Origin of the sequence: Acinetobacter sp. SFB (assembly GCF_001647545.1) — a bacterium.
Lineage (GTDB): Bacteria > Pseudomonadota > Gammaproteobacteria > Pseudomonadales > Moraxellaceae > Acinetobacter.
Map to the genome: position 1 here is coordinate 1 of NZ_LSZH01000015.1, position 115343 is coordinate 115343.

108 protein-coding genes, 1 rRNA gene, 2 pseudogenes and 1 riboswitch (1 of these 112 running past the window's edge) are annotated in these 115343 nt (G+C 41.9%); of the genes and pseudogenes, 64 read left to right on the forward strand and 47 right to left on the reverse strand.

Annotated elements, in window-relative coordinates; translation table 11 throughout:
• A 5S ribosomal RNA gene (gene rrf, locus AY606_RS16900) occupies positions 1-75 on the forward strand; the annotation flags it as partial.
• A 235-nt stretch (positions 76-310) separates the two neighbouring features.
• Positions 311-1468 (forward strand): PQQ-dependent sugar dehydrogenase, encoded by a 1158-nt coding sequence (locus AY606_RS12310; protein ID WP_067869035.1) that lies wholly within the window; start codon positions 311-313, stop codon positions 1466-1468.
• 75 nt (positions 1469-1543) lie between these two features.
• On the opposite strand, the gene AY606_RS12315 is transcribed toward AY606_RS12310, so the two are convergent.
• The 6 genes from AY606_RS12315 to ribF all read right to left on the reverse strand — a co-directional run bounded on the left by AY606_RS12315 (position 1544) and on the right by ribF (position 8643).
• On the reverse strand, positions 1544-2584 hold the full coding sequence (locus AY606_RS12315; protein WP_067869038.1) for a TauD/TfdA dioxygenase family protein: 1041 nt from the start codon (positions 2582-2584) through the stop codon (positions 1544-1546).
• Positions 2585-3041: 457 nt separating this feature from the next.
• Positions 3042-3584: an NADPH-dependent FMN reductase gene (locus tag AY606_RS12320; protein WP_067869041.1), complete on the reverse strand. Its 543-nt coding sequence runs from the start codon at positions 3582-3584 to the stop codon at positions 3042-3044.
• A gap of 136 nt (positions 3585-3720) precedes the next feature.
• Positions 3721-4203: an FKBP-type peptidyl-prolyl cis-trans isomerase gene (locus AY606_RS12325; RefSeq protein WP_067869044.1), complete on the reverse strand. Its 483-nt coding sequence runs from the start codon at positions 4201-4203 to the stop codon at positions 3721-3723.
• Entirely contained in the window at positions 4196-4738 is a 543-nt protein-coding gene (gene lspA, locus AY606_RS12330) for a signal peptidase II (RefSeq protein ID WP_067869047.1), read from the reverse strand. Before lspA ends, AY606_RS12325 begins: the two co-directional genes overlap by 8 nt.
• On the reverse strand, positions 4731-7577 hold the full coding sequence (gene ileS, locus AY606_RS12335) for an isoleucine--tRNA ligase (protein ID WP_067869050.1): 2847 nt from the start codon (positions 7575-7577) through the stop codon (positions 4731-4733). The genes lspA and ileS overlap by 8 nt, the downstream gene beginning before the upstream one ends.
• 64 nt (positions 7578-7641) lie before the next feature.
• Entirely contained in the window at positions 7642-8643 is a 1002-nt protein-coding gene (gene ribF / locus AY606_RS12340; RefSeq protein WP_067869053.1) for a riboflavin biosynthesis protein RibF, read from the reverse strand.
• Positions 8644-8851: 208 nt separating this feature from the next.
• Here ribF and AY606_RS12345 point away from each other — a divergent pair, with 208 nt between their 5' ends.
• Positions 8852-9979, forward strand: coding sequence for a TDT family transporter (locus AY606_RS12345; protein WP_067869056.1), 1128 nt, complete (start codon positions 8852-8854; stop codon positions 9977-9979).
• 136 nt (positions 9980-10115) lie between these two features.
• On the forward strand, positions 10116-10679 hold the full coding sequence (locus tag AY606_RS12350) for a phosphorylase family protein (RefSeq protein ID WP_067869059.1): 564 nt from the start codon (positions 10116-10118) through the stop codon (positions 10677-10679).
• A gap of 79 nt (positions 10680-10758) precedes the next feature.
• Here AY606_RS12350 and AY606_RS12355 read toward each other — a convergent pair whose 3' ends face one another.
• The 13 genes from AY606_RS12355 to ubiG form a co-directional block, all read right to left on the reverse strand.
• A complete protein-coding gene (locus AY606_RS12355; protein ID WP_067869062.1) occupies positions 10759-11373 on the reverse strand; it encodes a TetR/AcrR family transcriptional regulator in 615 nt (204 codons plus the stop codon).
• Between the two features lie 353 nt (positions 11374-11726).
• Positions 11727-12536 carry an ABC transporter ATP-binding protein gene (locus tag AY606_RS12360; protein WP_067869065.1) on the reverse strand — a complete coding sequence of 270 codons (810 nt, stop codon included), beginning with the start codon at positions 12534-12536 and terminating at the stop codon, positions 11727-11729.
• A 10-nt stretch (positions 12537-12546) separates the two neighbouring features.
• Positions 12547-13362 (reverse strand): aliphatic sulfonate ABC transporter permease SsuC, encoded by an 816-nt coding sequence (ssuC, locus tag AY606_RS12365; protein WP_067869068.1) that lies wholly within the window; start codon positions 13360-13362, stop codon positions 12547-12549.
• Positions 13362-14537: an FMNH2-dependent alkanesulfonate monooxygenase gene (ssuD, locus tag AY606_RS12370; protein WP_067869071.1), complete on the reverse strand. Its 1176-nt coding sequence runs from the start codon at positions 14535-14537 to the stop codon at positions 13362-13364. The genes ssuC and ssuD overlap by 1 nt, the downstream gene beginning before the upstream one ends.
• A gap of 16 nt (positions 14538-14553) precedes the next feature.
• The gene (locus AY606_RS12375) at positions 14554-15486 is read right to left on the reverse strand and encodes a sulfonate ABC transporter substrate-binding protein (RefSeq protein WP_249409256.1); all 933 of its coding nucleotides are present in this window, start codon (positions 15484-15486) and stop codon (positions 14554-14556) included.
• Positions 15487-15571: 85 nt separating this feature from the next.
• Positions 15572-16534, reverse strand: a complete 963-nt coding sequence (locus AY606_RS12380; RefSeq protein WP_067869077.1) for a sulfonate ABC transporter substrate-binding protein — start codon at positions 16532-16534, stop codon at positions 15572-15574.
• 328 nt (positions 16535-16862) lie between these two features.
• Entirely contained in the window at positions 16863-18215 is a 1353-nt protein-coding gene (gene argA / locus AY606_RS12385; protein WP_067869080.1) for an amino-acid N-acetyltransferase, read from the reverse strand.
• Positions 18216-18349: 134 nt separating this feature from the next.
• On the reverse strand, positions 18350-18706 hold the full coding sequence (locus tag AY606_RS12390; protein ID WP_067869084.1) for an RcnB family protein: 357 nt from the start codon (positions 18704-18706) through the stop codon (positions 18350-18352).
• 234 nt (positions 18707-18940) lie between these two features.
• Positions 18941-19348, reverse strand: a complete 408-nt coding sequence (locus AY606_RS12395) for an RcnB family protein (protein ID WP_067869087.1) — start codon at positions 19346-19348, stop codon at positions 18941-18943.
• Positions 19349-19644: 296 nt separating this feature from the next.
• Positions 19645-19800, reverse strand: a complete 156-nt coding sequence (locus tag AY606_RS16325; protein WP_171255416.1) for a hypothetical protein — start codon at positions 19798-19800, stop codon at positions 19645-19647.
• A gap of 197 nt (positions 19801-19997) precedes the next feature.
• Positions 19998-20744 (reverse strand): YciK family oxidoreductase, encoded by a 747-nt coding sequence (locus tag AY606_RS12400; RefSeq protein ID WP_067869090.1) that lies wholly within the window; start codon positions 20742-20744, stop codon positions 19998-20000.
• A gap of 33 nt (positions 20745-20777) precedes the next feature.
• The gene (locus tag AY606_RS12405; RefSeq protein ID WP_171255418.1) at positions 20778-21479 is read right to left on the reverse strand and encodes an HAD family hydrolase; all 702 of its coding nucleotides are present in this window, start codon (positions 21477-21479) and stop codon (positions 20778-20780) included.
• Positions 21476-22189 (reverse strand): bifunctional 2-polyprenyl-6-hydroxyphenol methylase/3-demethylubiquinol 3-O-methyltransferase UbiG, encoded by a 714-nt coding sequence (gene ubiG / locus AY606_RS12410; protein WP_067869097.1) that lies wholly within the window; start codon positions 22187-22189, stop codon positions 21476-21478. The genes AY606_RS12405 and ubiG overlap by 4 nt, the downstream gene beginning before the upstream one ends.
• A 181-nt stretch (positions 22190-22370) precedes the next feature.
• On the opposite strand from ubiG, the gene AY606_RS12415 reads away from it, so the two are divergent.
• Positions 22371-22988: a thiol:disulfide interchange protein DsbA/DsbL gene (locus AY606_RS12415; RefSeq protein WP_067869100.1), complete on the forward strand. Its 618-nt coding sequence runs from the start codon at positions 22371-22373 to the stop codon at positions 22986-22988.
• A gap of 60 nt (positions 22989-23048) precedes the next feature.
• Here AY606_RS12415 and AY606_RS12420 read toward each other — a convergent pair whose 3' ends face one another.
• On the reverse strand, positions 23049-23705 hold the full coding sequence (locus tag AY606_RS12420; protein ID WP_067869102.1) for a TetR family transcriptional regulator: 657 nt from the start codon (positions 23703-23705) through the stop codon (positions 23049-23051).
• 175 nt (positions 23706-23880) lie between these two features.
• Between AY606_RS12420 and AY606_RS12425 the strand changes: the two genes are divergently transcribed.
• From AY606_RS12425 to AY606_RS12440, 4 genes are all read left to right on the forward strand, one after another.
• The gene (locus tag AY606_RS12425) at positions 23881-24903 is read left to right on the forward strand and encodes a ferredoxin reductase (RefSeq protein WP_067869105.1); all 1023 of its coding nucleotides are present in this window, start codon (positions 23881-23883) and stop codon (positions 24901-24903) included.
• 63 nt (positions 24904-24966) lie between these two features.
• Positions 24967-26112: a fatty acid desaturase family protein gene (locus tag AY606_RS12430; protein WP_067869108.1), complete on the forward strand. Its 1146-nt coding sequence runs from the start codon at positions 24967-24969 to the stop codon at positions 26110-26112.
• 173 nt (positions 26113-26285) lie between these two features.
• Complete coding sequence (rph, locus tag AY606_RS12435) at positions 26286-27002, forward strand: ribonuclease PH (protein WP_067869111.1); 717 nt, start codon at positions 26286-26288, stop codon at positions 27000-27002.
• Between the two features lie 180 nt (positions 27003-27182).
• A complete protein-coding gene (locus tag AY606_RS12440; protein WP_067869113.1) occupies positions 27183-27365 on the forward strand; it encodes an ABZJ_00068 family colistin stress protein in 183 nt (60 codons plus the stop codon).
• Here AY606_RS12440 and nadC read toward each other — a convergent pair.
• Positions 27362-28207: a carboxylating nicotinate-nucleotide diphosphorylase gene (gene nadC, locus AY606_RS12445; RefSeq protein ID WP_067869116.1), complete on the reverse strand. Its 846-nt coding sequence runs from the start codon at positions 28205-28207 to the stop codon at positions 27362-27364. The two genes, AY606_RS12440 and nadC, sit on opposite strands and share 4 nt — an antisense overlap.
• A 174-nt stretch (positions 28208-28381) precedes the next feature.
• Here nadC and ampD point away from each other — a divergent pair, with 174 nt between their 5' ends.
• On the forward strand, positions 28382-28954 hold the full coding sequence (ampD, locus tag AY606_RS12450; protein ID WP_067869118.1) for a 1,6-anhydro-N-acetylmuramyl-L-alanine amidase AmpD: 573 nt from the start codon (positions 28382-28384) through the stop codon (positions 28952-28954).
• Between the two features lie 76 nt (positions 28955-29030).
• Positions 29031-30581: a murein biosynthesis integral membrane protein MurJ gene (gene murJ, locus AY606_RS12455; RefSeq protein ID WP_171255417.1), complete on the forward strand. Its 1551-nt coding sequence runs from the start codon at positions 29031-29033 to the stop codon at positions 30579-30581.
• 186 nt (positions 30582-30767) lie between these two features.
• On the opposite strand, the gene AY606_RS12460 is transcribed toward murJ, so the two are convergent.
• The gene (locus AY606_RS12460) at positions 30768-30926 is read right to left on the reverse strand and encodes a DUF1328 domain-containing protein (RefSeq protein ID WP_067869124.1); all 159 of its coding nucleotides are present in this window, start codon (positions 30924-30926) and stop codon (positions 30768-30770) included.
• A gap of 192 nt (positions 30927-31118) precedes the next feature.
• Between AY606_RS12460 and AY606_RS12465 the strand changes: the two genes are divergently transcribed.
• Both AY606_RS12465 and AY606_RS12470 read left to right on the forward strand, forming a co-directional pair.
• Complete coding sequence (locus AY606_RS12465) at positions 31119-31571, forward strand: YcgN family cysteine cluster protein (RefSeq protein ID WP_067869127.1); 453 nt, start codon at positions 31119-31121, stop codon at positions 31569-31571.
• A 210-nt stretch (positions 31572-31781) separates the two neighbouring features.
• Complete coding sequence (locus AY606_RS12470; RefSeq protein WP_067869130.1) at positions 31782-33056, forward strand: replication-associated recombination protein A; 1275 nt, start codon at positions 31782-31784, stop codon at positions 33054-33056.
• Between the two features lie 270 nt (positions 33057-33326).
• On the opposite strand, the gene purC is transcribed toward AY606_RS12470, so the two are convergent.
• Genes purC through dapA form a run of 3 tightly spaced genes read right to left on the reverse strand, consistent with a single transcriptional unit; the run spans position 33327 to position 35602 of the window.
• Complete coding sequence (purC, locus tag AY606_RS12475) at positions 33327-34046, reverse strand: phosphoribosylaminoimidazolesuccinocarboxamide synthase (RefSeq protein WP_067869133.1); 720 nt, start codon at positions 34044-34046, stop codon at positions 33327-33329.
• Between the two features lie 36 nt (positions 34047-34082).
• Positions 34083-34688 carry a lipoprotein-34 precursor (NlpB) gene (locus AY606_RS12480; RefSeq protein ID WP_067869136.1) on the reverse strand — a complete coding sequence of 202 codons (606 nt, stop codon included), beginning with the start codon at positions 34686-34688 and terminating at the stop codon, positions 34083-34085.
• Between the two features lie 14 nt (positions 34689-34702).
• Positions 34703-35602, reverse strand: coding sequence for a 4-hydroxy-tetrahydrodipicolinate synthase (gene dapA / locus AY606_RS12485; RefSeq protein WP_067869139.1), 900 nt, complete (start codon positions 35600-35602; stop codon positions 34703-34705).
• Positions 35603-36328: 726 nt separating this feature from the next.
• Between dapA and mhpT the strand changes: the two genes are divergently transcribed.
• The 4 genes and pseudogenes from mhpT to ppk1 all read left to right on the forward strand — a co-directional run bounded on the left by mhpT (position 36329) and on the right by ppk1 (position 41788).
• A complete protein-coding gene (gene mhpT, locus AY606_RS12490) occupies positions 36329-37537 on the forward strand; it encodes a 3-(3-hydroxy-phenyl)propionate transporter MhpT (RefSeq protein WP_067869142.1) in 1209 nt (402 codons plus the stop codon).
• A 283-nt stretch (positions 37538-37820) separates the two neighbouring features.
• Entirely contained in the window at positions 37821-38456 is a 636-nt protein-coding gene (pncA, locus tag AY606_RS12495) for a bifunctional nicotinamidase/pyrazinamidase (protein ID WP_067869145.1), read from the forward strand.
• A 99-nt stretch (positions 38457-38555) separates the two neighbouring features.
• Positions 38556-39509, forward strand: coding sequence for a bile acid:sodium symporter family protein (locus tag AY606_RS12500; RefSeq protein ID WP_067869149.1), 954 nt, complete (start codon positions 38556-38558; stop codon positions 39507-39509).
• Between the two features lie 217 nt (positions 39510-39726).
• Positions 39727-41788, forward strand: a pseudogene (ppk1, locus tag AY606_RS12505) (polyphosphate kinase 1).
• A gap of 64 nt (positions 41789-41852) precedes the next feature.
• Here ppk1 and AY606_RS12510 read toward each other — a convergent pair.
• Positions 41853-43106, reverse strand: coding sequence for a hypothetical protein (locus tag AY606_RS12510; protein WP_067869593.1), 1254 nt, complete (start codon positions 43104-43106; stop codon positions 41853-41855).
• Positions 43107-43183: 77 nt separating this feature from the next.
• On the opposite strand from AY606_RS12510, the gene serB reads away from it, so the two are divergent.
• The 3 genes from serB (at position 43184) to AY606_RS12525 (ending at position 45795) form a co-directional block, all read left to right on the forward strand.
• Positions 43184-44404: a phosphoserine phosphatase SerB gene (gene serB / locus AY606_RS12515; protein WP_067869152.1), complete on the forward strand. Its 1221-nt coding sequence runs from the start codon at positions 43184-43186 to the stop codon at positions 44402-44404.
• Between the two features lie 421 nt (positions 44405-44825).
• On the forward strand, positions 44826-45161 hold the full coding sequence (aciT, locus tag AY606_RS12520) for a ciprofloxacin tolerance protein AciT (RefSeq protein WP_067869155.1): 336 nt from the start codon (positions 44826-44828) through the stop codon (positions 45159-45161).
• Between the two features lie 154 nt (positions 45162-45315).
• Positions 45316-45795, forward strand: coding sequence for an SCP2 sterol-binding domain-containing protein (locus AY606_RS12525; protein ID WP_067869157.1), 480 nt, complete (start codon positions 45316-45318; stop codon positions 45793-45795).
• 71 nt (positions 45796-45866) lie between these two features.
• On the opposite strand, the gene dtd is transcribed toward AY606_RS12525, so the two are convergent.
• Positions 45867-46307: a D-aminoacyl-tRNA deacylase gene (gene dtd, locus AY606_RS12530; RefSeq protein ID WP_067869160.1), complete on the reverse strand. Its 441-nt coding sequence runs from the start codon at positions 46305-46307 to the stop codon at positions 45867-45869.
• A 231-nt stretch (positions 46308-46538) separates the two neighbouring features.
• Here dtd and AY606_RS12535 point away from each other — a divergent pair, with 231 nt between their 5' ends.
• The 5 genes from AY606_RS12535 to asd all read left to right on the forward strand — a co-directional run bounded on the left by AY606_RS12535 (position 46539) and on the right by asd (position 51866).
• Positions 46539-48056 carry a catalase gene (locus tag AY606_RS12535; RefSeq protein WP_067869163.1) on the forward strand — a complete coding sequence of 506 codons (1518 nt, stop codon included), beginning with the start codon at positions 46539-46541 and terminating at the stop codon, positions 48054-48056.
• A gap of 224 nt (positions 48057-48280) precedes the next feature.
• The gene (locus AY606_RS12540; RefSeq protein WP_249409257.1) at positions 48281-48733 is read left to right on the forward strand and encodes an ankyrin repeat domain-containing protein; all 453 of its coding nucleotides are present in this window, start codon (positions 48281-48283) and stop codon (positions 48731-48733) included.
• A 114-nt stretch (positions 48734-48847) separates the two neighbouring features.
• Positions 48848-50059, forward strand: coding sequence for a nicotinate phosphoribosyltransferase (gene pncB / locus AY606_RS12545; protein ID WP_067869166.1), 1212 nt, complete (start codon positions 48848-48850; stop codon positions 50057-50059).
• 107 nt (positions 50060-50166) lie between these two features.
• Positions 50167-51015 (forward strand): sulfurtransferase, encoded by an 849-nt coding sequence (locus AY606_RS12550; protein WP_067869169.1) that lies wholly within the window; start codon positions 50167-50169, stop codon positions 51013-51015.
• On the forward strand, positions 51012-51866 hold the full coding sequence (gene asd / locus AY606_RS12555) for an archaetidylserine decarboxylase (RefSeq protein ID WP_067869172.1): 855 nt from the start codon (positions 51012-51014) through the stop codon (positions 51864-51866). Before AY606_RS12550 ends, asd begins: the two co-directional genes overlap by 4 nt.
• Before the next feature lie 80 nt (positions 51867-51946).
• Here the strand turns inward: asd and AY606_RS12560 are convergent, their stop codons facing one another.
• Together AY606_RS12560 and argS are read right to left on the reverse strand one after the other, a co-directional pair.
• Positions 51947-52558, reverse strand: coding sequence for an SPOR domain-containing protein (locus AY606_RS12560; RefSeq protein WP_067869174.1), 612 nt, complete (start codon positions 52556-52558; stop codon positions 51947-51949).
• Positions 52559-52579: 21 nt separating this feature from the next.
• Complete coding sequence (gene argS, locus AY606_RS12565; protein WP_067869598.1) at positions 52580-54370, reverse strand: arginine--tRNA ligase; 1791 nt, start codon at positions 54368-54370, stop codon at positions 52580-52582.
• Between the two features lie 197 nt (positions 54371-54567).
• Between argS and AY606_RS12570 the strand changes: the two genes are divergently transcribed.
• The gene (locus AY606_RS12570; RefSeq protein WP_067869601.1) at positions 54568-54852 is read left to right on the forward strand and encodes a DUF2798 domain-containing protein; all 285 of its coding nucleotides are present in this window, start codon (positions 54568-54570) and stop codon (positions 54850-54852) included.
• A gap of 281 nt (positions 54853-55133) precedes the next feature.
• Here AY606_RS12570 and AY606_RS12575 read toward each other — a convergent pair whose 3' ends face one another.
• The 3 genes from AY606_RS12575 to AY606_RS12585 are packed head-to-tail and all read right to left on the reverse strand — an operon-like array spanning position 55134 to position 57615.
• Entirely contained in the window at positions 55134-56441 is a 1308-nt protein-coding gene (locus AY606_RS12575; RefSeq protein WP_067869177.1) for a DUF445 domain-containing protein, read from the reverse strand.
• 28 nt (positions 56442-56469) lie between these two features.
• On the reverse strand, positions 56470-57024 hold the full coding sequence (locus AY606_RS12580; protein WP_067869180.1) for a CC0125/CC1285 family lipoprotein: 555 nt from the start codon (positions 57022-57024) through the stop codon (positions 56470-56472).
• Between the two features lie 51 nt (positions 57025-57075).
• Entirely contained in the window at positions 57076-57615 is a 540-nt protein-coding gene (locus tag AY606_RS12585) for a DUF924 family protein (RefSeq protein WP_067869183.1), read from the reverse strand.
• Positions 57616-57840: 225 nt separating this feature from the next.
• Here AY606_RS12585 and gshA point away from each other — a divergent pair, with 225 nt between their 5' ends.
• Together gshA and AY606_RS12595 are read left to right on the forward strand one after the other, a co-directional pair.
• On the forward strand, positions 57841-59418 hold the full coding sequence (gene gshA, locus AY606_RS12590) for a glutamate--cysteine ligase (RefSeq protein WP_067869186.1): 1578 nt from the start codon (positions 57841-57843) through the stop codon (positions 59416-59418).
• A gap of 18 nt (positions 59419-59436) precedes the next feature.
• Positions 59437-59961, forward strand: coding sequence for a disulfide bond formation protein B (locus AY606_RS12595; protein ID WP_067869188.1), 525 nt, complete (start codon positions 59437-59439; stop codon positions 59959-59961).
• A 48-nt stretch (positions 59962-60009) separates the two neighbouring features.
• Here the strand turns inward: AY606_RS12595 and AY606_RS12600 are convergent, their stop codons facing one another.
• Positions 60010-61341 carry a PGAP1-like alpha/beta domain-containing protein gene (locus AY606_RS12600; protein WP_067869191.1) on the reverse strand — a complete coding sequence of 444 codons (1332 nt, stop codon included), beginning with the start codon at positions 61339-61341 and terminating at the stop codon, positions 60010-60012.
• A gap of 246 nt (positions 61342-61587) precedes the next feature.
• Here AY606_RS12600 and AY606_RS12605 point away from each other — a divergent pair, with 246 nt between their 5' ends.
• A complete protein-coding gene (locus AY606_RS12605; RefSeq protein WP_067869194.1) occupies positions 61588-62172 on the forward strand; it encodes a YqiA/YcfP family alpha/beta fold hydrolase in 585 nt (194 codons plus the stop codon).
• Between the two features lie 14 nt (positions 62173-62186).
• On the forward strand, positions 62187-64067 hold the full coding sequence (gene parE, locus AY606_RS12610; protein ID WP_067869197.1) for a DNA topoisomerase IV subunit B: 1881 nt from the start codon (positions 62187-62189) through the stop codon (positions 64065-64067).
• 51 nt (positions 64068-64118) lie between these two features.
• Here the strand turns inward: parE and AY606_RS12615 are convergent.
• The 3 genes and pseudogenes from AY606_RS12615 to AY606_RS12625 form a co-directional block, all read right to left on the reverse strand.
• Positions 64119-64824, reverse strand: a pseudogene (locus AY606_RS12615) (phospholipase D family protein).
• 120 nt (positions 64825-64944) lie between these two features.
• Positions 64945-65448 (reverse strand): GNAT family N-acetyltransferase, encoded by a 504-nt coding sequence (locus AY606_RS12620; protein ID WP_067869200.1) that lies wholly within the window; start codon positions 65446-65448, stop codon positions 64945-64947.
• 121 nt (positions 65449-65569) lie between these two features.
• Entirely contained in the window at positions 65570-66313 is a 744-nt protein-coding gene (locus AY606_RS12625; RefSeq protein WP_067869203.1) for an outer membrane protein OmpK, read from the reverse strand.
• 487 nt (positions 66314-66800) lie between these two features.
• On the opposite strand from AY606_RS12625, the gene AY606_RS12630 reads away from it, so the two are divergent.
• From AY606_RS12630 to AY606_RS12650, 5 genes are all read left to right on the forward strand, one after another.
• A complete protein-coding gene (locus tag AY606_RS12630; protein WP_067869206.1) occupies positions 66801-67184 on the forward strand; it encodes an HPF/RaiA family ribosome-associated protein in 384 nt (127 codons plus the stop codon).
• Positions 67185-67352: 168 nt separating this feature from the next.
• Entirely contained in the window at positions 67353-67898 is a 546-nt protein-coding gene (locus tag AY606_RS12635) for an ankyrin repeat domain-containing protein (protein WP_067869209.1), read from the forward strand.
• Positions 67899-67908: 10 nt separating this feature from the next.
• The gene (locus AY606_RS12640; RefSeq protein WP_067869212.1) at positions 67909-68676 is read left to right on the forward strand and encodes a transporter; all 768 of its coding nucleotides are present in this window, start codon (positions 67909-67911) and stop codon (positions 68674-68676) included.
• A gap of 18 nt (positions 68677-68694) precedes the next feature.
• Positions 68695-70536, forward strand: a complete 1842-nt coding sequence (gene dsbD / locus AY606_RS12645) for a protein-disulfide reductase DsbD (RefSeq protein ID WP_067869215.1) — start codon at positions 68695-68697, stop codon at positions 70534-70536.
• A gap of 4 nt (positions 70537-70540) precedes the next feature.
• Positions 70541-71221 (forward strand): glutathione S-transferase family protein, encoded by a 681-nt coding sequence (locus tag AY606_RS12650; RefSeq protein WP_067869219.1) that lies wholly within the window; start codon positions 70541-70543, stop codon positions 71219-71221.
• Here AY606_RS12650 and AY606_RS12655 read toward each other — a convergent pair.
• Positions 71218-72417 carry a GGDEF domain-containing protein gene (locus AY606_RS12655; protein ID WP_067869222.1) on the reverse strand — a complete coding sequence of 400 codons (1200 nt, stop codon included), beginning with the start codon at positions 72415-72417 and terminating at the stop codon, positions 71218-71220. The genes AY606_RS12650 and AY606_RS12655 overlap by 4 nt on opposite strands.
• Positions 72418-72677: 260 nt before the next feature.
• On the opposite strand from AY606_RS12655, the gene AY606_RS12660 reads away from it, so the two are divergent.
• Entirely contained in the window at positions 72678-73244 is a 567-nt protein-coding gene (locus AY606_RS12660) for an FMN-dependent NADH-azoreductase (protein WP_067869224.1), read from the forward strand.
• A gap of 78 nt (positions 73245-73322) precedes the next feature.
• On the opposite strand, the gene AY606_RS12665 is transcribed toward AY606_RS12660, so the two are convergent.
• Entirely contained in the window at positions 73323-74234 is a 912-nt protein-coding gene (locus AY606_RS12665) for an alpha/beta hydrolase (RefSeq protein WP_067869227.1), read from the reverse strand.
• 155 nt (positions 74235-74389) lie between these two features.
• On the opposite strand from AY606_RS12665, the gene AY606_RS12670 reads away from it, so the two are divergent.
• Positions 74390-74827: a DUF2147 domain-containing protein gene (locus tag AY606_RS12670; protein ID WP_067869230.1), complete on the forward strand. Its 438-nt coding sequence runs from the start codon at positions 74390-74392 to the stop codon at positions 74825-74827.
• A gap of 73 nt (positions 74828-74900) precedes the next feature.
• Here the strand turns inward: AY606_RS12670 and AY606_RS12675 are convergent, their stop codons facing one another.
• Both AY606_RS12675 and AY606_RS12680 read right to left on the reverse strand, forming a co-directional pair.
• Positions 74901-75248, reverse strand: a complete 348-nt coding sequence (locus tag AY606_RS12675) for a Spx/MgsR family RNA polymerase-binding regulatory protein (protein WP_067869233.1) — start codon at positions 75246-75248, stop codon at positions 74901-74903.
• A 454-nt stretch (positions 75249-75702) separates the two neighbouring features.
• Complete coding sequence (locus AY606_RS12680) at positions 75703-76521, reverse strand: exodeoxyribonuclease III (RefSeq protein ID WP_067869237.1); 819 nt, start codon at positions 76519-76521, stop codon at positions 75703-75705.
• 40 nt (positions 76522-76561) lie between these two features.
• Between AY606_RS12680 and pyrE the strand changes: the two genes are divergently transcribed.
• Together pyrE and AY606_RS12690 are read left to right on the forward strand one after the other, a co-directional pair.
• A complete protein-coding gene (gene pyrE / locus AY606_RS12685; RefSeq protein ID WP_067869240.1) occupies positions 76562-77212 on the forward strand; it encodes an orotate phosphoribosyltransferase in 651 nt (216 codons plus the stop codon).
• An 887-nt stretch (positions 77213-78099) separates the two neighbouring features.
• Positions 78100-78564, forward strand: coding sequence for a MarR family winged helix-turn-helix transcriptional regulator (locus AY606_RS12690; protein ID WP_067869243.1), 465 nt, complete (start codon positions 78100-78102; stop codon positions 78562-78564).
• A gap of 426 nt (positions 78565-78990) precedes the next feature.
• Here the strand turns inward: AY606_RS12690 and AY606_RS12695 are convergent, their stop codons facing one another.
• A complete protein-coding gene (locus AY606_RS12695) occupies positions 78991-79185 on the reverse strand; it encodes a DUF3565 domain-containing protein (protein WP_067869245.1) in 195 nt (64 codons plus the stop codon).
• 117 nt (positions 79186-79302) lie between these two features.
• Between AY606_RS12695 and gshB the strand changes: the two genes are divergently transcribed.
• From gshB to lpxC, 8 genes are all read left to right on the forward strand, one after another.
• The gene (gene gshB / locus AY606_RS12700) at positions 79303-80247 is read left to right on the forward strand and encodes a glutathione synthase (protein WP_067869248.1); all 945 of its coding nucleotides are present in this window, start codon (positions 79303-79305) and stop codon (positions 80245-80247) included.
• A 304-nt stretch (positions 80248-80551) separates the two neighbouring features.
• Entirely contained in the window at positions 80552-81649 is a 1098-nt protein-coding gene (gene murG / locus AY606_RS12705; protein ID WP_067869251.1) for an undecaprenyldiphospho-muramoylpentapeptide beta-N-acetylglucosaminyltransferase, read from the forward strand.
• Between the two features lie 13 nt (positions 81650-81662).
• Positions 81663-83111 (forward strand): UDP-N-acetylmuramate--L-alanine ligase, encoded by a 1449-nt coding sequence (murC, locus tag AY606_RS12710; protein WP_067869254.1) that lies wholly within the window; start codon positions 81663-81665, stop codon positions 83109-83111.
• Between the two features lie 56 nt (positions 83112-83167).
• A complete protein-coding gene (locus AY606_RS12715; protein WP_067869257.1) occupies positions 83168-84097 on the forward strand; it encodes a D-alanine--D-alanine ligase in 930 nt (309 codons plus the stop codon).
• A 3-nt stretch (positions 84098-84100) separates the two neighbouring features.
• Positions 84101-84955 (forward strand): cell division protein FtsQ/DivIB, encoded by an 855-nt coding sequence (locus AY606_RS12720; protein ID WP_067869259.1) that lies wholly within the window; start codon positions 84101-84103, stop codon positions 84953-84955.
• Between the two features lie 71 nt (positions 84956-85026).
• Positions 85027-86289 (forward strand): cell division protein FtsA, encoded by a 1263-nt coding sequence (ftsA, locus tag AY606_RS12725; protein ID WP_067869262.1) that lies wholly within the window; start codon positions 85027-85029, stop codon positions 86287-86289.
• Positions 86290-86450: 161 nt separating this feature from the next.
• The gene (gene ftsZ, locus AY606_RS12730; RefSeq protein WP_067869265.1) at positions 86451-87641 is read left to right on the forward strand and encodes a cell division protein FtsZ; all 1191 of its coding nucleotides are present in this window, start codon (positions 86451-86453) and stop codon (positions 87639-87641) included.
• A 121-nt stretch (positions 87642-87762) separates the two neighbouring features.
• A complete protein-coding gene (gene lpxC, locus AY606_RS12735; protein WP_067869268.1) occupies positions 87763-88665 on the forward strand; it encodes a UDP-3-O-acyl-N-acetylglucosamine deacetylase in 903 nt (300 codons plus the stop codon).
• Between the two features lie 97 nt (positions 88666-88762).
• On the opposite strand, the gene AY606_RS12740 is transcribed toward lpxC, so the two are convergent.
• Complete coding sequence (locus AY606_RS12740; protein WP_067869271.1) at positions 88763-89203, reverse strand: DUF721 domain-containing protein; 441 nt, start codon at positions 89201-89203, stop codon at positions 88763-88765.
• Between the two features lie 108 nt (positions 89204-89311).
• Between AY606_RS12740 and AY606_RS12745 the strand changes: the two genes are divergently transcribed.
• From AY606_RS12745 to recJ, 10 genes are all read left to right on the forward strand, one after another.
• Positions 89312-89992, forward strand: coding sequence for a M23 family metallopeptidase (locus AY606_RS12745; protein WP_067869274.1), 681 nt, complete (start codon positions 89312-89314; stop codon positions 89990-89992).
• Between the two features lie 329 nt (positions 89993-90321).
• Positions 90322-93036: a pyruvate dehydrogenase (acetyl-transferring), homodimeric type gene (gene aceE / locus AY606_RS12750; RefSeq protein ID WP_067869277.1), complete on the forward strand. Its 2715-nt coding sequence runs from the start codon at positions 90322-90324 to the stop codon at positions 93034-93036.
• Between the two features lie 2 nt (positions 93037-93038).
• Entirely contained in the window at positions 93039-95042 is a 2004-nt protein-coding gene (locus tag AY606_RS12755) for a 2-oxo acid dehydrogenase subunit E2 (RefSeq protein WP_067869280.1), read from the forward strand.
• A 191-nt stretch (positions 95043-95233) separates the two neighbouring features.
• Positions 95234-95375, forward strand: a riboswitch (yybP-ykoY riboswitch).
• Between the two features lie 72 nt (positions 95376-95447).
• Complete coding sequence (locus tag AY606_RS12760; protein ID WP_067869283.1) at positions 95448-96023, forward strand: TMEM165/GDT1 family protein; 576 nt, start codon at positions 95448-95450, stop codon at positions 96021-96023.
• 181 nt (positions 96024-96204) lie between these two features.
• Positions 96205-97002: an oxygen-binding di-iron domain-containing protein gene (locus AY606_RS12765; RefSeq protein WP_067869286.1), complete on the forward strand. Its 798-nt coding sequence runs from the start codon at positions 96205-96207 to the stop codon at positions 97000-97002.
• 97 nt (positions 97003-97099) lie between these two features.
• Positions 97100-97462, forward strand: a complete 363-nt coding sequence (locus tag AY606_RS12770; protein ID WP_067869289.1) for a YkgJ family cysteine cluster protein — start codon at positions 97100-97102, stop codon at positions 97460-97462.
• 181 nt (positions 97463-97643) lie between these two features.
• Entirely contained in the window at positions 97644-99110 is a 1467-nt protein-coding gene (gene guaB, locus AY606_RS12775) for an IMP dehydrogenase (protein WP_067869292.1), read from the forward strand.
• A 124-nt stretch (positions 99111-99234) separates the two neighbouring features.
• On the forward strand, positions 99235-100566 hold the full coding sequence (gene glmM, locus AY606_RS12780) for a phosphoglucosamine mutase (protein WP_067869295.1): 1332 nt from the start codon (positions 99235-99237) through the stop codon (positions 100564-100566).
• A 9-nt stretch (positions 100567-100575) separates the two neighbouring features.
• Positions 100576-101232, forward strand: coding sequence for a pyridoxamine 5'-phosphate oxidase (gene pdxH, locus AY606_RS12785; RefSeq protein WP_067869298.1), 657 nt, complete (start codon positions 100576-100578; stop codon positions 101230-101232).
• Complete coding sequence (gene recJ, locus AY606_RS12790) at positions 101233-102936, forward strand: single-stranded-DNA-specific exonuclease RecJ (protein ID WP_067869303.1); 1704 nt, start codon at positions 101233-101235, stop codon at positions 102934-102936. It begins immediately after the preceding gene.
• Positions 102937-102988: 52 nt separating this feature from the next.
• On the opposite strand, the gene AY606_RS12795 is transcribed toward recJ, so the two are convergent.
• From AY606_RS12795 to AY606_RS12805, 3 genes are all read right to left on the reverse strand, one after another.
• Positions 102989-103822: a putative porin gene (locus AY606_RS12795; protein WP_067869307.1), complete on the reverse strand. Its 834-nt coding sequence runs from the start codon at positions 103820-103822 to the stop codon at positions 102989-102991.
• A gap of 174 nt (positions 103823-103996) precedes the next feature.
• Positions 103997-104785: a putative porin gene (locus AY606_RS12800; protein ID WP_067869310.1), complete on the reverse strand. Its 789-nt coding sequence runs from the start codon at positions 104783-104785 to the stop codon at positions 103997-103999.
• Between the two features lie 438 nt (positions 104786-105223).
• Positions 105224-105985, reverse strand: a complete 762-nt coding sequence (locus AY606_RS12805) for an IS5 family transposase (RefSeq protein WP_067869313.1) — start codon at positions 105983-105985, stop codon at positions 105224-105226.
• 262 nt (positions 105986-106247) lie between these two features.
• On the opposite strand from AY606_RS12805, the gene prfB reads away from it, so the two are divergent.
• From prfB to AY606_RS12830, 5 genes are all read left to right on the forward strand, one after another.
• Positions 106248-107343, forward strand: a protein-coding gene (prfB, locus tag AY606_RS12810; protein ID WP_155858206.1) for a peptide chain release factor 2 whose coding sequence is annotated in 2 segments (ribosomal slippage) — positions 106248-106319 and positions 106321-107343 — 1095 coding nt in all. Because the reading frame shifts where the segments join, the coding sequence is not laid out codon by codon here.
• 232 nt (positions 107344-107575) lie between these two features.
• On the forward strand, positions 107576-107878 hold the full coding sequence (locus AY606_RS12815) for an ArsR/SmtB family transcription factor (protein WP_067869321.1): 303 nt from the start codon (positions 107576-107578) through the stop codon (positions 107876-107878).
• A gap of 39 nt (positions 107879-107917) precedes the next feature.
• A complete protein-coding gene (locus AY606_RS12820) occupies positions 107918-108994 on the forward strand; it encodes an alkene reductase (RefSeq protein ID WP_067869323.1) in 1077 nt (358 codons plus the stop codon).
• Positions 108995-109104: 110 nt separating this feature from the next.
• Positions 109105-110385 carry a 3-deoxy-D-manno-octulosonic acid transferase gene (locus tag AY606_RS12825; RefSeq protein WP_067869326.1) on the forward strand — a complete coding sequence of 427 codons (1281 nt, stop codon included), beginning with the start codon at positions 109105-109107 and terminating at the stop codon, positions 110383-110385.
• A 208-nt stretch (positions 110386-110593) separates the two neighbouring features.
• A complete protein-coding gene (locus tag AY606_RS12830; protein ID WP_067869329.1) occupies positions 110594-111307 on the forward strand; it encodes a 16S rRNA (uracil(1498)-N(3))-methyltransferase in 714 nt (237 codons plus the stop codon).
• Here the strand turns inward: AY606_RS12830 and AY606_RS12835 are convergent.
• Complete coding sequence (locus tag AY606_RS12835; protein ID WP_067869333.1) at positions 111290-112264, reverse strand: mechanosensitive ion channel family protein; 975 nt, start codon at positions 112262-112264, stop codon at positions 111290-111292. The genes AY606_RS12830 and AY606_RS12835 overlap by 18 nt on opposite strands.
• A 111-nt stretch (positions 112265-112375) precedes the next feature.
• Complete coding sequence (locus tag AY606_RS12840) at positions 112376-112957, reverse strand: DUF805 domain-containing protein (protein WP_067869336.1); 582 nt, start codon at positions 112955-112957, stop codon at positions 112376-112378.
• 287 nt (positions 112958-113244) lie between these two features.
• On the opposite strand from AY606_RS12840, the gene acs reads away from it, so the two are divergent.
• Both acs and AY606_RS12850 read left to right on the forward strand, forming a co-directional pair.
• Positions 113245-115188, forward strand: a complete 1944-nt coding sequence (gene acs / locus AY606_RS12845) for an acetate--CoA ligase (protein WP_067869339.1) — start codon at positions 113245-113247, stop codon at positions 115186-115188.
• A 131-nt stretch (positions 115189-115319) separates the two neighbouring features.
• Positions 115320-115343, forward strand: the beginning of a protein-coding gene (locus AY606_RS12850; RefSeq protein WP_067869342.1) for an acyl-CoA dehydrogenase family protein. The gene runs 1158 nt beyond the window's last position; 24 of the gene's 1182 nt are visible here — the first part of the coding sequence; it begins with the start codon at positions 115320-115322; its stop codon lies beyond the right edge, outside the window.

The following is a 115343-nucleotide window of genomic DNA, read 5'->3' on the forward strand; positions in this document are numbered from 1 at the left end:
CGAACTCAGAAGTGAAACCTCTTTGCGCTGATGGTAGTGTGGGGTTACCCATGTGAGAGTAAGTCATCGCCAGCTCATTATTCCTGAAAACCCCCTCAAATGATTGAGGGGGTTTTTTTTAGGTCGCCATTTTTAGCAGCCATTTTTATATGCTAAAAAAAGGCTACAAAAACTCAATGCGAAGAGCCGAGATTAAGCCCCGGAATCAGCCGCTCAAAACCCCTCATTTTAGGTGAAGTTGTTTTTTTATATACAGTGATTTGTCTTGTAATGCTAAATTGGTGGGATGTTCATTTAAGAAGAATAAAGTATGAATCAAATTCACACCGCTGCGATTTTATGTTTAAGTTTGACTTTTAATGGTTTAACTGCGTGTCATGCACAAAATGACGTTCCGCAGGAGCAACCAAAACAGCAATCTTCCTCAAAAATACAGCAAAGCTATGCTCTCAGTATAGTTGCGCAATTTAATGAGCCTTGGGCCATGACCTCTTTAAAGGATGGGCGCTTACTGATTAGTGAGCGAAAAGGAAAATTACAATTATTTGATCCCCAAAACCAGCAAAAAGTAGAAGTTGAAGGCATGCCTAAAGTGGCTTATGGTGGACAAGGCGGCTTGGGCGATATTGCATTACATCCTCAATTTGTACAGAACCATCAAGTCTATATCAGCTATGCAGCAGCAGGACAGGGTGGTTATGGTGCTGTGGTTGCACGGGGGGAGCTAGATTTATCCAATGCTCAACAGCCACAAATTAAAAATTTAAAAATCATTTGGCAGCAAGTACCTAAAGTTCAAGGTCAGGGGCATTATGCACATCGGCTATTATTTGGCCCCGATGGCAAGCTCTGGATCAGTTCAGGAGAACGTCAGAAGTTTGATCCTGCTCAAGATCTGCAATCGAATTTAGGTAAAATTCTACGTTTAAATGATGATGGTACACCTGCGTCAGGTAATCCCTTTATGAACCAAGGTGAGATTGCCAAACAGGTCTGGACTTTAGGCCATCGTAATCCTCTAGGGATTGCATTTGACCACAAAGGTCAGTTGTGGGTGGCTGAAATGGGGCCTAAAGGTGGCGATGAGCTCAATCTCATCATAAAAGGTGAAAATTACGGCTATCCGATTGTTTCCAATGGTAATCATTATGATGGCAAAGATATCCCTGACCACAATACCCGACCTGAATTTAAGGCCCCGGAAATCAGCTGGACTCCGGTCATTTCTCCATCTAGCCTGATATTTTATCAAGGCAATCAATTTCCTGTATGGAAAAATAAGGCGCTAATCGGTGGCTTGTCATCCAAAGCGATTATGGTGGTTGATACCGCAATGAAGCCTGTGAAGGAAGTGCAGCGCTTAAATATGAAACACCGTATCCGTGGCTTGCGAGAAGCCGAGGATGGTTCAATTTGGATACTTGAAGATGGTAAAAATGCCAGATTAATCAAAATGACTGCAAAATAATTTCATCCTTTAATTTAAAAGCCCTTATTAAAATGTCGGGCTTTTAAAGGTATCTGCATAAATTATCTGATTGAATTAAGCGGCATAGTGATCATCAGCATTAAATACATTGGCCTGAATTTGAATAAGTTTACGATTGCCCTGTTCGCCATTCATGCGCCAATGGGCAATTTTAATATTATCGACAATGGCAACATCCCCTTTCTGCCATTGGAGTAACAGGGCATCACGATACATCGCATCAAAAAAAGCCTGTTTCTCTTGATCCGTCCATTCAATTTTATCACCCTGCTGATTGAAAATTTCCCAAGTCAGCTGCATCCCGTCAGCAGTGGAATCAATTTCAATATCACCACGATTTTCAAAACAATTTTGTGCAGCTTGGTAAGCGAATGGATTGGTATTATTAGCAAAAGCCCAAGGTTGTAGCGCAAGTTTTTGGGTAACTGGATGCTTAATCACCAGAGGTGCAGGTTGCAAGGTCAGTTTGGCTTTTTGGTCAGGCAGTATACTTACGCTAAAAGGACTCTTTTTCAGTAAAATCCGATCCATGAAATTAATTTTACGTGATGAGACATACGAAAAATGATTCCAAGTTCCCTGGTATTTTTGCTTAACTGATTCAGGGAAATTTTCCCAAATTTTCTCCAGATTATTAAAGCCGGTTTCAGCCAGATAAGTTGAGGGTTCCTGACAAAATAAAGCGATATAGCGTGAGCGTTCAGAACGTACCCCACCTTCTATATGCGGACCTTGTACCGAGTTCTCCACGGGCCCCAATTGCACGGTATTACGGTCAATATAGCGCCGATAATCGCCTGCGCCTAAAATACTTTCACTGTATTTACGCATCCACGATGCAACCCAACCGGGCATATTGGGATTAAAGGAATTCCACGGCTGTAACTTGAACTTTTGTTCAATCAGTTGATGAAATTCATCGGTTTGCTGGATATTAAATCCCCGAAAAATCAAGATGCCATGCTGATGAATTTGTTGCATCAGCTGTTCAAGATTGTTCTCAATATATTGCGCTAAATCATGACAGGCATTGTGGTCGGGGTGAGCCATGAATACTTTGGCGTAATCATTCAGGAAATGATGTTCTAATTGCATAGTGTCTCTCTCAAGTATTTTTATTGTTTTGCTTATGATGTGTAGAATAATCTTTAACTTTATTCTAATCACTCATAAAAATATTATGGATGATTATTTTTGCTGAATGGGATTATAAAGTTTGATATTTCAGCATGATGTAAATTTTGGTCGTTTAATTAAGCTTTTCGACCAGTGGATAGCTCACTTTAAAGCACCAGACCAATAGCTATAAGAATAAAATAAGTTTTAAAAAAAGCCCCGACATCCTGTCGAGGCTTTTTTAGATTCATTTTAAAGGTATAACTCCTGTCCTACCCATCAGCATCATGCTAGTTATTGCCTATCATTATTGTTTTATGCTTTAGAGACTTCCTGTCTCTGTATGAGTTAAATATAGAGCTTAAATTAATATGTGAAAAGTAGAGATATTTGACAACTGTTGTAAGCTAAAACCTACATCGGTGATGAAGAAATATCAGGCACTTACATATTGAATCAGTTTATCCAAAACAGATCTGAGATTTTTGTTATCAAATTCATTCGGTTCAAACTGTTCAGTTTTATTGCGCGAGAAAATATCCCGAATTTCAATCACTGCATTGCTGTCGACTAAGCCAAGCTGGGTGCCAACTTGACGAATTTGATCAATCGAGCGTGAGCCATTGGTTGCGCCATAGCCAATATAGGCTGCCGGTTTACCTTGCCATTCTTTACCTAGGTAATCCAAAGCATTTTTAAGTGCCGGACTATAACCATGGTTATATTCAGGGCTAATCAAAATAACCGCATCACCCGAAGCAATTTTGTCTGCCCACTGTTGTTGTTTAGGCTGATCATAAATACCGGATAGAGGAGGGTGGCTACCTGCAAAAATAGGCAGGTTCCATTCTTTTAAATCGATGAGTTCAACCTGAACGGTACTGTAATTAGCTCTCTCGATGCTTCGTTGTACCCAGCGCGCGACTTTAATTGCAATACGACCTTCACGAACACTACCGACAATAATTTGAATGTTCATCTTGAACCTGTGTTTTTTTATAAAGGTAGGATCTAAATTAATATGAATGTGAGCGGCGGAATATGAGGAATTTGTATCTCCAGAACTTAAAAAAGCCCCCGAAGGAGCTTTTAAAAATCATCAGTTAGATGATCTTTTACATCAGCTTAATACCTTGCTGACCGGCAGGCGTTACTTTAAAGATTTCCACTTCAAAGGTAATGTCCTTGCCTGCAAGCGGGTGATTGAAATCAATTTCAGTAATATCTTCACCGACTGATTTCACCACACCAAATAGACTCTGTTTGGCTTTATCTTCAAATTCAATCATATGACCGACAATCGGGGTCTGCTCGAATTTAACCGTATCAAATTTTTGTACGTTTTCAGCGTTCCAGGGACCGAAAGCATCTTCAGGAGGAAGACTCACGGTACGACGGTCACCGGCACGTAAACCAAACAGGGCTTTTTCAAAACCCGGCAACAAGCTGCCATCGCCCATCACCAGACTGACCGGTTCTTCACGGCTACGGGTATTATCAATTTCTACACCATTTTCAATGGCGACCGAAAAATGCAGCTCTACTTTCGAGCCTTCATTAATACGGGTTTCTTCATTTGGATTAATAATTTCAGTCATTGTGTTGCGCTTCCGCACGTTGAATACGTTGCTTTTCTAGGAAAAAAGTATCGATCAGCAGCAAAATAGTGCCTAGGGTAATGGCACTGTCTGCAATATTAAAAGCAGGAAAATGGCTGTTGTTGTAGTAAACGTGAATGAAATCGACCACATATCCTAAAGAAACGCGGTCAATCAAGTTACCAATTGCACCACCCAAAATCAGGGCAATCGCTATAGGTAAAATCACCATTTTTTTCGGCATACGCATCAGCCAAAATACAAAAATTACAGACACTAAACCTGCTAGTGAAGTAAAGAAATAACGTTGCCATCCACCGGCATCGGACAGGAAACTAAAGGCTGCACCATAGTTATGCAGCAATGTCCAATTTAAAAAGGGCAGTACCGGCACAGGATCTGCATAATTCAGATGTGTCGTTGCAATCCATTTGGTCCACTGGTCGAGAATAATCGCGACAATGGATAAACCTAGCCACACCAGATTATGTGGGTAGAACTGGAACAAACCCTTTTTAGCTTGCGGATTAGGCATATTTTCTCTCTTCGCCTTGACCTGTAGGAAGGTTAATAATACAACGAGAACAAAGACCTGGATGTTCGTGATGTGTATTCACATCCGGCAGTACATGCCAGCAACGGGCACATTTTTCGCCCTCTGCAGCTGATACTTTCACACGTAAGCCTTCAAGATCTGTGGCTTCACCCTGTGCTTCATCAAATGCATTTACAATGACAGTCGAGGTGATTAACACAAAACGAAGTTCATCATCTAACTGATCCAGCACTGCTTTCAATTCAGCATTGGCCCAAAGTTCAACTTTGGCAGACAAGTTTGAACCAATCAGTTTGGCATTACGTGCAGCTTCGATTTGCTTGTTCACCGCAGATTTAACCGCAATCATGGTTTGCCAGTCTGCTTCTGAAACCAGGTTCGCTTTCGAGGCAACCGGAATGTCATACCATTCCGTGGTGAACACGTATTTCTCGGTTTGACCTGGAATTAAAGGCCAAGCTTCTTGCGCGGTAAAGGTCAAGATCGGTGCCATCCAGCGCACAAAAGCTTGTACCAAATGATACAGCGCAGTTTGTGCAGAATGACGTGCTTGCGAGTCCGCTTTGGTGGTGTACTGACGGTCTTTGATAATGTCGAGGTAGAAACTACCCAGGTCATTAATACAGAAGTTGGTCAATGAACTTGCCACAATATGGAAGTTCATATCTTCATAAGCTTGCTGAATGGTTTTTTGTACGTCTGCTGCACGTTGCAGAATGTATTGATCCAGCGCGATCAACTGATCGACTGGCAATGCATCTGTAGCCGGCTGGAAACCATTCAGGTTTGCCAACAAGAAACGCAATGTATTACGGATACGACGGTAACCATCAGAGGCACGACTAAAGATCTCTTTACCTGCAGTCATTTCATAACGGTAATCTGCAGATGCGATCCAGAAACGTAAACCGTCTGCACCCATATCTTTAATGATGTCTTGTGGTGTGATCACGTTACCGATTGATTTCGACATCTTACGGCCTTTTTCATCGACCACGAAACCGTGAGTCAACAAGCCTTTGTAAGGTGCGCGGTTATTAATTGCGATAGATGTGAGCAATGATGACTGGAACCAACCACGATGCTGATCTGAACCTTCAAGATATAAATCAGCAGGATCAGTCAATTCTTCACGTTCACGCAGTACCGCATAATGGGTTGTACCCGAGTCAAACCAGACATCTAGGGTATCGCGTACTGCATTGTACTGTTCAGCATCAGCCCCAATGAAGTCTTTCGCTTCACGGTTATACCAGCCATCGATCCCTTCCTGCTCAATCAGTTTTGCCACTTCTTCGATCAGTTCAGGGGTACGTGGATGCAATTCGTTGGTGTCTTTATGCACGAAAAACGGGATGGGTACACCCCAAGTCCGTTGACGCGAGATACACCAGTCCGGACGGCCTTCAATCATCGACTGAATACGGTTTTTACCCCAATCCGGGACAAAACTGATGTCGTTTTCAATCGCGTTTAAAGCGCCTTGGCGTAAACCTTTTTCGTCCATGCTGATGAACCACTGCGGGGTCGCACGGAAGATAATCGGGGTTTTATGACGCCAGCAATGTGGATAACTATGTTTAATCACCACATGTGCCCAAAGCTTGTTGGCTTCACTTAATGCTGCAATAATTTTTGGATTGGCTTTGTAGATGTGCTCGCCTGCAAAAACAGGTGCAGTCGGTAAATACACACCGTTACCACCAACGGGATTATCGACTTTCAAGTTATACAGTAAGCCAACTTTATAATCGTCTACACCATGGCCGGGTGCAGTATGTACCGCACCTGTACCGCTGGTTGCGATTACGTGTTCGCCTAAAATCACAGGAACCTGACGTTCAGTAATTAAAGGATGTTGTAATTGTAAATTCTCAAGTTTGCTACCGGCAAAATCAGCAATCACTTCAACGGTGGTAAAGCCATAGCGTTCAGTGGCAGATTCGACTAAGTCTTTGGCCAAGATAAAGTTTTGCGCTGCTTTTTCATCACCACGCGCTTTAATAAGTTGATATTCAATATCCGCATGCAGGGCAACTGCCTGATTTGCTGGAATGGTCCAAGGCGTCGTGGTCCAGATCACAATGTCAGTTGAGTCTTTAACTTCTACACCCAAACGAGCCGATAAATCTGCCAAATCAACAACCGTGAAGCCAACATCGATGGCATCCGATTTTTTATCTTCGTATTCAACTTCAGCTTCAGCCAAAGATGAACCACAGTCTAAACACCAGTTCACAGGTTTAAGACCCGGTTCGATATGACCTTGTTTCTGGATTTCACCCAGCGAACGCACAATATTTGCTTCTTGCGCAAAATTCATGGTCAGGTAAGGATTGTCCCAATCACCAAATACACCCATACGTATAAAGTCTTTTTTCTGTAATTCGACTTGAGTGTAGGCATATTCGCGGCAATGTTTACGGAAGGTTGCAGCATCGACTTTAACGCCGACTTTACCGACTTTTTCTTCAACTTTAAGTTCAATCGGCAAACCGTGACAGTCCCAACCCGGAACATACGGTGCATCAAAGCCATCCATAATGCGGCTTTTGATGATGATATCTTTCAGTACTTTGTTTACCGCATGACCCAAGTGGATTTGACCATTTGCGTATGGAGGGCCATCGTGAAGCACATATTTTTTCTTGCCAATACGCGATGCCCGAATCTGCTGATAAATGTTGTCGGCATACCACTCTTCTAACCATTTTGCTTCACGTACTGCGAGATTTGCTTTCATTGCAAATTCAGTACCTGGGAGGTTTAGCGTGGCTTTGTAATCCACTGCATTTTCAGGAGTTTGCTTATCGCTCATGCAAGTTGTCTTCCAATTTAATCAGTCTTAGTCTGACGCGTTTTACAGTAAAAAAATATGGGATTTAAAAAGGGAAATTGGGAGTGTTTTGTCGAAACTCAAGCAGTTTATCAACATCATCATCAATTCCCGCTTTCAATGCTTCAAGCGAAGGGTAGTCCTTTTCACCATGTAAATAGTTCAAGAATGTCACCCGCATTAACAGGCCATACAGATTAGCAGAAACATCAGGAAAATGTACTTCTAATCGCCATTCTGGATGTTCCTGTTTGATGGCTGGTCGAGTCCCCACATGGCCTGCACCAAACAAGGCTGTTGGTTTATAGCCCACAATCCCCAATTTTTCAGGATTGCCGGCTTTCACTTTATCTTTTAAAGATCCGCTTTCACACACGACTTCAACGCCGTAAATCCCGTTTAAACACGGTTTATGCCGGTTGAGACGGACGTTAATGGTGGGGAAATTAAGGGTTCGCCCAATTTGATCACCATATTGTACCCGGCCGGTAATGCTATACGGACGTCCTAATAGTTTTGCAGCCAGCGCTAAATCGCCTGCTTGTAAGGTATGCCTAATCCGGGTCGAACTGACGCGGTGTCCATCCAATGCAATGGTGTGTAAGTTGGTGACCTGAAAACCGTAGCCGCGCAAAAATTCACTATTGCCTTGACGGTTTTTACCAAAATGGAAATCGTCGCCCAGAACCAGATGTTCTGCATTAAGTTTATGTTTCAGAATATCGGCAAAGCTTTCCGCATTTAAACTGCGGAAATAGTTATCAAATTTTGCAATCGCGATATAGTCGACACCTAGTTCGGTTAAGTATTCGACTTTTTCACGCAAAGATGAAATACGTGGGGGAGCCTCATAACCTTTAAAAAATTCAAGTGGTTGTGGCTCAAAGATCATCACCAATGTTTTTAAGTTTTGTGCTGCGGCAAGTTGTTTTAATTGTGCAATCATGGCCTGATGACCCAAATGTACACCGTCAAAATTACCAATCGTAACGGCAGTTTTTGGTAATTGAAAATTTGGTGCTAAAGCATTCAGGCGGAGCAGCTTCATGGACGAATCAATAAATGAAAAATTATCAGAGCTATATATTGCCATAATCTTGAGCGTTCGTCTTGTTGTTGTGTTTTTACTCAAGTTATTTTCAGGTCAGAATAAATATTAATCAATATAATTGATATTAAAAATAAAAATTAATCAATTTTTCTTATTAATAAATACTTTTACAATGATTTTATCGCAACTCGAAGAGTATCCAGTCATGTATAAACCGTTCCAACAACTGACACAAATGCAGGATATGATCCGTCATTTTACCCCAAACTGGTTTACCGTGACCATGGGGACAGGTGTGGTCGCACTTATTCTGGCTGAGTTACCTGTTGCTGAATCGTTGATGTGGTCATTGGGCGCAATGCTTTGGCAAATCAATATTCTGTTGTTTCTGTTATTTAGCACATTATATGGCCTACGCTGGATGCTCTTTCCCATTGAAGCCAAGCAAATTTTCAAACATTCTATGATGGGTTTATTTTTAGGCACCATCCCGATGGGCTTGGCGACTATTTTAAATGGTTTTCTAAAATTTGGCATTACACTTTATGGTGATGTGGCGCTGAACATTGCGCAAAGCCTTTGGTATGTTGATGTTGCTCTGGCTGTGATCATTGCATGGGTTGTACCGTTTGCGATGTACAGCCAACAACAGCATGAACTTAAAACCATGTCTGCGGTCTGGTTGCTTCCCATTGTGGCTTGTGAAGTTGCTGCAAGTTCAGGTGGTTTGCTGCTTGCACATATTGATGCCGGTCAAAATGCCGTGGCTATTCTTTTGGGAAGTTACCTGCTCTGGGGTTTATCCGTATTACCAGCTTTTGCAATTTTAACCATTCTCATGTTGAGATTAGCCTTGCACCAATTACCTGCAAAAGAGTTGGCGATTAGCAGTTGGTTGGCTTTAGGCCCAATTGGGACAGGCGCATTGGCTTTGTTGCTGCTCGGTGCTCAAGCGCCGCAGGTATTGAGAAGTATTGGCATGCAAGCATTGGGAGATTTATTCCATTATGCAGGTATTTTCGGCAGTTTGATTCTGATTGGTTTCGGGGTGTGGTGGCTTGGTATTGCCTTACTGACCACCTTAAAACACTGCAAAGATTTACCGTTTAATTTAGGTTGGTGGGGGCTGACTTTCCCGCTGGGTGTATTTACCTTGGCCATTTTAAACTTGGGTCAGCAATTAGCCTTGCCGTTTATTTGTCATGTTGCTTATGGCTTGGCAAGCATTTTGATTCTGCTTTGGATAGTGGTTGCAAGTAAAACCACGCAAGGTTTTTACCAAGGGAATTTGTTTTTCTCTCCGTGTTTAAAAGCCTATTTGGAGAAGAATTAGAATAACTTCCTCTCCTTTTAGCAACGGGTTGAAGAAAGATCAGAAGATAGATTTCCACTCTGGTCATTTTTCCATTTGCCCCTCAATCTATTTTCATCTCTAATAGTGTCTATTTAGTTTTAATGAGCAAAAGTAAATGTCTGACTTGGCTTTAATCATGGCACTTCCCAATGAATCAAAAGGTTTGTTTGAACAAGCCGGGATTCAAGTGCATTACAGTGGCATTGGTAAGGTAAATGCCGCATTTAAAGCCTTTGAAGTGATTCAGAAAACTGGTTGTAAAACCTTACTTAACTTGGGCTCAGCAGGAAGTTCTCAATTTGATGCACATGCATTAGTTGAAGTGACGACTTTTGTGCAACGCGATATGGATGTATCGCCCCTAGGTTTTGCAGTCGGCGTTACACCTATGGATGATGATCACCCAGCAGAAATTCATTTAGAGTGTTATTTTCAGCACCTGGAAAAAGGCATCTGTGGAACAGGGGATAGCTTTGAAACAGGTATGCCCAAAGTGCCATGCAATCTGGTAGATATGGAAGGCTATGCACTGGCGAAAGTCTGCAAGAAGCTGGGTGTACGATTAATTTCAGTGAAATATATTAGCGATGGTGCCAATGACACCGCACATTTAGATTGGGAAGGAAATTTATTATTGGGCGCGCAAAAGTTATTAGGATTATACCAAACGGTCAAATAAGTAGAGTAGGGTTGGAAATTTGGCGACCATAGTGGTCTATGGTCGTATGCCAAAATTATCGTAGACGATAATTTAAGAATTATGGACGAGGAATCACGCCGTATAAAATCATATGGACAGTATGTTGGATGATCCGCTGCTGCATACTACGGTTACGCAAGGTCTTGCCTGTGACCATTTCCATTTGTGTCGCAAAATCTGCATAGTTTTGGGTCACCGCCCAAATATTCAGAATTAAAAGCTCAGGATCAATGTCCTTGGAAATTTTACCTTGCTCTTGCCACATGGTAATGACTTTGGCTTTGCGCTTCACCAGTTTCTTTAACGGACCTTTTAAAATTGGCAAGATGTGCGGCGCACCTTGAATCACTTCCAAAGCAAACAGTCGTGATGCTTTTGGCTGGGTACGAGAAACCTCAATTTTTTGCAATAAATAATTGGTGATCGCTTCTTCAGGCTCAAGGTCTGTTTCTACCATTTGTAGGGGAGCGAGCCACTTTTGCAATACCGTGGTGAGTACTTCAACGTACAAGGCTTCCTTATTTTCATAATAATAGAAAATATTGGATTTGTGCATTTCAGCAATCTGAGCAATCTCGTCTAAGCTTGCCCCATTAAAACCGTAAAGGGAAAATACATCCAGTGCTGCATTCAGCAGTTGATGACGTTTCTGTGTACTCTTTTTTTGTTCCATTGGCCATTTAAAAAACAATTAAAAGTGGAACCTTAAATTGTACGACAAATCATCAGATTTGTGCACAGGCAAAAGTTTTAATTTTATGGATATTTAAGATTTATTTTTTAGATCAGCTATCAAATTGCCCAGTTTTCGACCAAGGTAAAAAGATGTGGTAAAAGAGTGCAGAAAATAGCTCAATAGAGATTGTTAAATAATTCAATAAGATTGAATTTTTCAAGGATTCAGTTAAAGACTTAACTCATAAATGAATGATTAAAATAATTAAAGAATAAAATAAGGTTTACACCACAATTTTGAAATGAGCCCACAGCTAATCATCATGAGGTGCTCATTTCAAAGGTAAAATATCAGGTTGCTAATACAGCATTGAGAACTTGTTGCTCTAACTCGCTAAACAGGTAATCTTTTTTACGTGGTCGTGGTAAATCTACTTTGAACTGTTTAGCAATATGTCCTTTATCGAGCAAAATAATTCGATCGGCCAGTTGTACTGCTTCGCTGACATCATGGGTCACTAAAATGGCAGTAAAGCCTTGCTCGCGCCAGAGTTTTTCAATCAGGCTTTGCATGTCTAAACGGGTTAAAGCATCCAGTGCCCCCAGTGGTTCATCTAAGAGCAAAATGCGAGGCTTATGTGATAATGCACGTGCAAGCGCGGTACGCTGACGCTGTCCTCCCGAAAGTTGTGAAGGCCACAATCCCGCTTTTTCTTTCAGTCCGACTTTTTCTAACAGGGCAGAGGCATTGCCTTGATGGGCTTTGGCTAAACCCAACTGTACATTTTGTTCAATGCTCCGCCATGGCAAAAGTCGCGGGTCCTGGAACATGACACGGATGTCATCACTGCCAATGCCTTCGCGAATATGTCGTGCCGATTTAAACTTGATTTCACCATAGCTGGGTTGTTCTAAATCCGCTATTAAACGAAGCAGGGTACTTTTACCACATCCGCTACGTCCGACAATGGCAAGAAATTCACCCGGTTGAATATGCAGGTCTAAATCTTCCAGCACCGTGACATCACCATAGAATTTATGCAGTTGCTCAATCAGAATTTCTGCACCGACCACAGCGGTTGGATGGATATCTGTAGTTGCAGGCTGTGCTGGTACGGTCTTATCTTCAGCTACATGTCGCCCTATACTTAAATCAGTCATGAGGTATTCCTTATTTTTGATATCCAGCATGCCAGCGCAGTAAGTATTTTTCTAAGCCTACTGCCAGTACATCGGCCAATTTTCCAAGCAGGGCATAGAGCAAAATTCCAACTAGCACTACATCGGTTTGTAAGAATTCACGTGCATTCATGGTCATGTAGCCAATGCCTGCTTGTGCAGAAATGGTTTCTGCCACAATCAGCAGTACCCAAACCAGCCCCAATGCAAAGCGCAAACCGACAAGAATGGAAGGCATTGCACCCGGTAAAATAATTTCTCTGTACAACTGCCAGCGGGTTAGGCCATAGCTTTTACCCATCTCGATCAGTTGCGGATCAACCGAGCGAATGCCATGATAAGTGTTGATATAAATCGGGAAGAACACACCGACAGCGACTAAAAAAAGTTTGGCGGATTCATCAATTCCGAACCATAGAATCACCAAAGGAATTAAAGCCAAAGCTGGAATATTACGGATCATTTGCAAGGTGGTGTCGAGCAGGGTCGATGCCAGTTTAGAAGATCCATTCAGTAGACCAAGCAGTAATCCTAAACCACCGCCCACCAATAAACCGAGCAGGGCACGTCCGGCACTGACTTTGACATGTTGCCAAAGTTCACCCGAGATGGACAGATGCCAAAATGCAGCGACGACCGCCGTCGGTGCAGGCAAAATACGGCTTTCCAAAAGTCCGGTACCAGATGCAATTTGCCAAATCAGGATCAGGGCAATGGGAACCAACCAAGGCAGCAAGTGCTGCCCAAATTGTGTTCCACGTGAAACCTTGGTTTTAGCCAGGGTTTCGGCAGAAATGCTTTTACTCATTAAGCCAGCTCCTGAGTTTTCACTTCTTGTTTCGCCTCATCTGGTACATAGTTATTTGCCACGATTTCACCAAAAGGGCCGGTCAGATTTGGCTGAGCCAATTTTTTACGGGTTTCCAAAGGCAGTAACGGGAACACCAGTTCAGCAAAACGGATGGATTCTTCCAGATGCGGATAGCCCGAGAAAATAAAGGTATCAATACCCAAATCTGCATATTCCTGAATACGTGCAGCTACAGTTTCAGCATCGCCTACCAGTGCTGTACCTGCACCGCCACGAACCAGACCTACACCTGCCCAAAGGTTCGGAGACACTTCAAGTTTGCTGCGGTCACCGTTATGCAGTTCAGCCATGCGACGTTGACCGACTGAATCCATTTGTTTGAATTTCTTTTGCGCTGCTTGAATGGTTGCATCATCAACATATTGAATCAGTTCTTCCGCTGCCGCCCATGCCTGTTCATTGGTTTCACGGACAATCACGTGTAAACGGATACCGTAATTTAGGCTACGACCTTTAGCAGCAGATTTGGCTTTCACATTTTCAATTTTTTCTTTTACTGCTGCAGGTGGCTCACCCCAAGTTAGATAAGTATCGACTTGATCAGTGGCCAAATCGACTGCGGCATCTGAAGAACCGCCGAACCAAAGGGGTGGATATGGTTTTTGCACCGGTGGATAAAGCAATTTGGCATCTTCCACTTGTAAACGTTCACCATTGAAACTGAAGCTTTCACCGCTATGTGAACGTTTTAAAATTTCACGCCAGATGGTGGTGTATTCAGCGGCAGTTTTATAGCGCGTCGCATGATCTTCATAAACGCCATCACCTTTCAGCTCTTGTTCATCACCACCGGTGACCAAGTTAAGCAGAACACGACCATTGGATAAACGGTCAAAAGTTGCAGCCATACGTGCAGCCAGTGCCGGAGTTGTTACTCCCGGACGTAGTGCAACCAGGAATTTTAAATTTTTGGTGGCATCAATCAGGCTGGCTGCAGTAATCCATGGATCTTCACATGAGCGACCGGTTGGAATCAGTACGCCTTCATAACCCAGGTTATCTACCGCTACGGCAATCTGTTTCATATAAGCATGATCGACCTGACGCGCACCTTTGCTTGTACCTAAATAACGACTGTCACCGTGTGTTGGGATAAACCAGAAAATTTTCATCGCTTTGATCCTTATATTATTTGCCTGCCCAAACGGCTTGCTGAATATTGATTTGATTGGGAATGATTTTGAGTTCACTAAAGCGGTTTGCCAGTTGCTGCTGTTCCAAAATCACTTTTTTAGTCAAAGGTGCTGCAATAGAGGGACGCGGACGGCGCTGAACAAAAGTGAGGCTCACGTTAGGCTTTAAGCCGGTGTTTTTTGCAATTAAATTTGCAGTCGCCTGCTGATTCTTTTGCACCCAGGCATCGGCTAAATTAATCTGTTGAATTACCCCTTTAATTGCTTGGGGATGCTGTTTTACAAATTCAGGTGCCGCCAGATAAAAGGTGTAATTTGGACTGAGGCCTTTACCTGCGGCAAGGACTTTGGCTTGATCTTCAAGTTGAGTCGATGCGTAATATGGATCCCAGATGGCCCAGGCATCCACAGCACCTTTTTGGAAAGCTGCGCGTGCATCGGCAGGGCTGAGCCATATCGGCTGAATATCTGTCCATTTCAAGCCTGCTTTGCGTACGGCCTGAACCAATAAATAATGAGCACTTGAGCCTTTTTGCAATGCAATACGTTTGCCCTTTAAATCACTCAGTTTTTTTAAGCTCGAGTTTTTAGGCACTAAAATTGCGGATGCCAAAGGTTTAGCTGCCTCATAAGCAATGTAATACAAAGGCTTATTGGCGGCTTGTGCATATACCGGTGGTGTATCGCCAGTGACGCCAATATCTACCGAACCTACAGCAAGCGCTTCTAAAATTTGCGGACCGGCTGGAAATTCATTCCATGTTATTTTTGCGTTTGGAAACTCTTTCTCATAGAGCTTTTGCTCTTTGGCTACAGCAAAGTTAATGGAACTTTTTTGGTAACCAATCCGCAGTTCTTTAACCGAAGGATCGATTGCCCAAGCCGTACTTGAACCCAACATCGCACAAGCAATCAACATCGCATTCATGCCATGGCTGGACGTTTTAAACCAGGTAATTGCTTTATGATCTTGCTGTTGTTGAGTCATTATCTAATCCTTTATGGTGATTTCTTTACTTGGCTAAAATTGCAGATTGAATATTGATTTTGTTTGGAATCAGTTTCTGGTTATAAAAAGCATCGGCAACATATTGCTGCTCTTGCACCACTTCATTAGAAATTGGTTGTACACCAAAGCCCATGCGCGAAATGGAGGATTTAATAATGCCGCTAGACAGTCCTGTCGGTTTTTCCAGAAGTTTAGCCGCTTCATCTTGATGCTGTGATACCCATTGGGTCGTGGTGTTTAATTCATTGATGACAGCTTTCAGCACATTCGGATGTTGCTCGGCAAATTTACGGTCAGCCAAATAGAACTGATGGTTACTGACCAAGTTTTCACCGGTTGCAATGACACGTGCACCAATTTGCTGTTCAGCAGCTGCAAAGAACGGATCCCAAATGACCCAGGCATCGACTGCACCTTTTTCAAAAGCGGCACGTGCATCCGAAGGCGGTAAATACACCACTTGAATGTCATCCAGTTTCAGGTTGTTGGCTTCAAGTAATTTGAGTAATAGGTAATGCACGTTTGAGCCTTTATTCAGGACAACACGTTTACCTTTTAAATCCTGAATGTTTTGAATGGCTGAATCTTTTTGCACAATTAAGGCTTCAGCTTTAGGTGCTTGCGGTTGGTTAGCCACATACACCAAATTAGAATTGGCTGCCTGAGCAAAAATAGGAGGCGCTTCACCGGCTTCACCTAAGGAGACACTGCCGACATTTAAACCTTCAAGCAGTTGTGGACCGGCAGGGAATTCCACCCATTTCACATTGACACCTTGTTGTTTTAATGCTGTTTCTAAAATGCCGCGTTCTTTAATAATCGGCAACAGGCCATATTTTTGAAAACCGATATTTAAAGTCACCGTTTCAGCTTCTTTTTTCGCACAACCTGACATCATCATTGCGCCAGCAACTACTGAAGAAAGGACCAGCGATTTCGCCCAGAATTTTGCTTGAATGGCGCTCATGAATGTGTGCTCCGCAATAATGAAGTGTTGAATATTGAACAGATACGCTAAAGCCTTTTCTTTTTCGAAAATAATAAAAAAATAGGAATTCTTAATGAGGAAAAAAGATAAATAAAAAAAAGAAAAACTTATGTGAGAAAGTGATTTATATAAAAAATAAAATATGCTGTTTTAATATTATAAATTATTGATATTTATTAAATTTAATTCTAAATATTACACTGTTATAAGATTATGCAAAAATTGTATAAATCAAATTTTTCAGATTCACTAAAAAGATGAATAAAGATATAAAAAATAAAGCTATAGCTAGAATAAAAAAGCCACTTTAAAGTGACTTTTTGAATACCATGGAATTACGTTGGTAGTTATATAGCGCCTGCCGTGCATTGGGCAGATCATCGACACTGGCTGGCTCAAAACCGTGCTCGACAAACCAGTGTGCAGTACGTGTGGTCAATACAAACAGTTGCTGAATGCCCATTTTTTTGGCTTTATCTTCCAGATAATACAAAATCTGGCTGCCACGATTGGACTTGCGATAAGTGGGGTCAACCGCGACACAGGCAATCTCGGCCGACTTGATTTCATGGGCTGAAGCCGGAATCGGATATAGCGCAGCACAGGCTAAAATCATGCCATCACGTTCAATCACAGAAAACTGCTCAATTTCACTTTCTAAGCGTTCCCGTGAGCGATATACCAAAATGCCTTCGGCCTCCAGTGGACGAAGTAGATTCATCAAGCCACCAACATCCTGAATATTTGCAGTACGCACTTCTTCATAATGTGAATTGGTCATCATGGTGCCTGTACCATCGCGAGTGAACAGTTCTTCCAGCAATGCACCATCGTAGGTATAAGAAATTAGATGTACACGACGTACACCTTGCATTGAGGCGTTTTTTGCACCGCGTAACTGCAACGCAATATCCGGATTGGAGTCTTGATACTGCAAAATATGCTGATCAAGTTGATGCGGCGGAATTTCCCGCTGCAATTGGCCCAATTCATTGACCAGACCTTGTTGTTTACCCAGAAAAATCAGCTTGTCGGCTTTAAGCAGAATAGCAGTATTGGTGGCAACTTCTTCCGCCATCAGATTAAACACTTCACCTGTGTTGGAGTAACCGGTGGGGCCAAGCAGTACAATATTATGATTTTTAAGATGGCGTTGAATGGCTTCGGTATCGACGGTACGCAGTTCACCGGTGAGCTGGAAGTCAATGCCATCACGAATGCCATAGGGTTTTGCGGTGACAAAATTACCTGAAATGACATCAATACGTGCGCCGTACATCGGTGAGTTGGCCAGGCCCATGGAAAGCAGCGCTTCAATTTGCAGGCGAATCGAACCCACCGCATTCATCACGCAGCTTAAAGATTCGCGCGTGGTAATCCGGCGATGATTATGAAACGGGGTTTGAATGCCGCTGGCTTTTAAGTTCTGATTGATTTGCGAACGCGCGCCATGCACCAGAATCAGACGAATGCCTAAAGAATGCAGCAGGGCAAGGTCATGAATAATATGCTGGAAATTTTCATGTTGTACCGCTTCACCATCAAACATTATGACAAAGGTTTTATTACGGTGGGCATTGATATAAGGTGCAGAATGTCGAAACCAATGCACATATTGTAAAGTTGTGCTTTGTGATGTTTCCGATGAATTCTCGTGCATACCTGTCTCAAATGAAGAATAAAATCCTATGTTTGATTCTAATCAAAAAAAAGCGCAGCGGAAGGGAAAAATTAAAAAAACACCTTAACTGACGTTAAAGTGTTTTTGAGGGGGTATTTCTAGAAGTAAATAGCTTAGTTTCGAATGTTAATAATGCGATTGTTACGTTCATTGACTAGCACATAGTCACCATTCACTTTATACCATTGCTGATTACGGTTTGATTTAGGTAATTGACGTGCTTCACGGTCACTGATTTGGAAACGTGAGCTGCTGTATTGACGCGGTAAAGTTTGTCCTTTACGCCAATCACGACTTGGGTTTACCCGTTTGTTATCATAACGGTTATTGTTGTCCCAGCGGTTATCTTGATGCGATTGTGCATGGTTATAGCGTTGACGATCATCATAACGATGATCTGGTGCTGCCATTGCTGAAGTTGCCATCAATGCAGTTAAAGACAGCGCAATTGTTGTTAGAATTTTTTTCATATCTTTCACCTAAATTTCAGAGAGTACAGTTATTTCGTTAACGCTAAATTAACCAAAAATTAGAGATAAAAAATGAGAGCTTTATAGTTGAATTGTGAAATTGATGGAGAAAAAAAGAAGATTTTAAAAATGCTGAAAAACTTGCAGTCAAAGACCTGCTGTTAAAACAGACGATTTTTAGAAATAAAAAAAAGCCCAAACCGAAGTTTGGGCATGGAGAATTTAAAAAGGAGTTTAAAAACCTTGAATACGAATAATATTATTACTGTCAGTGTCGACTAAAATATAGTCATTATTAATTTTGTACCACTGCTGGTTACGAGAGGGTTTCGGCAAGTCATGGCTTTTGTAATCGACTTTATAACCGTTGCCCCGATAATGCTGCGGCATCACATAACCGGTTTGCCATTTATGCTGTTGTAGACGTTTTACTCCACGTTCTTCCCGAACACGGCGTTTATCTTGCATACGATCATCGTCATCATCCTGGTTACGAAAATCTCGCCCATTATTCGATTGCTGATGACGTGATTGGTCCCAACCACGATTGTTATCGTGTTTCTCGTGAGGTGCAGCAGTGGTTACACTGTTTGCCATCAATGCACTGAAAGAGATTGCCAAAATTGTCAAAATCTTTTTCATGTTGAACCCTCGTAGAAAAATTATTAATTTCAATCATGCTAATGTACGAAAAAATTGCAGAGAAACTGTGAAGATAAATCACTCATTTATTATAAAATGCAGAGATAATAAGGATATTATGCCGAAATATCTCACGATTTAAAAATCTAAAGAAATTTTATGTCGATATTAAATACTACAAAAACAATATATTGATGAAAAATTTGTATCAAATTTTTGATAACGCTTTTATTTATTCAAAATTGTTCTGACTACAGGCTGCAACAGCCCTATGCCAACTGTTCAATAAAACTGTTCTAGTTCCATTGCTCAGCAAGGTCTTGAAGTGAGTTCACCGCCTGTGCAATTGCTTCTGCTTGTCCTGCATCATCCAGAGCTGTAATCAATGTATTTGAAAGCTGTAAATTTTTAATGCGATGGATCGTTTCAATTTTACGTTGTTGATCAGCCATAATCTATTCCTTATAGGGGGTGTTTTTCAATATGAATCAGCATAAGCTGATCTTTTTAATTTGAAAAACCGAATATTATTATTAAAATGATTTAAAAATACGATTTATAGTTTTGTATGATCTAAAAGTGATTTCACCTCAAACAAGAGGCATAAACTAAAAAGGGAGCCTATGCTCCCTTTGGATCTTTTTAAGAATTAATCCTGCGCATCAATACTTTGACCATTCATATGCAAGCTGTCGTCACCCATTAAATACAGGTAGGCCGGCATAATCATTTCAGGCGTCGCTAAAGTTTTTGGATCTTCTTCCGGATAAGCTTTGGCACGCATGGCGGTACGAGTTGCGCCCGGATTAATGCAGTTAAATCGTACATTCGGATAGACATTTTCTTTGGCAAAAATCTGATTGACCGCTTCAACGGCAATTTTAGAAACCGAGTATGCACCCCAACGTTCACGTGCTTCACGGCCTACACCAGAACTGGCAAAAACCACAGAGGCATGTTCTGATTTATGCAGCAGTGGTAACAGCTCTTGCGTCAGTAAAAATGGCGCACGCAAATTCACTGCCATCACATCATCCCAGACGTCGATCGGATAATTGGCCAGTTCGGTACGTTCACCCAGAATACCGGCATTATGCAAAATGCCGTCTAAGCGACCAAACTGTTTATCTAAGGTATCGACCAGTAACTCATAGTCTCGAGGAGATGCACTGGATAACTGCAATGGGAGAATTGCCGGTTGTGGCGCACCCAAGCTTTCAATTTCATCATAAATGACTTCCAGCTTGTTTAGCGTGCGTCCATGCAGTACCACAGTTGCCCCATGCAGGGCATAGCTAATTGCAGCTGCACGACCAATACCATCGCCCGCCCCTGTAATCAGGATAATGCGATCTTTTAACAGATCAGGGCGAGGTTGATATTCTGAATATTTCATTGCATACCTCCTCGGTTATATATTGTTATATCGTTATGAAATGAGAGAATGATTATCTTGCTTTGAGCTGACCAGTCGATTAATCACCTGATGCAATTCGGCAACTGTCTTGACTATACAATCAGCTTGCCATGCTGTTAAGTCATCTTTGTGTTGCAATGGTAAATAACCATAGCCGGCCAAGATGGTGTACATATTGGCGTTACGACCGGCATCGATATCACGGGGATGGTCGCCCACATAAATGCAATCTTCCGGCTGAAGCTGAATATGCTTGGCTGCCAGATACATCGGTTCAGGATCCGGTTTGGTTTTGCTGACATCTTCCGGGCAGACCAGAACGGCACAGCGATCAGTCAAATTGAGTGCTTTTAGCAGCGATTCACTGAGCCAGCGTGGCTTATTGGTCACAATACCCCAAGGAATATTCTGGCTTTCCAGTTCTTCAAGCAGGGGATACATGCCGTCGAACAGGTCGGTATCCACCGCAATATCTTCACCATACAGGTCTAAAAAACGTTGCCGATGGGCAAGAAATACCGGATCTTCAACATCCAGTTCCGGATAGACCAGTTTCACCATGGCACGTGCGCCTTCCGACACCTGGGTGCGAATCAGATCGGCAGCCACGATCTCGCATTGTTTATTGCGGCACATGTCTTGAATAATGCGAATAAAGTCGGCAGCAGTGTCAATCAGAGTGCCATCTAGATCAAACAGTACAGCTTTCATCAGGCACCTTCTTTTACGGTGTACACCATGTAGTTCACATCGACATTCGGTGCCAGCCAGTAACGTTTGGTAATGGGATTAAAATGCAGACCGGTCATGTCTTTGAGTTTTAAGCCTGCACTGCGAATGTCATGTGCAAGTTCAGAGGGCTTGATGAATTTATGATAATCATGCGTACCTTTGGCCAGCATCCGAAGGACGTATTCCGCCCCAATGATGGCAAATAAATAAGATTTTGGATTACGGTTAATGGTCGAGAAGAATACATGACCACCCGGTTTGACCAAGGTTTGACAGGCTTGGATAATTGATGCCGGATCTGGAACGTGCTCAAGCATTTCCATGCAAGTGACCACATCATATTGTCCGGCTTGTTCTTGCGCCAACTGTTCAACCGGAACCTGGCGATATTCAATATTGCTCACATTTTCTTGTTCTGCATGAATACGCGCCACGTTTAAAGGGGCTAAACCCATATCGATGCCTAAAACATTTGCACCACGCCGTGCCATGCTTTCAGACAAAATACCGCCGCCACAGCCGACATCGAGGACTTTTTTACCGCTAATGCCACCTGAATGTTCATCAATCCAATTTAAGCGTAAAGGGTTAATCTGATGCAGGGGACGGAACTCAGAATGCTGATCCCACCATATGGCTGCGAATGCTTCAAATTTGGCAATTTCTTGTGGATCAACATTCAATTGCGACATCGGTATCACCTCAATCAAGTCGTTATATTTTAAAAAAAGTTATAGGCGCTTAGTGTAGCGTTTATTCTCAAAAAAGCGATAAAAGCTGTAAAAAAGTTCACAGAATGAAAACGAATTCGGCATAATTGATTTATAGTCATCGTATAACTTAATCATAACGATTCAGAGGACAATAAGGTCAATGAAAAAATTCCTTTTAGGTAGCGTTGCTACTGCTATTTTTGCCTTTTCAGGCACTGCAATGGCTGCCGATTTTGTCGCGGGTAAAGATTACACCGTGATTGCCAACCCAGGTAAAGTTGAAGTGCCTGGAAAAATTGAAGTACGTGAGTTCTTTTGGTATGGCTGTCCACACTGCTTTAAATTAGAACCCCATATGCAGGCTTGGCTCAGAAAAATTCCTAAAGATGTCAACTTTATACGTACACCTGCTGCAATGAATCCAGTCTGGGAACAAGGTGCGCGTGGTTATTATGTCTCTGAAGCATTAGGCGTTCGTAAAAAAACTCACTTGCCTTTATTCCATGCCATTCATGCCGGGGGCCAACAGATTTTTGACCAAAAATCACAAGCCAAGTTCTTTGTGAAATATGGCATACCTGAAGCCAAATTTAACAGCATGTTTAATTCATTCGCGATTACCTCTAAAGTGGCTCAATCCAAGCAATTGGCGCAACAATACCAATTGAGCGGTGTTCCGGCTGTTGTGGTGAATGGTAAATATGTGGTTCAAGGTGAAGATGGCAAGGTGACTCAAGTCGTGAGCTATCTGGTAGAAAAAGAGCGTAAAGCGAAATAAGTGTGATGAACTAAAAACCCGCAATGATTGCGGGTTTTTTTATGTCTAAGCTGTAGTGAATTATTCAGTGATTGTCTTTGAAGTATCCCAGTTGGAAATACCTCGGAAAATGACATGCACTTGAGTAATGGTTTGCGTCTTAAATTGTATTTGTTGTTCTATGCGTTCTTCAGCCTGATAGTGACGATTGATGTCCATCCAGGTCATCGCCCAGGTAAAGGATAAATTAATTAGAATATTAGAAATGACTTGCAGGTCTTGCAGATTGCGGATGTGCTGTACCGTTTCCATTTTGCATAAATCATTGGCCAGATCTTCAATTAAAAAATTAATTTCCCGGGCAATGGCCTGACGAATCACTTCTGATCCCCCCCAACGCTCGGCAATCATAAACACCCACGGTTCAGGATGATGCTCAACCGCCTGGAAAAACAGGTCTAGGCTGATTTTCGCTTGAGTATTCGGTTGGTAGATATAGGCTTGTCCAAGTTGATGCAAAATACCCTTCAGATGCAGAGCCACCTCATCAACCAGTTCCAGCCCAAGCTCATTCATGTCTTGAAAATGGCGATAGAATGCAGTCGGTACCAGTCCCACATGACGAGCGATTTCGCGCAAGCTGATGCTACTGAAAGAACGTCCAGACGTGCTTAAAGCAAGCGCGGCATCCAAAAGTGCTTGGCGGCTTTGTTGTTTACGCTCATCCCGGATCGACATTCGCTTACCTTAAAAAAAATATAAATGAAGTCTATCAAAAAAAAACAAACTAAACGACGAATGTCAGTGAACATGTGTTGACTGAATCAAAAAATAATTATAGTGTACAAGTGTTCACTGTAAGAACACCTGTTCACTCAAATAAATAACCAGCAATAAGAAAGAGGAACCTCCTATGAGTCATGTGATGCAGTACCAACCGCAATGGATCCGAGAAGATTTCGTCGATTTTATTGCTGAAAAAGTGAATCCAGTGTGGGCATGGAAAAAAGTTAAAGCCAGTATTGTCGACATGCATATGTTGAGTGAAGACTTTTATCAAATTCAGCTTCAGCCAAATCATAATTTTAAGGCAAAAGCATTCCGTGCCGGGCAAAGTATTTTAGTGACTTTGGTGATTGCAGGGGTTCGTCAGCAACGTAGCTATTCGATTGTGAAAATCACCGAGACGGGCAACATCGTGATTGCGGTGAAACGTCAGGGTAAAGTTTCCAATGCCTTAACCCAGTTGACGCTAGGCAGCGTGGTGGAAATCTCTCAAGTTCAGGGCGATTTCAGCTTAAGTTCATCTCAGGCGCCTGTGCTATTGCTGGCATCAGGCAGCGGTATTACCGCGATTTATTCGCTATTGCAACAGGCACTTACTCAAAATATCAGCCAAATTGATCTGTTGTATTTTACCCGTGATGACGCGTTTCATAGCGAATTACAGCAATTAGCCGAACAACATCCACAGTTTCAATACCATCATTTTAATACCGTAGCCCAGAAACAGCATTTAAATATAGAACTGCTCGAAAGTACGATCGCCGATTTCAAGCAACGTCAAAGTTATGCCTGTGGTGCTCAGGGGATGATGCAAAGCCTGAACCAGATTTATCAACAGCTGGGGATTGTCGATCAACTTAAACAGGAATATTTCCAGGTGGTTGTTGATGAAACTGCAGCTGTACAACCGGTGATATTTCTACGTGCCCAACAAGAATTTGAAGCAAAAACCAATTTACTTGAAAGTGCTGAACAGGCTGGGTTGAAACCGGCGCATGGTTGCCGTATGGGTATTTGCAACACTTGTACCTGTACTAAAGTCAGCGGCTCAACCAAAAATTTACTGACCGGCGAAATTGACCACGATAGCAATACCCAAATTAAGTTGTGTATTAGCCAAGCCGTCAGTCCTGTCGTGATCAACCTTTAAAAAATTTAGTTTTGCTCGTACTTGCCGTGAATAGGTGCTAGAGCATGACTCAGGAGAAAAATAATGAATATGTCAGTTAAGTTTCCAGAAAATAGTAAATCAAAATATTTAAGTGCAGAGCAAATTGCAGAATTTGGTGAAAAGGTCGATGCAATTCGCCGTGAAATTATGGACAGTATTGGCGAGCAAGATGCCAAATACATTTATAAAATTCGTGATTTTGTTCGTTATAGCGAAATCGCCTCTCGCGGCATGTTGATGTTCGGCGGCTGGATTCCACCAGTATGGTTATTGGGAACCGGTTTGTTGGGTATTTCCAAAATCGTGGAAAACATGGAGTTAGGGCATAACGTGATGCATGGTCAGTTTGACTGGCTTAATGATCCAAACCTGAACGGTGCCAATTATGACTGGGATACCATGGCGACGGGTGATGACTGGAAATATACCCACAACTATATTCACCATACGTATACCAATATTGTCGGCAAAGACCATGATGTCGGTTATGGCCTGATTCGTGTCAGCGAATCGCAAAAATGGGAACCGCGCTTTTTATTCAATATTCCTTTGGCCATTCAATTAATGGTGTTTTTCGAATGGTATGTGGGCTTACAAAACCTACATTTAGAAGATGCGATTGCCTATAAAACCAAAACATGGAAAGAGGTTTGGGTCGACTCAGCGAAATTCCGTAAAAAAGCTGTGCGTCAGGTGGCCAAAGATTATGTGTTTTTCCCGCTAATTGCCGGTCCAAATGCCCTTCCGGTATTTGCAGGCAACGCCGTAGCCAATGTGATTCGTAGCCTCTGGTCTTCAGCAGTGATTTTTAATGGTCATTTCACTGAAGATGCAGAAACTTTTGAACTGGACAATACTGAAAATGAAACCCGTGCAGAATGGTATTTACGTCAAATTCGCGGATCGAGTAACTTTAGTGGCACAGAATGGTTGCATATTTTAAGTGGTAATTTGAGTCATCAAATTGAACACCATTTATTCCCGGATATGCCTGCCAATCGTTATGCTGAAGCGGCACCCAAAATTCGTGCCTTGTGCGCAGAGTATGGAATTCACTATAACGAAGCCAGTTTCGTTAAACAGTTTGGCAGTGTTTGGGTGCGTTTAGCCAAATGCTCATTACCGAATTCCTGGACGGCATCGGTTGTGCAATCCAAACAGAAGTTGAAAACATTATTTGGCTTTTAAAGTGAAATAGCGAGTGCTTTGAAATAAGCATAATGGGTGTCTCATTCAACTCGCGGTTTAATAGAAGCAGCATGATTTTATGGTTTTTGCCAATTGACAATGTCCTGACAAAACCTTCAAGCTTGCTTCTGTTATACTAAGCCGCAATGAATTTTAGCCAAAGAGAACCCATTATGCGTATCGACCAACGTACTTTAGATCAATTACGTGACGTAAAAATTACCCGTAACTATACGCGTTATGCGGAAGGTTCAGTATTGATTGAATTTGGTCATACGAAAGTTCTTTGTACTGCCAGTATTGACAATTCAGTGCCACGCTTCCTTAAAGGTAAGGGACAAGGCTGGGTCACTGCTGAATACGGTATGTTGCCACGTTCAACCCATACCCGTAGTGACCGTGAAGCCGCTCGTGGTAAACAGAGCGGCCGTACTCAAGAGATTCAGCGTCTGATTGGTCGTAGCTTGCGTGCCATGGTCGATTTGAAAAAACTGGGTGAAAATACCATTACCATCGACTGTGATGTGATTCAGGCAGATGGGGGTACACGTACCGCATCTATTACCGGTGCAGCTGTTGCCTTGATTGATGCGATGAATGTATTGCTTGAGAAAAAGAAAATTAAGCAAGATCCACTTAAAGGCTTGGTGGCTGCGATTTCTGTCGGTATGTATAAAGACGAAGCGTTATTGGATTTGTGTTATGAAGAAGATTCAAGCTGTCAAACTGACCTCAATGTGGTGATGACTCAAGCCGGTGAGTTTATTGAACTGCAAGGTACTGCGGAAGAAAAACCGTTTACGCGTGCACAGTGTAACGAAATGCTTGAATTGGCTGAAAAAGGCATTCAAGAACTGATTAAAAAACAACAGGAAGCTTTAGGCTGGTAAGTTTTTTAATTAAGAAATAAAAAACGCACCTCAAGGTGCGTTTTTTATGGAGTAGTCAAAATTAAATTTAAAAAGGGCGGATACAAAATGGCTGCAACTTTTACACCTTTTGAAACGCAGGCTTAAGATTCAGCTCATATTGAGTGCTTAAACTCATGCCTTATTTTACAGGAGCATTAGATGCTAAATATTATTATCCTGGTTATATCCGTGGTAACTCTGGCGCTGATGATCAGTGATCCACGTGCTTCAGAACAACAATCAACCCACTCAGCTTGGCAACAGCAAAAACAATACAGTGAAATTCAGGATTCAACCTCTAAACCAAAATCTCAACCGAAAAATGATACTGAGCAGAGTTAAGCATTAAAGCGCATGGATAAATCAACCGCTTTGACATCCTTGGTTAAAACGCCCATCGAAATATAGTCGACACCGGATGTTGCTACTTCACGTAAGTTGTCAATGGTGATGTTACCCGAAGCTTCCAATTTGCAACGACCTGCTACATGCTTCACCGCATCAATCATCTGCTGTTGACTGAAATTATCCAGCATCACGATATCGGCATGGGCTTCCAAGGCTTGATTCAGCTCATCCCAGGTTTCGACTTCAACTTCGACAGGTTTACCCGGGGCAATGTTATGCGCTTTGGCAATCGCCTGAGTAATGCCGCCTGCTGCCATAATGTGGTTTTCTTTAATTAAAAAAGCATCAAACAAACCAATGCGATGGTTTTGACCCCCACCAATTGCCACGGCATATTTTTGCGCAATACGTAAGCCGGGAAGGGTTTTACGGGTATCGAGCAATTTGGTGTTTAAACCTTCTAATTGTTTTACATATTCAGCGGTTTTGGTCGCAACCGCAGAAAGTGTTTGTACAAAATTTAGTGCAGGACGTTCAACCGTAAGTAAGCTGCGTGCAGAGCCGGCCAGTTTTAAAAAGGCTTCATTGGCTTGAACACGCTCACCATCATTTTTAAGCCAAGTCACTTGGACGGATGAATCATAGGCTTGGATTAAAGCATTCACCCAAGGTTGACCCGCAAGTACCATATCTTCACGGCTAATGATGGTTGCAGTGGCTTGTTCATCTTCAGGAGTCAATAAAGCGGTGATATCACCCTCGCCAATATCTTCTTGTAAAGCCTGTTGAATATTGATCTGGATTGCGTGTTCCAACAAAGATTGAGATATGCTCATCAGAATTCCGTATCTTTTTTAAGCCATGAAAATTGCGCGTTATATTAGCACTGTTCATTTAAAAGAAATGCTTTTTCAATGGATTTTTATTCTGGGAGTTTGAGATTTTAAGCTTAAAGTCTTAGGATTGCGCTAAAATCATCTACTTAGACGAATAAAACTGAGGATAGGAATATGCAACAGGCACCGTCTTTTCAGGTCATCGAGGGTCAGTTGATCGGTGCAAGGCAAGTACCATCCCCGAACTATAATCAACGTCCCGAACACACCGAAATTCAGTTGGTGGTGGTGCATAACATCAGTTTGCCACCCTCGCAATTTGGCGGCGGCTATATTGAACAGTTTTTTCAAAACCAGCTGGATTGGTCAAAGCATCCTTATTTTCAGACCATTGAAGGCATGCAGGTGTCTACTCATCTGTTAATTTTGCGCACGGGCGAAGTACTGCAATGTGTGAATTTTAATGATCGTGCTTGGCATGCAGGGCGTTCCAGCTATTTGGCCAAAAAAGAATGTAATGATTATTCCATTGGTATTGAGCTGGAAGGCAGCGATGACCAGCCTTTTGAAGATGTGCAGTACAGCGTATTGGCAGAAGTCATTGCGACCTTACAGGCAACCTATCCGAAAATATTACAACATTTGGCAGGGCATTCGGATATTGCGCCAGGACGTAAAACCGATCCGGGGCCTTTTTTTGATTGGCCAAAAACCAGAGCATTAATCCAACAATATAAAGCAGATTAATAGCTGCCCGATTTTATGATTTAACAACGAAATTCCTGTGAAGTTTCTTTACAATAGCGACTTATTTTAATACTAGGTGGAAACGATGGCACTGTGGCGGTCGACCTTTATTGTCAGTGCAATGACCATGTTGTCTCGGGTTTTGGGTCTGGTCCGAGATGTGGTTTTGCTGAATGTGTTTGGTGCAGGTAAAGATTTCGATACCTTTGTGGTTGCCTTTCGTATCCCGAACTTCTTTCGGCGGCTGTTTGCCGAAGGGGCATTTTCTCAAGCCTTTATTCCAGTTTTAACCGAATACAAAACTACAAAAACCCATGCTGAAGTGCAAATTCTGATTAGTCGGGTATTTGGTTGCCTGGCGACCTTTATGACCGCACTGACCTTTATTGCCATGATTGCCGCCCCTGCGATTTTGTATATCTATGCACCGGGCTTCCATAGTGATCCAGAAAAATTTGCCTTAGCCACAGACATGTTCCGTCTGACCATTCCCTATTTACTGTTTATGTCGCTGACTGCTTTTGCCAGCAGTATCTTAAACAGTTACGGTTCATTTTCCACCCCAGCTTTTGCGCCAGTCTTACTGAATATCACCATGATTGCAGGCGCATGGTGGTTGACACCGTATATGGCTGAACCGATTATGGCCTTGGGCTGGGCAGTCGTGGTTGCAGGGGTATTGCAACTGGCCATTCAAATCCCGGAGCTGTGGCATAAAAATCTGCTGATTCCACCGAAAGTAGATTTTAAGCACGAAGGTGTGGATCGCATCATGAAACTGATGCTGCCTGCACTGTTTGGTGTTTCGGTAACGCAAATCAACTTGCTGCTGAACACTATCTGGGCATCATTTATGCAAGACGGGTCAGTGTCCTGGCTATATAGTGCCGAGCGTATGACCGAATTGCCTTTAGGCTTAATTGGGGTAGCCATTGGTACGGTGATTCTGCCATCGCTTTCTATGCGTCATGCCGAGCAAGATCAATTAAAGTTCCGTGGCATGATTGACTGGGCGGCAAGAGTGGTTATGTTAGTCGGTATTCCCGCCAGTATTGCCTTATTCATGTTGTCGACGCCCATCATTCAGGCACTGTTCCAACGCGGGCAATTTACCCTTGAAGATACTCAAATGACGGCATTGGCTTTGCAATGCATGAGCGCCGGGGTAATTTCCTTCATGCTGATTAAAGTCTTTGCGCCAGGCTTTTACGCACAACAAGATACCCGAACACCGGTACGAGTCGGCTTGATGGCTGTTGCAGCCAATGCCATTCTAAACGTGATCTTTATTGGCTTCTTTAAACTGATCCATTGGGAAGCAGAACATATGGCCTTGGCCTTGGCCTCTTCAGGTTCAGCACTGGTAAATGCCGGAATGTTGTATTTTTATCTGCACCAACGCAATATTTTCCGTTTTGGAGCGCACTGGAAAAAACTTTTCCTTCAGTTTGCCATTGCCAATGCCCTCATGATTGCGGCACTTTGGTATGGCTTAACTTGGTATCACGGTGAGGTATCCCAATGGATCCGTATATTTGAAGTGATCGGGCTCTGTGTGGTGGGCGTTTTAGCGTATGCGATTGGTTTACTGGTCACTGGGTTTAGACCACGTCACTTAAAACCCTAACAAATTAGAGAAAGAATTTATTCTTGATGGTAAAACGATGACCTGAATTGAATAGATGAAAAATACTTTAATTTTCTTAATTTAACTCAGGTCTTTGATGATGTAAAAGATGAAATTTTGATATGAAAAAAGAGCCTATTTAGGCTCTTTTTTCATTGTTTAATCGTTTTTAACTAACGGTGGTATTTATATCTTGCCACGTGACAGGAAACCGACAATTGCTAGAATAACTGCAATGACAAGTAGAATAACCGCGAAGTCTTTAGATAGACCAGCGACACCACCAAAACCAAGTAGACTCGCAATCAGCGCAATTACTGCAAAAATAATAGCCCAACGAAACATAATCTTTCTCCATGAGTTGTTGTTTTCAAAGTAGATTCAGTATAGGGCCTAGATATTCCTAAAATTGTTATGCTTGTGTTTGCAAAATGTTCACTTTGACAATAAATATATGATTCAAAGTAAAAATAACATTCATACATTGTGAACTTGAACACGTTATAATAATGCCCTACCTTTCTTCTTTTTGGTTTTATGACTGAACAATTACGTCCGGAATTCTGGAAAAAATATCCTTTAGCTGAATTGAATCCTACTGAGTGGGAGGCACTTTGTGATGGATGTGGTTTATGTTGTCTGATCAAACTAGAAGATGAAGAATCCGGCGAAGTGGCTTATACCCAAGTGTCGTGCAAACTGCTTGATTGCAAAACAGCACATTGCAGTAATTATGCCGAACGTTTTGAATATGTTCCTGATTGCATTCAACTCACGCCTGAAAAATTAGCTACGATTCACTGGTTGCCACCCAGTTGCGCTTATCGTCGCTTAAAAGAAGGTAAAAAATTACCGTCTTGGCATTATTTAAATACCGGTACACGGGATAGTGTGATTAAGGCGAAAAAGTCGGCCGCAGGGCGCTGTATTTCAGAAGTTGATGTGAATGAAGATGATATTGAAGACTATATTGTTCGCTGGGTACGTTAATTTTAACTGTCCATTTCTTGGAAAAGACTTTCTAAAAGATATTTACTTGAAATCATTTTAATCATGGCAAGATTGCGCCGCCTGGTGCAAGACCGCATGAATTGGTAAAGTTCAAAATCAGATGATTTTTTTGTAAAACATTTCAATTGAAATACGCGATATTAAAATTACATAGTAGACTTGTTTTAAGCACACTCAAGAAATAACAAGATGTCAGATAGTCATATTCCACTGCCTGAACGGCTTCGTCCGCGTGATTTATCAGAAATTATTGGTCAAGATCATTTATTAGGTGATCAGGCTCCTTTACGCCAAATGATTGATCAGGGGCATTTACCCTCGATTATTTTTTGGGGACCACCGGGTGTGGGGAAAACCACCATTGCTGTGCTTCTGGCACAGGCGGTTGATCGACCTTTTGTCAGTCTGTCGGCTTTGAATACGGGCGTGAAAGAACTTCGTGAGATTATTGCTGAAAGTGGGGACTTACTAAAACCTGTGGTGTTTATTGATGAAATCCACCGTTTCAATAAGTCACAGCAAGATGCCTTATTGAATGCAGTGGAAAAGGGTAAAATCACGCTGATTGGTGCCACCACAGAAAATCCTTCCTTTGAAGTGAATAGCGCATTGTTATCGCGTTGTCAGGTGTATAGCCTGAATGCTTTAGATGCCGATTCGATCCAGACGTTATTGAATCAAGCATTGCAAAATGATGCTTTTTTAAAAGAACGATTGATTCAAATTGAAGAATATGAAGCACTCATTCAATTTGCTGCCGGAGACGCGCGTAAGGCCCTTAACCTGCTAGACCTGATCGCCAGCACCTTTGAACCTGAACTTGAAAACATCATTACCAATGCCATTGTGGTGAAAGTCGCGCAGCAGAATATTGCCCGCTATGACAAATCGGGCGAGCAGCATTATGACCTGGTCTCGGCTTTTATTAAGTCAATTCGCGGTAGTGATCCGGATGCGACTTTGTATTGGATGGCGCGCATGCTCAAAGGCGGTGAAGATCCGATCTTTATTGCACGTCGCATGCTGATCGCAGCTTCTGAGGATATTGGCAACTCCAATCCGAATGCACTGCTTCTTGCAGGAGAGTGTTTCCGTTCGGTTCAAGCTGTGGGCATGCCAGAATGTCGTATTATTCTGGGGCAATGTGCGGTCTATCTGGCCACCAGTGCAAAAAGTAACAGTACCTATTTAGCCATCAATAAGGCGTTGGATTTAGCTGAAAAAACCGCAAATTTACCGGTACCCTTACATCTAAGAAATGCGCCGACTAAATTGATGAAAGAGCAGGGCTATGGTGTGAATTATCTCTATCCACACAATTATCCAGAGCATTTTGTCTTGCAAGAGTATTTGCCGCCTGAATTAAAAGGCACCAAGTTGTATGAGTCCGCGCGAAATAAACGTGAAGTGGAAGGTGAAAAACTTCAACAACGTCGCTGGCAGCAGGAACAACAGCAGCAGTAAAAAAAAAGCCCAACTCAGGGTGAGTTGGGCGGAAAATAGGATGTCTTGGGGGAGATACATCCTAGAGGGTAACAGTCATCTGGTCGGTAAGACCTCAGATGAAGATTCAATTACAATGTTGCTAGCTATGAAATTATATTAGCGGCTTAAGTATCGAATGTAAAAACGATGATTTTTATTAAATAAATTTGTTTATCCGATTGCATGCTTTATTCATGATCATAAAAAACCGAGCTTAAAAGCTCGGTTTTTTGAATCCGTAAGTACGAATTAGATATCAGAAAGATCGAGACCTAAACGTGCTGCAACTTCTTCATAAGCTTCAACCACACCGCCTAAACCTTGACGGAAACGGTCTTTGTCGAGTTTTTTCTTGGTGTCTTTATCCCATAGACGGCAACCGTCTGGAGAGAATTCATCACCCAGAACAATACGGTCGTGGAACACACCAAATTCAAGTTTGAAGTCAACAAGCAGCATGTTGCCTTTGTCGAACAAATCTTTAAGAACATCGTTGACTTGATAAGTCAGGACTTTCATTTGTTCAAGTTGTTCAGCAGTTGCCCAACCTAAAGCAATCGCTTGAGATTCGTTCACCATTGGATCGCCAAGAGCGTCATCTTTGAAGAACAATTCAAAAGTAGAAGGTGTTAACTCTTTACCTTCTTCAACACCTAAACGACGGCACAAGCTACCCGCTGCGTAGTTACGAATAACACATTCAACAGGAACCATTTTTAGTTTTTTCACTAAAACTTCAGTCGGAGAAAGAAGTTTTTCAAAGTGAGTTTCGATGCCAGCAGCAGCCAATTTTTCCATGATGAAGGCGTTAAAACGGTTGTTCACCTTGCCTTTACGATCCAGCTGTTCGATTTTTTCGCCGTTAAATGCAGAGGCATCATCACGGAAGACTAGGATAAGGTGATCTGCACTGTCTGTTTCATAAACAGATTTCGCTTTACCAGTATAGAGCAAGGTTTGTTTCAACATGGGGGAACCTTTTGCAAAAAAAAATGCCTAGTACGACTAGGCTGGCCAATTTTGGTAAATCTGGGTTAACAGTTCTGCAGCTTTTTCTTGGTCTGCAAAGCTATTATCGGCATTGAACACAGCGATGTTGTTACTCGTTCCTACAGAGGTAAGTCTTAATACATAGACCTGTTGATCGATCTTAATCGTTACTTCATAACGATTTTTACTTTGACCAACAATGGTATGATTCAGGCTGCTGAGAGTAGCAAGTGTGTACTGCCAAATTGTAGCAGAATTTCCATCAATTTTGAGCAACGGATTTTGATTTCCATCACGAACTAACTGAGGGCGGCCGACATTTGTGCTTTCATCTTGGCGATCTGTTGGTGCATTTGCCTGAGTGTTGTCAGGGCGAGGTAAAGCAAAACGGTTGCCGCGCTTATTTTCAAGCTTGGGAGCATGTTCAATCGCAAGTGGGTCAACCACCGGAGACGGATACAACGGCGTTGCCGGTCGAACCATTGAACCTTCAGGATATTTCAGGGGTTCAAGGGCTGCAGTATTTTTATAATCCAGTGAACCGTTGCTGATTCCCACTGAACTACAACCCACTAAACTGAATGCTGAAAGGGCAAGGGTTAAACCAAAACGTAATTGCATAGTGTTTGTGCTCTTTATTTAATGACACCAGAAGCGTTGAGTGCTTCACGCAGCGGTGTACGATATTGTTCTGCAAGAGGAGTTAATGGTAAGCGAATACCGGTACCAATTAATCCCATTTCATGAAGCGCCCATTTCACAGGAATTGGGTTAGATTCACAAAACAGAATATTGTGTAAATTTGCAACTTCATTGTTTAAAGTTTCAGCGCGTTCTGCATCACCTGCAATCGCAGCAGCACACACCTGGCTCATTTCTTTAGGGACAACATTGGCAGTTACAGAAATGTTGCCTTTTGCGCCGAAGCCCATCAATTGGTATGCAGTCGCATCATCACCAGAGTAAACGGTCATCTCTTTCCCGTGTAATCCTTCAATAAGTTCTTGACCACGCGGTACGTCACCAGTTGCGTCTTTAATGCCGATAATTTGCGGGATATCCGCCAGGCGAATCACCGTTTCATTTAACATGTCGACGCCAGTACGCCCTGGTACGTTATAAAGAATTTGTGGTAAATCAACGGCCTCAGCAATAGCTTTATAATGCTGATATAAGCCTTCTTGTGTAGGCTTGTTGTAATAAGGTGTGACGAGGAGCGCTGCATCGGCACCCAGTTCTTTAGCTTCTTTGGTCAGTTGGATCGCTTCATGGGTCGAGTTTGCCCCCGTACCTGCAATGACAGGAATACGTTTGTTGGCTACACGAATGATTTCCGCGATAACTTTGGTGTGTTCTGCCATGCTTAAGGTCGAGGCTTCACCAGTTGTGCCTACAGCAACAATACTATTGGTACCTTGTGCTATATGCCACTCAACGAGCTTTTCTAGACCCTTCCAATCTACGCTGCCATCTTCAAACATCGGGGTGACGATTGCGACAATTGAACCTTGGATGATCTGTGCTTGCTGAGTCATTTTAAAAAAATATCCTATTTGTCCATCCGGCTGAGGTAGAAAAGCATAAATTTGGATGGTTACCTATTCTGATTTATAGCATTTTCAATATGATTAGAGGTAATTGAATAATGCTTATGCAAATTATGAACGAACAAACGATGAAGAACAATATGCTTTAGTCAAACCATCTAAAAACTTTATGAAAAGCAAGTGAAAAGTCTACTAAACAGAACAAAAGCCCCTTTTACAATTGAATTTCAGTAACTTTTTGCTCAGCATCATTATATAACTGGCCGCTGGGTATCACTCAAAAATGTCAGGCACGTTGTGATAAAAGTGCTTTAAAGCCAATACCATCGGCAATTCCGGGTAAAAACATCAGGATTTAAGATTTAATAAGGATGAACATAGACTTGAAAGCTATATAAACCAAGAGCTTAAAAGATAAGAATCATCATTAAAAACTTGCGGAATAATTCGTTAAAACTATTAATCTATTTTTAACGTTTTCGCATAGGATGATTTTCATACGTGAAATGCTGATTGTGGTGTTAAATTTTTTGTGCTGATTAGTGGGGATTAAGCGTTTTTATGACTAGCAGTGAGTGCATTAAGAATGTGTTAAATATCCATTATTTTTGTCAATAACAGGGAACTTGTTCCACTTATTGATAGTTATTTGTATGTTCTGACTCATGGATGATGGTGATCTATTTTGGACACTAATCGAACAAGGAGTTTGTAATGGAAAGATCAGATAACAAACACTCCGTCATTACAGTTGCTATCTGTTTTTTAATTGCAGTGATTGAAGGACTGGATATTCAGGCAGCAGGTATTGCCGCAGCGGGTATTCGCGAAGCTTTTGGCTTGGATAGTTCGCAATTGGGGGTGTTTTTTAGCGCAGGGATTTTGGGTTTGTTACCCGGAGCGCTGATTGGTGGACGATATTCGGATCGTATCGGACGGAAAAAGGTGCTGATTTGGTCGGTTGCAGTATTTGCAGTATTTACCTTGTGTACCGTCTGGGTCAATAGTTTTAATACGCTTTTATTGGTTCGTTTTTTAGCAGGTGCAGGTTTAGGCGCTGCCATGCCCAACTTGATTACGCTGGCTTCCGAAGCGGTTAGACCTGAAAACCGTGGTCGTGCTGTGGGTTTGATGTATTGTGGTATGCCAGTGGGTGCGGCTATTTTGTCGTATATTGCGAGTTTAGATTTTGGCTCCAACTGGAAAAATATTTTCTATCTAGGCGGTTTGTTGCCGATTATCGTGCTTCCTATCATGATTAAGTTTTTACCAGAATCACGTGAATTCTTAAAGGCGCAAACGAACGCGGAAACAACCACAGTTACGACTCAAGGCTCTTTTAAAGATCTATTTAATAGCAGTAACTTGATGCGTACCTGCTTAATTTCTTTAAGCTATTTCTTCACCTTGATGGTGGTTTACATCATGTTGAGCTGGTTGCCTTCACTGTTTATGGAACTGGGCTTTAGCCGTAAGGAAGGTAGCACGGCACAATTCTTCTTCATGATGAGTGCAACAGTCGGTACGATTATTTTAGGTATGCTGACCGACCGCTGGAAAAAAGCCTATGTCATTATTTTGATGTACGGCGGTATTTTGGTAGGCTTATTCTGCTTAAATGCAGCAAGCTCGTTGACGCAAATGTACATGGCTTCAGCATTGGTCGGCGCATTCGTGATTGGTTGCCAAGGCGTACTGTATGCTTTCGGTAGTATTGTTTACCCAACCGAAGTACGTGCAACAGGCGTGGGCATGGCCTCAGCCGTGGGACGTGTAGGTGCAATGCTTGGGCCGACAATTGCCGGTCAACTCCTTGCCGCAGGTTTTGGTGCAGCTGGGGTTATTTCAGCAGCCATTCCTTGTATTGTGATTTCAGCCGTATTTATGCTGATTCTGGTTCGTCGCTTACAAGCTCAAGCTTAATTTTTTACTGTTTAGAATAGCTCGCAGCTTGCGGGCTATTTTTTTAACTTCAATTTTATTTTGATTCTTTAGCCACATAAAATTAAAAACTTTCCCGATGCTTTGGATCAAGTCGAGTATCGGACATGCTTGGTATCGAATCTGTCTAGAAACGAATTTATCAAAGCCTCTTTATGATTTAAATTGAAAGTCATTTTATTTTTACCATCTAGCTTCAATCCTGCAATTTATTTTGTTATATGCTTAACCAAAATGACAACATGCAAAGAATGGACTGCCAATTATGCAAAACAATACAGCCTTGATTGTGGTGGATGTACAAAATGGTTTTACCCCAGGGGGTCAATTAGCCGTGGCCGATTCGGATCAGATCATTCCGAAAATTAACCAGTTGGCGCACTATTTTGACAATATTGTGATTACCCAAGATTGGCATCCGGAAAATCATATTTCATTTGCCAAAAATCATCTGGGTAAACAGCCTTTTGAAACGATTAAATTGGATTATGGAACCCAAGTGTTGTGGCCGGCACATTGCGTTCAAGGCACGTCAGATGCCGAACTGCATCCAGAGCTCAACTTGCCGAGTGCACAATTGATTATTCGCAAAGGGTTCCATACACATATCGACAGTTATTCTGCCTTTATGGAAGCGGATCAAAAAACCAGCACCGGCTTGGCCGGCTATTTAAAAGAACGTGGAATTGATACCGTGTTTATTGTCGGCATTGCCACAGATTTTTGTGTGGCCTGGACGGCAATCGATGCTTGCAAACTGGGCTTTAAAGCTTATGTTATTTCAGATGCCACCAAGGGCATTGATCTGGATGGGTCATTGCAACATGCCTGGCAAGATATGCTGGCAGCAGGAGTGAAACGCCTGTATGTCAAAGATATTATTCAACCGCTGGCATTATAAAGGGCGCAATTAAGCGCCAGGAATAATCAATAATTTCCTCATGCGTCTTGTATCAGATGATATTTAGCGCGGATGCCAGAATAAAGATTGGATTGAACCATGTCAGCTTTTTTGCGCTTTACGCAATTTATTCAAAAAACTTTTGCCCTGTGGGTCGTACTATTTGCAGGTATGGCGCTACTTGCACCTGATCTCTTTGTCTGGCTTAAAATGTATATCATCTGGATGCTCGGTATTATCATGTTCGGAATGGGCATGACCATGACCGTGAATGATTTTAAAGGGGTATTACACAGTCCCAAAGCCGTCATCATTGGAGTGGTCGCACAGTTTATGGTGATGCCCGGATTGGCTTATCTGTTGTGTCATTTGTTTCAACTGCCATCTGAAATTGCCATTGGCGTGATTTTGGTGGGCTGTTGTCCTGGGGGCACGGCTTCAAACGTGATTACCTATATGGCCAAAGGCAATACCGCTTTGTCAGTCGCCTGTACCTCGGTTTCGACTCTTTTAGCACCTGTATTGACACCTGCGATTTTTTATCTTTTGGCCAGCCAATGGATTGAAATTAATGCCCTGTCGATGTTGGGTTCAATCCTTCAGGTCGTGCTGTTACCAATCATTTTGGGTTTAATCGTTCGGGCTGTATGGAGGCAAAAAGTTGATGGCTATATTCAAGTGATGCCACTAATTTCTGTGTTGGCCATCGTCGCGATTGTGGCTGCAATTATCGCAGGCAGTAAGGCACAAATTTTGGAATCTGGTTTACTGATTCTAGGGGTTGTTGCCTTACACAATGGTTTGGGTTATTTGCTGGGTTTTTGGGTAAGTCGTTTATTTAAATTACCCTATGCCGACTGTAAAGCAGTGGCGGTAGAAGTCGGTATGCAAAATTCAGGCTTGGGTGTGGCTTTAGCGGCAGTGCATTTCGCTGCATCCCCGGTTACGGCAGTGCCAAGTGCGATTTTTAGTTTATGGCATAATATTTCAGGCCCTGCATTAGCCACATATTGGGCCAGCAAGGTTGATCAAAAAAAAAGCGGTAAGAAGTGAAAATAATTCAGGGAGAAAAGGAAAGGGTTAACCTCCCTTTTTTTATTTAAAACCGCAACATATAAATTATTTTTAATAAAAATCATGTTTTTAAATTAAACCTTATCTGTTTAAAAACTCCACAGCCAATTATGGATGTAACATAAATGTCATAATCGCTGCATAACATGCCTGAGACTTGAGATAACCAGACTGTTGCAAACAGCATAGAGAAACTATGGAACATTTCCAGCATTCATCAGCAACTTATTTTAATCGCGAGTTATCTTTATTTGAATTTAATCACCGTGTTTTGGCTCAAGCACTGGATTCTCAGTTGCCTTTGCTTGAAAGATTAAGTTTTTTAATGATTTTTTCCTCAAATCTTGATGAGTTTTTTGAGATTCGTGTTGCTGGTTTAATGAAGCAATTAGACCTAAATGTCGTGACGCGTACTCCAGATGCAGTCCCTACAGAAGTGATCTTATCTGAGTTATCTCAAGTCGTGAATGAAGCAGTAAAACAACAATATGAGATTTTGAATTATTCAATTTTGCCGGAGTTGCAAAGTTTGGGCATTCATTTTATTCAATATCAACATATTTTAGAAAAGCATAAGCCCTGGATTGCTGAATATTTTGCGCGACAAGTACAACCTGTGGTTACACCAATTAGTTTAGATCCTTCTCATCCATTTCCCCGTTCAGTCAATAAAAGTCTTAACTTTATTGTGAGTTTGTCGGGGAAAGATGCTTTTGGTCGTAACATTACCATGGCGATTGTTCCTGCTCCGCGTTCATTGCCTCATCTGATTGCATTACCTGGCGATGTTGCGGGTATAACGAAAGAACATATTTTCTTGTCTGCAATTATTCAACAGCATATTGATGATTTGTTTCCCGGCATGAAAGCAACGGGCTGTTATGCCTTTCGAGTGACCCGAAATGCCGATTTAATTTTGGCAGAAGATGTGGATGATTTGGCTGTAGCGCTGAAAGATGAATTGTCTTCACGTCGTTTTGGTCGTGCGGTACGCTTGGAAATTGAAAAGGATTGTCCATCCTCCATTATCAATTATTTGTTGGCTCAGTTCGATTTAGATGAACAGCATTTATATTATATTGATGGACCAATTAACTTATTACGTTTGACCACCAGTTTTGACTGCCCAACCTTAAAACATCCAAAATTTTTACCCGTTATCCCGAAGGTTTTTCGTAAGCAGAAACCTATTTGATATTCTTAAAAAACAGGATGTGTTATTGCATCATCCATTTGATTCTTTTCAGCCAGTAATTAATTTATTACATGAAGCGGCTAAAGATCCCAATGTTCTGGCAATTAAGCAGACTTTATATCGTAGTGGTCCAAATTCAGAAATTGTACAGGTCCTTGCTGAAGCTGCGCGTAATGGTAAAGAGGTAACGGCAGTCATTGAGTTGCGTGCACGTTTTGATGAAGAGTCGAATATTACTGTTGCAAATATTTTGCAAGAAGCGGGTGCTGTCGTAGTTTATGGCATTGTGGATTATAAAACTCATGCCAAAATGATTTTAATTGTGCGTCGTGAACATAATCAGCTTGTTCGTTATGTACATTTAGGTACAGGGAACTATCATGCGGGTAATGCCCGGATGTATACCGATTACGGTTTAATGACCACACATGAAGATATTTGTGAAGATGTACACCGGATGTTCCAAGAGTTAACCGGTATGGGGAAAATGGCGAAATTAAAAGCCTTATTACATGCGCCATTTACCTTACATAGTGAATTATTAAAATTAATTGAACAAGAAATTACATGTGCACAAGCAGGTAAATTTGCACGGATTATCATTAAAGTGAATGCTTTGACGGAACCTCAGTTAATTACTGCTTTATATCGCGCATCACAGGCTGGGGTACAGGTTGATTTAATTATCCGTTCGATTTGTTGTCTAATTCCGCAAGTAGAAGGGATGTCCGAAAATATTCATGTTCGTTCTATTGTGGGACGTTTTCTTGAACATACACGGGTTTATTATTTTGAACAGGGTGGCGAGCAAAAACTGTATTGTGCCAGTGCAGATTGGATGGGGCGTAATTTATTCTCACGTATAGAAACATGCTTTCCTATTCTGGATAAACGGATTAAACAGCGTATATTAGAGGATGGTTTGATCAGTTACTTAAATGATAATCAAAATGCATGGATACTCCAAAAAAATGGACAATGGCATAAAGTGGCGGTTGAAAAACAAGCGGTTTCATACAGTGCACAAAGGTACTTAATCGAAAAAAAATCAATGAAAATATAAGACCCCAAAAAAAAAGCCTGATATCGAATCAGGCTTTTTTTTAGCGCTATGCTTCAAAGGAAGATTAAGACGCTTTAGATTGTTTAGCTTTTAAAATTTCAGTTCTGAAAGTCTGGGCCAATTCTGCTACTTCACTATCCATCCCGTTCATCATAAAGGCATGACGGGTCAGCACATTGGTGGGATTGGGCATGCTGACCAATTGGTAACGGTCGGAAATATCCTTGAGTAATTCATTGGGTAAATAAATTGCACTTTCTTTTGCCACTAACTGTTGAACCAGACGTTCTGCAGCTTGAACAGGGGTCAGGTGCATGGCTTCGACATGACTCGAAATTGCACTACGGGTTTGCAAAACGAAGCGTTTTTCTTCGCGATAGCGTTTGTACAATACATCCGACAACAACTGGAATACGGTACTGATCATCACCAGGCATTGCACCGCATTTGGCGTATTTACCGATATGCTGATGGTTGCGCCATGTTCATCAAATTTATGCATGGTTGAAATATCAGAACTATTCAGTTTGTAGTGTTGAACACAGAGTTCCGCGGTTTTATTCAGGAAAATCTGGCATAAATTAAAATACGGCACGGATACGGTTTTATTCACCGAATCCATGAGTTGTTTTGGATCATAAAACTGGATGTTCAATGCAATACATTTGTCATCCAGAACAACAGGTTTGGATTCTTTAATTTTGTTTTTTGCCTGGGCATTTTGCTGTGCTTGCGCCACTGCGACTGCAGCATTATGCTGCTCTTGTTCTAAAGCTTGGGTCAGGGTTTGAATTTCATGCTTTAAGCGCGATTCATTATTAATGCGTGCCAAATATTCAGTTCGACTCGGGCGGGCAATCGCGCGATAAGCCAACCATAATAGACCGTGAATCATCAGCGATAATAAAATTGCCAGCCATTGGGTACGTAAAATTTCACCGATGCTGGATTGGATTAACGTGATTTCAATGGTGCCGACTTTCTTTTCATTTTGCAGTGCTTCACGAACAAACACTTCACCTTGACGTGTCTTGGTTAAACCGCCTGTTGCCAGTACCTGATTGTTAGCATCTAAAATACGAATAGAGGCCACACTCGGATTGGTTGCATAACGCTCGGCCAATAAGGCCAAGGATACAGTATTGGCCGGTTCAAGCTCGGATAGGCTGTCTGTGACCAGTTGCGTGGTCATCAGCTGTCCTTGACTGGCGCGATTTGCATTCAGTTGGTGCGTCGTCGCAAGTACCAGTAAAAAAGTGTGTAAAGCAAAACTTATAATCAGTAGGCTAGCAAATAGCCCTTGTCTAGGCGCATTCAACGTAAACTTCCAAGGCATTTATATTCAAATTCGATTATGATTCTTACAATAGTTGTAGCTCAGATCCGAGTCAATTCATGCGAGAAATCATTCTTATATCATTTTTGGGACCCGACCAGCCCAATCAATTTACACGATTAATGCAGGTGCTGTCCGTACATTCTTTACAAATTTTGGATGTTGGACAAGCCGTCATCCACAACCAACTGACCTTAGGTATTGTTGTTTCGTCAGATGACCAAACTGCTACAGCATTAGCCATGAAGGAGATCTTGATTCTAGCACATGATATTGGTTTAACTGTGCGCTTTAAACCAATCTCTACGGCAGAATATGATCAATGGGTCAGTGAGGGTGGCCAGACCCGTTATATTGTGACTGCACTTGCACCGGAATTAACCGCATCTCAATTACAAGCAGTCACCAATATTGTGTCTAACCAAGGCTTTAATATTGAAACTGTAACCCGTTTGTCGGAACGTCCAAAGCTAGCGGGTCAAGCCGACGGGCCGAAACGCTCTTGCGTACAATTTGGTTTGAAAGGACAAATGTTGGATGCCACGGCAATGCGTGCATCTTGCCTGCGTTTATCGACTGAACTTAATGTTGATGTCGCAGTTCAGGAAGACAATGCTTACCGTCGTAATCGCCGTTTAGTCTGCTTCGACATGGACTCCACTTTGATTGAACAGGAAGTGATTGATGAGTTGGCGATAGAAGCAGGTGTGGGTGAGCAAGTTGCTGAAATTACTGAACGGGCCATGCAAGGGGAACTTGATTTCCAGCAAAGCTTCCGTGCGCGTGTCGCCTTATTAAAAGGGATGGATGCTTCTGTTTTACCTAAAATTGCACAACGCTTAACCGTGACTGAAGGCGCAGAACGCCTGATTTCTACATTAAAAGCATTGGGTTATAGAACGGCTATTCTGTCAGGTGGCTTCCAGTATTTTGCTGAATACCTGCAAGAAAAATTGGGGATTGATGAAGTGCATGCCAATTGCCTGGATATTGTCGATGGTGTGGTCACAGGTGAAGTCAAAGGTCATATTGTCGATGGTGCACGTAAAGCCTTTCTGCTGCGTGAACTTGCCGAACGAATGGGCATTTCACTGGAACAAGCCATTGCGGTAGGAGATGGCGCGAATGATTTACCGATGCTGTCCATCGCCGGTTTAGGTGTAGCATTCCGTGCAAAACCATTGGTTCGCCAAAATGCAAATCAGGCCATTTCTAGCGTAGGTCTGGATGGTGTATTGTATCTACTCGGTGTGCATGATAAAGATCTGAGTCGGGCCTAATTATTTGCCTAACTGTTGAAGTTTATTGACAAAACGCGACATTGATGTTGCGTTTTTTATTATAAAAACAGTTAAAACGCGATGAGCGGTTAAGTTAAATTGCTGATAAAAACGACAATCAATCCATTCGTAAAAAATATTTTTTTAATGCTTTTAACCTATGGTTTTTTTGTAATGACACGGCAAGTCCGTACCCATCTCGTTTCCAGAAAAAGTTAAAAATAAAAAGATGTAATGACAAAATAATATTGCGACAAGGTGTGTCGCTTTATCAAAATACAAGACTTTTTTTCTTTAAAAAACTAAGCATAATGCTTGCATAGGGATTGATATAGACATATTCATCATTTATTTAACGGTATCGGGAATCAGGTTTAGACAAACATTCCATGTCCAGACCTTATCTTAGACGGAGGTTTTTATGGTTACAGCGAATTTAGCAACCATCGTAGGCTTAAGCTTGATCGCGGCTGCTTTGATAGCTGTTTTCTTCTCGCCTTATCGTCGTTTGTTAAGCTTTATGTGTGCAGGCATGCTGTTTTGGGGATTGATTGAAGTTGTTCGCTTCGGTACACAAGCGATATTTGAATTACCTATGACCTATAGCTATCTTATGGCATCAATGTCAGCAATGGTTGTAGTCGCCATGCTTTTGATACGTGAAGATCGTCGTGCAGAACGTGCTTTAATTGAACGTCGTTGTATTGAACATACGCCTGTATATGAAGAAGAGCAGCAACACTGTTCAAGCCGTTAAATCAAAGTATTCAAAAATTCTAAAAAAGATGTGCCAGAAGCACATCTTTTTTTTTGTTCGTTCATTATTGTTATACAAAGCCTTACTTCAAAAAACACAACTTATGTTAGGATAAGTCGTCAATTTTCCAACAATTACAATAGGCTTAAATGTCATGAAACTATCTTCGATTCCTGTCGTAAAATTACCGCTGGTCGATGTAAGCACGGATCCGCTTGATTTATTAGTTGCGGGCTTGGCTTTGCGTATGAAGCAATTGGCTCGTACTAGCCCAAAATTTATTGAGTTAGTTCATGAACGTCAGTTTCGTATTCAAATTGGTACGGATTTGGGCGTTGCGCGTCAAATTCTGGTAAACAATGGACAAATTGATACTGTGTCTGGCGATGCCGAAAAAGCGGACTTTATTTTACAGTTTGCAGACAGTGAGCAAGGTGTAAAAACCTTAATGAAAGGTGACCCAACCGCTTTCATGACTGGCATGCAAAATGGCAGCATTAAAATGGAAGGCGATTTTGGTCTTTTGGTTTGGTTTAACAAAGTAGCCAAACTGATTCCACCCAAATTGCCTAAACCTGTACAAGAAAAAGTGAAATTGGTGCGTTCATTTATTCGTGAAAAAATCGGTAAATAATTTTAGATCTATATTTAAAAAATAAAAGCCCTCATTTGAGGGCTTTTTTAATGGCGAATATGTTGCGTCGTTTATTCAATTTCCAGGTTAAAAGTCACCGGACCATCATTCACTAAATGGACTTTCATATCGGCTGCAAAAACTCCGGTTTGCACATTCTCAAATTGAGTATGAGCATAAGCGACCAATTGTTCATATAAGGCTTTAGCTTCACTCGGCGGCATCGCTGGGCCAAAATCGGGACGCAAGCCTTTTTGCGTTTGAGCCATGAGGGTAAACTGCGAAACCAGTAGTAATCCCCCACCGGCTTGGCTGACATTCCAGCCCATCTTGCCTTGTTCATCATCAAAAAAACGATATTTTAAAATCTTATCAATCAGCCTCTTACCTTTATCCAGATTATCATCTTTGCCCAGACCCAGAAAAACTAAAATACCGTGTTGGATTTCTCCTGTGGTTTCACCGTCTACCACGACTTTGGCTTCTAAGACACGTTGTAATAAGGCTCGCATAATTGATTTTGATTCCATCATTTTTGGCTGAAAGTGATTGTAGCAAAATGCGCTGTTAATGATTGAGTTTATGTCTTTTTTTTAAGCAATAAAATACTGAAAAATAAAGAATTAAACTTTAAATATTCAATAAAACGATTACAACCATAAAGATTATCTGTTTTCACTATTTATTTGAAAACAGTATCTTTGTCGTGCAGGAAAGGTATAAATTTTAGTGAGATTAAGACGATGTTTAAGCGTTCTTTATTGGTTGCAATGCTTGCAACAGCAACAGCTGCGACTCAAGCTGCGGCATTAACTAAAGATAATGGTGCACCAGTCGGCGATAACCAGAACTCTATTACAGCTGGTCCTAACGGTGCTGTTTTATTACAAGATGTACAATTGGTACAAAAATTACAGCGTTTCGGTCGTGAGCGTATTCCTGAGCGTGTAGTACATGCACGTGGTACAGGGGCATACGGTGAATTTGTTGTTTCGAAAGATTTATCTGATTTAACACTTGCGTCAATGTTTAAAGCAGGGACTAAAACTCCAGTTTTTGTACGTATGTCTACCGTAATTCACCCTAAGGGTTCTCCAGAGACCTTACGTGATCCGCACGGTTTCGCAATTAAATTTTACACGAAAGAAGGTAACTGGGATTTAGTGGGTAACCAAACTCCAGTATTCTTTATTCGTGATGCGATTAAATTCCCAGACTTCATTCACGCAATGAAACCAAGTCCAATCAACAATGTTCAAGATGCGAACCGTGTATTTGACTTCTTGTCTAGTCAACCCTGGGCAACCAACATGTTGACTTATGTTTACGGCAAGCAAGGTGTTCCAACCAGCTACCGCGAACAAGATGGCTTTGGTGTTCACGCCTATAAATTGTATAACGATAAAGGCGAATACAAATACGTGAAGTTCAACTTCCGTTCACAACAAGGTGTTAAAGGCCTGAACGTGAAAGAAGCTGCTGAACAACAGGGTAAAGACTTCAACCACTTAACCAACGACCTGTATAAAAATATAAACGCTGGTAACTTCCCTAAATGGGATCTTCACATTCAGGTTCTTGATCCTAAAGATCTAGGCAAGTTTGATTTTGATCCGTTGGATCCAACTAAAATCTGGCCAAATGATTTAGTTCCTGAAGTTAAAGTCGGTACGATGACGCTGAACCGTATGCCGAAGAACTTCTTCCAGGAGACTGAGCAAGCTGCTTTCGCTCCAGGTAACTTGGTTCCAGGGATCGAACCATCTGAAGACCGTTTACTTCAAGGTCGTATCTTCTCTTACTCAGATACTCAAATGTACCGTTTAGGTGTAAATCACCAACAACTTCCTGTAAACCGTCCATTGGTTAATGTGAACAACAACAACCAAGAAGGTCACATGAATACAGCTGCTACGACTTCGAACGTAAACTACGAACCAAGCCGTATGGAACCTAAACCATCTACTGATAAAGCACGTGCTGTACAAACGCCACTTTCTGGTTATGTACAACAAATGGGTACGAAAGAGCAAAATTTCAAGCAAGCGGGTGAACTTTACCGTTCATACACTGCGAAAGAAAAAGATGACTTAATCATGAACTTGGCTGCTGATCTGGGTGCAGTGAAAGATGCTGAAACCAAGCACATCATGTTGTCTTACTTCTATAAAGCTGATGCAGACTACGGTACTCGTATGACTAAAGCCGTGAGCGGTAACCTGGCCACTGTTAAAACGAAAGCAGAAAAATTGAAAGACTAATTTTGCTTGGTTGATCAAATCGGTGACTAGGGCTTAGGAGTCACCACCGAAAAGTCCTGTAAAACTCAAATCCTTTCCTGCAACCCTAGGGGAGTTTTACAGGCATTTTATATTTCCAATATTTTGTCTAAGCAAACTTGAGGTCAATTGAAATGAAAGTAATCTTGAATAGTGTGATGATGGCGATGTCCAGCATTTTATTAATGACAGTGCTTACGCTAGGAATGACTAAACTTCATGCTCAAGAAACAGTTCAGGTGGCTCAGCAACACACAGTAAATTCTCAACAGGAATTGCTGGATATCTTTTTTGCCGCAGCAAAAACCGGGCAGCAAGAAGTCATTGATGAATTTTTAAAACATGGATTCCCTGTCGATGTCCGCAACACAGCCAACTATACGCCTTTAATGATGGCAGCCTATTATGGTCATCAAGATACAGTCACTACATTGCTGAAATATGGTGCAGATCGTTGTGCACGTGATAGCAAAGGCAATACTGCCTTGATGGGGGCGATGTTTAAGCTTGAATGGGCGATTGTGAAACAGTTACGCCAAGTCGATTGTGATCGCAATGCCAAGCAAACAGGACAAAAAACAGCAGCTGAATTTGCCAAAGTCATTGGTCAAGAAAAGCAGCTGAAGAAAATACTTGAATCGTATAGGGAGCAGAAATAAAAGTGCCAGTCTTCACATAATGAGTCGAATAGATCTGAGCATTTACTAAAACATGGCTCTGTAGTTTGGAAAAATATGCTTTAATGCGGACAGTTGATAAAAACTGAAAGTTATATGTCCGCAATCATCCATTCATTATTAGATACCGACCTGTATAAATTCACCATGTTACAGGTTGTTCTGCATAAATTCCCTCAAACGCATAGCGTCTACCATTTTCGTTGTCGTAATTTAGAAGATACCGTTTATCCACTGACGGATATTCTGGACGATTTAAATCAGCAGCTCGATTATCTATGTCAGCTCAAGTTTAAAGAAGATGAGTTGCAATATTTACGTAGCTTACGTTTTATTAAAAGTGATTTTGTCGATTACTTAGAACTCTTCCAGCTAAAACGACGCTTTATTAAAGCCAGTATTGATGATCAAGGCCGTTTGGATATTTGGGTGGAAGGCCCGATGGTACAAGCGATGATGTTTGAAATCTTTGTTCTGGCCATCGTGAACGAATTGTATTTCCGCCGTATCAGTAGTGATGATGTTTCGGCGGAAGGTGAACGTCGTTTGCAAGCCAAAGTGGCGTTGCTTAAAAAGTACGAACAAGAACAAAATCCCAATGATCCCCCTTTCTTGGTGTCCGACTTTGGTACCCGTCGTCGTCATAGTTATGCCTGGCAGAAACACGTCATTACCGAGTTTAATCAAGCCTCACCCTATATTTTCCGCGGTACCAGCAATGTACTGATTGCCAAAGAATTGGGTATTACCCCAATTGGCACCATGGCACATGAATTCCTGCAAGCCTTTCAAGCCCTGGATGTGCGTTTACGCAATTTTCAAAAACTGGCATTGGAAACCTGGGTGCAGGAATATCGCGGCGACTTGGGAATTGCCTTGACCGATGTGGTCGGGATGGATGCTTTCCTGCGTGACTTTGACTTGTATTTTGCCAAACTGTTTGATGGTCTGCGTCATGATAGTGGCGACCCTTACGAATGGGGTGATAAAGCCTATGCCCATTACAAAAAACTAAAAGTGGACAGCAAAAGCAAGATGCTGACCTTTAGTGACGGGTTGAACCTGGAAAAAGCCTGGGATTTGCATCAGTACTTTAAAGATCGTTTTCAGGTGAGCTTTGGTATTGGGACCAACTTGACCAATGATTTGGGGCAAACCCCACTGAATATTGTGTTGAAACTGGTGGAATGCAACGGTCAGTCGGTGGCTAAAATTTCCGACAGCCCAGGTAAAACCATGACCGATAACGATACTTTCCTGGCTTATTTACGTCAGGTATTCCAAATCACTGAAACTGAATCACAGTGATTTTTCTATAGCTGATTTTTTGCTAAAAGAATGCAAAAAATCAGCATAATAGTGAAAATGAGTTGTGCTAAGATCAGCAATATTGATCTAAATAAAACTCGAAAAGTATGACTGTTTCTGCATTTGATTTTGGTCTGCTCATTGAAGCAGAAGAACTCTTGCCACATCTGGGCAATGAGAAATTACGCATTGTCGATTTAAGCCGTAGTTCTGTTTATGATCAATTGCATATTCCGCATGCGATCCATGTCAAGCCGAAACAGCTGCTTCGCCAAGAAGAACAAGCCTCGGGTTTACTTGCCGATGTTGAAAGCTTGAAAGCCCTGATTGAATATTTGAATATTTCTCCAGAGCATCACGTTGTTGTTTATGACGATGAAGGCGGGGCATGGGCAGGGCGCTTGATCTGGAATTTGCATTGCCTAGGTTTTGAAAACACCAGTTTACTCAATGGTGGTATTCATGCCTGGTTAGCGACAGGATTTCCAACGTCTTCTGATGTCGAAAAATTAGCGCCTGTTTCAAATCTGGTTGAAATTAACCAGACTCAAATGAATCAATACCGTATTGAATACCCACAACTTCTTGAGAAAGTTCAAAATCATAAAATCCAAGTGTGGGATTGCCGCACGGAAGATGAATACAGCGGACTTCGACTGGCAGCGCGACGCGGCGGTCACATTCCAAATGCCCGACATTTTGAATGGAGTACTGCCCTTAATCGTGAAAATCATTTAAAATTACATCCTTTAGAACGCACGCAACAACGCTTAGAACAATTGGGGTTCAATTTAAATGAACCTGTGGTGGTGTATTGTCAGTCCCATCACCGTTCAGGTTTAGCTTATATTTTGGGTCGATTACTCGGCTGGAATATTCAAGCTTATGATGGTGCGTGGAGTGAATGGGGCAACCGCTTCGACAGTCCGATTATTACCGGAGATTTACCGTCTTGAGTTTCGCATCACGATTAAAAAAACAAATTTTTATTCAAGCACAACGTGTTGTGCCACAACACCAGTTATCACGTGTGGTGGGGAAACTCGCTGCCAGTGAAAACCCGGTTGTCAAAAATACCGTAATTCAGGCTTTTAAAGCCCAATATGGCATTGATATGTCAATTGCTGAACAAAGTAATGAATTGAAATACAAGTCTTTCAATGAATTCTTCACTCGTTCATTGAAAGACGGAGTTCGCGCGATTGATAACAATCCCAACAGTATCGTTTCACCTGCGGATGGTGCAATTTCACAATTGGGCAAAATTGCAGATGGCGATATTTTTCAGGCCAAAGGTCAAAGCTTTTCAGTTGAAAAATTAATTGCCGATCCGCAACTGGCAGAACCGTTTAAAAATGGCCAGTTCGCAACCGTGTATTTATCGCCTAAAGATTATCACCGTGTGCATATGCCTTTTGCGGGAACTCTAACTGAAACTTTATATGTGCCAGGTGAATTGTTTTCGGTCAATCAAACCACTGCGGAAAATATTCCGGGTTTATTTGCGCGTAATGAACGCATGGTGTGTTTGTTTGATACTGAACTGGGACGTATGGCTGTAGTTTTAGTCGGTGCCATGATTGTTGCCGGTATTGAAACAGTGGCGACAGGTAAGGTAAAACCCACAGGCCGTCTCGAACTCAACCAGCATAATCTATTCCTTGAAAAAGGAGCAGAGCTGGGGCGCTTTTATCTAGGTTCTACAGCGGTCATTTTATTTGAACAAGATAAGATGCAGTGGGATGCGATGTTTAAAGCCAACTCGGTTGTGGTGATGGGTGAAGCTTTGGGACATACGGTTGAATAAAATATTCCCTCTCCTGCGAGGAAAGGGAATTTAAGCTATAAAAAAGCGCCTCATTTGAGGCGCTTTTTTATGAATTCAACTTAACGTTTCACTACAATCGAATCAATGCCGCTGCGTTGTAAAGTTTGCTGTGCAATCAGTGCCGCATCAGCAGAATCATAAGGCCCTGAAATCACCCGATACCAAGTTTGACCATTTTCAACCGATTTAACCACATCTGCAGATAATCCATTTAAAATAATTTCAGCACGACGGGCATCAGCACTATCTGGATCAGCATAGCTACGGACTTGAAGAATATAACTGGGTTGATAGGCAGGCGGAGCTTCAGCACTTTCAAGACCGGGCTCAGTGGCTTCCGTGTTAATGGTTGGTTTTGGTTCAGGTGCTTCCACAATCACCACTGCTTCTGAATTTTTAGTTTCCGGCACAGCCTGATCAGGAATAGGCGTGACTTGCTGCTGAGGTAATAAATCGTAGAAACGATAATCTTTGTTGGTGTCTTCCTGGTAATGTTCAGAATTAATCTGATTCTTCGGCTGAACCGGTGCCCACGGTTTCCATAGCATCAAGGCTACGGCAAAACTCAGCACGATTAAAATGACGACAAGTGTTCCAAGCCATGCCGGAATCAATGGCTTTTTAGGCTTGTTCGGTCGCTCAGATACACCGCGTTGCGTTTTTCCAAACACGTGGACTTCCTTTTGTTCTAATTACATGGAGGTAGGGGCAGATACGCCTAATAATTCTAAACCATTACGTAACACTTGTTGTACGTTTACTGAAAGGAGTAAACGGGCTTGCGTAAGGTCAGCATCATTGTTGAGTACTTTATGCTCATTATACCAACCATGGAATAATGCTGCCAATTCTTTCAGATAGTTACCGACCTGATGCGGTTCATAACTGTTGGCTGCACGAATCACAATTTCAGGATACGCGGCAAGTTTGGCCAGAATTTCAGTTTCAGCATCAAGATCAAGTCTTACTGCAAATTGACGTGCATTTACTGCATCAAAATTTACATCAGTAGACGCTGCTTTCTCTAACATACGGCAAATACGGGCGTGGGCATATTGAATGTAATACACCGCATTGTCTTTGCTTTGTGACACTGCAAGGTCAAGGTCAAAGTCAATGTGCTGTTCAGATTTACGCATTACATAATAGAAACGCGCTGCATCATTACCGACTTCTTTACGCAGGTCGCGTAAGGTGACGAACTGACCCGAACGAGATGACATTTGCACCATCTCACCGCCACGCCATAGACTGACGAACTGAACTAAAAGCACAGTCAGTTTTTTCGAGTCATAACCCATTGCATCAATTGCCGCTTTTACACGTGCGATATAACCGTGGTGATCTGAACCCCAGATATCGACGATATCGGTATAGCCACGTTGTAATTTATTTAAATGGTAAGCAATGTCAGAGGCGAAATAGGTGGTTTGACCATTACGGCGTTTGACTACACGGTCTTTTTCATCGCCGAATTCAGTCGATTTAAACCAGATATTGCCGTCTTTTTCATACAAGAAACCGCGTTGATCTAAAGTTCCTAAAGCTTCATCAATTTTTTCAGTTAAAGATTCTTCGCTGAACCATTGATTGAAGGTTACACCGAATTCGCCAAGGTCATCTTTAATGTCATCAAGAATGGCCTTTAAGGCAGCTTGTAAAAATACACGGTAGCCTTGACCAATTAATTGTTGTGAATTGAAGATCAAGCCATCGATATGTTTTTCTTTATCACCTGAAAGTACCACTTTATTGCCATCTGCATCGAGTTCAGCAGCAAATTGCACATCTTCCGGTACATCTTTATAGACATCTGCAACAGGGCGTACATACGCATCACCCTCTTGGTCGAGAATACTTTGCGCGATTTCTTTAACATAGTCACCTTGGTAGGCATTTTTTGGGAATACCAATGTTTGACCAGTAAGCTCTAGATAACGAAGATATGTAGAGGTCGCAAGAATGTCCATTTGACGGCCGGCATCATTGACATAATATTCACGGTCAACTTTTGCACCCGTTGCTTCAAGCAAGTTGGCGACCGTCATACCATAGGCTGCACCACGACCATGACCTACGTGTAGGCTAGAGGTGGGATTGGCAGAAACGAATTCGACTTGAATGCGTTTTTCAGCGTTGGCTTGGGTACGACCGAATTGATCTTTTTGCGCTTGAACCTGATCAAGCACAGTAAAGCGTTGGTCGGCATTTAAAAAGAAATTAATAAAGCCAGGGCCGGCAATTTCTGCTTTGCTGATATCTGCAACTTCAGGAAGACTGGCGAGGATTTTTTCCGCGAGATCACGAGGCTTCATGCCCGCAGCTTTAGAACCCATCATCGCGATGTTTGAGGCGAAGTCACCGTGGCTTCGGTCTTTGGTTCGCGTTAAGTTACCACTGTTATTAAAGTCGGATGGGAGTACACCTTCAGCTTGAAGAGATTGCACTGCATGTTCGAGAGCTGCTTGGATTGCCGTATTCATAATCAGTCGAAAAATAAACGTCGCGGAAAAACAGCAAATATAGCAAATTTCACCGTCTTTAGGTAAACCCATTTGTATTGAATGAAGGTTGTCTGACTGTCTACATACTTAGGCAAGGGGATAAAAAAGGGAAAGATCGCAAAAATCATGATTTATGGCATATTGGAGGACGTGAAAAAATGAACAGAGCAGAGCAGATGCAAACTGAACGCCCGACGATTATCGGCAATATTCCCAAACTTCCAGCAAAATGGGCCGCAGTGGTATTGCCGTTTATTTTATCTGGCCTGATGAGTGGCATTATTTCCTTGATCAATATGCTGCGCAATCTGGGTTGGATCGACGGTTTTATAAATTTATGGTTTCACAACTGGATGATTTCCTGGGCCTTTGCTTTTCCGATTGTATTAATGCTTTTACCCTTGGTACGCAAATTGACAGGCCAACTGGTCGATCTATCGGCTGCAAATGGGCCGAAGTGATTTTGTCCTTTAGGCGATAGTCTGTTCCCATTAATCTGTTTTTTTATTTTGAAATATCTAATTTTGAAACATCTACAGTCTACAGACATTAAAACTTTAATGATTTTGGCTAGGCACAGAGCTGGTTTTAAAGGCAGTGGCTTTTAATTTTGTTGTTGTTATAAATACATAGACATCAGCCTAGCTTGCCACATCAGTTTATTAAGCATCAATATTAAGCCGTTTAAAAGACATTTTGTTTATTGAGCAATGTCTGCTGCAATTTAAATAGCTGAATGCAACTAAAGCACCACATCTACCAAAGCGCGAATAATCCCCAGCACCAAACCAATAAATGCACCCACGACCACGCCATTGACACGGATCATGTGCAAGTCGCCACCGACTTCATTTTCAATTTTGTCGATCATTTCCCGCGAATCCCATTCATGAATACGCTCGCTAATAAACCGAATGACTTTCTCACTGTATTGGTCACTTAAATTAACCGCAATCCCACTCATCCGGTCATTGAGTAATTCACGTACTGCCGAGTTGGAAATAATATTTTCCCCCACTTGCTGAATGGCAACCCGCAGGTTCTGTGCAATGCCTGAATCGTCTTTGAGCAAGTCGGCTTTAATCGCATCACAAAGAATGACCACAGCCCCGCTAATAAAATTCAGTACTTGTGGGCTATCCAGCAAGGCATCTTTGGTGCTATTTAAACGATGACTGGCATTACTTTCATCATTTGCCAGTTCCAGCATCAACTGATGACCCATTTCTTCAATTTTTTGACGCCACGGATGCTCCGGGTCGGCCAGCATTGATTCCACCCGTTCCACCAGTGAGTCGATGGTACGTTGCTGTACATCAATGCCAATCCAGCTTGCACCTTTGGCCAGTTTCCACACGCCTAATTCCTTGAATAAGGTGCGGGTCAGCTGACGGGTTTCTTCCGGATGTGACATCACCCATTCATGTGCAAGATCAAGTCCGCGTTGTAAGACATCCTGATGAAAATCATTTTCCAGAACTGCACGCAGCATTTCACTGGCCAAGGTATTGATTTGGGTATTGCGCACCCATTGCACGCTATTGCTTTGAATAAAGCGCCCAATTTGTTCCTGTCCCACAAATTCAAAAATTTTCGGTACCGTTTGCTGAATGACTTGGGTGACTTGAGCGTTATTTTCAGCTTTGGCCAGCCATTGTCCAACGGCCAGACTGATATCGGTATTGTGCAGACTTCGCTTCACCACTTGCGGCGATAAAAAGTTTTCCTGTACAAAACGTCCCATAGATTCTGCAATACGGGCTTTGTTACGTGGAATAATTTCGGTGTGATCGCGCATAAATTTAGGAATCGGCATTTTCCCAAACGGGTTGCGGAACAGCACGGTAATGGCATACCAGTCCGCTAAACCACCGACCACACCGGCTTCGGCCGCCAGCATCAAAATATGAATCAGCCAGATATATTCAGGAAGCAGCTTGGCCACCACCATCAGCACTAACCATGTTAAAACCGCCAAAATTAGCGCAATGGTGGCGAAGCGTTTACTGCGTTGCAAACTAGGTGGAGGGGTTACTTCCGCTGGAGTCATGCAATATTCCTGTTAATAGGGCGGTCGGTTATTTTTTGGGTGTCACGACCGGGGGCTGTAAAACTTGTCCAGTCGGACTAAGTCCGTATTTTTGTCCTAACGATTGTAAAATTAAATAGGCATCGAAGGCATCATTCGGTGCTTTTTTCTGATCTTTATAACATTCAATAGTATAGGAAACCTCTATCGGGTCAATATTGACTACGCGCGGCATATCATAAAACGGGTCAGGCCAGAAACCCGGGTAACGGCTATAATAGCCGTATGGATAGTACATTGGGGTGGAGTAGACCAGAGCTTGTCGTGGGGCTTGGCTACGATTACTTGGATCATTCAGGACTTTAAAATAGCGAAATCCATTTTGTAGGGTGGTTTGAGCGGCTTTTACCAAGGTGATTTCTTCGGCTGTCCCAAAACTCATGTTGGGGCGTGCCTGGAAACTAATACGATAGGACTGAGAATTTAAAGGGATATTACTGAATTGACCTAATTGGTCAAAAGTCAGCGGTTTGGAAGGTGTGGTTGCACAGCCAGAGAGGGCAATTGCCGCCACTATGCTTAGACCGATAATGCTATTTTTCATGTTAAACCTCCATACCAATTTACTGTGCGAGGGAGGAGACACAATAAATGTTTAGAAACTGCTGTTGGGTTGGGTTAAAAATTCGAGCTCTTCTGCAGTCGATGTACGCGCTAAAATTTGATTACGGTGCGGATAGCGCCCGAAACGGTCGATAATCGCTTTATGCTGTTTTTCATAATCCAGATTCATGGGATTACCCAGTCGTTGAAATAATTTTAACGCGAATTCATGGATTAATTTCGATTCACTGTGCATAAACGGCATGTATAAAAACGCACGTTGTTGCGGACTTAATTGTTTATCCAAATCCAAGCTAATTGCCTCTTGGGCAAGGGTCAGTGCCAAAGCATCTTGAGCAAAGGCTTGCGCTTGATCACGGAACAAATTGCGCGAAAACTGGTCCAGTACAATAATTTCAGCCAGACGGCCTTCGGCGGTTTTGCGCCAGGACCAAAGCTCGGCTTGTGTAGCTTGATGGTGAATATCACGAAACTGTTGATTAATTAATTCATCAAAATCATCACTTTTTACAAACCATAAGGGCTGTGTTTCCGAATTAAACCAAAAGTCCAGAATATCCAGATAATTCATAATATTTACAATTCCTTAGCACTTATTATTCAATACAATCACAAATTGTAGGTGTCTTATAGAGTAACTTTGTGATAAAAATTTGCCAGAAATAAAATCGACATTTTGTTTGAAAACTATACAGGGTGTAATGTAGCAGCCAAAAATCACGTTATACTGCTATAAACTGATGATTTTATTTTAGTAGTTCTATTTAGTAGTTATCTTCCGATAAGCGAGATTGTAATGAGTCAACCCGAATCGACCTCTCAAGTGCTATTACCAGCTTGGGTGGATTCTTCGCTGTTTAAAGGCATGTTGCGCGGTATTGAGCGCGAAAGCCTGCGTATGCAAAGCAATGGTTTTTTATCACAGGCATCGCATCCAAAAGCACTCGGGTCGGCTTTAACACATCCGCATATCACCACGGATTATTCAGAAGCCTTGATGGAGTTCATTACTCCGCCGCAAGACAGCATAAAAAAAGCATTAGATTATTTAGAAGATATTCATGCGGTTGCACATCGCCATTTAGCAAAGGGTGAAAAACTGTGGCCCTTGTCGATGCCCTGCATGCTCGATGATGACGAAAGCAATATTCGTTTAGCACAATATGGCACGTCTAATGTGGGCCGTTTTAAGACTTTATATCGGCATGGTTTAGGCGTGCGTTATGGTCGTCGTATGCAGACTATTTCAGGGGTACATTATAATTTATCTTTTCCTGATCAAGTGTTTGAAGCCCTGCAACAACAGGAAACTGACGACACGCTAAAAAGTTTAACTTTGCAGGATTATCGCAGTCATCGTTACTTTGGTTTAATTCGCAACTTTATTCGTTTAACCCCGTTGGTGATGTTCCTGGTCGGTGCCAGTCCCTCAGTGTGCCAGTGCTTTATGACCGGGCGTGAACATCACTTATTGCCTTTATTAAAAGGAACTTTGTTCCTTCCTTATGCAACCGCACTGCGCATGGGCAATTTTGGTTATCAGAATTCTGCCCAGAAAGAATTGGGCATTCACTACAATAGTCTGTCTGGCTATTTAGACGGCTTGAAAAAAGCAGTAAAAACCCCTTATGCACCGTTTAGCCGTTTAGGTCTAAATGATGAACAGGGCGAGCCGATTCAAATCAATGATCATGTGCTGCAAATTGAAAATGAATACTACAGCTTAGTCCGTCCGAAACAGGTGCCTCAAGCTGGGGAAACTCCATCTCAAGCGCTTGAGAAGCGTGGGGTAAGTTATGTTGAATTGCGTGCGGTTGATGTCAATCCATATAGCCCGATCGGGATTGATGAAAACACCGCGGCATTCCTGGAAGTGCTGGCACTGCATTGTTTATTACAAGATAGTCCGGATTTACTGGATCCAGAACAAGAACAGATTGAACGTAATCAGGCCGAAGTGGTGAATCGTGGTCGTGCGCCCAATGCATTGATTATTGATGCAGCAGGTGAACATGCCATTGAAAACTGGTCACGTACCCAGCTTACAGAAATGCAACCTTTGGCTGATGTACTGGATGCGACTTATAGTACGACTCTGTATTCAGCTGCATTGGCGATCATGTTTAAACGCATTGATGACGTGGATGAAACCCTGTCTGCACAAGTGATTGCCGATACTTTAGAAAATGGCGGCACCTGGAGCTTTGGCAGTTTCATGGCACAACAACATGCAACGACCTATGAGCAGCATCAATTAAGTCCAGATACATTGGCTTATTTTGAGGGGGTTGCTGAACAATCTTTGCAACAACAACAGCAACTCGAACAAGATAGCAGTCTCAGTTTTGAACAATATCTTGCCGATTATCGATAAAAATTAAGAGGATTCACCATGCAATGGAGTTATCGCTTCGTGAGTGGTTTTTTGTTTTTGGCCAGCGTCATTGGAATGGCGTTTGCGTTATATCTGGAACACGTACAAGGGCTTGAACCTTGTCCATTATGTGTGTTTCAACGCATTGGCCTGATGGGCTTGGGGATTGTTTCTCTGGTCGCTTTTTTGCATAACCCTAACTCAAATACGGCAAAACGTATTTATGCCTTGTTGGGTTTAATCAGCATTCTCTGGTCGGCAGGCGTAGCAGCGCGTCATGTCTGGCTGCAAAATTTGCCACCCGATCAAGTTCCCAGCTGTGGTCCAGGCCTGGATTACTGGGTAGAAACTTTGCCTTTAAAGTCGGTGTTTGAACAAGTGCTGACCGGTTCGGGCGAATGTGCCAAAGTGGATTGGACTTTCTTGGGGCAATCCCTTCCAGTGTGGTCACTGGCCTTTTTTGCGGTGCTGGCTTTGATCAGTTTATGGCAGCTGTTGCGTAAATATCCGTTTGTAACGTATAAACCTATCAAGAAGAAATAAAGATTCTCATAAAAAAGCCAACATTAAGTTGGCTTTTTTATTCTCAAGTTAAGTGAGGGCAATACCTGATAAGTCTTCCAATTGCAGTATGTACTCATGCACCTGTTCTTTCACTTGCTCATCCTTTGGCGGATAGAACCATTTTATAATTTGTTCAGCTACGCTGGGGTGATTATGCAGTTCAAAATGATTTAAGCCATAAAAAATTGCTTTATGTGACTCAGGTACTTTCAATTGAAAACGTGGATTGGGATGTTCGCCTAAAGCACTTTTAATATTCACCAGATAATCGCCCAGTACATTTAAAGGGCGATTTTTTCTATTTTCATAAGCAATAGAGGCGGCAATGAAAAAAGTATTAATGTGAGAAGGCAATGGCGCGGGTTTGCGGTTGTCATCCATCCCGCCAATCCGGGCATGATTATGTTCCCAGTCATCATCACGGACGCTGCCATAACGTAAATCCAGAATCCCGTTACTGCGGATATTGACGATATGCCGAACGATTTTGACAAAGGGAAAGTGTCCCAGTTTATCCTGCATGATAAAACCAAAACGTTCTAAAACGGCGCCATGATGCGGTGAACCTAAACAGACCAAATTTTCGGTCAGATGTATCCAGGGATACATGTTCTGTTTGCCATAAAACAAGGCGCTGCGTAGCACTAAGCCGCCCATACTATGTCCAATCAAGTCAATGCTGGTAATCAGCGGATTACGCCGAATCAGATCTTCGAGAGTGTTGGCAAGACTGCGTCCATTGGCAGAAATACGCCGCCCGGTGTTGTAGTTAAGGTAGAGCATGGTGTTGTTGTCACGCTGTGCCAAGAGCTTTTCGCCAATACCGCCGTACGGATGGTTTGACCAATCCAGATGGTTTAAGCATAAGCCATGCACAAAAATTACCACACGACCGGATAAATCCCCTTTTTGCAGTTCACCATAGTGGTCGTATAACACCATCGGCAGCGCAAGTGGGTTTTGATATTTGAGTAAATAATCCCCCAATATACCGTTTAGCACCCCCACTAAAAAATGCAGTGATGGTGTAAGCGGTTTATCATGCAATTTTGGATATTTTTCAATAATTTGACGTAAACCAGGCGCAAGCAAATAGAGACCGGAATTGAATAAAGTATCGTAGGAGAACTGATACAGTTTTTCAATATATGGAATGCGCTGTAATTTTTTCGAGCGTTGTTCACTCATGCCAAACAAGCTGATCATGATTTCGCGTTGAATAACCTGTATCAGGTCTTGTACCACATCCCCTAAACGGGTCGTAACCAATTGAGCCAAGCCTTCCAGTACATCGGCTTGGCTGGGTGGGGTACGATCCCATTTACAATAGGTTTCATGCAATGGTGTTAAACTTGGCATTTTATCCTATCCTTTTCTGGTCGGGTCCCGCAGGTACTTTATTTTTTCTTAAGATCACGGTATAAATTCTTAGCTTTTAATCTTGTAGGGTTCTCTCGAACAGCTTTTACAATACCGATGATTACCTTTTAGAGTTGATTTTTTTGTCTGACAATTCCTGTTATATCCATATTAAAATAAGGGAGTGATAAGCTTCCCGTTTTAGCATAAATCAGATTCATTTAAATTAATATGAAATAAAAAGTGATGAACATTATTTATTTACATGGTTTTCAAAGTAGTAGCTTGTCCATTAAAGGACAACAGATTAAAGCCTTTTGTCAGCAGCACACCGATTTTCAAGTCTATTTGCCTGATTTAAATATGCCACCGCAACAGGTTTTGGCTTATGTTTCAGATATGATTGCACGTTTAGATCAAGTGGTACTGATTGGCAGTAGTCTGGGCGGCTTTTATGCGACACAACTGGTCGCAAAACACGGGGTGCCGGCTGTTTTAATTAATCCTGCCATGCGACCATGGCAACTGTTTGATGATTTATTTGGCAGCCAGCATATTCCCTATGTAGTGAGTGCCGCATGGACTTTGAATCATACTGATCTTGCTCAACTGGAGCAGATGGCGCTGCCATTTGTGCAAGATGCAGACAAAATTTTAGTGTTACTGCAACAAGGTGATGAAGTTTTGGATTATCGTGAAGCACAGCGTTATTATAGCAACGCTTCACATCAGTCCATGATCATCACAGAAACGAATGGCAAGCATGCGATGGACAATTTCGCAGACAAAATACCGATGGCATTACAGTTTTTATCGGATTGTATAAAATAAGGAAACAGTACAACGTGTCTCAATATACGGCTCAATCACTTGAAGTTTTATCTGGTTTAGATCCGGTTCGTCGTCGTCCGGGCATGTATACCGATACCACTCGTCCAAACCATTTGGCACAAGAAGTCATTGATAATGCTGTGGATGAGGCACTTGCAGGACATGCCGATAAAATTACCGTGACGGTGTATAAAGATGGCTCTTTATCGGTAGAAGACAACGGTCGGGGTATGCCTGTCGATATTCACCCTGAATATGGTCAGAGCGGGATTGAAATTATCATGACCAAATTGCATGCCGGCGGTAAATTCAGCACCGACAACTACCAGTTTTCAGGGGGGTTGCATGGTGTGGGCATTTCAGTGGTTAATGCTTTGTCTAACCGGGTGGAAGTTGAAGTTCAGCGTCAGGGCAATGTCTATAAAATGGCATTTGAACATGGTGAACCGGTTTCACAACTCGAAGTTTTGCAAGGCAAAGCACCCAAGCGCGCTTCAGGCACCAAAGTGCATTTCTGGCCCGATACCAAATATTTTGATTCGCCCAAATTTGCCTTAAAAGCGTTAAAACATAATTTAAAAGCCAAAGCGGTTTTGGCGGCCGGCTTACAAATTGTATATGTCGACCAAATTAATAACGAAAAAATTGAATGGCAATTTGAAAATGGTTTGGTCGACTATTTGATGGATGAATTACAAGACCGTGACATTATTCCCTGTCCTGCTTTTGTAGCAACCGGTGAAGCAGAACGTGCCAGTGCGGAGTTTGCCATTTGCTGGAATGCGGAAGGTGGTGAACAGGTTCAGGAAAGTTACGTCAACCTGATTCCAACGGCGCAAGGTGGTACGCATGTGAACGGTCTTCGTTCAGGTGTCACGGATGCCATGCGTGAGTTCTGTGAACTGCGTAATTTATTGCCACGTAATTTAAAGCTTTCTGCAGAAGATGTATGGGATGGCGTGAACTACATTCTGTCCTTGAAATTTCAGGAACCACAATTTTCCGGTCAAACCAAGGAGCGTCTTTCAAGTCGTGAAGCATCCAGCATTGTGCTGAATATCGCCAAAGATGCTTTTGCACTGTGGTTGAATCAAAACTCTGATACTGCCATGCAGATCGCTGAAATCATGATTGCCAAAGCCGGTCGTCGTTTAAAAGCCGCAAAAAAAGTTGAACGTAAAAAGATTGTGGCTGGGCCAACTTTGCCGGGGAAACTGTCCGATTGTGTCGGTCATACTCTGGATGAATCGGAACTGTTTATTGTGGAAGGGGATTCAGCCGGGGGGTCTGCCAAACAGGCACGGGATAAAAATTTCCAGGCAATCATGCCGATTCGCGGGAAAATTTTAAACACTTGGGAAGTGGCATCTGATGAAGTTCTGGCCTCTCAGGAAGTACATAATATTGCCATTGCGATCGGGGTCGATCCTGGCAGTGATGACCTTTCAGAATTACGTTATGGCAAAGTGTGCATCCTTGCCGATGCCGATTCAGATGGTTTGCATATCGCGACCTTATTGTGCGCATTGTTTGTGAAACATTTCCCGACCTTGGTCGAAGAAGGGCATTTGTATGTGGCCATGCCGCCACTCTTCCGGATTGACGATGGTAAAGACGTTCATTACGCACTAGATGAAGATGAACTAGCATCAATTTTGAAGAAAACCAAGACCAAAACCCCACAAATTACCCGATTCAAAGGTTTAGGTGAAATGAATGCCAGTCAGCTTCGTGAAACGACTTTAGATCCGGATACCCGCCGTCTGGTACAGCTTGATTTAGACGACATGCAATTTACCACAGGTTTGCTCGATAAATTGCTTGCCAAGAAGCGTGCCGGTGATCGTAAAGAATGGTTAGAACAAAAAGGTAATCTGGCTGATTTGGTGGTGTGATTTTTCACTTAGTATTTGCCAATAAAAAGCCCGTAATCGCGGGCTTTTTGATCAGATTTCTAAACTTTCTGACCACAGGAAATAACCCCCGTATTGGCTGGTTTTAAATTCTCCGCCCATGGCTTTGCCTTGTTCTGTGAGTAAATGTTTGCCATTGTCATTGCGTGTTAACAATCCTTTTTCAACAAACTTATCTAATAAATCAGCAGTTTTTAATTTATGTTTTGCCGCTAATTTTGATGAAGTTAATTTAATTGAATGATCCGTGTCCTCATCGTTTTTTTCTTCAACTTGAGCTTGCCCTGCTTTTACTTCATCTAATGAGATTCGAAGTTCATCACTAATGCGAATAATGCGCTGAGATTCTTCATAAGCATCTTTAAATACTTCATCAGCTTCATATTTACGAATTAAAATGCCCATTTCATTGTTATTGACTTGGCTAAATTCATAGAGATTTAAACTTGAAATAATGCATTCCGATTCATTCATATAGCATTTTGCATGCAGATTTTTACAAAAGCTGAGACGTACATAATCAAGTTTTTGCATCCATTTGATTTCATCAGGATGCAAATCACTTTTGCCATAGGACAATACGGATATCAATTTTTAAGCGATTCTTGTCTTCTAACAGTTCTTTAATACGGTCGTTTAAACGTAAATAAGGACTGATTAAGATGAGCCGCTCTTTTGCATTTTTAATCAGTTCTTCCAAGAAAAAATTGGTTGCACTGGTGTTTAAAAACTTAGCCATAATTCCCCGAAAAAGGTTTGTTCAAATTATTTTTGGTTATTAAAGCATATACACATCATTTATTTAGCAGTAAATAGAAAAAATTAAGGCATCATTTTGGACGGTTAAATAACCACAGACTTAATCTAATATTAGCTGCATCAATACCAAATCTCTCCATTGACCGAATTTTTGTCCGACTTGCGGCATATAGCCTGTCTGCTTAAAGCCCAACTTGGCATGTAATACAATGGAAGCTTTATTTCCATGATCAATCGCAGCGACCATGACATGAATATGATGCCGTTTTGCATGATCGATCAGTTTCAGCATTAAAGCCTTGCCTAAGCCTCGTCTGCTAAAGGCTGGATCAATAAACACAGAATGTTCAACAGTGTATTTAAACCCGGTAATTTGACGAAATGAAGAATAATCAGCATAGCCTGCAATGCGTTGAGACTCTAAATCTTCAGCAACAAAGAAAGGAAATTGTTGAAGGGTGAGATCCTTAAACCAATTATGGAAATCATTTAAAGACTTTCCCTTGTCATTCCAGGTTGCAGTTCCATTTAGAATTTCAGCATTATAAATATTCAGGATTTGTTCTAGATCTTGTATTTGAGCGGGACGGATTTGAAAGTCCATTAGCTATGCCGAATAAATAAAGAGAAGCATATTTTAGAAATATTTCCATTTTAGGGCAATAAAAAAGCAAGACCGAAGCCTTGCTTTTAAACACTCATCTAAGATCTAAAAAACGTTGTGCTTAGAAGTGGTATTTAACCAATGCGCTTACGTTGTTTTCATTAGCATTTGGAATACCGAATTTGTTGTTCCAAACGGAATGTTCGATACCGAGGTATAAACGGGTATCTGGTGAAATGTGTTTACCCGCATTCCATTTCCATTGCGTGGTCCAGTTCAATTCACTCGCATGTAATTTTGTTGGGTCACTGTCTTTTTCAGCAGTAGACCAGTCAAGGAAACCGTCAACAAGGAAATCTTCAGAACCTAGCTTAAAAGGAATACCATAAGTGATGGTCATTTGATAATCATCAGCATTATTCTCGTTGTTCGCGCGGTAGAAGTTTACGCTGGCATATTGAGTATAAGGAATATCAAGATCGAAACCTACACCATAGAGGAAGTTGTCGAAGTTGTTGCCATCTTCACTATTACCTTCCCACGTCGTTGCAACCAAAACGTCTTTTACTGGCCCAAATGCAAGTTTTTGACCGGTCACTTCACCCAAGCTTAAACGAGGTGATAATTCAAAATAAGTTGACTTGTGATCATTACCACCATGTAGGCGGTCAACGAAGAAGAATACATCTGCATATTTAACTTTAGCTGCATATTCAACAGTCATAGTGGTTTGCTGATCATCTACCACTTCATAGTTTTCACCATAAAGACCAGTCACGCTGAAGTCTTGCCAGATTGGCGCAGCTTGAGTAAGTGCAGCAGTTGAAGCCAATGCACATGTAGCAAAAATTTGTGTAAGTTTCATTAAAAATATCTCCCCCGAGAAGCAAGCAAAGCATACAGATTCTTTAGCAAAAATAAAGCCAAAATTGATCAATGACTCAAAAATAATTTAATGACCAAAATGTTTTTGAGGTTAAAATTACGCTACAGCTTTGATACTCAAAAATTACATACGGATAAAAAACATAAATCACTTTTAAACCTGATTTTTGATCAATAAAAAATAATATGAGATTTTTCAAATAACTTGGCAAATAAAGTTTAATCACATAATTTTCATATGGATATTAAAAAAATATCAAAATACTACTTGCATCTGCTTCGCTTAGCCCCTTATATTCGAAGCATAAGGACACGATTCTGCAGACTCAAAAGTGTTCATCGTTCAATGTGGAGGAATTCGTTCCAAACTAATTTGAAGATGTTTCGCGCTGTTTTTACAGCAAGTTTAAACGTGCCAAGATAAGAAGTTTTGCACAAAAGATGTGAATAAAAGAGGATGAAATTATATGAACATTGAAATCCGTACAGATAAAAACATTCAAAATAGTGAACGTTTAATTACTTATGTTCGTGCAGAACTGAATGCAGCATTCCAACGTCATAGCGAACGTATTACTCACTTTTCAGTTCATTTTAGTGACGAAAATGCAGCCAAAGGTGGTGCAGATGATATTCACTGCATGATTGAAGCGCGTCCAGCAGGGTTGAAACCTGTAGTGGTCAACCATCGCGGTCATAATATTGATACTGCTATTCATGGGGCCATCGATCGTTTGAAACGTAGTTTAGAGCATCTGTTCGAGAAGAAAGAAAACCCTCGTGCGGCAGTGCCGGTATTTGCTGAAGTCAACGATGCTGATACTGAGGATGCAGAGGATTTAAAAGATTAACTGGCTACGTGCTTCATTAAATAGGAAAAAAGCTCTTCGGAGCTTTTTTTACGTGTGCATATTAGGTAAGCACAATGAATAATAAATAGGCTTGTTATACATTTATCTAAAACAAATCAGTGTTTATTGGGCATAATAGTTTAAAACTGATTGAAGAGAACTTTCTCCATGTTAACAGCGCAACAACAAGTCTTTGTACAAGCAATTGAAGAACTCGATCTTGCTCAAGTGCAACGCCTTTTGGCAGAAGGTCTCGACCCTAATTTTATTGATCCGGAAAAAGGTCCTGTAATTTCTGTCTGGTCAGATGGTTTATTTAAATGGTGGGAACAGATTTGTGAAGCCCATGAAGCAGGTTCCCCCTTGTCTGAACAAGAAAAACAACAAAGTTTGACGGTACATATTGAAATTTTAGAAGCGCTTATTCAGGCCAAAGCCAATGTACATTTATGGGATGCTGAAGAACTGTATGGTCCATTATGGGATGCTGCCAGTGCGGCTTGTGTGCCTGCAGTAAAACGCTTACTCGATGAAAAAGTAGATCCAAACAGCAAGGATGAAGAAGGGCTCACCATTTTATCTTCAATCAGCGATTTATTCTTTGATTGTGATTTTGATGCAATTAACTGGTCAGAAGCTTTGGCAGAAGAAAAACAAACCTTAGAATTACTCCGTAGTCACGGTGCTAAAATGACCAAAGAATTAACACAATAGCGAGAGAAAAATGTCAGCAGTAAAAATAGTAGCTTTGATTGTTGCGGCAGGTTTTAGTATGAATACTATGGCTGCTGAATTTTCCTTCGACCGTCCGGGGGAAGGTTTCAGTACCGGTATTACTCCAGTCGGGCAACTGGCATGGGAACAAGGTTTACCGAATGTCAGTTATAACCAAACCACGGTAGAGGGCGAACAACAAAAAACGGTCACTTTAAATGCAGATATGTTATTGCGTACCGGTTTGGCCAAAGACCTCGAGTTACAACTGGGATGGCAAGGTCCAGCGTGGAGCAAAGTAAAACGTGCTGGTCAGTCAGTTGAAGAAGATGGTTTGGGCGATGTCAGCATCGGACTTAAAAAAGCCATTGATCTGGATGATGACAAGCTGTCTATGGCTATTTTGGCAGAAGCCATTTTAGCGACAGGAAATGATGGCTTTAGCAATCATGATGATATTTATAGCCTGAGCTCTGCCGTAGCTTATGAAGCGACCGATCTGATTAAGACGTCAATCACCATGCGTTACGAAGTCCAAAACAGTAATTGGGCGGTGACGGCTGTCCCAGTCATTGAATATAAAATTGCGGATAAGTGGTCTGGTTTTTCTGAGTTGATTTATCGTAAAGCTGAAAGTGAACCTAATGAATATTCATTGGGTTCTGGCGTTATCTATGCACTAAATGAACACGTGCAAATGGATGCCAGTGTGGGTGTGGACTTGAATGGCAGAGATAAAAGCTATCAATCAGGTTTGGGTATTTCCTTCTTATTTTAATTAAAAATATATAACCATATGAAAAAGCATCTTCAAGATCTTGAGTTTTTGGGCAAGTCTGCAATTAGTGGATTGATTTGTACTGTCATTTTCTTATTTTCAATGACCTTACAGGCGCAGGATCAATTACTTTCCGCAGAAGATGCTTTCTCTTTTACGGTTGAATCCAACCGTGAGCATCAAGCTCAGCTGAATTGGAAAATTCCGGATGGTTATTATTTATATCAACATAAGTTTGAAGTTAAACAGGGAACACAAAAACTGGCTTTAAAACTGCCTAAAGCCAGCGATCTAAATGATGAAAACTATGGGCATACCCAAGTTTATTTTCACAATGTCCAATTCAATATTCCGACCGAAGCATCAAAAATTTATCAGGTGACTTGGCAGGGCTGTGCCCAAGATCGTATTTGTTATCCACCCCAAACGGTCGAGTTTCACACCGATGTCGATGGCTTGGTGCTTCTGCAAAATCAGGCCAAATCCAGCAAACGTTTGCTCGATCTTTCACAGTCGTCAAATAGCATCACAAAGCCTAATACATTTTTTGCAGCTGAACAAAATCATTTAGAAAATGCTAAACCTTCAGTTAGCCTAGATACTGCTCAAGATCAGATGTGGTCGGAAAAACTGGCTAAAAATTCTTTGTTTTATAGCTTGTTGCTGTTTTTTGGCTTAGGTATCTTACTGGCATTCACGCCATGTTCCTTACCGATGTTACCGATCTTGACCTCGTTAATCGTGCGTGACAGCAAGGGCTTAAAAGCATGGATGATTGCCTTGGTCTTTGTCTGTAGCATGGCCATGGTCTATGCCATTTTAGGTTTAATCGCATCATCAGCAGGACTGAATTTCCAGCGCTGGTTGCAGCAGCCTTCTACCCTGATTGCTTTTAGCGCGCTATTTGTCCTGTTCGCCTTAAATTTATTTGGCCTGTTTGAAATTAAATTGCCGCAAGGCTGGGTTAATCGTCTGGATCAGGCCCAGTCGATACAAAAAGGTGGCAGCTTAATTGGTGCAGCTATCATGGGCATGATTTCGGCACTGTTGGTTGGGCCGTGTATGACTGCACCTTTAGCCGGGGCGTTGTTATTTATTTCCCAGACCCAAAGTCAGTGGCAGGGAGCAATCTTGCTGTTCACGCTGGGTTTTGGTATGGGAACCCCCTTGCTTCTGGCCAGTGTGTTAGGTTCCAAGATTCTGCCTAAAGCGGGGCTATGGATGCACCAGATTAAGGTGTTCTTTGCTTTTATTATGTTGGCCCTGGCCCTGTATTTTATTCGTCCGTTAATTTCTGAAGCTTGGCTGCAATGGTTAAGTTTGGGCTTAGGCATCATTTTTATCGCTTATTTAAGCTCTCGAATCATGCGACAAACAGCTCCATTCAAGTGGCTGTATATTTTGGCATTGCTCGTGGTGGTTCCGTATCTGGCTTATACGCAATATCAACACAGTCAACGCTTCTTTGTCGAACAAAGCACTACTCAGGCAACATGGCGTGTGGCAAAAACAGCCGATGAATTTCAGCAGTTATTAGCCAGTGCACCCTCAGATCAAGGCATTATTATTGATGTATACGCCGATTGGTGCGTGGCCTGTCAGCCGATTGAACATCGTGTCTTAAAATCAGCACAAGTGCAGCAAGCCTTGGCAGCTTATTTTCTGATTAAACTGGATTTGAGTCATTACGATGCAACCCATCAGGCATTGCTGAACAAATGGGATATTTTAGGCCCGCCCACCTATTTATTTTTAAATTCAAAACAACAAGAAATTCGCGGTTTACGTTTAACCGGAGCATTTAGTGAAGCCGAATTATTGAAACAGCTTGATCTGTTTCAAAAGCATACAGGACAATAAGTTCATGTATCAGCTCTATATTGCCAATAAAAACTATTCCAGTTGGTCCATGCGTCCATGGTTGGTACTGAAGGCATTTAATTTGCCGTTTGAAGAAATCATGATTCCGTTTCCTTTAGATCGCGGCACAGGTACTTTTAAACAAAAAGTACGGACGATTAACCCCAATGGTAAAGTCCCGGTGTTAATTGATGATGGGCTGATGCTGTGGGATTCTTTGGCCATTTGTGAATATCTGGCAGAACAACATTTAGATCAGGCTTTATGGCCACAAGATATTAAGCAACGTGCACGGGCGCGCTGTATTACGGCAGAAATGCACAGCGGATTCCCTACTTTACGCAATGCTTGCGCCATGAATATCCGGGCGAATCTGGCTGATGTAGGGAGACGTTTATGGCAGGACAATGCGGAGCTGCGTCAGGATGTAGCACGTATCGAGCAGATCTGGTCTGAACGCCCAGAATCGCATCGTTTTTTATGTTGCGAATTTTCAATTGCCGATGCATTTTATGCACCCGTGGTAATGCGCTTGATGACTTATAATCTGCCTGTAAGTGAGTCTACACGGCAGTATATGCAAACCATGCTGCAACATGCTGCCGTAAAAGTCTGGATGGATGGCGCATTAAAAGAAGATGGCTGGGTGAATTATTTAGAGTCGTATCAACAGAAACCGCTTTAACCCAGCTTGGCTTCACTCAATAATTCTTCTTGATAGCATTTGACCTGATTACGGCCACATGCTTTTGCTTGATAAAGTGCTTTATCTGCTTGGCTTAACAATTGTTGCGGTCTAAGTTGGGTATTGGATAATGCAATCCCAAAACTTGCTGTGACCCGAATGCTCTCGCCCAAATCACTGATCAAATTTAGCTGTTGAATGGCTTGGCGACAACGCTCAGCAATAATTTTCGCTTGTTCTAAAGAAGATTGATTCAGAATCAGAATAAATTCCTCTCCGCCAAAGCGACCCACCACATCGCTATCCCGAATGATTTGAGAAAGCACTTCACTGACTTTAATCAGGGTTTCATCGCCTTTATCATGTCCGTATTGGTCATTAATCCGTTTAAAATGATCCAGGTCAATTAACACCAATGCATAAGATGATGTTGGTTTGCGCTCTAATTTTTCTAGACAATCGTTAATACTACGACGGTTAAGCGCATTGGTGAGTGGGTCAATCTGACTTAAATGTTGAATTAATTTTTCTCTATGCCGCCATTGGCTGAGTAAAATTTCAAATAAAATTAAACAGGTCATCAAAATGGGTGCAATGAAATACATCATCGTGAGCACCCAAAACATATTTTGATAGGGAAGACTCTGTAGATAAAAAATCGGTGCGTAGCTGATTTGACCTTGTAAGCTTAAATAGCCACATAAGAGCAAATATAGAGTAGCTGGAATCAATGCAGAGTAAATAATTTTACGTTTAAATAGCACCAGGCCCACAGTCACCAAACTAATGTAAGAGATCATGGTGGCGGGACTAAGAACCCCAACGATATAGCCATCCCGGCATAATGAAATTACAAAAATGGCGACACATACATAAGGCAGCCACTGCTGTACCGCAGGTTTTTTTCGCCAGATGGAACAGGGATAAATCAGCCCAATAAAAACCATCAAGCTGAGGATATTGAGTCCAAGCTGGAGCTTGAGTAAAGGCAAATTCACCCAGTGCCATACATGAGGTGAAAGAAGCACAAAAACTTTCCAGACAATCCAAAGTACATGCACCAAACTTCCTAAAATAAGCATCAGGATGCATTTATTGAGGACGCTCCAGTTCATTACGACTTCATCTTCTATCAGATATTTCGCAATTTTTTCTTTGAGTGAGGAGCTGAGATTGGGGGGAAAGGTTTGCTTCATTCGATAGATATGACCTTTAGATCTTCAAATTATGTATTAATGATGCGTTGATCTGATTTATTTTTAATAATTCATAACATAGCACGTTTTTTTATGAATGGTAATGGCTGTATTTTGTACTATTCGCTATAAAAATGGATTTTATCGGAATGTTTATTGTTCTAAATATAAAACAGTGTGTTGTGGATAAGGATATTATTCTATTTTTGTTAATCGATTAAACTGGGTCCATTGAATAAATAAACATTAAGGTTTTGAGCATGAAAGTTTTACATATCGATTCAAGTATTTTAGGCAGTGCTTCAGTTTCACGCCAATTAAGCCAAGCCATTGTTGATCAATTACAGACTAAACATGCAGATTTAGCTGTGGATTATTTAGATTTAGCTGCACAGCCTATTCCGCATTTAACCGGTGCGATTTTAATGGGGCAAGATGCAGAACAAGCTGCTTTGAGTGAAAAAATTATTCAGCAATATCTGGATGCAGATATCGTGGTCGTGGGTGCAGCCATGTATAACTTCGGTTTGACTTCAACCTTGAAAGCCTGGATTGACCGTATCAGCGTAGCGGGTAAAACCTTTAAATATACTGAGAATGGTCCAGTCGGTTTAGCAGGTGAGAAAAAAGTTTATATCGCCAGTAGTCGTGGTGGGGTCTATGGTGAAAATAGCCCAGTCGATTTTCAGGAAGGCTTTTTGAAAACTGTATTTAACTTTACGGGTGTGAATGATGTGGAAATTATTCGCGCTGAAGGCGTGAATATGGGACCAGAGTTGAAAGACAAAGCCATTTCCAACGCTTTAACTCAAGTCCAAGCGCTGTAATTTTTAAAAAATAGCATATTCTTTTGGGTCAGCTTCTGCTGACCTTTTTTATGTCCATAATTTTTTAAATCATAAAATCTAGTCTTTATCGAGTTTGTGCGCAAATTCAGCCAGATCAGCCAAGGCCTGTTGACCTTCATCAAACCAGGTGTGAAACATCTGAAAGTTATGCCACATACCGGTATAGAGTTTATAGGTCAGATCCACACCGGCTTGTTCCGCTTTTTCTTTAAAACGTTGCGCATCATCCAGTAAAATTTCTTTAGAACCGACTTGAACCAGAATGGGAGGCAATCCGCTCAAGTCTGCAAATAATGGTGAAATGGCAGGGTCGGCGGCGTCCACAGATTTAGGTAGGTAATAGTCAATCCCTGCTTCTAACGTTTCAATAGAGAGTAGTGCATCGTGTTTACGGTTATAGCGCAAAGATTCACTGCTTAAAGACAAATCTAAAAATGGAGACAACAGCATCAGTCCACTAACTTGAGGAAGGCCTTCATCACGGATTTTAACTGCCAGACCCAAAGCCAAATTAGCACCACAAGAGTCGCCGGATAAAATAATGTCTTTGGCTTGAATCCCTTGACCTAACAAGGTGGTATAGATATCAAAAATCGCATCGCTAGCTTCAGGATAGACCGATTCCGGAGCTAAGGGATAGTCGACGTGAAGCACTTGCATCTGTGTACGTGCAGCAACATGGGTTAAAAAGGCACGATGGGTCTTGAGTGAACCCAAAAAGAATGCACCGCCATGAATATGCAAAATCAGTTGTGTTGATTCGCTTTGCGGTTTTATTTCTTCAGCATGCAAGCCGGCCAAGCGTAGCGGTCTGATCTGAACTTCTGTGTTACTTGGAAAGGCACGACACATTTGCTCTAAAGCAAAACGTATCGAGTTGGGTGGCAAGTTAAACTGACTGGGTGTACGGATCGTCGTTTTTAAAATGCTCTCTGTAATTAATTGTTTCCATAACGGGCTTAACTTCATATTTTTTCCATCTTGTTATATTTTTTAAGGGATGATTGGATATTTACCAATTCAAGTTACAAGATTACACTAAACGGTCACACTGAAAAATTGCAAAAATGTTGTGACTTTTTAATACTAAAGCCGTCTATACCAGACTAGGGAAACGAAAAAAAATGAAAAAAATTGCACTTGCACTAGGATTGCTCGGATTAACAGCTTTGGCTAATGCTGCTGATCCACTAAATGGTACTGTTTGGAAAACGATTGATGATAAAACAAAACAACCCAAAGCAATCGTAAAATTTACTGAACAAAAAAATGGCACATTGTCTGCCAGTATTCAAGAGGTTTTGACACCGGGTGAAGAAAAAGCATGTTCAAAATGTGAAGGCCCATATCATAACAAATCTTTAAAAGGTCTAAAGATCGTTCATGGTCTTAAAAATGCAGGGGGTACAAGTTATGATCAAGGAACTATTCTTGACCCTTCTTCTGGAAAAACCTACAAGTTAAAAGGTCAAATCATTGAAGGTGGTAAAAAACTAGAATTACGCGGCTTTATTGGCATATCAGTTTTAGGACGTAACCAGACTTGGATTCGTGCAAACTAATTTTAATCAGTAAAATTATAAAAAAAGCCTGACATGATCAGGCTTTTTTTATGGACGGCATAATGGTCAATTTTTACTTTAAAGTTCTATAAGCAGCTTCATCGTATCCGACTATATAAGCTTGCTCGGTTTGCAGTACCGGACGTTTAATTAAGCTGCTATGCGTGGTTAAGGCAGAAATTAAATTTGATTGATTCTCTAGTGCAGTTTGTTGTTGTTCTTCGCTGAGTTTGCGCCAGGTGGTTCCTTTCTTATTAAGAATCAGATCTTGTCCAACTTCATCGAGCCATTTTTTTACAGTTTCAGCATCAATGCCTTGTTTTTTGTAGTCATGAAATTCATAGGCCAGACCCAGTTCATTCAATAAGTCGAAGGCTTTTTTCATTGAATTACAATTTTTGATGCCATAAATTTTAAGCATAAGAGGATCATTCCATTTTCGATTGCTGAATAGCCTAGCGAAAATTATCCAGAAGCTCTAGAGCTAATTAAAAGTATTAAAAATTAAATAAGGATGTCATCAAATTGACATTTAGGTTTGGCAATATAATGGCTATATAGATAAGAATAACTTGATTATAAAAATTATAAGTTTAACAGATGTATAAAAGAGAAAACCCGCATTTAATCATCCTGATCATGCGGGTCTCATTTCAACGTCCATTGTCACATCCTTGCAAAATAAGCTACCGAAGCGGTTTATTTTGTTTCATCCTACGGCGTCCTGTCCTTTTGCTGTCATCCTGACATATCCTTTTGCCGTGAAGCCATAATGCACTCAAAACACTTGTATAAAAATATACAAACGCGTCAAGTGTTGTAGGTTTTTGGATGGTATTGAGTGAACGTATGTTCACTCAATTAAATCTTATTGATTAGATTTTATAATCAATAATTACCGGAGCGTGGTCGCTGAACCAGGTGTCTTTATAGACCCAGGCATTGATTGTGCGGTCTTTCCAATCTGGTGAACAGGCGTGGTAATCAATCCGCCAGCCAACGTTTTTGGCACGGGCCTGTCCGCGGTTTGACCACCAAGAATAAAGTTCAGCTTCCTTACGCACTTCACGGAAAGTATCGACATAACCCAGATCATCATAAATATGATCGAGCCAAGCACGTTCATGCGGTAAGCAGCCTGAAGATTTCTGGTTGCCGGTCCAGTTCTTAATATCAATCCGTTTATGCACAATGTTGTAATCGCCACACACAATGATCGATTTATCCTCATTGCGCCATTGTTTTAGAATTTCCTGATATTGATCTAAAAAGTGGTCTTTACGCGCTTGCGCTTCTTCACCTGATGAACCGGAAGGTAAATACAGTGAACAAATATGAACAGTTTTTTCCAAGCCTAAGTCAAATTCAGCAGATATAAAACGACCTTGAGAATCTGCCAATTCAAAACCCAAACCGTCAGTCACTGAGACAAAGGGCAAGCGGCTATAAATGGCAGTACCGGCATAGCCTGCACGTTCAGCAGGGAACAGATGTGTGTACCAACCTTCCGGTCTAAACTTTTCAGTCCACTGCGCATGCGTGATCCGGCTTTCCTGCATACAAATCACATCGGCTTCTGACTGTTCCATCCATTCAAGTAAGCCTTTGGTCACTGACGAACGTAAGCCATTTACGTTAATGGAAACGACTCTTAGAATTTTTTGATCACTTGGATAGCTACTCTTTGGTATCATGCGCAAGTCTTACCTCTATTTATGAATTTTGGAGCACCTCATGACTTCGCCAGCTCAATTTAACCCTCAAGCTTTTATCGAACTTGCATTATCACGTGGTGTGCTGAAATTTGGTGAGTTTACTTTAAAATCGGGTCGTGTGAGTCCTTATTTTTTTAATGCCGGTTTGCTTAATGATGGTGAAGCATTAACCCTATTGGCTTCAGGCTATGCAGATAAATTAACCACTTGCGATAATGTTGAAGTGATTTTTGGACCTGCATATAAAGGTATTCCATTTGTCGCTGCAACGGCTGTTGCTTTGTCACAAAATCATGCTGTGAGCGTACCTTGGGGCTTTAACCGTAAAGAAGCCAAAGATCACGGTGAGGGCGGTGTACTTGTCGGTGCTTCAGTTGACGGTAAAAAAGTCTGGATTATTGATGATGTGATTACTGCGGGTACCGCCATTCGTGAAGTGGTGACTGTGCTTAAAAATGCCGGTGCGCAAATTGCCGGAGTATTGGTGGCATTAGATCGTCAGGAAAAAGGTCAAGGTAGTTTGTCTGCAATTCAAGAAGTGCAACAAGAACTGGAAATTCCTGTACATGCTTTAATTACCATGAAAGATTTGATGGATTTCCTAGATGCAAAAGGCGAGAAAGAGGCTTTAGCAAAAATGGAAGATTACCGTGTCAAATACGGCATCTGATGCTTAGATAGATTAAGAAAGGAAGCTAAATGCTTCCTTTTTTATGATTTTAAGAAAGTGATAAATTATTAAAATAAGAAGCTAGTAGATTTAGGCAAGTATTCGCAATATTGAGAGTGTGTTTGTCTCTAGGTGTAGAAAATATTGAGCTTTAATTTTTTGTTGATGCTTCAATCTGCAGAATTTAAACAATTTTTTTAATCATTTCACCAGTTGGAGAGAAAAATTGAGCATTGAACAGAGAGCTCTATTTCAAAATAGCCATTAATTGAATAAGTATTCTCGGCTTCCAGGAAAGACCCTGAACGGGGTTAAAGTTAAAAATTATTTTTTAGAAATATTAAATAAAATGATCCTTATAAAATAAACTGCTATTTGATAAATTAAACAAAATGCACCTTAGATAAAAATATAAATAGACGACTTTTCCTATTGTTTTTTAACCCCATAATTTTATGTATGAGAATTTATATAAATTAAAAATATTTATTACAAGAATTTAAAGCTTTTCCATTAGGTTGAGAAGTAATGAAATAGATGATTTTTCTCTGGAAAATAATGTTAATCATGTCACATTTTCATACATTTGGGTAAATGGTTTGGTATTTTTTGTGATAGATCATTTAACCCTTAAAGTGATTTAATCTGCTTGCACAATAACAATAAATAAATACAAAAGAGGACGTTATGTAGTACTTGGCTCTCTAATTCTTTTTATAAAACCAGCTCATAGAAAGCAAAGGAAGAATTAGAGAGTCAATCTTTAAAAAAACAGATTGTATAGCGAAATTAGTAAGACCAAGTTCATTTAATAAATAGAGCAGTCACTAATGGGTATAAATTTTTAAACAATTTAAATGGCTATAATAAATGAGAGAGATAAAGTCATGACAAAAAGGTTCAATAAGTTTTTATCTGCTGCCGCAGATTTTAATTTGGAAAATTCTCCATATTACTGGATCACTCAAGTGCATGCTCAATATATACAGAATGTTGATCATGCATTAAAGAAATATGGTTTAGATAATTCTCGCCGTCGTATTTTACTGGCTTTAAAATCTAAAAATAATGCAAGCGTATCTGAGTTGTCAGAAATGGTCATTTCTAAAATGTCGACGACTACCAAAATCGTTTATCGTTTAAAAGATGAAGGATTGGTAGATACCTATTGTTGCGAAGATGATGGTCGAATTACCCGGGTTTTATTAACCGAAAAAGGACAGCAAATGAGCCAAAAAATTAATGACCTGAGTCATATCGTTTTGGAACCATCTTTTGATGGGTTAACTCCCTTACAAATTGAGAAAATGTTAGAGAATCTTAAGCTTATTTTTAAAAATCTAGCCCATTAAGTTCAATTTAATTAAGAAGAAGTTTAAGCGGGTTCAGTAATTTATTTTTGTTTTATGGGAATATGCATAATTCAATTTCACCTCAGGAAAAGCGGATATATTTTATCTAGCTCAGCTTGATGGTTATGCAAGGGATTTAGCATGAGAATTTTTTCTTAGCAAGATTTTAAAATAGTCAAAAATGAACATAAAAGGGTTAGCACTATATAAATTAAAAATGCTGATCCTTTATGTGAGCTCATCAAATTTATAAAACAATAATTAGAGATTGGACAAGTACGATAAATAATCGATAAGGTATTTTTCAGTAAGAGTGTTTGAAAATTTTGCCAATAAATTTGGCATCTTCTGATTATTTAAAGGGTTGTTATACTTATAAGTTAGGCATGAATAGCCCACTGAACACCGATTGATAGATGATAAAAGCTACTCGCTTTGTTCATCACATTTTTTACATTCCAACATTAAACCTACTTTCTCTTGCCGTCCTTGTTCAGTCATCACCCAAGGACGGTTTTGCCATGGCGGATTATGTCGAACATGCTGTCCATGACCACAGGACAAATCTGCCACCCAGTCATTTTCTTCATCCAAATGAAAACCAATAATTGCCTGTTGCATCAACTGTTCCTGAAAGCGCTTTATACAATCCTATAAAAGCTTTACCAAAATTGAGAAAAAAGAAAGATTAAACTCCGTTATACTTTTCTCAATTTAAAAATATATGAGCAGATCGATATGCGCGTACTTGTTGTGATGGATCCCATCGAAAATGTAAACCTGAAAAAAGATTCTTCTATGGCGATGCTTTGGGCAGCCAGCCGTCGTGGACACGAGTTGGGTTATGCATTACAGCAAGATCTGTATATCGAACACGGTAAGGCATTCGGTTTAATTTCAGCATTAAAAGTTTTTGAAGACTATAACCATTACTATGAATTGGGTGAAAAGAAAAAAGAATCGATTGCCGATTATGACGTGGTGTTAATGCGTAAAGACCCGCCGTTTGACATGAACTTTGTCTATACCACTTATATTTTGGAACAGGCAGAGCGTGAAGGGGCATGGATTATTAACAAGCCGCAAAGCTTGCGCGACTGTAATGAAAAACTCTTTGCTACTCAGTTCCCTGAACTTCAGGTACCGACTTTGGTTAGCTCAAATGAAGGTCTGATCCGTGAATTCCTGAAAGAACAGGTTGATGTGATTGTGAAACCCCTCGATGGGATGGGCGGTACAGGCATTTTCCGCTTATATCAAGATGGTATAAATATTGGTTCTACCATTGAAATGCTGACCAATAACGGTAACCAGCCAATTATGGCACAGCGCTACATTCCAGAAATTGTCGAAGGTGATAAACGTATTTTGATGATTAATGGTGAACCGGTGCCTTATTGTTTAGCGCGTATTCCACAAAATGGTGAAGTACGTGGCAACTTGGCGGCAGGTGGTTTGGGTCAAGCCCGTCCCTTAAGTGAAAATGATAAAGCGATTGCTGCAAAAGTCGGCCCTTACTTACGTGAAAAAGGTCTGGTTTTTGTAGGGTTGGATGTGATTGGCAATTACGTGACAGAAATTAATGTTACCAGTCCTACTTGTATCCGTGAAATTGATGATCAATTCGGAACATCAATTGCAGATGATTTATTTGATGTTTTAGAAGCCGGGTTGAAAGCTTAAATTCTTTTTCTTGAAAAGAGTCCAATTCGGGCTCTTTTTTATCGAAGCTTGTGGGGCAAAAGAGGATTAAATTGATCAGCTGATCAAAAACAAAGTCACCAAATTGGAGAAGAAATACATTAATTTGTATATTTTTCCTCGATTAATAATAAAACTAGTTTAAACTTTTAAATCGGTAGAAAAAAACAATGAAGCACTTCGTGAAAAAAAGTAAATAACCTTTCACGGTTATGTGTTTGTGATTACAATTGATTGCTTAAAATCGTATTTCGTTATCCCTATTTTAGAATTGAAGAATTAGACTGTGACTGAAGCAACGCAAACAAAGCCCAAACATGTCATGATGATGGCCGCAGGTACTGGCGGACATGTTTTTCCAGCGCTCGCTGTTGCTAAAGAATTACAGCAACAAGGGATACAGGTGTCTTGGCTGGCAACGCCTGCAGGCATGGAAAATCGGCTGTTAAAAAATCACAATATCCCAATTTATCAAATTGATATTCAAGGTGTGCGTGGCAACGGTGTGGTACGTAAATTATTGGCACCTTTTAAAATTTTAAAAGCAACTTTAAGTGCCATGCGCTATATGAAACAGCTCAATATTGATGCTGTTGCCGGTTTTGGCGGGTATGTCGCAGGACCGGGCGGTCTGGCTGCGCGTGCCTTGGGTATTCCTGTCATTATCCATGAGCAAAATGCGATTGCAGGGTTTACCAATACCCAGTTATCCCGTATTGCTAAAACCGTGTGTCAGGCTTTTCCGGATACTTTTGTTGCAAGTAAAAAAATAGTGACGACCGGTAATCCGGTACGCAAAGAAATTACAGAAATTTTAAATCCGTCTTGGCGTTATCAAGAACGTGAAAAAGCAGCGCAGCCTTTACAGATTTTAATTGTCGGTGGTTCCCTAGGTGCACAAGCATTGAATGAACGTGTGCCGGAAGCATTGAAGCAACTCAATATACCCATGCAGGTATTTCATCAATGTGGTCAAAAGCATCAGCATGCAACACAGGCACGTTATCGTGATGTACCTGCAACCTTGCAGGTTGAAGTGCAGCCGTTTATTGAAGATATGGCCAAAGCCTATTCAGATGCAGATTTAATTATTTGCCGCGCGGGTGCGTTAACAGTGACCGAAATAGCAACTGCGGGTGTGGCTGCGGTTTTTGTACCCCTGCCAAGTGCAGTGGATGACCATCAAACTGCAAATGCCAAATTCCTTGCGAATATCAATGCTGCGAAAATTTGTCCGCAAGCCAGTATGACTGTGGATCATTTAAAAGAATTGCTAACCCCCCTGATGAATCGCCAATTGCTGTCAGAAATGGCAGTCAAAGCTCGTCAAAAAGCACAACCTGATGCAACCCAGCATGTGGTTCGTTTAATTCAAGAATTGTAAATTAGAGTGATATATGTCTTCATCTACTCCTGCTGAGCAAGCGAAAAAGTTAATTAAAGTGCCGGAAATGCGCCGTATCAAACACATTCATTTTGTAGGAATTGGTGGTGCCGGTATGTGTGGCATCGCGGAAGTGCTGAAAAACCAGGGCTATAAAATTTCGGGTTCGGACATCAAAGCCTCTAAAACTACTGCACAGCTTGAAGAAAACGGTATCAAAGTTTATATCGGTCATGCTGCTGCAAATATTAAAGATGCCAATGTACTGGTCGTATCTACAGCGATTGATCCAGAAAACCCGGAAATCAAGGCAGCGATTGAAACCCGCATTCCCGTGGTGCGTCGTGCTGAAATGCTGGGTGAGTTGATGCGTTACCGTCATGGTATTGCAGTGGCAGGAACCCATGGTAAAACCACCACCACAAGTCTTATCACTTGTATGTTGGCGGAAGAAAACATGGATCCGACCTATGTGATCGGTGGTTTGCTGAATCGTACTGGGGTGAATGCTGCACTCGGTGCAAGTCGGTATATTGTGGCTGAAGCGGATGAATCTGATGCGACTTTCTTGCATTTGCATCCGATGGCGGCAATTGTGACCAATATCGATGCCGATCATATGGATACCTATGGCGGTAGTTTTGATGTGCTTAAAGATACTTTTGTACAGTTCTTACAAAAACTTCCATTCTATGGTTTAGCCGTGGTTTGTGGCGATGATGCCAATGTGCGCGAAATTATGCCGCGTATTGGTCGTCCGCTTTTAACCTATGGTTTTAACGAAGATAACGACATCCGTGCGGTCGATGTAGATCCAGACGGCATGCGCACGCACTTTACTGTATTGCGTAAAGATCGAGAGCCATTACGTGTAACTGTGAACCAGCCGGGTCTGCATAACGTACTCAATGCCTTGGCTGCCATTGGTGTGTCAACGGATGAAGGGGTTTCTGATGCGGCAATTTGCCGTGCGCTGGAAGGCTTTAGTGGTGTCGGTCGCCGCTTCCAGGTTCAAGGTGAATTTGAACTGGAAGGCGGGAACGTGAAACTGGTGGATGACTATGGGCACCATCCTAAAGAAGTGGAAGCAACCATCAAAGCTGCGCGTCAAAGCCATCCAGACCGTCGTTTGGTGATGATGTTCCAGCCGCACCGTTTTAGCCGTACCCGTGACTGCTTCGATGACTTCGTAGATGTATTGTCACAAGTCGATCAATTACTGCTGCTGGAAGTGTATCCTGCCGGTGAAAAACCGATTGTGGGCGCGGATAGTCGCAGCTTGGCGCGTAGCATTCGCTTACGTGGCGATGTTGAACCGATTTTGATTGATCCTGTGGAAGGCAATTTAAAAAATGCGGTACAAAAAGTGTTAAAAGCAAATGACTTGTTATTAACCCAAGGCGCAGGTAATGTGGGTGCGATCTCGATTGAGCTTGCACAAAATAAATTGTATTTAAAATAATCACTGTATGTGGTTTTGAATTTGATCGTTCAGTTATAAAGTTTAAGGATATAAACGTGGCAAATGCTTCAGAATTCGGCAAAGTTGCCGTGTTGCTTGGTGGTAAATCTGCTGAGCGCGAGGTTTCTCTAGATAGTGGTAGGGCTGTACTTGAAGCATTGCTCCGCTCGGGTGTAAATGCAGAAGCTTTTGACCCGCAAGAACGTAGCGTGACTGAACTGGTCAACTATGATCGTGCATTTATTGTGTTGCATGGTCGCGGCGGAGAAGACGGTCAAATTCAAGGTGCATTAGAATGGTTGAATGTGCCTTATACCGGTACCGGTGTGCAAGGCTCAGCCATCGGTATGGATAAAGTCAAAACCAAGCAGGTTTGGCAAGGTTCTGAACTGCCGACGGCACCGTATCGTATCGTAACCAATGATTCTGATTTGAATGCTGTCGTCGACAGTATTGGTTTGCCATTCATTATCAAGCCAGTACATGAAGGTTCAAGCATCGGTATGAGCAAAGTTGAACGGATCGAAGACTTTGCAATCGCGATTGAAAAAGCGACTGAACATGATGCAGTGGTAATGGCTGAAAAATGGATTAGCGGTCGTGAGTTTACCATTGTGATTCTGAATGGCCAGGCGCTTCCTGTAATTCGTCTTGAGCCGCCAAAAGATGTGGCTTTCTACGATTATGAGACCAAATATAACCGTGACGATGTGCAGTACGGCATTCCTTGCGGTCTAAGTGAAGATGAAGAAAAACGTTTACAAAACTTGTCTTTACGTGCTTTTCAAGCCGTGGGTGCAAGTGGCTGGGGTCGTATTGATGCGATGCAGGATGAACACGGCAATTTCTGGTTGTTGGAAGTCAACACTGTTCCAGGCATGACCAGTCATTCATTGGTGCCTAAAGCTGCACAAGCGGTGGGATATAGCTTTGATGAGCTTTGCGTTGCCATTTTGGAACAAACTTTGACAGGTACGGCTCACTAAACTATGGCTCAACTTCCTGCTTCAATGCGCCGTAAACGAGCAGCAATTACCTCAATACATGACAAGCCACCGACCCGTAAGGAAAAGCTTGCGAATGCCGGTGGCTGGTTATTGTTGCTGATTGCACTCATGGTATTGGCTGTAGGGGTCTATGGTTTATATACAGTCATGACCGATGCACATGTCGCGGAACTCAATGTTGTGGGTACGCGTTCCGACGCTGAAAATAGTCAGGTCATGAAGCATGTTACTCCGGTGGTAACAGCAAATTATTTTACCGCTGATTTAGAACAAATTCGAGATCAGGCGCTAGAGTTGTCTTGGGTAGATCGTGTGGTGGTCTCACGTGCATGGCCGAATTCAATTCGGGTCAGAGTGATGCCGCGTCATCCTATTGCCCGTTGGGGAACTGGGCGACTGTTAAGTGATAGTGGTGATATTTTTGCCCAAGTGATTCCGCAAAATAATCAAAAATTACCCTTGCTGCACGGTCCAACGTCTCAATCCAAAATGATGATGCGCCGCTACAATGAAATTAACCAGTTATTCCTGCCAGTCAATGTTCGTTTAAAAGAATTATATTTAACAGAACGTATGACATGGTTTATGCAGTTTGATTCGGGTTTGCGTGTAATTGTGGATCAAGATCAGACCATGAGTAAACTTCAACGCTTGAGTCATCTGGCACAAAGTGATTTAAAACCGGTTTGGTCTAAAATCTCATCAATTGACTTACGTTATCGAAATGGATTGGCGATACAATGGAAGAATTCAGCACCACCTAATATTGTAAATAGTCATTTTGTTGTAACGATTAATGACACAAGCATTGCAGATGCAAGAATGGTAAAGCCATAATTGAGCGGCTTGATATAAAATAGAGGCTTATGGCCATAAATTAACCAAACATGTGATGATGGTAGTAGATAATGAATGAAGCTGTTCCCTCGGTTGTTGCGATTGACATTGGGACACACAAAGTTTCAGTTTTGATTGGTAAGGTACATGCGCCAGACAATATCCAAGTGATAGGGATGGCAACAGCTCGTAACCGAGGCATGAATAAAGGAAAAATTGTAAGTCTCGATAAAGTCATCACTGCAATTAAAAATGCCGTACAAGAAGCAGAAGACATGGCTGAATGCCGGGTGCATTCCGCTTGGATTTCCATTCCAAGCGCAGAATTAAAAAGCTTTTATGCATCAGGCCGTACACCCATTGAAAATAGTGAACATACCATTACGACCAGTGAGGTTGTACGTGCGCTGGAGTTGGCCAAAGCCAGTCATTTGACTTCAGACCACTATTTGGTCAGTGCAGTACCTTTGGGCTTTGAATTGGATGATTCGGCAGAATGGGTGCAAAATCCGATTCGCATGTCTGCCCACAGCATGATAGGGCATTATCAGTTGATGATGCTGCCGATCAGTACCATGCAGAACCTAGATCGTGCGCTTAAAGGTGCCAATATTGGTGTCGAAAAAATGGTAGTGTCTTGTTTGGCAACCGCTGAAGCAAGTCTGCTTAAAGATGAAAAAGAGTATGGTGCATGCTTGGTGGATATTGGTGCGGGTACTACCAATATTGCGGTCTATCTAGATGGTCGCCTTGCATTGACGCATACTCTGCAACGTGGTGGTGAGCATGTTACGCGTGATATTGCTGCAGTACTGCAAACCACGACGGAAGAAGCGGAACGAATCAAGTTGTTGTATGGTTGTGTTGACCTGAAAGTGGTGAAACCTGATCATATGATTCAATTTCAGGGGATTGAGGGTCCACAAACCATCAGTCGCATTGAGTTGGCAGAAATTATTATTGCGCGTTATGAAGAAATCTTGACCCAAGTTCATCACGAGCTACAACGCAATGGTGCAATTCATGGTTTATATCATGGTGTGGTACTGACAGGGGATGCAAGCCAAATCGAAGGAATGGTAAATCTGGCACGTCAAATGTTGGGTGTTTCAGCGCATTTAGGAAATCCACCGGTACAGGTATATGCTGAAGAGCAAAATCAGGCTGCTTTGCGCCGTTCGCAATATGCAACAGCTGCCGGATTATTGATGTTCAGCCAAAGTGATACGCAAGATACCATTGTAGAATCTACAGATCCTGGAAAACTGTCTGTTTTTAAGCGAGTAGGTCGAGCATGGTCGGCATTAAATAATCAGTTAAAATCGATATTTTAAGTTGAATTTATTGGGAATATTGTTAGGAAGTTGTACGTCTAACGGCTTGTACTTGACAAGCGTGTCGTTGAACAGCATCCTAAAACACAATTTTTTATTAAGATCAAGGCAGTATACGGGCTTAAGTGACTGCCAATTACGAATTAGGAAATCCAAAGGTCATGGCCTCATTTGAATTTTTAGAAGATGATCAAAACGATAGCAACGGTCAAGCCCGTTTCACTGTGTTTGGTGTAGGTGGTGCTGGTGGTAATGCTGTACAACATATGCTTGAGTCAGACATTCAGGGTGTAAAATTTGTTTGTGCCAATACGGACAAACAGGCTTTGGATCGGATGAATGCTCAATTCAAAATCCAGTTAGGCGAGCAAAGCACACGCGGTTTGGGTGCCGGGGCAAATCCTCAAGTGGGCCAAACTGCTGCTGAAGAAAGTCGTGAAATCATTCGTCAACACCTTGAAGGTACAGACATGGTGTTTGTGACTGCCGGTATGGGTGGCGGTACTGGTACTGGTGCTGCGCCTGTGGTTGCCGAAATTGCCAAGGAAATGGGCATTTTGACAGTCGGCGTGGTGACTACACCTTTCAATTTCGAAGGGAAACGTCGTCAGCAATCTGCTGAAAAAGGGATTGAAGCTTTAGAAGCACATGTTGATTCTTTAATCATTATTCCCAACCAGCGTTTGCTTAAAGTATTCCGCGATATTTCAATGAAAGACGCGTACAAAAAAGCAGATGACGTTTTGCTCAATGCAGTACGTAGTATTTTTGATCTTGTGGTTCGTCCAGGGCATATCAACCTTGACTTCGCCGATTTGAAGACTGCCATGAGTACGCGTGGTTATGCCATGATGGGTGTGGGTTCAGGTCGTGGTGAAAACCGTGCACGTCAAGCGGCTGAACAAGCGATTCGTAGTCCATTGCTGGATAACGTGACTATCATGAATGCCAAAGGTATTTTGATTAACGTGACCGGTGGCGATGATGTGACTTTCGGTGAAATTGAAGAAATCACCGATGTTGTCAATCAAATTGTCGATTTGGATGAAGGGCAAGTATTCTACGGAACTGTATTTGATCCAGATGCACGTGATGAACTGAGTGTAACTGTGATTGCAACGGGATTAACCCGTAATTCAGCGGATTCAGCTGATACAGTCAAACGTCCATCTTCACAGTCGGCAACACGTCCAACTGCTACGGCGAAACATGCTGTGGTGGAAGATGATGATGTACCTGCAATTCAGCGTCAAAACAATGATGCGGGTACAGCCCCAGCTCCAGCAGTAGGGGCTGCACGTCCAACCCCAATGAGCATTCAAGATTACTTGAAAAATCAGCAACGTAAATAAACTAATAGTTTTAGTTTTAGTTTACAAATTTAAAAAAGGTCGTAGCTATACGACCTTTTTGTTTTTTATCAATGGCTAAATATGCTAACGTATATCGGTTTTATGAGCAGATGATAGAAAAATGTTGAAACAGCGAACCCTACAACGTGTCGTGAAAGCGAGCGGTATCGGTCTTCATAGTGGGCAAAAAGTCTTGATTAACTTTGTGCCGCACCATGTAGACGGGGGAATTGTGTTTCGACGTATTGATTTAAATCCACCGGTAAATATTCAAGCCGACGCCATGCTGATTCAAGAAGCATTTATGTGCTCGAATCTGGTTCAGGAAAATGCCAAAGTCGGTACCATTGAACACGTAATGAGTGCGATTGCGGGATTGGGGATCGATAACCTGATTATTGAAGTCTCTGCTTCTGAAGTACCAATTATGGATGGTAGTGCAGGCCCGTTTATCTATTTATTGATGCAAGGTGGTTTGGCTGAACAGAATGCGCCGAAAAAATTCATTAAAATTTTAAAACCTGTGCAAGCCCTGATAGATGATAAGCGTGCAATATTTCATCCACATCAGGGTTTTCAACTTAACTTCACCATCGATTTTGATCACCCTGCCTTTAAAAAAGAATACCAGTCTGCAACTATCGATTTTTCTACTGAAACCTTCGTTTATGAAGTGAGTGGAGCGCGTACTTTCGGTTTTATGAAAGATTTAGACTATCTGAAAGCCAATAATTTGGCATTGGGCGCGAGTTTGGAAAATGCGATTGGGGTAGATGAAACCGGTGTGGTGAATGAGGAAGGGCTTCGCTTCTCGGATGAATTCGTACGGCACAAAATTTTAGATGCCGTGGGTGATTTATACTTGCTGGGTCATCAAATTATTGCAAAGTTTGATGGCTATAAGTCAGGACATGCATTAAATAATCAATTATTACGCAATGTTAAAAGTGATCCAAGTAGTTACGAAATTGTAACATTTGATGACGAAACCAAATGTCCCATTTCTTACGTGAGTGTGGCATAAGTCATTGTCTTTTAATGCCTGCGTTATAATATAACAAAGCTGACTGTTAAACCGGTCACAGAATTTATGACTAATTTCAAAGACATCAAAATGTCAGTTACTTTTTATTGCTTGCCAAACGTAGCATTGCTTGGCTAAGCTTAGGGTCGCTCACAAAGTCAGCAGCCCCACGAATTAAATCTTGGGTATCTGGACTAAGGGATCTGGTCAGCAACTCAGGCTTGAGTGGTGGTTGTGTTTGAATTCTTAAACGAACTTGCAGTTTCTGCAAATCTTTAAATTCGGACAATTGTGACAATTGAACAATATATTGCTTTTGAAGATATGCCAGTTGACTAATCATGGCTTGATTTGCACCGGTAATGGTCAAAATGCCATTTTCATAACATACAACTTGCCATTGCTCTGGTTGGGGCAATATCGGTTGAATAAGTTTTGTAAGTTTCTGCCAAGCAGCAACTTGTGTAGAGAGAAACGTAAAGTTTCCTGTTTTTAAGTGTTTTCTTGTTTGTTGGAAGAGCTTTAGCGGTTCAGACATACATTGTTCCTACATATTTGTGTCTTAATCTTATGCGTTCCTTTCAGTAGATATCAAGGAAGAGATCACGCAAGGACATTAACTAAGAACAGTTAAAAGAGGTTTTTTATGCATACGAGACGTATTTTATTAGCGTTTTCATTGGCAGCGTCTGCTGCATCTGTAGCTTTTGCTGATTTGGTAGAGCTAAATTCTGACGTATCCACCGATCGTATTGAGCAATTGACCCGTACTTTGGCTCAAGGTTCTTATGCAGAATCAAATGACATTGATATTCCTGCTGAAACAAAAATGAGCGTTAAATTACGTGAAAAAACAGTTGAATTGAACAATGAATCGCTCGCGAAAAAATACGGTTCAAGTACTTCAAAAAGCTATTCTAGCAATGCTTACTCTTGGTTGGTAGCACATCCACTTCCTGACATGAAAAGAGTTAGTTCAACTTATGGTGGTCGTACCATGGGTGGTCGCGCAGAAAACCATTCAGGTTTAGATATGTCTGCACCAAGTGGTACCGCTATTTACGCAACTGGCCCAGGTGTCGTCACTAAATCAGGTTGGGGCACCGGTTATGGTCAATACGTTGAAATCAACCATGGCAATGGGTATTTAACGCGTTACGCACATGCCTCTCGTTTAATTGCCCGTGTTGGTGATCAGGTACAAGCAGGTGAACATATTGCCAACGTAGGTTGTACGGGTCGTTGTACCGGTCCGCATTTACATTACGAAGTAGTTAAAGATGGTGAGCGTAAGAACCCATCAGCATATTTAGCCATGTTGCCATAAAACTCAGTATGACCACTTTTTAAAACCCATTCTGTCGGTTTTAATTTAAGAGTTGTAACGATAGTTAATTAGAGTGTGGTAATTCATTTAAAGAGTAGAGTAAAAAGCCGCTATAGCTTTTAAGTTTTATATTATCACTGTAACGAATACTTATTGTATAAAAAACCGCCTTTATTGGCGGTTTTTTGTTTTATTGCGTAAAGAATAGTCAATGGGTATTTATTATCTAAATAATAGTGCTATTCCGTATTCAGCTGTGGCAATAACTGAAGCCCTCTAAAGTATGGTACATATAGAGAATATAAATAGGCTCAAGGAATAGGTGGAATATGGCGTTTTATGGTGATACTGACGCGCAAGAAACCCAAGAATGGCAAGATGCTTTCGACTCGGTTTTACAACACATGGGAACGGAGCGAGCGGCATTTTTACTCGAAAAACTCTACCAGCGCGCAATTGCTACTCATGTTCCCATTCAGCGTCTAAATACTCCTTATCTCAACACCATTTCAGTTGAAGAAACCCCAGCCATGCCGGGTGACCAAGACATGGAACGCCGTATTCGCGCATTGATTCGCTGGAATGCTTTGGCAATGGTACTGCGTGCCAATAAAACTGGTGATGATCTCGGTGGTCACTTGGCCAGCTTTGCCTCTTCGGCAACTTTGTATGATGTCGGTTTTAACCATTTCTTTCGTGCAGGCAATGACCATTTCGGTGGTGACATGATCTATTATCAAGGTCACTGTGCACCGGGTGTTTATGCACGTTCATATCTTGAAGGCCGTTTAACCGAAGAGCAACTGAGTAACTTCCGTCGTGAAGTGAATGGTAATGGTCTTCCAAGTTATCCGCATCCTTACTTGATGCCGGACTATTGGCAGTTCCCAACTGTTTCGATGGGTCTGGGTCCAATCATGTCGATCTATCAGGCACACATTCAAAAATATTTGATGAACCGTAGCCTGATTAAAGAAGAAGACCGTAAAGTCTGGGCATACCTTGGCGATGGCGAGATGGACGAGCCAGAAAGTACCGGTGCGATTTCTCTTGCAGGCCGTGAGAAGCTCGATAACCTGGTGTGGGTGGTGAACTGTAACTTACAGCGTCTGGATGGTCCGGTTCGTGGTAATGGCAAAATTATTCAAGAACTTGAATCACTATTCCGTGGCGCAGGTTGGCGTGTCATTAAAGTAGTTTGGGGTCGTCATTGGGATCCACTGCTTGATAAAGATGAATCAGGCGCTTTAAAAGCGATTATGGAAGAAGCGGTTGATGGTGATTATCAACGTTACCAAGTCAAAGGTGGTGCATATACCCGTGCCCACTTCTTTGGTAAATATCCAGAAGCAGAAGAGCTGGTAAAAGGTTTAAGCGATGAAGACATCGATAACTTAAACCGCGGTGGTCATGACCCTTACAAAGTTTATGCTGCTTACGCAGAAGCAATGAAGTCTACAGGTCAGCCAACCGTAATTTTGGCGAAAACTGTCAAAGGTTATGGTTTGTCTGAAGAAATTGAAGCAGTGAACAAAACGCATCAGATTAAAAAGATGCAGCTTGAATCATTGAAATATGTTCGTAATCGTTTCAATCTTCCATTCACCGATGAACAGCTTGAAGAAGTGCCATTCTATCGTCCAAGTGAAAACTCACCTGAATTGAAATACATGAAGGCCCGTCGTGAAGCGTTGGGTGGTTATTTACCTGCACGTCGTAAAGAAAGTGACCCATTGCCCATCCCTGATTTGTCGGTATTTGATGCGGTGTTAAAAGGTTCCAATGGCAAGCAGCAATCCACCACTATGGTGATGGTGCGTTTAATTTCTGCATTGTTAAAAGAAAAAGCCATTAAAGATCGCGTTGTGCCGATTGTTCCGGATGAAGCGCGTACTTTTGGTCTGGAAGGCATGTTCCGTCAGTTAGGTATTTATGCTGCACATGGTCAGAAATACACCCCTGAAGACCAAGAACAGCTGATGAACTATCGTGAAGCCAAAGATGGTCACATGTTGCAAGAAGGGATTAACGAAGCCGGTGCGATGAGTGCTTGGGCTGCGTTGGCAACCAGTTATTCAACCAATAACTTGCCTATGATTCCTATGTACATGTACTACTCGATGTTTGGTTTCCAGCGTATTGGCGACATTGCATGGGCTGCAGGTGATGCTCAGGCACAGGGCTTCTTGCTGGGTGCAACAGCAGGCCGTACCACATTAAATGGTGAAGGTTTGCAGCATCAGGATGGTCATTCACACCTTCTTGCTGGCACCATTCCAAACTGCGTGGCGTATGACCCATGCTTTGGTTATGAGCTTGCTGTGATCGTACATGACGGTTTACAACGCATGTATGTAAATCAGGAACGTGTGTTCTATTATCTGACTGTAATGAACGAAAACTACGAGCATCCAGCAATGCCACAAGGTGTTGAGGAAGGCATTAAACGTGGTATGTACCTGCTTGAAGAAGATGAAAAAGCCACTGTTCAATTATTGGGTTCAGGTGTGATTCTTCGTGAAGTGATTAAAGCTGGAAAAATCCTGCGTGATGAATACCAAATCCATTCTAATGTCTGGAGTGTAACCAGCTACAACGAGCTTGCACGCGATGGTATGGCTGTTGAAGAATACAACCGTCTACATCCATTGGCGGAAGAAGCACAAGAAGGCTGGGTCTCTCAGCAATTGCGTAGTACCGATGGTATCGTGGTTTCTGCAACGGATCATATGCGTGCCTATAGTGAACAAATTCGTGCCTATCTTCCAGATAACCGTCCATATGTGACTTTAGGTACAGATGGTTATGGTCGTTCTGATACGCGTGGCAATCTGCGTAGTTTCTTTGGTGTCGATGCAGCGCACATTGTGGTTGCAACGTTGAAAAAATTAGCCGATGAAGGCGAAGTGGATGCGCGTTTAGTCAAGGATGCGATTTCTAACTTTGAATTGGATACCGATCGTCCTGTGGCTTGGTTGCCTCAAACCCACCCGGAAGTTCAAGCGGTTGCGGATTATAAAGAGCCAACAGGTGAGGAGAACTAAGCATGCAAATCAAAACACCTGATATTGGGGTTGATAAAGCCAGCGTTGCGGAAATTTTGGTAAAAGTCGGCGATACCGTGGCTGTTGATGACAGTCTGGTCTTGCTGGAATCGGATAAAGCCTCTGTTGAAGTGCCGAGCACTTCAGCAGGTGTGGTAAAAAGCATTTTGGTTAATCTGGGTGATAATGTTACTGAAGGCGTCGCATTAATTGAACTTGAAGCAGAAGATGCATCCAATGCAGCAACTGAAGTTCAAGAGGCGGATGCTTCACAAAAGACGTCGGAAAATACTCCGACCTCACTGCCTGATCAAGAAATTATGCAGGAACTTGCAGCTCATCAGCCTGCAAATTCTGCTACACCGGCCTCTGCATCGAGCAGCCTTGTCGAAGTTCAGGTGCCGGATATTGGCGTAGAAAAAGCGCTGGTGGGTGAAATTCTGGTTAGCGTCGGCGATACTATTGACGTTGATCAAAGCATTGTTGTGGTTGAATCTGACAAAGCCACGGTTGAAGTACCCAGTTCAGTTTCGGGTATCGTTGAAAGCATTCAAGTTACTGAAGGCGATACGGTAAAAGAAGGTGTGGTGCTGATTAAGGTGAAAGTTGCTGGCGCGACCCAAGCTGAAACTGTGGTGGACGCTCCGAAAGCAGAAAGCGTACAAGCCGCTGCAACGAAATCTGAACCTGTAGCAGCAGCTCCGGTTCAAAGCGGTGCGATTGAAATTAGCGTGCCTGATCTGGGTGTGGACAAAGCCACTGTTGCTGAAATTTTAGTGAAAGTCGGTGACACGGTTGAAGCGGATCAAAGCATCATTGTGGTTGAGTCGGATAAAGCCACGGTTGAAGTCCCCAGCTCTACAGCAGGCGTGATTAAAGCGATTCACGTTGAAGTGGGTCAAAATGTCGCTGAAGGCATTGCACTGGTTACGATTGAAGGTAAAGCGCAAGCAGATGCTGCACCTGTTGCAGCCAAAGCTGAAGCACCGAAAGCAGCAGTTACAAAAGCAGAAACAGTCCCGGCTGCACCATCTGCTCAAGCGACAGCGACGACGGCTAATGCAGACAAGCTGACCAAAGAGCAGAATGCAGCCAACTCGAAAGTCTATGCTGGCCCTGCTGTGCGTAAACTGGCACGTGAATTGGGTGTGATTTTATCGGATGTGAAAGCATCTGGTTCGCATGCGCGTGTGATGAAAGAAGATCTGAAGGCTTATGTCAAAACCCGCCTTACGACGTCGCAACCTGCTCCTGTAGCCGCTGCTGCCGTTCAGGCAGCCAGTCTGCCAAAACTTCCAGATTTCTCTGCATTTGGTGGTGTTGAAGAAAAAGCCATGACTCGCTTGCAACAGGTTTCTGTGCCGCAATTGTCATTGAATAACTTTATTCCTCAAGTCACGCAGTTTGATGCTGCAGATATTACCGAGCTTGAAGCTTGGCGTGGCGAGTTGAAAGGCAACTTTAAGAAAGAAGGTATTAGCCTGACCATTTTGGCTTTCATTGCCAAAGCCTTGGCGCATCTTTTAAAAGAAGAGCCTTATTTTGCAGGTCATTTGGCCGATGATCAAAAATCTGTATTGCTGCGCAATGAAATCCATATGGGCATTGCGGTGGCAACGCCGGATGGTTTGACTGTGCCTGTGCTGCGTAACCCGGACCAAAAATCAGTGAAACAAATTGCGATTGAGCTGGGCGAGTTAAGCAAGAAGGCGCGTGAGAAAAAATTATCACCGAAAGATTTGCAAGGTGCGAATTTTACCATTACCAGTCTGGGTTCAATTGGTGGAACCGCATTTACACCGCTGGTGAACTGGCCTCAAGTGGCAATTTTGGGTATTTCACCTGCAACCATGCAACCGATATGGAATGGTGAAAGTTTTGATCCACGCCTGATGTTGCCATTGTCCTTGTCTTATGACCATCGTGTGATTAATGGTGCTGATGCTGCCCGTTTCACCAACAAGTTGACCAAGCTTTTAGCCGATATCCGTACTTTGTTGCTCTAATCAGCTCATAAAATACGAATAATAAAAAACCTTGCTGCGGCAGGGTTTTTTTATGGGCGCCAGATCATTAAAATGTCTGAAAGATCCTACTCATCTCATCATCATTGCTTAATTTTATTTATTTTAATCTTCTATTGTAAAATACTGACATTAAATTGATTTGATAAAAAACAGCTTTGCGATTAAAATCACTCCACTTCATTGGGGAGTAGCCGCTTTTTACGCAATGTAAAAAGGTGATGGTCAACATAATTGTTCAACAGAACATGGTCATCATAGCAAAGAACCAATTCAGCTTTTTAAAAGCTTTTTTTGTTGGCAAGACCTTTGATTTATCACTCCGCAGATTTTGGCTAGCAGGAGCGATAAGTCATTGGCAAATTTTGCTAGCCAGAGAAAGATCTCATGTATGAACTGCTCATCTCTACCGCTATTGTTGCCCTTGCTGAAATGGGTGACAAGACCCAGTTATTAGCCTTGTTGCTGGCTGCGCGTTTTCGAAAACCTGTTCCTATTCTATTTGCCATTTTATTTGCCACCTTATTGAATCATGGTATATCGGCAGTGCTTGGCCAATGGATTACCACGGTATTAAGTCCAGATGTGTTGCTGTGGATTGTGTCGATTGGCTTTATCGCGATGGCACTGTGGATGCTTGTTCCAGATGAGCTGGAAGATGAAACCGATAATATTAATAAATGGCAAAAATACGGTGTGTTTGGGGCAACCTTTGTGCTGTTCTTCTTGGCGGAAATAGGCGACAAAACCCAAGTGGCCACCGTTGCTCTGGCAGCGCGTTTTGACAGTGTGTTCTGGGTCATGCTGGGCACCACCCTTGGGATGATGATTGCCAATGCGCCGGCAGTCTTTGTCGGGAACAAGCTGGCTGACAAATTACCCATTCCTCTGATTCATAAAATTGGTGCGAGCATATTCTTGATTATTGGTGTGGCGACGTTGGTGCAACATTATTTCTTTTAAAGTTGAATAGTAAATAAAAATCCTGGCATTTTAGTCGGGATTTTTTATGGCCAAATGCACCGCAATTTACTGATAAAAATCACAATATCTCAAGATATGTTTGTTGTAAATTTCAGTAATTCCCTATATGTTGTGTGGCATTAAAAATGCACTTTTACAACAATATTTGGGGGAATAGGTTATGGCATTTGATCGCACTACATCACAAGTGTTATTTGATAATGGCACACATAAATGTATTAGCTTTACCAGCCTGGTCAAAGGTGAGGGTGTACAAGCCAACCAGTTTCTAATTCTAGATCATGAACGTGCCGCAGTGCTGGATCCAGGCGGTGATTTAACCTATGTTCCACTGACCATGGAGCTGAATAAATATACCCGCCTGACCAATCTTGATTATGTGATGGCTTCCCATCAGGACCCCGATATTATTACCTCGATGCCGCGCTGGTTGGTCTATAGCGAAGCCAAAGTGGTGGCTTCTAAACTCTGGGCACGTTTCTTACCGCATTTGAACTCGGCCTTTATGAGTGACCGAATGAAAGGTGGATGGTTGGAACGCCTGATTGAATTGCCGGATCACGGTGGGATTATTCCTTTGGGCGAATCACGTATTATTGTAGTGCCCGCGCATTTCCTACATTCCGTTGGTAACTTCCAGTTTTACGATCCGATTGCAAAAATCCTGTTTTCCGGTGATATGGGTGCATCAATGGTGGATGATGCCGCTAAACCATTGGAAAACTTTGCAGCGCATATTCCCAAGATGAAAAGCTTTCACCAGCGCTATATGTGTTCCAATAAAGTGATTCGCCTTTGGGTAAAAATGGTTCGCACCATGGATATTGAAATGATTGTGCCGCAGCACGGTACGCCATTTATGGGTAAAGAGCAGGTTAACCAGTTCCTGGACTGGATTGAAACTTTAGAGTGCGGTATCGACTTGATGGATGAAACCGTATTTACCTGTCCTGAATAATATCTCGGCTGTTCACTGATTTTCCTTGCGTATAAAAACAACATTTTTTAATATTCCTGTCTAAAAATTAAACTTTTGATGATAGGGATTGATAAGAATGTTGTCTCAAATCCCCACGCAGGATGCCTGTTTAAGCTGTGGCGCGTGCTGCGCCTATTTCCGGGTTTCATTTTATTGGGCAGAAGGTCTTGCCATGCCGGACCACTATACGCAACCTGTAACAGCAGTGTATTCGTGTATGACTGGCACCCATCAAAAGTCACCACGCTGTATTGCCCTGACAGGTGAAATAGGCAAGCAGGTAAGCTGTGGAATGTATGAAGCACACAGTTCCAGCTGCAAGGAAGTGCAAATTGCCGATGAGCAATGCAATAAAGCCCGATGTGCCTACAATATGATTCCGTTTATATCCCTTGAAACAGCAGAGCCAAGCAATGATGATTTTGATCAGGTGGTTTAGTTTAATCGTCGCTAAAATTAAGTCTTAAGTCATATAATTCAGCAGAGTTGCTGTTTTTGAACAAAAAAATTCTTAAATGTGCAGTAATGTAAATTTATTTTTCACTGTGCTTTGCAATTAACATGAATAAACCTGTATTTTTTGTTTATAATAGCGCACGGAAATTACCAGTGAGACTGTTATGTTGACCATCGTTCAAGAAGCGCTAACCTTTGATGATGTCTTATTACTGCCTGCCTACTCAACTGTCCTCCCAAAAGATGTCTCTCTAAAGACACGCCTTACTCGTGGCATTAATCTGAATATTCCTCTTGTTTCAGCTGCAATGGATACTGTGACAGAATCACGTATGGCGATTGCGATGGCGCAAAACGGTGGTATTGGCATCCTGCATAAAAATATGGATATTTCTGCTCAAGCAGCTGAAGTACGCCGTGTGAAAAAATTCGAAGCAGGGATGGTGAAAGACCCTATCACTGTGACGCCAGAAACAACGGTTCGTGAATTAATTGCGGTGACTCAAGCCAACAATATCAGCGGTGTACCTGTTGTTAAAGATGGCAAAGTGGTCGGCATTGTCACTGGTCGTGATACACGTTTCGTGACCAATCTGGAACAGCCAGTCAGCAACATCATGACTGGGCAAGACCGTTTGGTGACTGTTCGTGAAAACGAATCTAAAGAAAATATCCAAGCCTTATTACAAAAAAACCGTATTGAAAAAGTATTGGTGGTTGGCGACAACAACGAACTTAAAGGTTTGATTACGGTTACTGATTTCCGTAAAGCAGAGCTTTATCCAAACAGCTGTAAAGATGACCTTGGCCGCTTACGTGTTGGTGCGGCAGTGGGTACAGGAATTGAAACACCTGCACGTGTTGAAGCATTGGTTGAAGCAGGCGTGGATGTGATTGTAGTAGATACTGCACACGGTCACTCTGCGGGTGTAATCGAACGTGTTCGTTGGGTTAAAGCCAACTATCCACAAGTGCAAGTGATTGGCGGCAACATCGCAACGGGTGATGCTGCATTGGCTTTACTTGATGCCGGTGCGGATGCGGTTAAAGTCGGTATTGGTCCAGGTTCAATTTGTACTACACGTATCGTTGCCGGTATTGGTATGCCGCAAATGTCTGCAATTGATTCTGTTGCAAATGCATTGAAAGATCAGATTCCTTTAATTGCTGATGGTGGTATTCGTTTCTCTGGCGATATGGCAAAAGCCATTGGTGCAGGTGCGAGCACCATCATGGTCGGTTCACTTATGGCAGGGACTGAAGAAGCGCCTGGTGAAGTTGAATTCTTCCAGGGCCGTTACTACAAAGCTTACCGTGGTATGGGCTCATTGGGTGCAATGGCGGGTGCGACAGGTTCTGCAGACCGTTATTTCCAGGACGCTAAAGCAGGTCAGGAAAAACTCGTCCCGGAAGGCATTGAAGGTCGCGTACCTTATAAAGGTCCTATGGGCAACATTGTGCATCAAATGATGGGCGGTTTACGTTCATCTATGGGCTACACCGGTTCTGCAGTGATTGAAGATCTTCGTCAAAATGCGAAATTCGTAAAAATCACTTCGGCAGGTATGTCTGAATCCCATGTGCATGATGTGACCATTACTAAAGAAGCGCCAAACTACCGCGTTGGTTGATTTTTAGTAAGCCAAGCCATGAAAAGCCGTCATTTTTATGACGGCTTTTTTGATTTTGGTGTAAAGTAATTGCGGATAAAATTGGATGATGAATATCATCATATATATAAGAAGTGAGTGAAAAATGAGTTATTTTGGAACAGATGGCATTCGCGGAAAGTTTGGGGAGCTTCCAATTACACCTGAATTTGCGCTTAAGCTAGGCTTTGCGGCAGGTAAAGTATTAAAACAATATAGTAAGAAAACCAAGCCCATCGTGGTTATGGGTAAAGATACCCGTTTATCTGGCTATATTTTAGAATCTGCATTACAAGCTGGTTTAAATGCTGCTGGAGTCTATGTTCATTTGTTGGGACCATTGCCAACCCCCGCAATTGCACATTTAACCCGTGCTTTGCATGCCAGTTTAGGCATTGTGATTTCAGCTTCGCATAATCCTTATTTTGATAATGGGATTAAGTTTTTCTCAAGCGAAGGCAAAAAATTACCCGATGAAGTTCAAGAGGCAATTAATCAAGAACTTGAAAAAGAATTGAAAATTGAAGATACCGCAAACCTGGGTAAAAGCGTTCGTGTTAAAGATGCCAACGGCCGTTATATCGAGTTTTGTAAATCCACATTTCCTTACCATTTTGACTTAAGTAATTTAAAGATCGTGGTGGATTGTGCCAATGGTGCTGCGTATAACGTAGGTCCTTCGGTCTTTAAAGAATTAGGTGCTAAAGTTATTGCACTCTATAACGAACCTGATGGTTTAAATATTAATAAAGACTGTGGTTCAACCCATCCTGAAAGTCTGCAAAAATCAGTGCTTGAACATCAAGCTGACTTAGGGATTGCTTTTGATGGGGATGCAGACCGCGTAGTTTTGGTGGATAAATATGGCCAGTTGGTTGATGGCGATAACATCCTTTATATTCTGGCGACCCAAGCGAGCCAGAAACCTGCCGGAATTGTCGGTACGGTCATGAGCAATATGGCACTTGAATTGGCACTCGAAAAAGCGCAAGTTCCATTTATACGTGCCAGTGTAGGTGACCGTTATGTATTGCAAGCACTAGATGAAAATGGCTGGGTGATTGGCGGTGAGCCATCCGGGCATATTTTGACGCTAGACAAGAGCACCACAGGCGATGCGATTATTGCAGCCTTGCAAGTATTGACTGTTATGGTTGAACAGAAAAAAGCCTTGCATGAATTGGTTGCAGATTTCCATTTATTGCCCAATGTACTGGTAAATGTTCGCTTAGACGCAATGTTTGATCCCTATGCTGTGCCTGCACTGGTGACTGAATTTGAAAAAGCGGAACAACAACTTAAAGGTCGAGGTCGTTTACTGATTCGTAAATCGGGCACTGAACCGGTCATTCGGGTGATGGTGGAAGGTGAAGAGCTTCAGGAAGTCACCGATTTAGCCAACCATCTTGCAGATGCTGTGCGTGCCAATGCGGCTTAAGGGAACAATATGAATGATGTGATTAAAGACTTGAGCGAACTTCGCTTAAGTTATCAAAAAGGTGAATTACATGAAGCGCATGTAGATGAGAATCCACATGTACAGTTTTTAACATGGTTTAACGCATCTTTAGAAGCCAAGTTGCATGAACCCTATGCCATGTCTTTGGCCACGGCAAATGCGCAAGGTCGTCCGCACGTACGTACCGTATTATTACGCGGTGCAACGCAGGCAGGTTATGACTTTTATACTAATTATGACAGTCAAAAAGGTTTGGATTTAATCGAAAATCCTTATGCGGAACTGCTGTTCTACTGGCCTGAACTGGAACGTCAAATTCGGGTGAGTGGTAAAGTTGAAAAGATCTCCTTGGCAGAGTCGACCGACTATTATCATAAACGTCCACGGGATAGCCAGATTGCCGCGCATATCAGTACACCACAAAGTGGAGTCATTGCTAGCCGTGAAGAATTGCAAACACGATTCCAGGCTTTGCAAGATCGGGTTGCAGAAAAAACAGAATTGGCCAAACCAGAATTCTGGGGTGGTTATCGTCTGGTGCCGGACTATTATGAGTTTTGGCAAGGGCGGCCAAACCGTTTACATGACCGCTTAAGTTATGAAAGAATCGACGCTACGTGGAAATTACAACGGCTCATGCCTTAAATGCCAAAAACCCTGATTCAGCAACGACCTTTTATTACACGCCCTGAAAATATTCAGGGCGTGTCGCCCTTTATTGCGCAAATTTTAGCGCGCCGTGGTGTGCAATCTGAACAAGAACTTGAATTTAAACTGAAACATTTACTCGCTCCAAATATGAAGGGTTTAGAACAAGCCATTCAAATTATGAATCAAGCGATTGATGAAAATAAAAAAATAGTTATTGTCGGTGACTATGATGCCGATGGTGCAACCAGCACCGCATTGATGGTTTTAGCTTTACGGGATATGGGTGCCAATGTTAAATATTTGGTTCCGGATCGGTTCAAGTATGGCTATGGTTTAACACCCAAAATTGCCGATCTGGCTTTTACCCGCTATCAGCCAGACCTGCTGATTACGGTCGATAACGGTATTTCCAGTCATGCAGGCGTTGAACAAGCGCAAGCACATGGCATGCAGGTGATTATTACCGATCACCATTTGACCACCAAGGAAACGCCTAAAGCGGAAGCTGTAGTCAACCCGAATCAACTGGGTTGTGAATTTCCGAGTAAGGCCTTGGCTGGGGTGGGGGTTGCATTTTACTTACTTGCCAATCTGTCGAGTTATCGAAGCAAATTCGGAAAGTCGACTTCCAAAGTGACCCAGTATTTAGATCTGGTTGCACTGGGTACTTATGCAGATGTCGCAAGTCTAGATTATAACAATCGCATTTTGGTCGATGCCGGGGTTAAACGGATTCAGCAAAATCAATGTCGTGCAGGGATTAGTGCTTTACTCGATATTGCAGCACGCGAACCGTCGCAACTCAAAGCCCAAGATTTGGGCTTTGTACTTGGTCCACGAATTAATGCGGCTGGGCGCATGGAAACCATGGACATTGGTATTGAATGTCTTCTGGCAAGTGATATGCAAACGGCTTATCCATTGGCGCAGCAGTTGAATCAATTGAATATTGAGCGTCGTCAGGTGGAAGCGCAGATGAAACAAGAGGCCTTATCTGAATTAGCAAACTTGCAATTGGATCAGGCAGATTTACCTGCGGCTTTAATTTTATTTGAACCGTATTGGCATCAGGGCGTGATTGGCATTGTGGCAGGTCGTCTGAAAGAACAGTTTCATCGTCCAAGTATTGTTTTTGCGGCAGATGACGATGGTATTCATATCAAAGGTTCTGCACGTTCCATAGAGGGCGTGCATATTCGGGATGCGATTGAACTGATTGCGGAACAACATCCGCATTTGGTCAGTCACTTTGGGGGACATGCCGTAGCAGCGGGTTTAACCATCAAGAAACAGCATTTTGAAGAATTTAAGCACGCTTTTGAGCAGTTAATTTCAACTCTGGATGAATCACTGTTTCATGCGACTGTATGGACGGATGGTGAATTACCGACAGAAAATTTTCAAATTGATACAGTCGATCTGCTGCAAAATCTAACCCCATGGGGACAAAAGTTTCCGTCCCCGATTTTTGAAGGCGTATTTAAAGTCTTGGATTATCGCTGGTTGAAAGAAACCCATTTGAAATTGCGTTTGGCTTTGGAAAATGGCCAAATTGTGGAAGCGATTGCCTTTAATGCCAGTGAGAAATTTGAATTTGATGCCATGCAAAATAGTATTCGACTGGTGTATGAAATCGATAAAAATGACTTTAATGGCAACGTCAGTTTACAACTGCGGGTCATACATTTAGCACAATAAAAAAACCGCTCAATTGAGCGGTTTTTTTATTGATTTGATTCATCGGGTCTGATTAGAAGCGGAATGTACCGTTAATACCGAATGAGTCAGCACCATCAGTTGTGGTGTAATTAACACCTACAGCAATTGCTGGAGTAAAGAATTTTTGAGCACGAACTGAAAATACAGTGTCAAAATCATCTAAAGTCGCATCATTAACCGATACACCCACGCTTAAAGTTGGGTCAATATAAAGATCAGCAGCTAAGCCATACGCTGTTTCATCACCGAATGCAGTTGATGCTTCAAAGTTAGCATAGTGGTTGCCAATCAAAGTTACATATTTAGCACGCAAGGTAAGCGCGGTATCATCTGCTAATGCAGAAGCAGCACTATAAGTATTGATAAAACCTTTTTTAGCGACTTGATGTGCATCGATGTTTTCTTTTGAAACACCCGCAGCTAAAAGCAAGCCATTGATTGGTAAGTAACCTGCTTCAATTGCATAACCGGTATTATCATCTGATGCTTTGATGAAATCATCTTCAACAGTAATTTCTGCTCGATTTAAGCTACCCGCAACATAGAATTGTGTATTGGGAATAAAGAATTCACCATTGATACCTACAGTATCAATTTTAAGTTCAATGCCTTCTTCATCGTTGCTTGCATTGGCATAAGCCAAACCAATATTGCTGGCTTTACCTAAAAAAGCAGCTTCAGCAAGAGGAGCATTTTTAACTTGAACCCCATTTAAATAATACTTCCCCCCAATTGCATATGTATCAACGCCATCAGTATCATCAATATCAGTATTTTCATATGCAGCATAGATTTCAGCTTGGTAAGCATGTGCAGTCCCTAGGCTGGCAAGAAGTGCTGTAGCAAGAGCAAGTTTCTTAAGCATTTATATTTCTCTCTTTGTTATAAAAATATAACTGTTTTATTAACAGTTGTAACAAATTGTACAGTTTATATTCGCCCCGTCAATGTGCAAAAAATACCTAAATGCTTTTTTTGAGTGCAAAAAAATGGCCCATCTAAAGATGGGCCATTTTATGAAAAGTAGGTTAAGAGGTGATTAGAAACGGTATTTTGCAGCTACACCAAATGAGTTGTAGTCATTGTTACCGATTTCACCGAAACCAACACGACCTTCAAGGCTTACTTGTTGGTTAATGAATTTACGTGCATTGATACCAAATTCACTTTGATCAACTAAGTCATTGTTATGATAGTCAGCACCAACGCTTAGTGTTTTATCAATGAAGTAATCGGCAGCAAGATTGTATTCATCTAGATCACCAAATGCAGCACCAGCTTCTAGGTTGATGTCTTTACCATTACTTAAGGTGGTAACATATTTTGCACGTAGTGTTGGATCTACGCCATCGTCATAGTCGTTGTCATAACCTTTAAGACCAGCGGCAATCAATAGGCCTGGAGCTGGAAGGTAACCGACTTCAGCGGCATAGTATGTGGTGTCAAAGTCAAATTTTTGACCTAAAAAATCATAACGTTCTGTTTGATTTTGACTGATGTTACCGCTTAAATAAAAGTCAGAATTTGGTACGTAAACTTCTGCACCGATACCATAAGTGTTGTCATCTACATCACCACGATCAGCAAATGTTGCTTGTGCATTTACGTTACTTGCACGGTCAAGGAACGCTGCTTCTGCAAGTGGGGCATTACGAGTTTGCACGGGGTTAAAGTAATAAGTACCATTTACACCAAAAGCACTACCTGAACTGCCATTATCTGGATCCACGTAAGCTGCTGCTGCGCCTACTTCGGCTTGGTATGCATTTGCTGTACCTGTTACTGCTAGAGCAGAAAGAAGTGCTGAAGCAATGGCTAATTTTTTCATGGATACTACCCCTAAAATTTATGGTTAAAATTAATACATTTTTTGTTACAAGTTTAAGTCTAGAGCAAAAAAAATCTGGGTCAATCATCGCAAGGTTACTCAAATGTTGCTAACGTAATCTTATGTAAGTTTAAATGGTTAAGTATTTGAAAAAAATAATATTATTTAAATGTTTTGTTTTATTAAAATTATGGAGAGTTAATGAATTTATGTGAATTTTTAATAAAATTTTAAGTATTTTGTAACACAATAGTAAGTTAATATTAAAAAATAACCTCAATTGAGTCTGCTTTTTTACTCATTTTTTGATCACTGAATTGTCTAAATACCAGATGATAATTTGGACGAAAATTGAGTCTTTAAAGATTTATTCTGTATAAGCCGGATTTAAATTAAAAATTAATTTTAGCTGTTTTGAGACTAGGGTCTGTTGACATTTCATAAGGGTAACCAAATAAAGATATACGCTAAAGCAACTGAATTTTCGTAGTTCTGCTTTAGCTTGTCGTAACGAGTAGCAATTCCTCTGAAATGTTTTAACCTCGCAAATGTATTCTCAACTAAATGTCTGATTCTATATAAATACCAATCCATATGTTGATTGCTAGATTTAGAATTACACTTCTTTGGAATATTGGCTTTGGTTTGAGTTTTTTTGATTTTCTCTCTGAGAGGCTCAGAATCATAACCTTTGTCTGCACATAGTATTTTTGTTTCTTTTAAATCCAAGCCATCGATCAAATCAGGTGCAACTTTCACATCGTGCGTTGTGCCATCACCAATGATGAATTCGATAGGGTTCCCACTGGCATCCACAGCTAAATGTATTTTAGAGCTATTTCCACCGATGCTTTTTGAAATAGCTTGATGATAGATGCCAGTCGCATGCTGATGAGCTCTAATATGACTAGCATCAATAAAGATCCACTCTAAATCTGCATGACTAGATAATAACTTAAATATTTTGAGTAACTTATTATCTTTACTCCATCGGCTGAATTTCTTGAAAATAGAGTTTGGTTTGCCGAAAGCATCAGGTAAATCACGCCAAGGACATCCCGTTCTAATCCGATAAAGGATCGCTTCAATAAACAATCTTAAATTCTGTTTGAGATAAATACCGAAATTGGAGATGAGGAGCACTGCTCCGTAAGATTTCAGCTTAGACCAGTGTTGATCATTCAGCATTGTACGAGGCATAGCGAGGAGTGAATTTAGTTTGGCGATTGAATTCTACTTTCTCGCTATTTTTTTGAACAGCAAATGTCAACAGATCCTAATCTTTTTAATAAATATACCAAGCATTTATTTAAGGCTTTAAGGGCGATTCACGTACTTAAATCAATAAAAATTTTAAAAATGTCAGCAGTGATCTGATCGTAGCTCCTCTAAAATTGCATCCATGCTCTGTGTTATAATTACTGCCTATTTAAGCCTAGTATTCTGATTGAGAGTAATTCACGTGGAAATTAATCCTTATCTAAACCAACTAAAAGACTTAAACGACCGTGGTCAAACACTACGGGGGTATCTTTGACTACGATCTGAAAAAAGAGCGTTTGGAAGAGGTTCTCCGCGAGTTAGAAGATCCGACGATTTGGAATGATCAAAGTCGTGCACAAGCCATGGCCAAAGAAAAAGGCGAGCTTGAAAACGTACTCAATGTACTTGAAGGTTTATCGACGCAACTTGAAGACGCGCAAGCGTTGCTAGATTTAGCGGTTGAAGCAGATGACGAAAGTTTGCTTGAAGATGTGCAAGCAGAATTAGATGCCTCTGAATCTGAACTGGCAAAACTTGAATTCCGTCGTATGTTCAGTCATCCCATGGATCCAAACCCATGTTATGTGGAAATTCAGGCGGGTTCTGGTGGTACAGAAGCACAGGACTGGGCTTCAATGCTGCTGCGCATGTATTTGCGCTGGATTGAACGTCATGGCTTTAAAGCGGAATTGATGGAAGAATCTGACGGTGATGTGGCTGGAATTAAATCGGCGACGATTCGTGTAGAAGGCGACTATGCCTATGGCTGGTTACGTACCGAATCCGGTGTTCACCGTTTAGTACGTAAATCGCCCTTTGACTCGGGTAACCGTCGTCATACTTCATTCTCTGCAGTATTTGTGTCACCTGAAGTTGATGACAACATTGAAATTGATATCAATCCTGCGGATGTTCGTACTGATACCTATCGTGCATCGGGTGCCGGTGGTCAGCATATTAACAAAACCGACTCTGCGGTACGTTTAACCCATGCACCAACAGGAATTGTGGTGGCGTGTCAGAACCAGCGTTCACAGCATGCCAACCGTGACCATGCCTGGAAACAGCTACGTGCAAAACTGTACGAACGTGAAATGCAAATTCGTAACGATGCCGCTCAAGCACTGGAAGATACCAAATCGGATATCGGTTGGGGCAGCCAGATTCGTTCCTACGTACTGGATGATTCACGTATTAAAGATTTGCGTACCGGTGTGGAAAGCTCGAACACGGGTGCAGTGCTGGATGGCGATTTGGATAAATTTATTGAAGCCAGCTTAAAACAGGGCTTATAAGTTTATGGCTTGAAAAACAGAGGCTTGTCCTCTGTTTTTTTAGCTTTAAAATTAAGAGACTTGAGTTAATGAAACTCAATGATCAGACAATGTTAGAATAGAGTGAAGTTGTACAAAATTGCAGCAATTTACAAAATGAATATACAATATCGATAAATTTCGATATTAATATCGTATAAATTCGATATAATGATTCTAGGTAAGGTGCTGATCATGACATGAGTGAAATGAGATGGACACAGAAGCAATTTATAAAGCCTTAGCCAACCCGATTAGACGTCAGATTCTGCAATGTTTAAAAGAGCCTGAGCGTTACATTTCCACTGAAGAGTGCGGAAATGATTTTAGTCGTGGCGTGTGCGCAGGGCAGATGGAAAAAATTGCCGATATCTCTCAATCGACCATGTCCAATCATTTGTCGGTGCTGCAACAGGCAGGACTGATTGATGTAACCAAATATGGGCAATGGTCTTATTTCTCGCGTAATGAAGCACTGATCCAGGAATTTTTACAACATTTACAGCATGCGCTTTAGACTTTAATCAGTCCGGGCAAGCTGTAAGAGGATTGCTTGATGACAGATTTTTCAACACCGATTCAGTTTGGTGAACTTAAACTTAAAAACCGTGTTGTGATGGCACCTTTGACGCGTAGCCGTGCCACTGTAGATCGTGTGCCGACCGCAATGATGGCCGAGTACTATGCACAACGTGCAAGCGCAGGTTTAATCATTTCAGAAGCAACGGTAATTTCTGAAGAAGCCAATGGCTATGAAAAAACGGCGGGCTTATTTACCGATGCGCAAGTTGAAGGCTGGAAACTGGTTACTGATGCCGTACATGCCAAAAACGGTTTGATTGTGGCGCAATTGTGGCATGTCGGCCGGGTATCGCATCCTGATTTGTTAAAGGGTGAAACGCCGGTTTCAGCCAGTGCCGTACAACAGGCTGGTCATGTCAGCTTGTTACGTCCAAAACGTGAATACGTGGTGCCGCGTCCCCTAGAAATATCAGAAATTCAAGCGATTACCGAGCAATACAAACAGTCTGCGATTCGTGCCAAAGCTGCCGGTTTTGATGGGGTGGAATTACATGCTGCCAATGGTTATCTGATTGACCAGTTCTTGCAAACTTCAACCAATAAGCGTACCGATCTTTATGGCGGTTCAGTTGAAAACCGTAGCCGTTTTCTGCTTGAAGTGGTGGATGCCCTAATTGAAGTCTGGGGTGCAGGTCGTGTTGGGGTGCATTTGGCACCGCGTGGCGATGAACATGATATGGGTGATGACAATGCAAAAGAAACTTTTGGTTATGCGCTAGAAGAACTCGGTAAACGTAAAATTGCCTTCTTCTTTACCCGTGAATATTTAGCCGATGACAGCATCAGTTTAGAGATGAAAGCACGTTCAAATGGTGTGCCGTATATTGCCAATATGCGTTTAAGCCGTGAAGATGCGCTTGAATTATTGGAATCGGGCAAAGCCGAAGCGGTGTCTTTTGGTAAAGCCTATATTGCCAATCCTGACCTTTTTGAGCGTTTGGTGGAAGATGAACCACTGAATGAATTGAAGTTTGAAAATATGATTGGAACCGATGTGGCAGAAGGTTATATTGATTATCCTTTCCTTAATAAACAGCTAGCCGAAAGCTAAGTTGATCCAGCGGTAAAGCAGAATAAATCATTGAGCAGAGCAGAATTCATTAACATGTGGAGGCTGCTCTGTTATATTTTGCCGATTGAACACAATTAGAGGCAACTTGTTTGGCTACTCCTTTTTGGTACAACGCAGCATTATCCGTCATTAAACCATTGTATCAATGGAAGATCAAAAAACGTGCGTTGAATATGGAGCAATTGCAACAAGAGTGTCTTGAGCGCTTTGGCCCTTTCCAGCCGCCTAAAAACCTGCATGCTATCTGGTTTCATGTCGTGTCAGTGGGCGAAACCAATGCGGCGCAACCTTTAATCGAACATTATTTAAAATTAGGTCATGCAGTTTTAGTGACCAATACCACCAAGACTGGCCAGGCACGTGCAAAATCCCTGTTTTTAAAAGCCCCGTATGAGCAGCTGTTTCAGGCTGTGTATTTGCCTGCAGACCAGAAACATTTGGTGCAGGCGTTTTATCAGAAATATCAGCCAAAATTATTGGCTTTGGTAGAAACTGAAATTTGGCCAAATTTAATTGATCAGGCGCAGCAATTTAAAGTGCCCTGCTTGCTGATTAATGCCCGACTTTCGGAAAAATCTGCCCAAGGCTACGGCAAAGTTCAAGCGCTGACCCGAGGCATGCTGAATGGTTTAGACCAGTTACTGGCACAAGATCAAGCGACCTTAGACCGTTTCCTAAATTTAGGCATGCCTAAAAATAAAAGTCAGGTCTTGGGCAGTATCAAGTTTGATATTCATGCACCTGAAACATCTATTCAACAGGCCGAACAACTGAAGCAAAATTGGAATTTATCGTCACGTAAAATTATTACCCTCGCCAGTACGCATGCGCCAGAAGAACAAAAACTACTGAACGCGTTAAAGCCTTATCTGATGCAAAATCCAGAGATTGTGGTCATTGTTGTGCCACGCCATCCGGAACGCTTCGATGAAGTGTTTCAGCTTGCACAAACTCTAGATCTAAAAACTCAACGTCGTAGTTTAGGTGAAGAAATTCAAACCCATACCCAAGTCTATTTAGCCGATAGTATGGGCGAGATGTGGCTGTGGTATGCCTTAAGCCAAGTCTGCTTTGTCGGCGGTTCGTTGAACGAGCCGGGCGGTGGACATAATATTTTAGAGCCGATTGCATTAAATGTACCGACAGTTTTGGGTAAAAATTACTTTAATTTCCAAACCATTGTTGATGAATTTATCGCTGTAGGCGGTGTAAAAGTTTTAAATGATACAGAGCAGGCAGCGAAGGAATTAATTGAATTTTTGACCGATCAAGATAAAGCTGCCAGATTAAACATTGCGGCGCAGCAGATCATGCAGAAAAATACAGGATCTTTAGCCAAGCATATTGCGGTAATTGATCAGTATCTTTAAAAATAATCTCAGATCAAAGCATTCACGACCTCAAAAGTCAGGATAGGTTCTTATTTTGTCGTGTAGGTCTTTGCTACTTTTAAAAGATTAAAAGTAGCAAAAATCTTTTGCAGTGCTGAAGGTACATCCTGTACCTCAGCACTGCGGGCGACATCCATGTCGCCTTCCGCGGTAGCATAGAGCATCACATTTTTTAAAGCTGAGTCTTATGAACATCGTCCTTCTTGACCCGCGTCAAACTGAATCAGAGCTTTGGTCGATTACCTCGAAACGTCAGCTGGAACATTTAAAACAGCATATTGATGTGCAACTCGGTGACAGCTTAAAAGTGGGCATTCGTGAAGGAAAGCGCTATCTGACTGAAATTGTGGAAGTGACTGAACAAGCGATAAAATTAAAACCCATTAAAGAAGAGCGTGTGGCTGAAAAACTTCCAGTCACTTTAATTGTGGCGATGCCGCGTCCAAAAGTACTACGCCGTTTAATTATGGATAGCGTGACCTTGGGGGTAGAAAAAATTATTCTTTTGCACAGTTATCGGGTGGATAAAAGCTATTGGCAAACCCCGTTTTTACAACAGCTAGATCAGTACGTGACTCTAGGTTTAGAACAGGCCGGGGATACCATTGCACCGAAAATTGAAATCTATAAACGCTTTAAACCTTTTGTAGAAGATGTGCTGCCCAGTTTAATTACCGCAAATTGTCCAGCTTATGTGGCCCATCCGTATGCAGACATGAAAATGCCATTTGCGATTGATCATCCCTGTACGATTGTGATTGGCCCCGAAGGCGGCTTTATTCCCTATGAAGTGGATTTACTGATAAAAAACGGCTGCCAAGCGGTGAGCTTAGGCAACCGTATTATTCGAACCGAAACCGTAATTCCTTACGTACTTGGTCGCTTATTTAGCACGTGCTGATTCAGTCGCTTCAGCTTCACTGCCCCGATACACTTTCACTTCCTGTACTGGGTAAGGAATAGAAATATTGTGTTCCGCGAAGGCTTTAATCACCTGTTCCTGAACTTCGCTGATAGAGGCCGACGTGCTAGTTTCAGTGGTATCGACCCACCAGCGCACATTCAGGTTGATTGAGAAATCTGCAAGCGCACTGACATTGACACTAAACGCAGGCTGGCTAAGGATGCTCTGGTTTTTATCCAAAAGGGTCATAATGATATTTTTGGCTTTCTGAATATCATCTTCATAGCCAATGCCGACTACAAACTCACAACGGCGACGTTGATAGGCGGTATTTACTGTCACTGCACTGGTATAAACAGTGGCATTTGGAATCACAATACGACGACCATCGGGGGAGCGTAAAAAAGTTGCACGAATCTGAATGTCTTCAACCGTACCTTCCATGCCCGATACGATAATGTCATCACCAATTTTGAACGGTTCGCCCAGTAAAATTAGAATACCGGAAAGCAGGTTTTGGAAGATGTCTTTGAACGCGAAACCGATCGCAACCGAACCAATCCCCAATGCGCTCATCAGCTGACCCGGGGTGAATCCTGGAATGGCAATGACCATGGCAATCAGGAAACCAAAGAACATGATGGCTGAACTACCGACCCGGTTGAGCACCAGGACTAAATTCTGTTTGGTGTAGCTGCGGTCTGTTAAAGCTTTACGGACAAAAAATTTAAACAATTTTGACAGTAAATAGAAAATCGTAAACACCACCAGCGCAATACAGATATAAGGTAAACGTTCCCAGAATGCCTCGACAAATTTATCGATGGTCGAATAGGCATCATTGTATTTTGCTGTGTGTTTAAGTACGGTTTGTGCCGTTTTTTCACCTGCTTCGTGCAACAAATCTGATGTGCCTTGAGTTACTTCACTCAAGGCATTGTTTTGTTCAGCCACTGGTTTTCCGAATGATAAAAATTATGCGCTATTTTGCCTGAAACTCACTCATAATTTAAGCCGTAATAAAACGTATTACCGGACATTTTGTCAGAAAACTGTCAGCAGCTTTTAAAAATACTGAGTGCCTTTTTGAATGACTTCTTGCGGCATTTCCAGTTCGCCGGCACCAAACATATAAGAGACGATGCTGCCTGAAGCCAAGAAACTTAACACAGTGATAATAATCATCAGCCACGCCAGTATTTTTTCCCAGACCGGGGTTTCACGCGGCAAACCATAATTGTTGAGACCCTTGGTGCCTGAGGCTAAAAGCAGATATAGACCCATAAAAATATTCAGTAGCGGCACCAGAAACAACAGAATTAGCCAGCCACTGCGGTTCAGGTCATGCAAACGACGTACTGTAATCACCATCAAAAAATAGATGTACAGTACCAAAATCACCACGAAGCCGATTCCTGCTAGCCCGGTTAAAGTATTCACAAACTGATTGTCGACCGAGAGGGTAGTCAGGTTGAAAATACCCATGGTCAGGCTAAGTGCAATGGTGGCAAAGAAAGTAATTAAGTGAATAAAGCCATACCAGCCGATTGAACTCAAGCGACCAAAACGACCTTCTGGAGATAATGGATTATCTGAACGTGTCGGTTGCGGTCGGGAAAAAAAGGGGGATGAGTCTTGCGGGTTCATATGCTTTTCCGAGTAAGAGTGAGCTAAGAAAATGGAGGTTGGGGTACAGCATTGAAAGCATTTTCTTGTTAAATTATAAGATCAAATGAACAGATCAGATACGAATAAGACCATTTTTGTTGTTGTATACGATAAGCAGTCTGTGTTTTAAATTATATAAATAAACTACGACCAAAGCATGATTGAAGCGGTTGAAAAATAATCGCCATACTGTGTGTATGCATTTAATAAAATCAATAACGTGGCATAGCATCTCGTGATGAGATGAAAAAAGCAAGGAAGTACCTATGAAAGAGATCTATCCTGTACCAGAAGAATTTAAAAAAACCGCTCGTACCACCGAGTCTGAATATTTCGAGCGTTATCAACAATCCATTGATCAGCCTGATGAATATTGGGCAGAGCAAGCCAATAAACTGGACTGGATTAAACCTTTTAGCCAAGTCAAAAATACCAGCTTCGACAAGGATAATTTCAAGATCGAATGGTTTGCCGATGGGCAGCTTAATCTGAGTGCCAATTGTCTAGACCGTCATTTAAAAGAACATCCGCATAAGCCGGCAATTATCTGGGAAGGCGATCATCCTTCACGACATAAAATTATTTCCTTTAAAGAACTACATGATGAAACCTGCCGTTTTGCCAATGTGCTCAAAAAACATGGAGTGACCAAAGGCGACCGTGTGGTGCTGTATATGCCCATGACCTCTGAAGCTGCTATTTCCATGCTGGCATGTGCACGAATTGGTGCGGTGCACTGTGTAGTATTTGGCGGTTTCTCGCCAGACTCACTGGCCAGCCGGATTGAAGACTGTCAGGCAAAAGTCGTGATTACTGCCGATTCCGGCATGCGCGGTGGCAAGCCGATTCCACTGAAAGAAAATGTTGATGCTGCACTCAATGTGCAGGGAACTGAATCGGTTCAAAATGTGATAGTGGTGCACCGTACCGGCAATCCGATTGAACTTAAGGAAGGACGTGACCTGTGGTATCACATGGAAATCATGTCGGTCAATGAAATCTGCCCGCCTGAACCGATGAATGCGGAAGATCCTTTATTTATTCTGTATACCTCGGGTTCAACTGGAAAACCGAAAGGAGTGTTACATAGCACTGGCGGTTATCTGACTTATGTAAACTCGACTTTCCGCGAAGTTTTCGATATCAAGCAGGATGATGTGTTCTGGTGTACCGCAGATGTAGGCTGGATTACCGGACATTCCTATGTACTGTATGGGCCATTGTCTAACGGTACCACCACAGTCATGTTTGAAGGTGTGCCGCAATATCCGACCTGGGCACGTACTGGGCATATTGTTGACAAGCACAATGTCACCATTCTCTATACCGCACCAACCGCGATTCGCGCCATGATGCGTGAAGGTGATGCCTTTGTCCGCGAAAGTGACCGCAGCAGTTTGCGTTTAATCGGTTCCGTGGGTGAGCCGATTAATCCGGAAGCATGGAATTGGTATTACACGGTGGTGGGTGAAAGCCGTTGTCCCGTCGTCGATACTTGGTGGCAAACCGAAACTGGCGGGATTTTAATTTCACCATTACCTGGAGCCACAGATTTAAAACCGGGTTCGGCTACCCGTCCATTATTTGGCATACAACCCGCTATTGTCGATGCAGAAGGTAAAGAACTGGAAGGTGAAGCGGAAGGGAACCTGATTATCAAGGATTCCTGGCCAGGTCAGATGCGCACCATTTGGGGTGATCCGGAGCGTTTTATTGAAGCCTACTTCTCGACTTATCCGGGAACTTATTTTACCGGAGACGGTGCACGTCGTGATAAAGATGGCTATTACTGGATTACCGGTCGGGTGGATGATGTGCTGAATGTTTCTGGACACCGTTTAGGCACGGCAGAAGTAGAAAGTGCCTTGGTGGCGCATGAGCATGTCGCTGAAGCTGCGGTCGTCGGTATGCCGCATGATATTAAAGGTCAGGGCATTTGTGCATTCGTGACCTTACAAGCCGATTTTGAAGAATCTGACGAGCTACGTAAGGAGCTGATCCAGTGGGTGCGTAAGGTGTTAGGACCCGTCGCTACACCGGATGCCTTGTATTGGGCACCGGCCTTACCTAAAACCCGTTCCGGTAAAATCATGCGTCGCATTTTAAGAAAAATTGCTGCCAATGAGCTGGATACGTTGGGGGATACCTCAACCTTGGCCGATCCACAGGTGGTAGACAATCTGATCGCGACCGTCTATCCCGACAAGTAAGCGATTTGATTCATGACCGCCTGTATTTTTCAGGCGGTATTTTATTTTGCGTATAAAGATTGCAGGCATTGAGATAAAGCAGCAAAAACTCATCTGCTAAACTAAACACACAGGAATAATCAGACCATATTATGAATGCTTCAACATCGTTAAGC

Bases quoted from the DNA above. Each gene is read 5' to 3' on its own strand.
- AY606_RS12310 (WP_067869035.1), top strand. From the start codon at position 311: ATGAATCAAATTCACACCGCTGCGATTTTATGTTTAAGTTTGACTTTT.
- AY606_RS12315 (WP_067869038.1), bottom strand. From the start codon at position 2,584: ATGCAATTAGAACATCATTTCCTGAATGATTACGCCAAAGTATTCATG.
- AY606_RS12320 (WP_067869041.1), bottom strand. From the start codon at position 3,584: ATGAACATTCAAATTATTGTCGGTAGTGTTCGTGAAGGTCGTATTGCA.
- AY606_RS12325 (WP_067869044.1), bottom strand. From the start codon at position 4,203: ATGACTGAAATTATTAATCCAAATGAAGAAACCCGTATTAATGAAGGC.
- lspA (WP_067869047.1), bottom strand. From the start codon at position 4,738: ATGCCTAATCCGCAAGCTAAAAAGGGTTTGTTCCAGTTCTACCCACAT.
- ileS (WP_067869050.1), bottom strand. From the start codon at position 7,577: ATGAGCGATAAGCAAACTCCTGAAAATGCAGTGGATTACAAAGCCACG.
- ribF (WP_067869053.1), bottom strand. From the start codon at position 8,643: ATGAAGCTGCTCCGCCTGAATGCTTTAGCACCAAATTTTCAATTACCA.
- AY606_RS12345 (WP_067869056.1), top strand. From the start codon at position 8,852: ATGTATAAACCGTTCCAACAACTGACACAAATGCAGGATATGATCCGT.
- AY606_RS12350 (WP_067869059.1), top strand. From the start codon at position 10,116: ATGTCTGACTTGGCTTTAATCATGGCACTTCCCAATGAATCAAAAGGT.
- AY606_RS12355 (WP_067869062.1), bottom strand. From the start codon at position 11,373: ATGGAACAAAAAAAGAGTACACAGAAACGTCATCAACTGCTGAATGCA.
- AY606_RS12360 (WP_067869065.1), bottom strand. From the start codon at position 12,536: ATGACTGATTTAAGTATAGGGCGACATGTAGCTGAAGATAAGACCGTA.
- ssuC (WP_067869068.1), bottom strand. From the start codon at position 13,362: ATGAGTAAAAGCATTTCTGCCGAAACCCTGGCTAAAACCAAGGTTTCA.
- ssuD (WP_067869071.1), bottom strand. From the start codon at position 14,537: ATGAAAATTTTCTGGTTTATCCCAACACACGGTGACAGTCGTTATTTA.
- AY606_RS12375 (WP_249409256.1), bottom strand. From the start codon at position 15,486: ATGAATGCGATGTTGATTGCTTGTGCGATGTTGGGTTCAAGTACGGCT.
- AY606_RS12380 (WP_067869077.1), bottom strand. From the start codon at position 16,534: ATGAGCGCCATTCAAGCAAAATTCTGGGCGAAATCGCTGGTCCTTTCT.
- argA (WP_067869080.1), bottom strand. From the start codon at position 18,215: ATGCACGAGAATTCATCGGAAACATCACAAAGCACAACTTTACAATAT.
- AY606_RS12390 (WP_067869084.1), bottom strand. From the start codon at position 18,706: ATGAAAAAAATTCTAACAACAATTGCGCTGTCTTTAACTGCATTGATG.
- AY606_RS12395 (WP_067869087.1), bottom strand. From the start codon at position 19,348: ATGAAAAAGATTTTGACAATTTTGGCAATCTCTTTCAGTGCATTGATG.
- AY606_RS16325 (WP_171255416.1), bottom strand. From the start codon at position 19,800: ATGGCTGATCAACAACGTAAAATTGAAACGATCCATCGCATTAAAAAT.
- AY606_RS12400 (WP_067869090.1), bottom strand. From the start codon at position 20,744: ATGAAATATTCAGAATATCAACCTCGCCCTGATCTGTTAAAAGATCGC.
- ubiG (WP_067869097.1), bottom strand. From the start codon at position 22,189: ATGTCGCAATTGAATGTTGATCCACAAGAAATTGCCAAATTTGAAGCA.
- AY606_RS12415 (WP_067869100.1), top strand. From the start codon at position 22,371: ATGAAAAAATTCCTTTTAGGTAGCGTTGCTACTGCTATTTTTGCCTTT.
- AY606_RS12420 (WP_067869102.1), bottom strand. From the start codon at position 23,705: ATGTCGATCCGGGATGAGCGTAAACAACAAAGCCGCCAAGCACTTTTG.
- AY606_RS12425 (WP_067869105.1), top strand. From the start codon at position 23,881: ATGAGTCATGTGATGCAGTACCAACCGCAATGGATCCGAGAAGATTTC.
- AY606_RS12430 (WP_067869108.1), top strand. From the start codon at position 24,967: ATGAATATGTCAGTTAAGTTTCCAGAAAATAGTAAATCAAAATATTTA.
- rph (WP_067869111.1), top strand. From the start codon at position 26,286: ATGCGTATCGACCAACGTACTTTAGATCAATTACGTGACGTAAAAATT.
- AY606_RS12440 (WP_067869113.1), top strand. From the start codon at position 27,183: ATGCTAAATATTATTATCCTGGTTATATCCGTGGTAACTCTGGCGCTG.
- nadC (WP_067869116.1), bottom strand. From the start codon at position 28,207: ATGAGCATATCTCAATCTTTGTTGGAACACGCAATCCAGATCAATATT.
- ampD (WP_067869118.1), top strand. From the start codon at position 28,382: ATGCAACAGGCACCGTCTTTTCAGGTCATCGAGGGTCAGTTGATCGGT.
- AY606_RS12460 (WP_067869124.1), bottom strand. From the start codon at position 30,926: ATGTTTCGTTGGGCTATTATTTTTGCAGTAATTGCGCTGATTGCGAGT.
- AY606_RS12465 (WP_067869127.1), top strand. From the start codon at position 31,119: ATGACTGAACAATTACGTCCGGAATTCTGGAAAAAATATCCTTTAGCT.
- AY606_RS12470 (WP_067869130.1), top strand. From the start codon at position 31,782: ATGTCAGATAGTCATATTCCACTGCCTGAACGGCTTCGTCCGCGTGAT.
- purC (WP_067869133.1), bottom strand. From the start codon at position 34,046: ATGTTGAAACAAACCTTGCTCTATACTGGTAAAGCGAAATCTGTTTAT.
- AY606_RS12480 (WP_067869136.1), bottom strand. From the start codon at position 34,688: ATGCAATTACGTTTTGGTTTAACCCTTGCCCTTTCAGCATTCAGTTTA.
- dapA (WP_067869139.1), bottom strand. From the start codon at position 35,602: ATGACTCAGCAAGCACAGATCATCCAAGGTTCAATTGTCGCAATCGTC.
- mhpT (WP_067869142.1), top strand. From the start codon at position 36,329: ATGGAAAGATCAGATAACAAACACTCCGTCATTACAGTTGCTATCTGT.
- pncA (WP_067869145.1), top strand. From the start codon at position 37,821: ATGCAAAACAATACAGCCTTGATTGTGGTGGATGTACAAAATGGTTTT.
- AY606_RS12500 (WP_067869149.1), top strand. From the start codon at position 38,556: ATGTCAGCTTTTTTGCGCTTTACGCAATTTATTCAAAAAACTTTTGCC.
- serB (WP_067869152.1), top strand. From the start codon at position 43,184: ATGCGAGAAATCATTCTTATATCATTTTTGGGACCCGACCAGCCCAAT.
- aciT (WP_067869155.1), top strand. From the start codon at position 44,826: ATGGTTACAGCGAATTTAGCAACCATCGTAGGCTTAAGCTTGATCGCG.
- AY606_RS12525 (WP_067869157.1), top strand. From the start codon at position 45,316: ATGAAACTATCTTCGATTCCTGTCGTAAAATTACCGCTGGTCGATGTA.
- dtd (WP_067869160.1), bottom strand. From the start codon at position 46,307: ATGCGAGCCTTATTACAACGTGTCTTAGAAGCCAAAGTCGTGGTAGAC.
- AY606_RS12535 (WP_067869163.1), top strand. From the start codon at position 46,539: ATGTTTAAGCGTTCTTTATTGGTTGCAATGCTTGCAACAGCAACAGCT.
- AY606_RS12540 (WP_249409257.1), top strand. From the start codon at position 48,281: ATGACTAAACTTCATGCTCAAGAAACAGTTCAGGTGGCTCAGCAACAC.
- pncB (WP_067869166.1), top strand. From the start codon at position 48,848: ATGTCCGCAATCATCCATTCATTATTAGATACCGACCTGTATAAATTC.
- AY606_RS12550 (WP_067869169.1), top strand. From the start codon at position 50,167: ATGACTGTTTCTGCATTTGATTTTGGTCTGCTCATTGAAGCAGAAGAA.
- argS (WP_067869598.1), bottom strand. From the start codon at position 54,370: ATGAATACGGCAATCCAAGCAGCTCTCGAACATGCAGTGCAATCTCTT.
- AY606_RS12570 (WP_067869601.1), top strand. From the start codon at position 54,568: ATGCAAACTGAACGCCCGACGATTATCGGCAATATTCCCAAACTTCCA.
- AY606_RS12575 (WP_067869177.1), bottom strand. From the start codon at position 56,441: ATGACTCCAGCGGAAGTAACCCCTCCACCTAGTTTGCAACGCAGTAAA.
- AY606_RS12580 (WP_067869180.1), bottom strand. From the start codon at position 57,024: ATGAAAAATAGCATTATCGGTCTAAGCATAGTGGCGGCAATTGCCCTC.
- AY606_RS12585 (WP_067869183.1), bottom strand. From the start codon at position 57,615: ATGAATTATCTGGATATTCTGGACTTTTGGTTTAATTCGGAAACACAG.
- gshA (WP_067869186.1), top strand. From the start codon at position 57,841: ATGAGTCAACCCGAATCGACCTCTCAAGTGCTATTACCAGCTTGGGTG.
- AY606_RS12595 (WP_067869188.1), top strand. From the start codon at position 59,437: ATGCAATGGAGTTATCGCTTCGTGAGTGGTTTTTTGTTTTTGGCCAGC.
- AY606_RS12600 (WP_067869191.1), bottom strand. From the start codon at position 61,341: ATGCCAAGTTTAACACCATTGCATGAAACCTATTGTAAATGGGATCGT.
- AY606_RS12605 (WP_067869194.1), top strand. From the start codon at position 61,588: ATGAACATTATTTATTTACATGGTTTTCAAAGTAGTAGCTTGTCCATT.
- AY606_RS12620 (WP_067869200.1), bottom strand. From the start codon at position 65,448: ATGGACTTTCAAATCCGTCCCGCTCAAATACAAGATCTAGAACAAATC.
- AY606_RS12625 (WP_067869203.1), bottom strand. From the start codon at position 66,313: ATGAAACTTACACAAATTTTTGCTACATGTGCATTGGCTTCAACTGCT.
- AY606_RS12630 (WP_067869206.1), top strand. From the start codon at position 66,801: ATGAACATTGAAATCCGTACAGATAAAAACATTCAAAATAGTGAACGT.
- AY606_RS12635 (WP_067869209.1), top strand. From the start codon at position 67,353: ATGTTAACAGCGCAACAACAAGTCTTTGTACAAGCAATTGAAGAACTC.
- AY606_RS12640 (WP_067869212.1), top strand. From the start codon at position 67,909: ATGTCAGCAGTAAAAATAGTAGCTTTGATTGTTGCGGCAGGTTTTAGT.
- dsbD (WP_067869215.1), top strand. From the start codon at position 68,695: ATGAAAAAGCATCTTCAAGATCTTGAGTTTTTGGGCAAGTCTGCAATT.
- AY606_RS12650 (WP_067869219.1), top strand. From the start codon at position 70,541: ATGTATCAGCTCTATATTGCCAATAAAAACTATTCCAGTTGGTCCATG.
- AY606_RS12655 (WP_067869222.1), bottom strand. From the start codon at position 72,417: ATGAAGCAAACCTTTCCCCCCAATCTCAGCTCCTCACTCAAAGAAAAA.
- AY606_RS12660 (WP_067869224.1), top strand. From the start codon at position 72,678: ATGAAAGTTTTACATATCGATTCAAGTATTTTAGGCAGTGCTTCAGTT.
- AY606_RS12665 (WP_067869227.1), bottom strand. From the start codon at position 74,234: ATGAAGTTAAGCCCGTTATGGAAACAATTAATTACAGAGAGCATTTTA.
- AY606_RS12670 (WP_067869230.1), top strand. From the start codon at position 74,390: ATGAAAAAAATTGCACTTGCACTAGGATTGCTCGGATTAACAGCTTTG.
- AY606_RS12675 (WP_067869233.1), bottom strand. From the start codon at position 75,248: ATGCTTAAAATTTATGGCATCAAAAATTGTAATTCAATGAAAAAAGCC.
- AY606_RS12680 (WP_067869237.1), bottom strand. From the start codon at position 76,521: ATGATACCAAAGAGTAGCTATCCAAGTGATCAAAAAATTCTAAGAGTC.
- pyrE (WP_067869240.1), top strand. From the start codon at position 76,562: ATGACTTCGCCAGCTCAATTTAACCCTCAAGCTTTTATCGAACTTGCA.
- AY606_RS12690 (WP_067869243.1), top strand. From the start codon at position 78,100: ATGACAAAAAGGTTCAATAAGTTTTTATCTGCTGCCGCAGATTTTAAT.
- AY606_RS12695 (WP_067869245.1), bottom strand. From the start codon at position 79,185: ATGCAACAGGCAATTATTGGTTTTCATTTGGATGAAGAAAATGACTGG.
- gshB (WP_067869248.1), top strand. From the start codon at position 79,303: ATGCGCGTACTTGTTGTGATGGATCCCATCGAAAATGTAAACCTGAAA.
- murC (WP_067869254.1), top strand. From the start codon at position 81,663: ATGTCTTCATCTACTCCTGCTGAGCAAGCGAAAAAGTTAATTAAAGTG.
- AY606_RS12720 (WP_067869259.1), top strand. From the start codon at position 84,101: ATGGCTCAACTTCCTGCTTCAATGCGCCGTAAACGAGCAGCAATTACC.
- ftsA (WP_067869262.1), top strand. From the start codon at position 85,027: ATGAATGAAGCTGTTCCCTCGGTTGTTGCGATTGACATTGGGACACAC.
- ftsZ (WP_067869265.1), top strand. From the start codon at position 86,451: ATGGCCTCATTTGAATTTTTAGAAGATGATCAAAACGATAGCAACGGT.
- lpxC (WP_067869268.1), top strand. From the start codon at position 87,763: ATGTTGAAACAGCGAACCCTACAACGTGTCGTGAAAGCGAGCGGTATC.
- AY606_RS12740 (WP_067869271.1), bottom strand. From the start codon at position 89,203: ATGTCTGAACCGCTAAAGCTCTTCCAACAAACAAGAAAACACTTAAAA.
- AY606_RS12745 (WP_067869274.1), top strand. From the start codon at position 89,312: ATGCATACGAGACGTATTTTATTAGCGTTTTCATTGGCAGCGTCTGCT.
- aceE (WP_067869277.1), top strand. From the start codon at position 90,322: ATGGCGTTTTATGGTGATACTGACGCGCAAGAAACCCAAGAATGGCAA.
- AY606_RS12755 (WP_067869280.1), top strand. From the start codon at position 93,039: ATGCAAATCAAAACACCTGATATTGGGGTTGATAAAGCCAGCGTTGCG.
- AY606_RS12760 (WP_067869283.1), top strand. From the start codon at position 95,448: ATGTATGAACTGCTCATCTCTACCGCTATTGTTGCCCTTGCTGAAATG.
- AY606_RS12765 (WP_067869286.1), top strand. From the start codon at position 96,205: ATGGCATTTGATCGCACTACATCACAAGTGTTATTTGATAATGGCACA.
- AY606_RS12770 (WP_067869289.1), top strand. From the start codon at position 97,100: ATGTTGTCTCAAATCCCCACGCAGGATGCCTGTTTAAGCTGTGGCGCG.
- guaB (WP_067869292.1), top strand. From the start codon at position 97,644: ATGTTGACCATCGTTCAAGAAGCGCTAACCTTTGATGATGTCTTATTA.
- glmM (WP_067869295.1), top strand. From the start codon at position 99,235: ATGAGTTATTTTGGAACAGATGGCATTCGCGGAAAGTTTGGGGAGCTT.
- pdxH (WP_067869298.1), top strand. From the start codon at position 100,576: ATGAATGATGTGATTAAAGACTTGAGCGAACTTCGCTTAAGTTATCAA.
- recJ (WP_067869303.1), top strand. From the start codon at position 101,233: ATGCCAAAAACCCTGATTCAGCAACGACCTTTTATTACACGCCCTGAA.
- AY606_RS12795 (WP_067869307.1), bottom strand. From the start codon at position 103,822: ATGCTTAAGAAACTTGCTCTTGCTACAGCACTTCTTGCCAGCCTAGGG.
- AY606_RS12800 (WP_067869310.1), bottom strand. From the start codon at position 104,785: ATGAAAAAATTAGCCATTGCTTCAGCACTTCTTTCTGCTCTAGCAGTA.
- AY606_RS12805 (WP_067869313.1), bottom strand. From the start codon at position 105,985: ATGCCTCGTACAATGCTGAATGATCAACACTGGTCTAAGCTGAAATCT.
- AY606_RS12815 (WP_067869321.1), top strand. From the start codon at position 107,576: ATGGACACAGAAGCAATTTATAAAGCCTTAGCCAACCCGATTAGACGT.
- AY606_RS12820 (WP_067869323.1), top strand. From the start codon at position 107,918: ATGACAGATTTTTCAACACCGATTCAGTTTGGTGAACTTAAACTTAAA.
- AY606_RS12830 (WP_067869329.1), top strand. From the start codon at position 110,594: ATGAACATCGTCCTTCTTGACCCGCGTCAAACTGAATCAGAGCTTTGG.
- AY606_RS12840 (WP_067869336.1), bottom strand. From the start codon at position 112,957: ATGAACCCGCAAGACTCATCCCCCTTTTTTTCCCGACCGCAACCGACA.
- acs (WP_067869339.1), top strand. From the start codon at position 113,245: ATGAAAGAGATCTATCCTGTACCAGAAGAATTTAAAAAAACCGCTCGT.